107 protein-coding genes, 4 tRNA genes, 3 pseudogenes and 1 riboswitch (1 of these 115 running past the window's edge) are annotated in these 112,820 nt (G+C 61.0%); of the genes and pseudogenes, 43 read left to right on the top strand and 71 right to left on the bottom strand.

What is annotated here, in order from left to right; translation table 11 throughout:
- From EFQ99_RS27620 to EFQ99_RS27525, 20 genes and pseudogenes are all read right to left on the bottom strand, one after another.
- Positions 1-1,518: the 5' portion of a ribonuclease J gene (locus EFQ99_RS27620; RefSeq protein ID WP_126924369.1), read on the bottom strand. The gene continues 153 nt to the left of window position 1, outside the view; 1,518 of the gene's 1,671 nt are visible here — the first part of the coding sequence; its start codon is at positions 1,516-1,518; its stop codon lies beyond the left edge, outside the window.
- Positions 1,519-1,535: 17 nt separating this feature from the next.
- The gene (locus tag EFQ99_RS27615; RefSeq protein ID WP_126924368.1) at positions 1,536-2,300 is read right to left on the bottom strand and encodes a biotin--[acetyl-CoA-carboxylase] ligase; all 765 of its coding nucleotides are present in this window, start codon (positions 2,298-2,300) and stop codon (positions 1,536-1,538) included.
- A 16-nt stretch (positions 2,301-2,316) separates the two neighbouring features.
- Positions 2,317-3,741 (bottom strand): annotated as a pseudogene (gene nuoN, locus EFQ99_RS27610) (NADH-quinone oxidoreductase subunit NuoN); the annotation flags it as partial.
- Positions 3,742-3,759: 18 nt separating this feature from the next.
- On the bottom strand, positions 3,760-5,271 hold the full coding sequence (locus EFQ99_RS27605) for an NADH-quinone oxidoreductase subunit M (RefSeq protein ID WP_126924367.1): 1,512 nt from the start codon (positions 5,269-5,271) through the stop codon (positions 3,760-3,762).
- Positions 5,271-7,271 (bottom strand): NADH-quinone oxidoreductase subunit L, encoded by a 2,001-nt coding sequence (gene nuoL / locus EFQ99_RS27600; protein WP_126924366.1) that lies wholly within the window; start codon positions 7,269-7,271, stop codon positions 5,271-5,273. Before nuoL ends, EFQ99_RS27605 begins: the two co-directional genes overlap by 1 nt.
- Positions 7,272-7,278: 7 nt before the next feature.
- Positions 7,279-7,587, bottom strand: coding sequence for an NADH-quinone oxidoreductase subunit NuoK (gene nuoK / locus EFQ99_RS27595; protein WP_003587269.1), 309 nt, complete (start codon positions 7,585-7,587; stop codon positions 7,279-7,281).
- Positions 7,588-7,608: 21 nt separating this feature from the next.
- Positions 7,609-8,223 carry an NADH-quinone oxidoreductase subunit J gene (locus tag EFQ99_RS27590; protein ID WP_126924365.1) on the bottom strand — a complete coding sequence of 205 codons (615 nt, stop codon included), beginning with the start codon at positions 8,221-8,223 and terminating at the stop codon, positions 7,609-7,611.
- A 138-nt stretch (positions 8,224-8,361) separates the two neighbouring features.
- The gene (gene nuoI / locus EFQ99_RS27585; RefSeq protein ID WP_126924364.1) at positions 8,362-8,853 is read right to left on the bottom strand and encodes an NADH-quinone oxidoreductase subunit NuoI; all 492 of its coding nucleotides are present in this window, start codon (positions 8,851-8,853) and stop codon (positions 8,362-8,364) included.
- Positions 8,854-8,893: 40 nt separating this feature from the next.
- Positions 8,894-9,937 (bottom strand): NADH-quinone oxidoreductase subunit NuoH, encoded by a 1,044-nt coding sequence (gene nuoH / locus EFQ99_RS27580; protein ID WP_126924363.1) that lies wholly within the window; start codon positions 9,935-9,937, stop codon positions 8,894-8,896.
- Between the two features lie 12 nt (positions 9,938-9,949).
- On the bottom strand, positions 9,950-12,031 hold the full coding sequence (nuoG, locus tag EFQ99_RS27575; RefSeq protein ID WP_126924362.1) for an NADH-quinone oxidoreductase subunit NuoG: 2,082 nt from the start codon (positions 12,029-12,031) through the stop codon (positions 9,950-9,952).
- 226 nt (positions 12,032-12,257) lie between these two features.
- Positions 12,258-12,944, bottom strand: a complete 687-nt coding sequence (locus EFQ99_RS27570; protein WP_126924361.1) for a 5' DNA nuclease — start codon at positions 12,942-12,944, stop codon at positions 12,258-12,260.
- Between the two features lie 2 nt (positions 12,945-12,946).
- Positions 12,947-14,251 (bottom strand): NADH-quinone oxidoreductase subunit NuoF, encoded by a 1,305-nt coding sequence (gene nuoF / locus EFQ99_RS27565; RefSeq protein WP_003547378.1) that lies wholly within the window; start codon positions 14,249-14,251, stop codon positions 12,947-12,949.
- A gap of 10 nt (positions 14,252-14,261) precedes the next feature.
- The gene (locus tag EFQ99_RS27560; protein WP_126924360.1) at positions 14,262-15,422 is read right to left on the bottom strand and encodes an NADH-quinone oxidoreductase subunit E; all 1,161 of its coding nucleotides are present in this window, start codon (positions 15,420-15,422) and stop codon (positions 14,262-14,264) included.
- 16 nt (positions 15,423-15,438) lie between these two features.
- Positions 15,439-15,711, bottom strand: a complete 273-nt coding sequence (locus tag EFQ99_RS27555; RefSeq protein WP_008521898.1) for a hypothetical protein — start codon at positions 15,709-15,711, stop codon at positions 15,439-15,441.
- Positions 15,711-16,901 carry an NADH-quinone oxidoreductase subunit D gene (locus EFQ99_RS27550; RefSeq protein ID WP_126924359.1) on the bottom strand — a complete coding sequence of 397 codons (1,191 nt, stop codon included), beginning with the start codon at positions 16,899-16,901 and terminating at the stop codon, positions 15,711-15,713. The genes EFQ99_RS27555 and EFQ99_RS27550 overlap by 1 nt, the downstream gene beginning before the upstream one ends.
- A 66-nt stretch (positions 16,902-16,967) precedes the next feature.
- The gene (locus tag EFQ99_RS27545) at positions 16,968-17,570 is read right to left on the bottom strand and encodes an NADH-quinone oxidoreductase subunit C (RefSeq protein ID WP_126924358.1); all 603 of its coding nucleotides are present in this window, start codon (positions 17,568-17,570) and stop codon (positions 16,968-16,970) included.
- Between the two features lie 18 nt (positions 17,571-17,588).
- Positions 17,589-18,173, bottom strand: a complete 585-nt coding sequence (locus EFQ99_RS27540; RefSeq protein WP_125849159.1) for a NuoB/complex I 20 kDa subunit family protein — start codon at positions 18,171-18,173, stop codon at positions 17,589-17,591.
- A complete protein-coding gene (locus EFQ99_RS27535; protein ID WP_008521906.1) occupies positions 18,164-18,529 on the bottom strand; it encodes an NADH-quinone oxidoreductase subunit A in 366 nt (121 codons plus the stop codon). The genes EFQ99_RS27540 and EFQ99_RS27535 overlap by 10 nt, the downstream gene beginning before the upstream one ends.
- Before the next feature lie 247 nt (positions 18,530-18,776).
- Positions 18,777-18,853: transfer RNA gene (locus tag EFQ99_RS27530), tRNA-Asp, on the bottom strand.
- Positions 18,854-18,903: 50 nt separating this feature from the next.
- Positions 18,904-18,980: transfer RNA gene (locus tag EFQ99_RS27525), tRNA-Asp, on the bottom strand.
- Positions 18,981-19,394: 414 nt separating this feature from the next.
- Here EFQ99_RS27525 and EFQ99_RS27520 point away from each other — a divergent pair.
- Together EFQ99_RS27520 and EFQ99_RS36170 are read left to right on the top strand one after the other, a co-directional pair.
- A tRNA-Val gene (locus EFQ99_RS27520) sits at positions 19,395-19,470 on the top strand.
- 403 nt (positions 19,471-19,873) lie between these two features.
- Positions 19,874-20,086 (top strand): hypothetical protein, encoded by a 213-nt coding sequence (locus tag EFQ99_RS36170; RefSeq protein WP_126924357.1) that lies wholly within the window; start codon positions 19,874-19,876, stop codon positions 20,084-20,086.
- A 110-nt stretch (positions 20,087-20,196) separates the two neighbouring features.
- Here the strand turns inward: EFQ99_RS36170 and EFQ99_RS27510 are convergent, their stop codons facing one another.
- Positions 20,197-20,745, bottom strand: a complete 549-nt coding sequence (locus EFQ99_RS27510; RefSeq protein ID WP_126924356.1) for a glutathione peroxidase — start codon at positions 20,743-20,745, stop codon at positions 20,197-20,199.
- A gap of 135 nt (positions 20,746-20,880) precedes the next feature.
- The gene (locus EFQ99_RS27505) at positions 20,881-21,234 is read right to left on the bottom strand and encodes a hypothetical protein (protein ID WP_126924355.1); all 354 of its coding nucleotides are present in this window, start codon (positions 21,232-21,234) and stop codon (positions 20,881-20,883) included.
- Between the two features lie 163 nt (positions 21,235-21,397).
- Here EFQ99_RS27505 and EFQ99_RS27500 point away from each other — a divergent pair, with 163 nt between their 5' ends.
- Positions 21,398-22,003: a class I SAM-dependent methyltransferase gene (locus EFQ99_RS27500; protein ID WP_126924354.1), complete on the top strand. Its 606-nt coding sequence runs from the start codon at positions 21,398-21,400 to the stop codon at positions 22,001-22,003.
- Positions 22,004-22,009: 6 nt separating this feature from the next.
- Here the strand turns inward: EFQ99_RS27500 and EFQ99_RS27495 are convergent, their stop codons facing one another.
- On the bottom strand, positions 22,010-22,432 hold the full coding sequence (locus EFQ99_RS27495; protein ID WP_126924353.1) for a (R)-mandelonitrile lyase: 423 nt from the start codon (positions 22,430-22,432) through the stop codon (positions 22,010-22,012).
- Positions 22,433-22,660: 228 nt separating this feature from the next.
- Between EFQ99_RS27495 and EFQ99_RS27490 the strand changes: the two genes are divergently transcribed.
- Positions 22,661-23,647 (top strand): aldo/keto reductase, encoded by a 987-nt coding sequence (locus tag EFQ99_RS27490; RefSeq protein WP_126924352.1) that lies wholly within the window; start codon positions 22,661-22,663, stop codon positions 23,645-23,647.
- 149 nt (positions 23,648-23,796) lie between these two features.
- Here EFQ99_RS27490 and EFQ99_RS27485 read toward each other — a convergent pair whose 3' ends face one another.
- The 5 genes from EFQ99_RS27485 to clpP form a co-directional block, all read right to left on the bottom strand.
- Positions 23,797-24,705: a DMT family transporter gene (locus EFQ99_RS27485; RefSeq protein ID WP_425376291.1), complete on the bottom strand. Its 909-nt coding sequence runs from the start codon at positions 24,703-24,705 to the stop codon at positions 23,797-23,799.
- An 82-nt stretch (positions 24,706-24,787) separates the two neighbouring features.
- Positions 24,788-24,939, bottom strand: a riboswitch (FMN riboswitch).
- A 120-nt stretch (positions 24,940-25,059) separates the two neighbouring features.
- Positions 25,060-25,335 carry a DNA-binding protein HupB gene (gene hupB, locus EFQ99_RS27480; RefSeq protein ID WP_003558438.1) on the bottom strand — a complete coding sequence of 92 codons (276 nt, stop codon included), beginning with the start codon at positions 25,333-25,335 and terminating at the stop codon, positions 25,060-25,062.
- 206 nt (positions 25,336-25,541) lie between these two features.
- Positions 25,542-27,959 (bottom strand): endopeptidase La, encoded by a 2,418-nt coding sequence (lon, locus tag EFQ99_RS27475; RefSeq protein ID WP_126924350.1) that lies wholly within the window; start codon positions 27,957-27,959, stop codon positions 25,542-25,544.
- Positions 27,960-28,365: 406 nt separating this feature from the next.
- Positions 28,366-29,643, bottom strand: a complete 1,278-nt coding sequence (clpX, locus tag EFQ99_RS27470; RefSeq protein WP_004680013.1) for an ATP-dependent Clp protease ATP-binding subunit ClpX — start codon at positions 29,641-29,643, stop codon at positions 28,366-28,368.
- Between the two features lie 302 nt (positions 29,644-29,945).
- A complete protein-coding gene (gene clpP, locus EFQ99_RS27465) occupies positions 29,946-30,575 on the bottom strand; it encodes an ATP-dependent Clp endopeptidase proteolytic subunit ClpP (RefSeq protein WP_003573944.1) in 630 nt (209 codons plus the stop codon).
- Between the two features lie 400 nt (positions 30,576-30,975).
- On the opposite strand from clpP, the gene EFQ99_RS27460 reads away from it, so the two are divergent.
- Positions 30,976-32,229 carry a GGDEF domain-containing protein gene (locus EFQ99_RS27460; RefSeq protein WP_126924349.1) on the top strand — a complete coding sequence of 418 codons (1,254 nt, stop codon included), beginning with the start codon at positions 30,976-30,978 and terminating at the stop codon, positions 32,227-32,229.
- Positions 32,230-32,371: 142 nt separating this feature from the next.
- Positions 32,372-33,616, top strand: coding sequence for a cytochrome P450 (locus tag EFQ99_RS27455; RefSeq protein WP_126924440.1), 1,245 nt, complete (start codon positions 32,372-32,374; stop codon positions 33,614-33,616).
- An 85-nt stretch (positions 33,617-33,701) separates the two neighbouring features.
- Here EFQ99_RS27455 and EFQ99_RS36330 read toward each other — a convergent pair.
- The 5 genes and pseudogenes from EFQ99_RS36330 to EFQ99_RS27430 form a co-directional block, all read right to left on the bottom strand.
- Positions 33,702-33,820 (bottom strand): annotated as a pseudogene (locus tag EFQ99_RS36330) (phosphate ABC transporter ATP-binding protein); the annotation flags it as partial.
- 34 nt (positions 33,821-33,854) lie between these two features.
- Positions 33,855-35,984 carry a bifunctional diguanylate cyclase/phosphodiesterase gene (locus tag EFQ99_RS27445; protein WP_126924348.1) on the bottom strand — a complete coding sequence of 710 codons (2,130 nt, stop codon included), beginning with the start codon at positions 35,982-35,984 and terminating at the stop codon, positions 33,855-33,857.
- 216 nt (positions 35,985-36,200) lie between these two features.
- Positions 36,201-36,545 carry a cupin domain-containing protein gene (locus EFQ99_RS27440; protein ID WP_126924347.1) on the bottom strand — a complete coding sequence of 115 codons (345 nt, stop codon included), beginning with the start codon at positions 36,543-36,545 and terminating at the stop codon, positions 36,201-36,203.
- Between the two features lie 23 nt (positions 36,546-36,568).
- The gene (locus EFQ99_RS27435; RefSeq protein ID WP_126924346.1) at positions 36,569-37,852 is read right to left on the bottom strand and encodes an O-acetylhomoserine aminocarboxypropyltransferase; all 1,284 of its coding nucleotides are present in this window, start codon (positions 37,850-37,852) and stop codon (positions 36,569-36,571) included.
- 117 nt (positions 37,853-37,969) lie between these two features.
- Positions 37,970-38,398 carry a CoA-binding protein gene (locus EFQ99_RS27430; protein WP_126924345.1) on the bottom strand — a complete coding sequence of 143 codons (429 nt, stop codon included), beginning with the start codon at positions 38,396-38,398 and terminating at the stop codon, positions 37,970-37,972.
- 117 nt (positions 38,399-38,515) lie between these two features.
- Here EFQ99_RS27430 and EFQ99_RS27425 point away from each other — a divergent pair, with 117 nt between their 5' ends.
- Entirely contained in the window at positions 38,516-38,839 is a 324-nt protein-coding gene (locus tag EFQ99_RS27425; RefSeq protein WP_126924344.1) for a hypothetical protein, read from the top strand.
- A 476-nt stretch (positions 38,840-39,315) separates the two neighbouring features.
- The gene (locus tag EFQ99_RS27420) at positions 39,316-40,152 is read left to right on the top strand and encodes an EamA family transporter (RefSeq protein WP_126924343.1); all 837 of its coding nucleotides are present in this window, start codon (positions 39,316-39,318) and stop codon (positions 40,150-40,152) included.
- On the opposite strand, the gene EFQ99_RS27415 is transcribed toward EFQ99_RS27420, so the two are convergent.
- Both EFQ99_RS27415 and EFQ99_RS27410 read right to left on the bottom strand, forming a co-directional pair.
- Positions 40,153-40,983 carry an enoyl-CoA hydratase gene (locus tag EFQ99_RS27415; protein ID WP_126924342.1) on the bottom strand — a complete coding sequence of 277 codons (831 nt, stop codon included), beginning with the start codon at positions 40,981-40,983 and terminating at the stop codon, positions 40,153-40,155.
- Positions 40,984-41,078: 95 nt separating this feature from the next.
- Positions 41,079-41,309 (bottom strand): DUF1127 domain-containing protein, encoded by a 231-nt coding sequence (locus tag EFQ99_RS27410; RefSeq protein ID WP_126924341.1) that lies wholly within the window; start codon positions 41,307-41,309, stop codon positions 41,079-41,081.
- Between the two features lie 73 nt (positions 41,310-41,382).
- On the opposite strand from EFQ99_RS27410, the gene EFQ99_RS27405 reads away from it, so the two are divergent.
- The 3 genes from EFQ99_RS27405 (at position 41,383) to rpsI (ending at position 43,530) form a co-directional block, all read left to right on the top strand.
- Positions 41,383-42,282, top strand: a complete 900-nt coding sequence (locus tag EFQ99_RS27405) for a LysR family transcriptional regulator (protein WP_208722821.1) — start codon at positions 41,383-41,385, stop codon at positions 42,280-42,282.
- A 313-nt stretch (positions 42,283-42,595) separates the two neighbouring features.
- The gene (gene rplM, locus EFQ99_RS27400; protein ID WP_012483399.1) at positions 42,596-43,060 is read left to right on the top strand and encodes a 50S ribosomal protein L13; all 465 of its coding nucleotides are present in this window, start codon (positions 42,596-42,598) and stop codon (positions 43,058-43,060) included.
- A gap of 2 nt (positions 43,061-43,062) precedes the next feature.
- The gene (rpsI, locus tag EFQ99_RS27395) at positions 43,063-43,530 is read left to right on the top strand and encodes a 30S ribosomal protein S9 (protein ID WP_049734030.1); all 468 of its coding nucleotides are present in this window, start codon (positions 43,063-43,065) and stop codon (positions 43,528-43,530) included.
- Positions 43,531-43,584: 54 nt separating this feature from the next.
- Here the strand turns inward: rpsI and EFQ99_RS27390 are convergent, their stop codons facing one another.
- On the bottom strand, positions 43,585-43,962 hold the full coding sequence (locus EFQ99_RS27390) for a VOC family protein (RefSeq protein ID WP_126924340.1): 378 nt from the start codon (positions 43,960-43,962) through the stop codon (positions 43,585-43,587).
- A 145-nt stretch (positions 43,963-44,107) separates the two neighbouring features.
- Here EFQ99_RS27390 and EFQ99_RS27385 point away from each other — a divergent pair, with 145 nt between their 5' ends.
- From EFQ99_RS27385 to EFQ99_RS27370, 4 genes are all read left to right on the top strand, one after another.
- On the top strand, positions 44,108-44,476 hold the full coding sequence (locus EFQ99_RS27385; protein WP_126924339.1) for an antibiotic biosynthesis monooxygenase family protein: 369 nt from the start codon (positions 44,108-44,110) through the stop codon (positions 44,474-44,476).
- Positions 44,466-45,428 (top strand): agmatinase, encoded by a 963-nt coding sequence (gene speB / locus EFQ99_RS27380; RefSeq protein WP_126924338.1) that lies wholly within the window; start codon positions 44,466-44,468, stop codon positions 45,426-45,428. The genes EFQ99_RS27385 and speB overlap by 11 nt, the downstream gene beginning before the upstream one ends.
- 61 nt (positions 45,429-45,489) lie before the next feature.
- Positions 45,490-46,422, top strand: coding sequence for an N-acetyl-gamma-glutamyl-phosphate reductase (gene argC / locus EFQ99_RS27375; protein WP_126924337.1), 933 nt, complete (start codon positions 45,490-45,492; stop codon positions 46,420-46,422).
- A 182-nt stretch (positions 46,423-46,604) separates the two neighbouring features.
- Complete coding sequence (locus EFQ99_RS27370) at positions 46,605-47,396, top strand: sulfite exporter TauE/SafE family protein (RefSeq protein WP_126924438.1); 792 nt, start codon at positions 46,605-46,607, stop codon at positions 47,394-47,396.
- An 11-nt stretch (positions 47,397-47,407) separates the two neighbouring features.
- Here the strand turns inward: EFQ99_RS27370 and EFQ99_RS27365 are convergent, their stop codons facing one another.
- Positions 47,408-48,511 (bottom strand): COX15/CtaA family protein, encoded by a 1,104-nt coding sequence (locus EFQ99_RS27365; RefSeq protein WP_126924336.1) that lies wholly within the window; start codon positions 48,509-48,511, stop codon positions 47,408-47,410.
- A gap of 116 nt (positions 48,512-48,627) precedes the next feature.
- Here EFQ99_RS27365 and EFQ99_RS27360 point away from each other — a divergent pair, with 116 nt between their 5' ends.
- Positions 48,628-48,837, top strand: a complete 210-nt coding sequence (locus EFQ99_RS27360; protein WP_003573983.1) for a DUF2842 domain-containing protein — start codon at positions 48,628-48,630, stop codon at positions 48,835-48,837.
- Positions 48,838-48,956: 119 nt separating this feature from the next.
- Positions 48,957-50,198 (top strand): GNAT family N-acetyltransferase, encoded by a 1,242-nt coding sequence (locus EFQ99_RS27355; RefSeq protein ID WP_126924335.1) that lies wholly within the window; start codon positions 48,957-48,959, stop codon positions 50,196-50,198.
- A 4-nt stretch (positions 50,199-50,202) separates the two neighbouring features.
- Here the strand turns inward: EFQ99_RS27355 and EFQ99_RS27350 are convergent, their stop codons facing one another.
- On the bottom strand, positions 50,203-52,374 hold the full coding sequence (locus tag EFQ99_RS27350; protein WP_126924334.1) for a GumC family protein: 2,172 nt from the start codon (positions 52,372-52,374) through the stop codon (positions 50,203-50,205).
- Between the two features lie 190 nt (positions 52,375-52,564).
- Here EFQ99_RS27350 and EFQ99_RS27345 point away from each other — a divergent pair, with 190 nt between their 5' ends.
- The 4 genes from EFQ99_RS27345 to EFQ99_RS27330 are packed head-to-tail and all read left to right on the top strand — an operon-like array spanning position 52,565 to position 57,172.
- The gene (locus EFQ99_RS27345; protein ID WP_126924333.1) at positions 52,565-53,140 is read left to right on the top strand and encodes a polysaccharide biosynthesis/export family protein; all 576 of its coding nucleotides are present in this window, start codon (positions 52,565-52,567) and stop codon (positions 53,138-53,140) included.
- Positions 53,141-53,143: 3 nt separating this feature from the next.
- Positions 53,144-54,313: a glycosyltransferase family 4 protein gene (locus tag EFQ99_RS27340; protein WP_126924332.1), complete on the top strand. Its 1,170-nt coding sequence runs from the start codon at positions 53,144-53,146 to the stop codon at positions 54,311-54,313.
- Positions 54,314-54,368: 55 nt separating this feature from the next.
- Entirely contained in the window at positions 54,369-55,931 is a 1,563-nt protein-coding gene (locus tag EFQ99_RS27335) for an undecaprenyl-phosphate glucose phosphotransferase (protein ID WP_126924331.1), read from the top strand.
- The gene (locus EFQ99_RS27330) at positions 55,928-57,172 is read left to right on the top strand and encodes an O-antigen ligase family protein (RefSeq protein WP_126924330.1); all 1,245 of its coding nucleotides are present in this window, start codon (positions 55,928-55,930) and stop codon (positions 57,170-57,172) included. Before EFQ99_RS27335 ends, EFQ99_RS27330 begins: the two co-directional genes overlap by 4 nt.
- A 48-nt stretch (positions 57,173-57,220) precedes the next feature.
- Here the strand turns inward: EFQ99_RS27330 and EFQ99_RS27325 are convergent, their stop codons facing one another.
- From EFQ99_RS27325 to EFQ99_RS27315, 3 genes are all read right to left on the bottom strand, one after another.
- Positions 57,221-58,054: a carbohydrate ABC transporter permease gene (locus tag EFQ99_RS27325; protein ID WP_126924329.1), complete on the bottom strand. Its 834-nt coding sequence runs from the start codon at positions 58,052-58,054 to the stop codon at positions 57,221-57,223.
- A gap of 5 nt (positions 58,055-58,059) precedes the next feature.
- Positions 58,060-58,947 (bottom strand): carbohydrate ABC transporter permease, encoded by an 888-nt coding sequence (locus EFQ99_RS27320; RefSeq protein WP_126924328.1) that lies wholly within the window; start codon positions 58,945-58,947, stop codon positions 58,060-58,062.
- A gap of 128 nt (positions 58,948-59,075) precedes the next feature.
- Positions 59,076-60,413 (bottom strand): extracellular solute-binding protein, encoded by a 1,338-nt coding sequence (locus EFQ99_RS27315; protein ID WP_126924327.1) that lies wholly within the window; start codon positions 60,411-60,413, stop codon positions 59,076-59,078.
- Between the two features lie 177 nt (positions 60,414-60,590).
- On the opposite strand from EFQ99_RS27315, the gene EFQ99_RS27310 reads away from it, so the two are divergent.
- Entirely contained in the window at positions 60,591-61,205 is a 615-nt protein-coding gene (locus tag EFQ99_RS27310) for a GNAT family N-acetyltransferase (RefSeq protein ID WP_126924437.1), read from the top strand.
- 20 nt (positions 61,206-61,225) lie between these two features.
- Here the strand turns inward: EFQ99_RS27310 and EFQ99_RS27305 are convergent, their stop codons facing one another.
- Positions 61,226-62,983, bottom strand: a complete 1,758-nt coding sequence (locus EFQ99_RS27305; protein ID WP_126924326.1) for a glucosidase family protein — start codon at positions 62,981-62,983, stop codon at positions 61,226-61,228.
- 331 nt (positions 62,984-63,314) lie between these two features.
- On the opposite strand from EFQ99_RS27305, the gene EFQ99_RS27300 reads away from it, so the two are divergent.
- From EFQ99_RS27300 to EFQ99_RS35165, 3 genes are all read left to right on the top strand, one after another.
- Positions 63,315-64,496 carry an ROK family transcriptional regulator gene (locus tag EFQ99_RS27300; protein WP_126924436.1) on the top strand — a complete coding sequence of 394 codons (1,182 nt, stop codon included), beginning with the start codon at positions 63,315-63,317 and terminating at the stop codon, positions 64,494-64,496.
- 82 nt (positions 64,497-64,578) lie between these two features.
- Positions 64,579-64,872, top strand: coding sequence for a helix-turn-helix domain-containing protein (locus tag EFQ99_RS27295; protein WP_126924325.1), 294 nt, complete (start codon positions 64,579-64,581; stop codon positions 64,870-64,872).
- Positions 64,873-64,931: 59 nt separating this feature from the next.
- Positions 64,932-65,081 (top strand): hypothetical protein, encoded by a 150-nt coding sequence (locus EFQ99_RS35165; protein ID WP_164736451.1) that lies wholly within the window; start codon positions 64,932-64,934, stop codon positions 65,079-65,081.
- A 3-nt stretch (positions 65,082-65,084) separates the two neighbouring features.
- Here EFQ99_RS35165 and EFQ99_RS27290 read toward each other — a convergent pair whose 3' ends face one another.
- Positions 65,085-65,297 carry a hypothetical protein gene (locus EFQ99_RS27290; protein ID WP_003558379.1) on the bottom strand — a complete coding sequence of 71 codons (213 nt, stop codon included), beginning with the start codon at positions 65,295-65,297 and terminating at the stop codon, positions 65,085-65,087.
- Positions 65,298-65,481: 184 nt separating this feature from the next.
- Here EFQ99_RS27290 and EFQ99_RS27285 point away from each other — a divergent pair, with 184 nt between their 5' ends.
- The gene (locus EFQ99_RS27285) at positions 65,482-65,721 is read left to right on the top strand and encodes a DUF982 domain-containing protein (RefSeq protein WP_126924324.1); all 240 of its coding nucleotides are present in this window, start codon (positions 65,482-65,484) and stop codon (positions 65,719-65,721) included.
- Here EFQ99_RS27285 and EFQ99_RS27280 read toward each other — a convergent pair.
- The 8 genes from EFQ99_RS27280 to bcsN all read right to left on the bottom strand — a co-directional run bounded on the left by EFQ99_RS27280 (position 65,718) and on the right by bcsN (position 76,200).
- Complete coding sequence (locus EFQ99_RS27280) at positions 65,718-65,939, bottom strand: hypothetical protein (RefSeq protein ID WP_126924323.1); 222 nt, start codon at positions 65,937-65,939, stop codon at positions 65,718-65,720. The genes EFQ99_RS27285 and EFQ99_RS27280 overlap by 4 nt on opposite strands.
- Before the next feature lie 241 nt (positions 65,940-66,180).
- Positions 66,181-66,257: transfer RNA gene (locus EFQ99_RS27275), tRNA-Pro, on the bottom strand.
- A gap of 97 nt (positions 66,258-66,354) precedes the next feature.
- On the bottom strand, positions 66,355-67,023 hold the full coding sequence (locus tag EFQ99_RS27270) for an HAD family hydrolase (protein WP_126924322.1): 669 nt from the start codon (positions 67,021-67,023) through the stop codon (positions 66,355-66,357).
- 75 nt (positions 67,024-67,098) lie between these two features.
- Positions 67,099-69,474: a cellulose synthase gene (locus tag EFQ99_RS27265; protein WP_126924321.1), complete on the bottom strand. Its 2,376-nt coding sequence runs from the start codon at positions 69,472-69,474 to the stop codon at positions 67,099-67,101.
- Positions 69,471-70,517 carry a family 8 glycosyl hydrolase gene (locus EFQ99_RS27260; protein ID WP_126924320.1) on the bottom strand — a complete coding sequence of 349 codons (1,047 nt, stop codon included), beginning with the start codon at positions 70,515-70,517 and terminating at the stop codon, positions 69,471-69,473. The genes EFQ99_RS27265 and EFQ99_RS27260 overlap by 4 nt, the downstream gene beginning before the upstream one ends.
- Positions 70,514-72,973, bottom strand: a complete 2,460-nt coding sequence (locus tag EFQ99_RS27255) for a cellulose biosynthesis cyclic di-GMP-binding regulatory protein BcsB (protein ID WP_126924319.1) — start codon at positions 72,971-72,973, stop codon at positions 70,514-70,516. Before EFQ99_RS27255 ends, EFQ99_RS27260 begins: the two co-directional genes overlap by 4 nt.
- Complete coding sequence (gene bcsA / locus EFQ99_RS27250) at positions 72,970-75,162, bottom strand: UDP-forming cellulose synthase catalytic subunit (protein ID WP_126924435.1); 2,193 nt, start codon at positions 75,160-75,162, stop codon at positions 72,970-72,972. Before bcsA ends, EFQ99_RS27255 begins: the two co-directional genes overlap by 4 nt.
- A gap of 57 nt (positions 75,163-75,219) precedes the next feature.
- Complete coding sequence (bcsN, locus tag EFQ99_RS27245) at positions 75,220-76,200, bottom strand: cellulose biosynthesis protein BcsN (protein ID WP_126924318.1); 981 nt, start codon at positions 76,198-76,200, stop codon at positions 75,220-75,222.
- A 373-nt stretch (positions 76,201-76,573) separates the two neighbouring features.
- On the opposite strand from bcsN, the gene EFQ99_RS27240 reads away from it, so the two are divergent.
- On the top strand, positions 76,574-76,888 hold the full coding sequence (locus tag EFQ99_RS27240) for a DUF1236 domain-containing protein (RefSeq protein ID WP_126924317.1): 315 nt from the start codon (positions 76,574-76,576) through the stop codon (positions 76,886-76,888).
- Between the two features lie 39 nt (positions 76,889-76,927).
- Here EFQ99_RS27240 and EFQ99_RS27235 read toward each other — a convergent pair whose 3' ends face one another.
- Positions 76,928-78,574, bottom strand: a complete 1,647-nt coding sequence (locus EFQ99_RS27235) for an ATP-binding protein (protein WP_126924316.1) — start codon at positions 78,572-78,574, stop codon at positions 76,928-76,930.
- A 168-nt stretch (positions 78,575-78,742) separates the two neighbouring features.
- On the opposite strand from EFQ99_RS27235, the gene EFQ99_RS27230 reads away from it, so the two are divergent.
- Positions 78,743-79,087 carry a response regulator gene (locus EFQ99_RS27230; RefSeq protein WP_126924315.1) on the top strand — a complete coding sequence of 115 codons (345 nt, stop codon included), beginning with the start codon at positions 78,743-78,745 and terminating at the stop codon, positions 79,085-79,087.
- 15 nt (positions 79,088-79,102) lie between these two features.
- Here the strand turns inward: EFQ99_RS27230 and EFQ99_RS27225 are convergent, their stop codons facing one another.
- The 6 genes and pseudogenes from EFQ99_RS27225 to EFQ99_RS27200 form a co-directional block, all read right to left on the bottom strand.
- A complete protein-coding gene (locus tag EFQ99_RS27225) occupies positions 79,103-79,645 on the bottom strand; it encodes a MerR family transcriptional regulator (RefSeq protein WP_126924314.1) in 543 nt (180 codons plus the stop codon).
- 149 nt (positions 79,646-79,794) lie between these two features.
- Positions 79,795-80,133 carry an integration host factor subunit alpha gene (locus tag EFQ99_RS27220; RefSeq protein ID WP_125846910.1) on the bottom strand — a complete coding sequence of 113 codons (339 nt, stop codon included), beginning with the start codon at positions 80,131-80,133 and terminating at the stop codon, positions 79,795-79,797.
- 106 nt (positions 80,134-80,239) lie between these two features.
- Positions 80,240-81,211: a beta-ketoacyl-ACP synthase III gene (locus EFQ99_RS27215; RefSeq protein ID WP_126924313.1), complete on the bottom strand. Its 972-nt coding sequence runs from the start codon at positions 81,209-81,211 to the stop codon at positions 80,240-80,242.
- A gap of 19 nt (positions 81,212-81,230) precedes the next feature.
- The gene (gene plsX / locus EFQ99_RS27210; protein ID WP_125846908.1) at positions 81,231-82,277 is read right to left on the bottom strand and encodes a phosphate acyltransferase PlsX; all 1,047 of its coding nucleotides are present in this window, start codon (positions 82,275-82,277) and stop codon (positions 81,231-81,233) included.
- Between the two features lie 97 nt (positions 82,278-82,374).
- Positions 82,375-82,929 carry a YceD family protein gene (locus EFQ99_RS27205; RefSeq protein ID WP_126924312.1) on the bottom strand — a complete coding sequence of 185 codons (555 nt, stop codon included), beginning with the start codon at positions 82,927-82,929 and terminating at the stop codon, positions 82,375-82,377.
- A gap of 11 nt (positions 82,930-82,940) precedes the next feature.
- Positions 82,941-83,530, bottom strand: a pseudogene (locus tag EFQ99_RS27200) (ubiquinol-cytochrome C chaperone family protein).
- 187 nt (positions 83,531-83,717) lie between these two features.
- Here EFQ99_RS27200 and EFQ99_RS27195 point away from each other — a divergent pair.
- Complete coding sequence (locus tag EFQ99_RS27195) at positions 83,718-84,251, top strand: outer membrane protein assembly factor BamE (protein ID WP_126924310.1); 534 nt, start codon at positions 83,718-83,720, stop codon at positions 84,249-84,251.
- Between the two features lie 100 nt (positions 84,252-84,351).
- Here the strand turns inward: EFQ99_RS27195 and EFQ99_RS27190 are convergent, their stop codons facing one another.
- The 3 genes from EFQ99_RS27190 to ribH all read right to left on the bottom strand — a co-directional run bounded on the left by EFQ99_RS27190 (position 84,352) and on the right by ribH (position 87,631).
- A complete protein-coding gene (locus EFQ99_RS27190) occupies positions 84,352-86,490 on the bottom strand; it encodes a sodium-translocating pyrophosphatase (RefSeq protein ID WP_126924309.1) in 2,139 nt (712 codons plus the stop codon).
- Positions 86,491-86,689: 199 nt separating this feature from the next.
- Positions 86,690-87,172: a transcription antitermination factor NusB gene (nusB, locus tag EFQ99_RS27185; protein ID WP_126924308.1), complete on the bottom strand. Its 483-nt coding sequence runs from the start codon at positions 87,170-87,172 to the stop codon at positions 86,690-86,692.
- Between the two features lie 3 nt (positions 87,173-87,175).
- Positions 87,176-87,631, bottom strand: coding sequence for a 6,7-dimethyl-8-ribityllumazine synthase (ribH, locus tag EFQ99_RS27180; protein ID WP_126924307.1), 456 nt, complete (start codon positions 87,629-87,631; stop codon positions 87,176-87,178).
- A 345-nt stretch (positions 87,632-87,976) separates the two neighbouring features.
- Between ribH and EFQ99_RS27175 the strand changes: the two genes are divergently transcribed.
- From EFQ99_RS27175 to EFQ99_RS27165, 3 genes are all read left to right on the top strand, one after another.
- Positions 87,977-88,336 (top strand): hypothetical protein, encoded by a 360-nt coding sequence (locus tag EFQ99_RS27175; protein ID WP_126924306.1) that lies wholly within the window; start codon positions 87,977-87,979, stop codon positions 88,334-88,336.
- Between the two features lie 132 nt (positions 88,337-88,468).
- On the top strand, positions 88,469-88,972 hold the full coding sequence (locus EFQ99_RS27170) for a cupin domain-containing protein (protein WP_126924305.1): 504 nt from the start codon (positions 88,469-88,471) through the stop codon (positions 88,970-88,972).
- 26 nt (positions 88,973-88,998) lie between these two features.
- Positions 88,999-89,514 (top strand): GNAT family N-acetyltransferase, encoded by a 516-nt coding sequence (locus EFQ99_RS27165; RefSeq protein ID WP_126924304.1) that lies wholly within the window; start codon positions 88,999-89,001, stop codon positions 89,512-89,514.
- Here the strand turns inward: EFQ99_RS27165 and EFQ99_RS27160 are convergent.
- The 7 genes from EFQ99_RS27160 to EFQ99_RS27130 form a co-directional block, all read right to left on the bottom strand.
- Positions 89,495-90,115, bottom strand: coding sequence for a riboflavin synthase (locus EFQ99_RS27160; RefSeq protein WP_126924303.1), 621 nt, complete (start codon positions 90,113-90,115; stop codon positions 89,495-89,497). The genes EFQ99_RS27165 and EFQ99_RS27160 overlap by 20 nt on opposite strands.
- The gene (ribD, locus tag EFQ99_RS27155; RefSeq protein ID WP_126924302.1) at positions 90,115-91,419 is read right to left on the bottom strand and encodes a bifunctional diaminohydroxyphosphoribosylaminopyrimidine deaminase/5-amino-6-(5-phosphoribosylamino)uracil reductase RibD; all 1,305 of its coding nucleotides are present in this window, start codon (positions 91,417-91,419) and stop codon (positions 90,115-90,117) included. Before ribD ends, EFQ99_RS27160 begins: the two co-directional genes overlap by 1 nt.
- 3 nt (positions 91,420-91,422) lie before the next feature.
- Positions 91,423-91,899, bottom strand: a complete 477-nt coding sequence (gene nrdR, locus EFQ99_RS27150; RefSeq protein ID WP_003547190.1) for a transcriptional regulator NrdR — start codon at positions 91,897-91,899, stop codon at positions 91,423-91,425.
- Positions 91,900-91,908: 9 nt separating this feature from the next.
- Positions 91,909-93,207 (bottom strand): serine hydroxymethyltransferase, encoded by a 1,299-nt coding sequence (gene glyA / locus EFQ99_RS27145; RefSeq protein ID WP_126924301.1) that lies wholly within the window; start codon positions 93,205-93,207, stop codon positions 91,909-91,911.
- A gap of 208 nt (positions 93,208-93,415) precedes the next feature.
- Positions 93,416-94,717, bottom strand: coding sequence for a L,D-transpeptidase family protein (locus EFQ99_RS27140; protein ID WP_126924300.1), 1,302 nt, complete (start codon positions 94,715-94,717; stop codon positions 93,416-93,418).
- A 439-nt stretch (positions 94,718-95,156) separates the two neighbouring features.
- Positions 95,157-95,672: a transcriptional regulator LdtR gene (gene ldtR / locus EFQ99_RS27135; RefSeq protein WP_008522155.1), complete on the bottom strand. Its 516-nt coding sequence runs from the start codon at positions 95,670-95,672 to the stop codon at positions 95,157-95,159.
- 128 nt (positions 95,673-95,800) lie between these two features.
- Entirely contained in the window at positions 95,801-96,238 is a 438-nt protein-coding gene (locus EFQ99_RS27130; protein ID WP_126830812.1) for a DUF6163 family protein, read from the bottom strand.
- Positions 96,239-96,468: 230 nt separating this feature from the next.
- Here EFQ99_RS27130 and hemB point away from each other — a divergent pair, with 230 nt between their 5' ends.
- The 6 genes from hemB (at position 96,469) to EFQ99_RS27090 (ending at position 100,888) form a co-directional block, all read left to right on the top strand.
- A complete protein-coding gene (gene hemB / locus EFQ99_RS27125) occupies positions 96,469-97,482 on the top strand; it encodes a porphobilinogen synthase (protein ID WP_126924299.1) in 1,014 nt (337 codons plus the stop codon).
- A gap of 70 nt (positions 97,483-97,552) precedes the next feature.
- The gene (locus EFQ99_RS27120) at positions 97,553-98,011 is read left to right on the top strand and encodes an RDD family protein (RefSeq protein WP_126924298.1); all 459 of its coding nucleotides are present in this window, start codon (positions 97,553-97,555) and stop codon (positions 98,009-98,011) included.
- A gap of 192 nt (positions 98,012-98,203) precedes the next feature.
- The gene (locus tag EFQ99_RS27115; protein WP_126924297.1) at positions 98,204-98,980 is read left to right on the top strand and encodes an arginyltransferase; all 777 of its coding nucleotides are present in this window, start codon (positions 98,204-98,206) and stop codon (positions 98,978-98,980) included.
- Positions 98,981-99,334: 354 nt separating this feature from the next.
- A complete protein-coding gene (locus EFQ99_RS27100) occupies positions 99,335-100,219 on the top strand; it encodes a DMT family transporter (RefSeq protein WP_126924296.1) in 885 nt (294 codons plus the stop codon).
- Between the two features lie 58 nt (positions 100,220-100,277).
- Positions 100,278-100,499 (top strand): AbrB/MazE/SpoVT family DNA-binding domain-containing protein, encoded by a 222-nt coding sequence (locus EFQ99_RS27095; protein WP_126924295.1) that lies wholly within the window; start codon positions 100,278-100,280, stop codon positions 100,497-100,499.
- Entirely contained in the window at positions 100,499-100,888 is a 390-nt protein-coding gene (locus EFQ99_RS27090) for a type II toxin-antitoxin system death-on-curing family toxin (protein ID WP_126924294.1), read from the top strand. The genes EFQ99_RS27095 and EFQ99_RS27090 overlap by 1 nt, the downstream gene beginning before the upstream one ends.
- On the opposite strand, the gene EFQ99_RS27085 is transcribed toward EFQ99_RS27090, so the two are convergent.
- Together EFQ99_RS27085 and parC are read right to left on the bottom strand one after the other, a co-directional pair.
- The gene (locus tag EFQ99_RS27085) at positions 100,878-101,336 is read right to left on the bottom strand and encodes an SRPBCC family protein (RefSeq protein ID WP_126924293.1); all 459 of its coding nucleotides are present in this window, start codon (positions 101,334-101,336) and stop codon (positions 100,878-100,880) included. The genes EFQ99_RS27090 and EFQ99_RS27085 overlap by 11 nt on opposite strands.
- A gap of 157 nt (positions 101,337-101,493) precedes the next feature.
- Positions 101,494-103,749: a DNA topoisomerase IV subunit A gene (gene parC, locus EFQ99_RS27080; protein WP_126924292.1), complete on the bottom strand. Its 2,256-nt coding sequence runs from the start codon at positions 103,747-103,749 to the stop codon at positions 101,494-101,496.
- A gap of 234 nt (positions 103,750-103,983) precedes the next feature.
- Here parC and EFQ99_RS27075 point away from each other — a divergent pair, with 234 nt between their 5' ends.
- Complete coding sequence (locus EFQ99_RS27075) at positions 103,984-105,171, top strand: YdgA family protein (RefSeq protein ID WP_126924291.1); 1,188 nt, start codon at positions 103,984-103,986, stop codon at positions 105,169-105,171.
- A gap of 135 nt (positions 105,172-105,306) precedes the next feature.
- Here the strand turns inward: EFQ99_RS27075 and aspS are convergent, their stop codons facing one another.
- Positions 105,307-107,097, bottom strand: a complete 1,791-nt coding sequence (aspS, locus tag EFQ99_RS27070; protein ID WP_126924290.1) for an aspartate--tRNA ligase — start codon at positions 107,095-107,097, stop codon at positions 105,307-105,309.
- 251 nt (positions 107,098-107,348) lie between these two features.
- Between aspS and EFQ99_RS27060 the strand changes: the two genes are divergently transcribed.
- The 4 genes from EFQ99_RS27060 to EFQ99_RS27045 all read left to right on the top strand — a co-directional run bounded on the left by EFQ99_RS27060 (position 107,349) and on the right by EFQ99_RS27045 (position 112,619).
- The gene (locus tag EFQ99_RS27060; RefSeq protein ID WP_126924288.1) at positions 107,349-108,740 is read left to right on the top strand and encodes a multicopper oxidase family protein; all 1,392 of its coding nucleotides are present in this window, start codon (positions 107,349-107,351) and stop codon (positions 108,738-108,740) included.
- 130 nt (positions 108,741-108,870) lie between these two features.
- Entirely contained in the window at positions 108,871-110,016 is a 1,146-nt protein-coding gene (gene rnd / locus EFQ99_RS27055; protein ID WP_126924287.1) for a ribonuclease D, read from the top strand.
- 77 nt (positions 110,017-110,093) lie between these two features.
- The gene (locus EFQ99_RS27050) at positions 110,094-111,155 is read left to right on the top strand and encodes an adenylate/guanylate cyclase domain-containing protein (RefSeq protein WP_126924286.1); all 1,062 of its coding nucleotides are present in this window, start codon (positions 110,094-110,096) and stop codon (positions 111,153-111,155) included.
- Positions 111,156-111,260: 105 nt separating this feature from the next.
- Positions 111,261-112,619: an esterase-like activity of phytase family protein gene (locus EFQ99_RS27045; protein ID WP_126924285.1), complete on the top strand. Its 1,359-nt coding sequence runs from the start codon at positions 111,261-111,263 to the stop codon at positions 112,617-112,619.
- The last annotated feature ends 201 nt before the right edge of the window (positions 112,620-112,820 follow it).

Below are 112,820 nucleotides of genomic sequence, written 5' to 3'. Positions count from 1 at the left end.
GAAGAGCGTGTCTTCCATCTCCTCGCCCTCGTCGTCATAGACCGGCAGGCCGATCGAGACGAGATCGGGATCGCCGATGATTTCATAGCGGGCGTCGAGCACGACGCTGACCGCGACATGGCCGACATAGGAGAGCTTCTTGCGTTCGCCGATACCCATCTCGTCGAAATCGCCGATCAGCGTGCCGTCCTTATAAATGCGGCCATGCGGCGCCTCGCCGATCACCTCGGCGGGGCCTGGCGCCAGCCGCAGGATATCGCCGTTGCGCACGCGCGGCACCAGGGCGATGCCGGATTGCTCGGCAAGTTCCTTATGCGCCGTCAGATGCGTCGCCTCGCCATGCACCGGCACGACGATCTTCGGCCGCGTCCATTCGTACATCCGCTGCAACTCGTTGCGCCTGGGATGGCCGGAAACATGGACCAGCGCCTCGGTGTCCGTGATGATGTGCACACCCTGCTCGACGAGACCGTTCTTGATATCCTGGATCGCCTTCTCGTTGCCGGGAATGGCGCGCGAGGAAAAGACGACGATATCGCCGGCGGCGAAGGCCACATTGCGCATCTCGTCGCGGGAGAGCTTGGCAAGGGCTGCCCGGGACTCGCCCTGGCTGCCGGTCAGGATGACGACGACCTTGTCGCGCGGGATATAGCCGTATTCCTCCTCGGAGATGAAGGGCTTCACGCCTTCCATCAGGCCGATATCCTGGGCAACGTCGACGACGCGCTTCAGCGAGCTGCCGAGCAGCAGGACTTCACGGCCGGCCGCCTCGGCCGCTTCGGCGACGGTACGGATGCGCCCGACATTCGACGAGAAGGTGGTGATCGCCACCCGGCCCTCGGCATTTTCGATGATCTTGCGCAGACTTTCCGACACATCCTTCTCGGAGGGCGAAACACCGTCGCGCAGCGCATTGGTGGAGTCGCACATCAGCGCCAGCACCCCCTCGTCGCCGAGCTGACGGAACCGTGTCTCGTCGGTCAGCGGCCCGAGCGATGGCTCGTGGTCGATCTTCCAGTCGCCGGTATGGATGACATTGCCGACCGGCGTGCGGATCATCAGTGACATCGGCTCGGGGATCGAATGGTTGACGGCCACACCTTCGATGCTGAAAGGGCCGACATTGATCGTGTCGCCTGCCTTGAACGGCGTCACCGGCACTTCACCGATCGTCGCCTTCTCGAAATTGCGCTTGGCTTCGAGCAGACCTGATGTAAAGCCGGAGGCGTAGACCGGTACGTTGAGGCCGGGCCAGAGATCAGCGAGAGCCCCATAGTGGTCTTCATGCGCATGGGTGATGATGATCGCCTTGAGGTTCTTGCGCTCGCTGGCGAGGAAGCGGATATCGGGCAGTACGAGGTCGACGCCCGGCAGGTCGGGTCCCGGAAAGGTGACGCCGCAATCGACCATGATCCACTGGCGATGCTCGGGCGGGCCGTAGCCATAAAGGGCGAGATTCATACCGATCTCGCCAACGCCGCCCAGAGGCAAGAATACCAGTTCGTCCTGTTTCGCCATAATTTTCGTTTTTTCCGCTATCCAAAAAACACATCGCCGGCAGCAATGGACATCATCCTGCCAGCGCCGGTATCGAGCATCAACAAGCCATTATCATCAATCCCGGCGAATTGTCCGGAAATCGACCGGTCCGGTAAATTGACCGTGATCTTTTCACCGATGCCGCAAGCGATCGCGCGCCAACGCGCGGTGATCTCGCTGACACCGCGGCCCTGATCCCAAATATCAAGCACATCGGCCATCGCGGCGAAGAGATGAGCGAAGAGCTCCTCCGGCGAGGCTGCACCCCCCTGCTGACGCAGACAGGTGACGGGGTAAAGGGGATTGTCCGGCATCACCGAGACATTGATGCCGATGCCGACGATCAGCGCATAACGCCCGTCCGGCAGGCCTTCGCCTTCAACGAGGATGCCACAGGTCTTCTTTCTGCCGATGAGGATATCGTTCGGCCATTTGACCTCGAGCGGCTCGGCACCCGGCGGTAACACCCTGCGGATTGCCTGGTGCACGGCGATGGCGACCGCCAGCGGCAGCGAGCCCAGGCGCTCCATTGGCGCCGGGTCGATCAGGAGAAGGGAGGCGTAGAGATTGCCGGGTTCGGAAACCCAAAGCCTACCGCGGCGACCGCGGCCGCCGGTCTGCCTTTCAGCGGTCACCCAGAGGTTGCCGCCATCCCCCGCCCGAGCCCGGGCGAGGCATTCACTATTGGTGGACGATGTTTCCGACAGAGCCTCGTGCCTGAAATCGCCCAGCGATATCCGGCGCCGTCCGTCGGAAGCCATCAAAAGAGCGTCGCTCGAGCTCGGCCGCGCCGCCGATCGGCCCGCCGATGAGGACATAGGCGGTCACGAAGAGACCGGAGAGGCCGAAGACCAGGCGCAGCGCGCCGGAGACCCGCGCGAATTCGCCGGTCGCTTCATCGAACCACATCAGCTTGATGACGCGCAGATAATAGTAGGCGCCGACGACCGAGGCGAGAACGCCGATGATGGCGAGCGCATAGAGCTTGGCTTCGATGGCGGCGACGAAGACGAAGTACTTGGCGAAGAAGCCGGCAAGCGGCGGGATGCCGGCGAGCGAGAACATCAGCGCCGTCAGCACCACGGCCATGAACGGGTTGGTCGTGAAAAGGCCGGCGAGATCGTTGACCTCCTCGACGACGGTACCATCCTTGCGGCGCATCGACATGATGATCGCAAAGGTGCCAAGCGTCATGACCATATAGATGACCATGTAAAGCATGACGCCGGTAACGCCGGTCTGGTTGCCGGCGGCAAGGCCGACCAGCGCATAACCCATGTGGCCGATCGAGGAATAGGCCATCAGTCGCTTGATGTTCTTCTGGCCGATCGCGGCAAACGAGCCGAGCAGCATCGAAGCGATCGAGATGAAGACGACGACCTGCTGCCAGTCCGCCAGAACCGGGTGGAAGGCGGTGATGACGATGCGGGTCATCATCGCCATGGCCGCCACCTTGGGGGCTGCAGCGAGGAAAGCGGTGACCGGCGTCGGCGCACCTTCATAAACATCCGGCGTCCACATGTGGAAGGGAACGGCCGAGATCTTGAAGGCGATGCCGGCGAGGATGAACACAAGACCGAAGACGAGGCCGAGCGAACGCGCGCCTTCGACCGTCAGCGCCTGGGCGATCTCGGAGAAGTGGGTGTGGCCGGTAAAGCCATAGACCAGCGACATGCCATAGAGCAGCATGCCGGAAGACAGCGCGCCGAGAACGAAATATTTGAGGCCGGCTTCGGTCGATTTCAGGCTGTCGCGATTGATCGCGGCGACGACATAGAGCGCCAGCGACTGCAGCTCCAGCGCGAGATAGAGCGAAATCAGGTCGTTGGCCGAGATCATCAGCAGGATGCCGAGGGTCGCGAGCACCAGGAGAACCGGGAATTCGAACTTGTCGAGCTGGTTTTCCCTGCCGTGGCCGATCGTCATGAACAGGGCGACCAGCGAACCGGTGAGCGCGACCAGCTTCATGAAGCGCGAGAAGCCGTCGGCCATGTAGACGCCGCCATAGGCAAGGCCTTCGGCGGGCACGAAGAGCAGCCACAGGCCGGCGGCCAGGAAGAGGACGATGGCGAGGCCGGTGACGACGGGGCCTGACCGTTCACCGGAGAAGACGCCGACCATCAACAGGACAAGGGCGCCGACCGCGAGGATGAGCTCCGGCACGGAAAGATGCAGACTGAGGAGAATGGTTTCAGCGGTCATGTCCGATAAGTCCCGTCATCAATTCATAGACAGCGCAATATTCTGCGCTGCGTGCACGGCGGCCGTGTAGTTATTGACCAGCAGATCCACCGAGGCGGCCGTCGCATCGAAGACCGGAGCGGGGTAAACGCCGAAGAAGATAGTCAGTGCAACCAGCGGATAGAGGATCAGCTGCTCGCGTGGCGAAAGATCGAGCAGCGCCTTCAGCTTTTCCTTCTCCAGTGCACCGAAGATCACCCGGCGATAAAGCCAGAGCGCGTAGGCGGCCGAGAGAATGACGCCGGTGGCGGCAAAGAGCGCGACCCAGGTATTGACCCGGAAGACGCCTATCAGCGTCAGGAATTCGCCGATGAAGCCCGACGTGCCGGGAAGCCCGACATTGGCCATGGTGAAGACCATCATCGCGACGGCATATTTCGGCATGTTGTTGACGAGACCGCCATAGGCATTGATCTCGCGGGTGTGGGTGCGGTCGTAGACGACGCCGACGCAGAGGAAGAGCGCGCCGGAGACGATGCCGTGCGACAGCATCTGGAAGATCGAGCCCTGAACGCCCTGCACGTTGGCGGCAAAGATGCCCATGGTCACGTAGCCCATGTGCGCCACCGAGGAATAGGCGATCAGTTTCTTGATGTCGTCCTGCATCATCGCCACCAGAGAGGTATAGATGATGGCGATGACCGACAGGGCGAAAACGAGCGGCGCGAAATAATCGGACGCGACCGGGAACATGCCGAGCGAGAAACGGATGAGACCGTAACCGCCGAGCTTCAAGAGCACGCCGGCCAGGATCACCGAGCCTGCCGTCGGCGCCTGAACGTGGGCATCCGGAAGCCAGGTATGGACCGGCCACATTGGCATCTTCACCGCGAAGGAGGCGAAGAAGGCCAACCATAACCAGGTCTGCAGTGCCGGCGGGAACTTGTAGGCGAGCAGCGCGGTGATATCCGTCGTGCCTGCCTGCCAGTACATTGCCATGATAGCGAGCAGCATCAGCACCGAGCCGAGCAGCGTGTAGAGGAAGAACTTGTAGCTCGCGTAGACGCGGTCCTTGCCGCCCCAGACGCCGATGATCAGGAACATCGGGATGAGGCCCGCCTCGAAGAAGACGTAGAAGAGCACGATATCAAGCGAGACGAAGACGCCGATCATCATCGTTTCCAGGATGAGGAAGGCGATCATGTATTCCTTCAGGCGCTTCTCGATCGAGAGCCAACTCGCCAGCACGCAGAAGGGCATAAGGAAGGTCGACAGGATGACGAACAGCATCGAGATGCCGTCGACGCCGACATGGTAGCCGATGCCGGTACCGAGCCAGTCATGCTTTTCGAGCATCTGGAAGCCGGGATTGGCATTGTCGAAGCCGATCCAGATGACGAGCGAGACGATGAAGGTGAAGACGGTGGTGATCAGCGAGATCCACAGTACGTTCTTCCGTCCGGCTTCGCTTTCGCCGTTCATCAGCAACAGGAGCACGACGCCGGCCAGCGGCAAGAAGGTGACCGTTGAAAGAATAGGCCAATCGGTCATCAGAAGGAACTCCCGAGCATCATCCAGGTAACAAGCGCCGCGATGCCGATCAGCATGGCGAAGGCGTAGTGATAGAGGTAACCGGTCTGCAGGCGGACCACGCGATCGGTGACGGCGACAACGCGGGCGGCGACGCCGTTCGGGCCGTAGGTATCGATGACGCCGACATCACCCTTCTTCCACAGGAAGCGGCCGAGGGCCCTTGCGGTGCGGACGAAAAGGAAGTCGTAGAGCTCGTCAAAGTACCACTTGTTCAGCAGGAACTGGTAGAGCACGCGGTGCTGCTGCGCGAGGATGCGCGGCGTCTGCGGCGAGCGGATATACATATACCAGGCGATGACGAAGCCGAGCAGCATGGCGATGAAGGGGCTCAAGCCCACGAGCGCCGGAACGTGATGGAACTGTTCAACGAGTTCGTTCTCGGCGCCGGTGAAGAGTGCGCCCTTCCAGAACTCGGCATATTCCTCGCCGTAGAAGCGGCCTTCAAAAATCACGCCCGCAAGCACCGCGCCGATCGCAAGGAGGTAGAGCGGTACCAGCATGACCTGCGGCGACTCGTGCACGTGGTGCATGACCTCGTGCGAAGCACGCGGCTTGCCGAAGAAGGTCATGAAGATCAGGCGCCAGGAATAGAAGCTTGTGAACAGAGCCGCGATGACCAGGAGCGAGAAGGCGAAGCCCGAGACCGGCGAATGCGAAGCATAAGTCGCCTCGATGATCACGTCCTTGGAGAAGAAGCCGGCAAAGCCGATCGGCGTAAAGGGAATGCCGACGCCGGTGATTGCCAGCGTGCCGATGATCATGAGAACACCGGTAACTTTGATGTGCGGATAGAGGCCGCCCATGTAGCGCATGTCCTGCTCGCCATCGACGGCATGGATGACCGAACCGGCGCAGAGGAAGAGCAGCGCCTTGAAGAAGGCATGCGTGAAGAGATGGAAGATCGCCGCGCCATAGGCCCCCACCCCGAGCGCCACGAACATGTAGCCGAGCTGCGAGCAGGTTGAATAGGCGATGACGCGCTTGATGTCGTTTTGCACGAGACCGACGGTCGCCGCAAAGAAGGCGGTGATCGCGCCGATCACGGTGACGACGACGAGCGCATCCGGCGACAGTTCGAAGAGCGGCGACATGCGGGCGACGAGGAAGACGCCGGCGGTGACCATGGTCGCGGCATGAATGAGGGCCGAGACCGGGGTCGGGCCTTCCATGGCGTCCGGCAGCCAGGTGTGCAGCAGGAACTGTGCCGACTTGCCCATCGCGCCCATGAAGAGCAGCAGGCAGATGCCGGTCAGCGCATGCGCCTTGTCAAGCTGCATGCCGAAGAGGTTGAGGATCACCTCGCCCGCCTCGCCGCCGCCTTCATGCGGAGCGAAGTTCGAAGCATTGGCGAAGATCGTGTCGAGATTGATCGAGCCGAACAGCACGAAGACGCCGGCAATGCCGAGCACGAAGCCGAAGTCGCCGACACGGTTGACGATGAAGGCCTTCATCGCCGCAGCGCTCGCCGACGGCTTCTTGAACCAGAAGCCGATCAAGAGATAGGAGGCGAGACCGACGCCTTCCCAGCCGAAGAACATCTGGGCAAGATTGTCCGAGGTCACCAGCATCAGCATGGCGAAGGTGAAAAGCGAGAGATAGGCGAAGAAACGCGGGCGGTGCGAATCGGTGTGCATGTAGCCGATCGAATAGACATGCACCAGCGTCGAGACCGTATTGACGACGATCAGCATGACCGAAGTCAGCGTATCCACGCGCAGCGACCAGGAGGCGTCGATACCGCCGGACTGGATCCAGCGCAGTACCTCGACCTTGATTGGGCCGCCTTCGGCATGGCCCATGCCAACGGTGAAGAAGACGAACCAGGAGAGGATCGCCGCGATGATCATCAGGCCGCTGGTGACATATTCCGAAGCCTTGGCGCCGATCGCACGGCCGAAAAGGCCGGCGATGATCGCGCCGATCAAGGGAAGAAAGACGATAGCCTTATAGAGGAACATGAGCCACTCAGCCCTTCATCATATTGACGTCTTCGACCGCGATCGAGCCGCGGTTGCGGTAGAAGACAACGAGAATTGCAAGACCGATCGCCGCCTCGGCAGCCGCAACCGTCAGGATAAACAGCGCGAAGACCTGGCCGACGATGTCGTTCAGGAAGGAGGAGAAGGCGACCATGTTGATGTTGACGGCAAGCAGGATCAGTTCGACCGACATCAGGATGACGATGACGTTCTTCCGGTTCAGGAAGATGCCGAAGACGCCGAGCGTGAAGAGAATGGCGCTGACCGTCAGGTAGTGGGAAAGACCGATGACCATGTTTTTGTTCCTTGACCTGCCTTAGACGCCCTGCCCCGGCTTGACCGACACCACCTCGACGGCGGTAGCGGGCGTGCGGGCAACCTGCCTGGAAATATTCTGCCGCTTGATGTTGGTGCGGTGCCTCAGCGTCAGAACAATCGCGCCGATCATGGCCACCAGCAGCACCAGGCCGGCGATCTGGAAGAAGTAGACGTAGTTGGTGTAGAGAACATCGCCGAGAGCTGCCGTATTGGTGCGCTCGCTGAGTGCCGGGATCGGCATCGCGACTGATTTGGCGATCTCAGGCGAGATGACGCTGCCGCCGATGACGACGATCAGCTCGGCTGCCAGGATCACCCCGATCAGGCCGCCGATCGGCGCATATTCGAGAACACCGGCGCGAAGCTCGGTGAAGTCGATGTCGAGCATCATCACCACGAAGAGGAAGAGAACAGCGACGGCGCCGACATAGACGACGAGCAGGATCATCGCCAGGAATTCGGCGCCGAGCAGCAGGAAGAGGCCGGCGGCATTGAAGAACACCAGGATCAGGAACAGAACCGAGTGAACCGGGTTCTTCGCCCAGATGACCATGAACGCCGACGCCACCGCGACAAAGGCGAAAAGATAGAAAAATAGAGCCTGCAGACCCATGTTGGTGCCTTTTTCATCTTCCCCCGGGCAGCCGGGAGTTTCCCTGCCCGATAGAGCTTTGCGCGGTGCTAACCGGCAAAGCTCCTGTGCATATTGACCACGACGCCTAGGCGCTATCGCGGCATTTCAAAATCTCAATCAGCGGTACGGAGAATCGATCGCAATGTTGCGTGCGATTTCGCGCTCCCACCGGTCTCCGTTATCCAGAAGCCGCGCCTTGTCGAAATAAAGTTCTTCGCGGGTTTCGGTCGCAAATTCGAAATTCGGGCCTTCGACGATCGCGTCGACCGGGCAGGCTTCCTGGCAGAAGCCGCAATAGATGCACTTCACCATATCGATGTCGTAGCGCACCGTGCGGCGCGTGCCGTCGTTGCGCCGCGGGCCGGCCTCGATGGTGATCGCCTGGGCAGGACAGATCGCCTCGCAGAGCTTGCAGGCGATGCAGCGCTCCTCGCCGTTCGGGTAACGACGCAGCGCGTGCTCACCGCGGAAACGCGGGGAAACCGGACCCTTTTCGAAGGGATAGTTGATGGTCGCCTTCTGGCGGAAGAAATAGCGCATCGACAGGAAGAAAGCGCCGACGAATTCCTTGAGAAACAGCGAGTTGATGGAGCTGGACACGCTTGCCATCTTCAACCTCCAATATTGCCAGAAACGAGAGCGGACATGATCATGCCCATCCCGTCAGTTTCAGCACGAATGCAACGATGACGACCATGGCGAGCGACAGCGGCAGGAAAACCTTCCAGCCAAGGCGCATGAGCTGGTCGTAGCGGTAGCGTGGAACGAAGGCCTTGACCATCGCGAACATGAAGAACACCAGGCAGGCCTTCAGCGTGAACCAGATGATGCCGGGAACCCAGTTGAGGATCCAGATATCGACCGGAGGCAGCCAGCCGCCCAGGAAGAGGATCGTCGTCAGCGCGCACATCAGACAGACGGCCGCATATTCGCCGAGCATGAACATCATGTAGGGCGAAGAGCCGTATTCGACCATGAAGCCGGCGACGAGTTCCGATTCTGCTTCCGGAAGGTCGAAAGGCGGACGGTTCGTCTCGGCGAGCGCCGAAATGAAGAAGACGATGAACATCGGAAAGAGCGACAGCCAATGCCAGTCGAGGAACGACGCCGGCAGGCCGAGCATGGTGCCGAGGCCGGTATGCTGCGCATTGACGATATCGGTCAGGTTCAGCGAGCCGACGCAGAGAAGCACGGTGACGATGACGAAGCCGATCGAGACTTCATAAGACACCATCTGCGCAGCCGAACGCAGCGCACCGAGGAACGGATACTTCGAGTTCGAAGCCCAGCCGCCCATGATGATGCCGTAGACCTCAAGCGAGGAGATCGCAAAGATATAGAGGATGCCGACATTGATGTTGGCGATCACCCATCCGTCGGCGAGCGGCACGACTGCCCAGGTGGAGAGCGCCAGAAGCACGGTGACCAGCGGCGCAAGCAGGAAGACCGCCTTGTTGGCGCCGGCCGGAATGATCGGCTCCTTGAAGACGAACTTCAGAAGGTCGGCGAAGGACTGGAACAGGCCGAAGGGACCGACGACGTTCGGGCCGCGGCGCAGCTGCACGGCCGCCCAGATCTTGCGGTCGGCGAGCAGCACGTAGGCGATGAAGACGAGCAGGCAGACCAGAAGCAGCAGCGACTGACCGATCATGATGATCGCCGGCCAGACATAGGTCGAAAAGAAAGAATCCATAGTCCCCTGCCCTTACTCTGCCGCGACTTTGAAGTTGTTGCGGGCCAATGCCGAGCACTCGGCCATGACAGCCGAGGCGCGCGCTATCGGGTTCGTCAAATAGAAGTCTTTGACCGGCGACGCAAACCCTGACTTGTTCATCTTGCCGGCTTTTTTCGCGACTGCGGCAATTTGGGCGCTATCGGTTTCGGCGATCTCGTCAATGGCGGCGAAATGCGGGAAAGCGGCGTAGAGCTTAGCGCGCAATTCGCTCAGCGAATCGAAGGCAAGCTTCTTGCCGAGCACGTCGGAAAGAGCGCGAATGATCGCCCAGTCCTCGCGAGCGTCACCGGGCGCAAAACCTGCGCGATTGCCCATCTGGACGCGGCCTTCGGTATTGACCCAGGTGCCGGACTTTTCGGTATAGGCAGCAGCCGGCAGGATGACGTCGGCATGGTGCGCGCCATTATCGCCGTGCGAGCCGATATAGACGGTGAGCTTGGCCTTCTTGGCGGTGAAGTCGAGTTCGTCGGCGCCGAGCAGGAAGAGCACGTCCATTGCCGTCAGCATTTCGGCGACGTTGACGCCCTTGGCGCCCGGCACGAAGCCGAGATCGAGGCCACCGACGCGGGATGCTGCGGTATGAAGGACGGCAAAACCGTTCCAGCCCTCGACGACCGCGCCGACCGAACCGGCGAGCTTGGCAGCGCTTGCGAGAACGCCGGCGCCGTCGGTGCGCGACAACGCGCCCTGGCCGATGATGATCATCGGCTTGGCGGCGTTCTTCAGCACTTCGGCAAAGGCGTGGGTGCCGTCGACCAGATCCTTCAACGTGTCGGGACCGCCACCGAGATAATCATAGCTGTAGCGCAGTTCGCCCCGCTCGCCGATCACGCCGATCGGGAACTTGCCGCGGCGCCAGCGCTTGCGGATGCGGGCGTTGAGAATGGCCGCCTCGAAGCGCGGATTGGCGCCGATGATCAGCAGCGCGTCGGCCTGGTCGATGCCTGCAATGGTCGGGTTGAAGAGATAGCTTGCACGGCCGAGCGAAGGATCAAGTGCCGTCCCATCCTGGCGACAGTCGAGATTCTCAGATCCGAGCGACTTGACCAGCTCGGAGAGCGCATACATTTCCTCGACGGAAGCAAGATCGCCTGCGATCGCGCCGATCTTGTCACCCGAGGTGGCGCTGACGGCGGCCTTGATGGCGCCGAAAGCCTCGGCCCAGGTGGCAGGCTGCAGGCGGCCGTCGCGGCGAACGTAAGGCCGGTCGAGGCGCTGGGTCTTCAGGCCGTCCCAGATGAAGCGGCTCTTGTCGGAGATCCACTCCTCGTTGATCGTCTCGTTGACGCGCGGCAGAATACGCATCACTTCGCGGCCGCGGGTATCGACGCGGATCGCCGAACCGACGGCATCCATCACGTCGATCGATTCGGTCTTGTTCAATTCCCAGGGGCGTGCAGTGAAGGCGAAGGGCTTGGAGGTGAGCGCGCCGACCGGGCAAAGGTCGACGACGTTGCCCTGCAATTCGGAGGTCATCGCCTGTTCGAGATAGGTGGTGATCTCGGCATCCTCGCCGCGGCCGATCAGGCCGAGTTCGGAAATGCCGGCGACTTCGGTGGTGAAGCGGACGCAGCGCGTGCAATGGATGCAGCGGTTCATCACCGTCTTGACGAGCGGACCGATATACTTGTCCTCGACGGCGCGCTTGTCTTCCTGATAGCGCGAGGTGTCGATGCCGAAGGTCATTGCCTGGTCCTGCAGGTCGCATTCGCCGCCCTGGTCGCAGATCGGGCAATCGAGCGGATGGTTGATCAGCAGAAACTCCATCACGCCTTCGCGGGCCTTCTTGACCATCGGGGTGTTGGTGAAGACCTCAGGCAATTCGCCGTTCGGGCCACCGCGAATGTCGCGAACGCTCATGGCGCAGGATGCCTGCGGCTTCGGCGGGCCACCCTTCACCTCGACGAGGCACATGCGGCAATTGCCGGCAACCGACAGGCGCTCATGGAAGCAGAAGCGCGGAACCTCGGCGCCGGCATCCTCGCACGCCTGCAACAGCGTGAAATGATCCGGAACTTCGATCTCGTTGCCGTCAATCTTCAGTTTTGCCATCGTCGCTCAGTCCTGTTTCCCGTTTGCCTGATGACGGCAAACAAACCTATTTTTGCAACACTCTTATTGCCAAGCCGGATCTTTCGTCCTGCCGACATCTGATGTCGCCCAAATTCTCTGTCGCGCGTTCCAGATCCGGAACCCGCTTGGCATCTGCGGCTTGAGGCCCCCGCCCGTCCGCCGATCTGCCCGCTTTTTCCGGCCGATTGAAACGACCGGACACTTTTCATCTCTTCCTGCGACCCCGTGTCGCGAGAACTTTTGCCTGGCCGGGCCAGTCATCACGACCGATGCGGCCGTTGAATCCGAGTTCGGCGTCGAGCCGAGCGATTTCCTCGTCGCTCCAGCCGGCGATCTCGGCAAAGCTGCGAATGCCCTTGGCATTCAGCACCTGCTCAAGCTTCGGGCCGATGCCGGCGATCAGCTTCAGATCATCGGCCTTCCCGGGCCGCGTAGCCGGCTTCGCCCTTGCGGCCGGCGCCGGCTTGCTGACAGGCATCGGTGCGCTGACCGGCGCAACGACCGTCAGTTTGGGCCTTGCCTTCTTTTCGACAACCGGCTTGCTCTCGGCCGCCGGCCTGGCGATAGTCTTGACGGCCGGGCGAATATTCTCCTGCCGAATATCGACGTCGGGCGTCGGCTCTTCCGGCGGAGTGTCATCGAGAGCGGCGGCGAGCTTGCCGGTGGTTTCCAGGGCGCTCTGGAAGGCACCGAAGAAGGCGCCCGCCATCTGAGTCGAGAGACCGACGCCGATCGCGGTTGCGGCGGCAAAAGCTGCAGCGGGATGCGCCATCAGCGGATGCACCGGCATCGCCCGTGCATTTTCCAGCATCTCGGCGGCAAGCCGGCCGAAGCCGGCCGCGAAATCGGCAGCCTCTTCCTTCTTCCTGCCATCAGATGCCTTGTCCGCCATGATTATTCAGCCGCCTCCAGAACCGCGCCGTGATCGAGCGCGCTTGCCGTATACTGGTCGATGCGCTTTTCGATCTCGGGGCGGAAGTTACGGATCAGACCCTGCACCGGCCATGCGGCGGCGTCGCCAAGCGCGCAGATGGTGTGGCCTTCGATCTGCTTCGTCACCTGGAACAGCATGTCGATTTCGCGCTTCTGGGCGTTGCCCTTGGCCATGCGCTCCATCACGCGCCACATCCAGCCTGTGCCTTCGCGGCAGGGCGTGCACTGGCCGCAGCTCTCATGCTTGAAGAAGGCGGAGATGCGGGCAATCGCCTTGATGACGTCGGTGGACTTGTCCATGACGATTGCCGCAGCCGTGCCGAAGGAGGACCCGACGCCGCGCAGGCCGTCGAAATCCATCGGGCAATCGATGATGTCCTTGGCCGGAACGATCGGGCAGGATGCGCCGCCCGGAATGACGGCGAGCAGATTGTCCCAGCCGCCACGGATACCGCCGGCGTGGCGGTCGACCAGTTCGCGGAAGGTGATGCCCATTTCCTCTTCGACCGTGCACGGCTTGTTGACGTGGCCGGAAAGCATGAACAGCTTGGTGCCGACATTGTTCGGGCGGCCGATAGCCGAGAACCAGCCGGCGCCGCGGCGCAGGATCGTCGGAGCGACAGCGATCGATTCGACGTTATTAACAGTCGTCGGGCAGCCGTAGAGACCCATATTGGCCGGGAACGGTGGCTTCAGGCGCGGCTGGCCCTTCTTGCCTTCGAGGCTTTCGAGCAGCGCGGTTTCCTCGCCGCAAATATAGGCGCCGGCGCCGTGATGGACGAAGATGTCCATGTCCCAGCCGAGCTTGTTGTTCTTGCCGAGCAGGCCATAGTCATAACATTCGTCGATCGCCGCCTGCAGCGCTTCGCGCTCGCGGATATATTCGCCGCGCACGTAGATGTAGGCCGCATTGGCGCCCATGGCGAAGCTTGCGATGACGCAGCCTTCGATCAGCGTATGCGGATCGTGGCGCATGATGTCGCGGTCCTTGCAGGTGCCAGGCTCGGATTCGTCGGCGTTGACGACGAGATAATGCGGACGGCCGTCGCTTTCCTTCGGCATGAAGGACCATTTGAGGCCAGTCGGGAAGCCGGCGCCGCCACGACCGCGAAGACCGGATGCCTTCATCTCGTTGATGATCCAGTCACGGCCCTTTTCGAGGATCTGCTTGGTGCCGTCCCAATGGCCGCGGCTCATCGCGCCCTTCAGGGATTTGTCCTTGAGGCCGTAAATGTTGGTAAAGATGCGGTCTTTATCTTGTAACATGCTTCACCTCTTACCGCGGCTTCTTGCCGAAGACCTTGATATATTCCGCTTCGCCGCCCTTGGCGAGCGCCTTGGCCTGCTTGACCCAGTCGTCTCGCTCGATGCGGCCGCGGAAATTCAGGTAGCCATCGACCCACTCGCGCTCGGCCTTCTTCCAACCTGCGACTTGCGCGAAGGTGAAGATGCCGATTTCGTTCAATGTCGCCTCGATCTTCGGACCGACGCCGGAGATCATCTTAAGATCGTCCGGTGCGGCGGGCTTTTCGATGCCGGACGGACGGTTCTTGTCGGTCAGGCTCGGCTTTGTCGCCGGAGCTGTTTCGGCCTTGACGGCAGGTGCCGGTTCGGCAGCGGCAGTGCCTGATATCGGCTGCTGCTCAGCAGCCTTTGCGTTCTTCGCCGCAGCCTTCGGCGCCGTTGCCGGCGTCTTCAGGGCGGCATTGGTTTCCGCGTCAGTGCTCTTCGGGCGGGCAGCCTCGGAGGGAGGAACCGGAGCGCCATCGACAGGAGCGGAAATGGTTTCGGCATCCGCCTTCTTGGCGCGGGTCCTTGTCTTCGGCTCTTCCGTCGTCAGCGAGGTCGGCCCGCCCTCAGGCGCCGAAAATACCCGGTCGATCTGGGTGCCCGGCTTGATGCTTGCAGCGTTGCCGGCGGCAAAGGCGTCGATGATTTCTTCGAGACGCTCGGGCGTCAGGTCTTCGTAGGTGTCCTTGCCGATCATCACCATCGGTGCGTTGACGCAGGCCCCGAGACATTCGACCTCTTCCCAGGACAGCGTGCCCTCGGCATTGCGCTCGAAGGTATGGGCATGGATCTTGCTCTTGCAGACCGACATCAGCGCTTCCGAGCCGCGCAGCATGCAGGGCGTCGTGCCGCAGACCTGGACATGAGCGCGCGTGCCGACGGGATGCAGCTGGAACTGCGTATAGAAGGTCGCGACCTCGAGCACCCTTATGTAGGCCATGTCGAGCATGTCGGCGATCTTTTCGATCGCCGCGCGCGTGACCCAACCATCCTGCTCCTGCGCCCGCATCAACAGCGGGATGACCGCCGACTGCTGGCGGCCGGCGGGGTATTTCTGGATCGTCTTGTCCGCCCAGACCGCATTGTCATCGCTGAAAGCGAATGCGGCAGGCTGAAATTGATCTTCGGCTAATCGACGAACGGACATTCTTCCTCACGCCTTGTCAGTTTAGGGTTCCACACCGCGAAGCGGTCAAAGACTGCATTTCGCAGGCATAGGCCGACTGGTCTTTCTGCATAAACACTACGAATTTGCTGCCGTTTGGAACGGCAGCCTTGATCTGATAGCCCTTGGACAAAAGCTCGCCCATGGACGATTGCTGTGCCGGCGGCGTCACTTCCTTATGGCCCAGCGGCGTGCCGAGGGTGTCGGCCTCCTGAGCTGAAAGCCCGGATGCCGAAAGGAGCATAGCGACGACGAGCGGCAGACGCTGCATCAGCGATCCACCTCACCGAAGACGATGTCGAGCGAGCCGAGGACGGCTGCGATATCGGCAAGCTGGTGGCCGCGGCACATGAAATCCATCGCCTGCAGATGCGCGTAACCGGGAGCGCGGATCTTGCAGCGATAGGGCTTGTTGCTGCCGTCGGAGACGAGATAGACGCCGAACTCGCCCTTTGGCGCCTCGACGGCGGCATAAACCTCGCCGGCCGGCACGTGATAGCCTTCGGTATAGAGCTTGAAGTGGTGGATCAGCGCTTCCATCGAGCGCTTCATCTCACCGCGCTTCGGCGGCACGACCTTGCCGTCGATCGACGAAAAGGGACCGGTCTTCGCATCAGAGAGCAGGCGGTTGACGCATTGCTTCATGATGCGGACCGATTGGCGCATCTCGATCATGCGGATCAGATAACGGTCGTAATTGTCACCATTCTTGCCGATCGGAATGTCGAATTCGAGATCGGAATAACATTCGTAGGGCTGGGCGCGACGCAGATCCCAGGCAGCACCCGAACCACGCACCATGACGCCGGAGAAGCCCCAGGCCCAGCAATCCTCCAGCGACACGACGCCGATGTCGACGTTGCGCTGCTTGAAGATGCGGTTGCCGGTCAGGAGGTTGTCGATATCGTCGAGCGCCTTCAGGAACGGGTCACACCAGTCGCCGATGTCCTGCACGAGCTTTTCCGGCAGGTCCTGGTGGACGCCGCCCGGACGGAAATAAGCGGCATGCATGCGCGAACCGGAGGCGCGCTCATAGAACACCATCAGCTTTTCACGCTCTTCGAAGCCCCAGAGCGGCGGCGTCAGCGCGCCGACGTCCATGGCTTGGGTCGTAACGTTCAGGAGATGCGAAAGGATGCGGCCGATTTCCGAGTAGAGAACGCGGATCAGCTGGCCACGGATCGGGATCTCGATGCCGAGCAGCTTTTCGACGGCCATCGCATAGGCATGTTCCTGATTCATCGGCGCGACATAGTCGAGGCGATCGAAATAGGGCACGGCCTGAAGATAGGTCTTGGTCTCGATCAGCTTTTCGGTGCCGCGATGCAAGAGGCCGATATGCGGATCGACACGCTCCACAATTTCGCCGTCAAGCTCCAGGACAAGACGAAGAACGCCGTGCGCCGCCGGATGCTGCGGTCCGAAATTGATGTTGAAGTTGCGGACGTTATGTTCGGTCATGGCGATGGGCTCGCGTTCTCAGATAACCAGTGAATGACAGACACAGGGCCTGCCAGCAGCCTTGAACTATTGTTTCGCTTTTTCATCGCCAGGAAGCACATAATCCGTGCCTTCCCAGGGCGACATGAAGTCGAAATTGCGGAATTCCTGCTTCAACTCGACCGGCTCATAGACGACGCGCTTTGCCGCATCGTCGTAGCGGACCTCGACGAAACCAGTGGTCGGGAAGTCCTTGCGCAGCGGGTGACCTTCGAAACCGTAGTCGGTCAGGATGCGGCGCAGATCCGGATGGCCGGTGAAGAGCACGCCGTACATGTCCCAGGTTTCGCGCTCGAACCAGTCGGCGCCGGGATAAAGGCCGCAAGCGGACGGAACGGGCGTATCCTCGTCGGTCGCGACCTTCACTCGGATGCGCAGGTTCTGCTTCGGCGACAGCAGGTGATAGACGACGTCGAAACGCAGCTCGCGCTGCGGCCAGTCGACGCCGCAAATATCGATCAGGTTGACGAAACCGCATTTGGCGTCGTCGCGCAGGAAGGTCAGGAGCGCGATCAGGTTCTCACCCGTCGCCGTCAGCGTCAGCTCGCCATACTTCACCTGCGAAGCGGCGATCAGGTTGCCGCGCGCTTCGCCAAGGTAGGACGCAAGCTCTGTCAGGGCTTCACTCATATGCCTTGTCCTTAACCCTTAGCGTTCGATCGTGCCGGTGCGCCGGATCTTCTTCTGCAGCAGAAGCACGCCGTAGAGCAGCGCCTCCGCCGTGGGGGGACAGCCGGGCACATAGATGTCGATCGGCACGACGCGGTCACAGCCGCGCACCACCGAATAGGAATAATGATAATAGCCGCCACCATTGGCGCAGGAGCCCATCGAGATGACGTAGCGCGGCTCTGGCATCTGGTCGTAGACCTTGCGCAGCGCCGGCGCCATCTTGTTGGTCAGCGTGCCGGCGACGATCATCACGTCGGACTGGCGCGGCGAAGCACGAGGCGCAAAACCGAAGCGCTCGACGTCATAACGCGGCATCGACAGCTGCATCATTTCGACGGCGCAGCAGGCAAGGCCGAAGGTCATCCACATCAGCGAGCCGGTGCGGGCCCAGTTAATCAGTTCGTCGGTCGAGGTGACGAGAAAACCCTTGTCGGCGAGTTCGTTGTTGATCTCACCGAAGAAGGCGTCGTTGCTGCCAATGGGCTTACCGGTCGAGGGATCGATGATCCCCTTCGGCTGCTGGGCGACGAGCGGTTGATTGCTCACAGGGGCTACTCCCATTCCAGGGCTCCCTTTTTCCATTCATAGATAAAGCCGATGGTCAGCACGAGAAGGAAGACCATCATGGACCAGAAGCCGAACCAGCCGATGGCGCCGAAGGAAACGGCCCAGGGGAAGAGGAAGGCGACTTCCAGGTCGAAGATGATGAAGAGAATCGACACGAGGTAGAAGCGGATGTCGAACTTCATGCGGGCATCGTCGAAAGCGTTGAAGCCGCATTCGTAAGCCGAGAGCTTTTCCGAATCGGGCGCTTTGAAAGCCACGGCGAACGGCGCGATGAGCAGCGCCAGGCCAATGACAAGCGCGATACCGATAAAGATGGCGATCGGAATATAGGAACTGAGTAGTTCAGTCATCATGTTCATCCCTGCTTGCCGGCGGCGCCAGGCGGCGCATATGGGCAAATGCCCGGCAAGCGAACGTGCGTTGCAACAAGCCGTGGTTAGCGCAGCCGAAGCCCCGGCGCAAGACTTTATACAGAGGCAATTCGACGAGTGCGCGCGGACATTATCAAGCAGATGCAACGATGTCGCGACAAATCCGCGCAAGGCGGTTCAAGCTGCATGCCTGACCATTGAAAACTGCATGGCTTGCTGAAAAAAATGGCGCGAGTGACGGGGCTCGAACCCGCGACCTCCGGCGTGACAGGCCGGCACTCTAACCGACTGAGCTACACCCGCGCATAACGGACGGAAGAGCCGGACGGCGGCGGATATCGCCGGCTTTGAAATGGCGCGAGTGACGGGGCTCGAACCCGCGACCTCCGGCGTGACAGGCCGGCACTCTAACCGACTGAGCTACACCCGCACTTCATTTCAAGCAATCCGGATGCCTTCGCACCCTCTCCGAAACGGCTGCCCGTTTCGATGAGCGGCTAACTACGGGGTTCGCCTTTTAGTGTCAAGCAGGTTTGGAGACAAAACCATGACAGTCGTTGAATTGTTTCGGCAATGCCGGTGGAGGAAGAAGGAAAACCCAGCAATTCCCTTGCCTGCTGCCGCGCCCGCGCCTGATCGGAGACGACGAGGCACTCGAAACGAATATGCCCGCGCCTTCCCCCTCCCCTTTATCCACAGCCGCAATGAGCCTGATCGGCATCGCCGGACACAGGATCGTTGCCAAAAAAATCAAAAAATCTTCACAAACACTCTTGCGGTTTTGCCGCGATCCGCATAGATCACGGCCACCAACGCGGCGGGCCGATGCGGCTTCGTTTGCGATGGGCGATTAGCTCAGTTGGTAGAGCGCCTCGTTTACACCGAGGATGTCGGGAGTTCGAGTCTCTCATCGCCCACCATTTTTCCCTTGAAGTGTCAAAAACCAAGTTGATATCCCGGCCTCGCGGACTGACGCTTGCCGATGCCTCATCGCCATATCAGGAATTGCGATTGGCCTGCTGATCCAGTGGGAACCGAGACGCGGTGTTCGCTGATCGCCTGTCGCCGTCCCGAGGTCTCCGTCGAACGACGCGAGCAACCAATTGAGCGCGAAGTCGTCCAGTGCTCCGAATCAAGCGCAGCAAGGCATTACGCCCGGCAGCTTCGGACGCGCGCCATCCCGGCAGCCTCCACCAAAATGGACTACTCCCGGCCGTCACGCCACCTCCTATTGGGCGAATGGATGGTGGCCGGCAAAAGTGGGAGAATTCGCCGCCCGGAAAATCTCCGCGCTTAAAGGCTTACGGTGCCTGGAGGTGTGCCATGAGGACCCTGTGCTCCGCATTGACGCTGTGCATGGCGATTGCGCTTTGCACGCCGAGCGCCAGATATGTCACTCTGCCCGGATATGCGTTCAAGACGAATCCGCAATGCCAGCGTCACGAGCCGAAGACAAAATTTGACAACAAGTGCGACTGGCCGCGAGTGGGCATCAAAGACTTTACGCCCCCGCTTGTGACGGTGCTTGGGATCTGAGGATCTTGGATGGCGCCGGATGGCGCTTTCTCATTTTCTCCGGCTGAGATGTGAAAGCGCGATCGGGGTAACGAGCACCCCTCTATCCGGTGGTGCTCTTCGTCCGCCATTCATCCCTTCGCCAGCTCTTTCTCCACTGCCGAAACCAACCGCGAATCATCCGCCGTCACGTCAGGCGCGAAGCGGGCGGTGACTTTGCCGTCGCGGCCAATCAGGAATTTTTCGAAGTTCCAGAGAATATCGTCCTCGTCGCCGCCTGATATGCCGTGGGCTTTCAGGCGTTCGCGCATCGGGCCGTCGCCTGTCGTCGCAACACCCGACTTTGTCAGCTGCCGGTAAAGTGGGTGCTGGGCCTCGCCCTTGACCGAGATCTTCGAGAAAATCGGGAAGCTGACGTCGTAGGTACTGGTGCAGAAGTCGAGGATTTCGGCGTCGGTTCCGGGCTCCTGGCCCTTGAAGTCGTTGGCGGGGAACGCGGCGATGACGAAACCGCGCTCGCGCTTTTCCTTATAAAGTCTTTCGAGCCCGTCATATTGCGGCGTCAGCCCGCATTTCGAGGCGACGTTGACGATCAGGATCACCTTGCCCTTGTATTCGTTGAGCGCGATTTCACGACCGTCCACTGTTTTGACAGGGATATCCAGCACATTGCCCGTCACGGGAGCCTCCGATTTCTTAAAGGATATGTTTCGCCAAGCTTAGCGATATCGCCGCCGGTGTCATCAGCGCCGGAATCAGCTTGGCTTCAAGACAGCCCCGGCGCGGCTTCCGGCCGCACCGGGGCTCAACCCATGTCAGGCGGGGGACGTTTCCTTCACGTCGTCGAGCAGGAAGTGCACGACGATATAGTCGGTCTTGTAGTGCCGGCCGCTCTCCGACACGGCGTCGACGCTGCCGCCGTCCTTCGGGTGCCAAGCGTGATAATGGGGATTGGTGGTAATCAGGGTGATGGCCTTGCCATCTTTTTCACCAAGCCGGAAGCGCATCTCGGCAAGCGGCCAGATTCGCTCGTAATCCTCCATGGTGATCCGCGCCTTCAGCGCCAGGCGACGCAGCGGCGCTTCGCCGGCTTCTGCCGGTGTTTCCAGCGTCACCTCTTCGGCTCCGCTGATGATGGCGTTGAATTCTTCAGGCCAAATGCGTCTCATGAAATCGCTCCTCCCGAGGCTTTTCCGTCAGTCCACTGGTGAAACTTAGCGGTTTGTCTGAAAGAAGCAAATTCCTGTCATGCAGTTGTCATCGGCATCCGCTGCTCCTACGTTCCCTCGAACCGCATCAGGGCGTCAGTCGCCCGCAATTCCGAGATCAGAGATGAAGACACGCGAAGAAAGGCAGGCGCTCCGGGCGAGCATGCCGCGCACCGCGCTCAGCGCCCATCATATGGAAAACGCCCGTTTGTTGCCGGACCGCGGCGAATTGCTCTACCGTATCCCGAACGGCGGCGTCGGCGTCGAGGTGGGAGCGGCCTTCGGCGAATATACGGCAGAGATCCTGGAAAAGAACCGCCCGGCGCATCTCTACCTCATCGATCCCTGGTCGATGGATCGTTACAGTTCCGGCCTTGATTCGATCCATACGAAGTTCGCAGCCGAGATCGAGGCCGGCCGGCTGCATCTGATGCAGGGCACGTCGCTGGAGAAACTTGCCGAATTCGAGGATGATTTCCTCGATTGGGCCTATATCGATACCGACCATTCCTTCGAACTCACCTGGCAGGAGCTGCTGCTCTGCGAGAAGAAGGTGAAGCGGACGGGGCGCATTGCCGGGCATGATTTCTGCACCGGCAATACGGTCAAACCGATCGTCTATGGCGTCGTCGAGGCAGTCACCAAGTTCTGCAAGGATTACGGCTGGCAATTCGAGTTTCTGACGGTCGAATCACACGCGCATTTCTCCTATTGCCTGAAACGGCTCTGAACCGGCTCACACCTTGCCGGAATATTGCTCGTCGCTAACCTGTTCCAACCAGTCTGCGACACTGCCATCCAGTGCTTCATGGATAGCGATATGCGTCATTGCCGTGTCCGGGGCAGCGCCATGCCAATGTTTCTCATCAGGCGCGAACCAGATGGTATCGCCGGGACGGATTTCGCGCATGTCCCCGCCCCAGCTCTGGGCGAGGCCCTTACCTGATGTAACGATCAGCGTCTGGCCGAGCGGATGCGTGTGCCAGGCCGTGCGGGCGCCGGGCTCGAAGGTGACGGAGGTTGCCCTCACCCGGGCCGGCGCCGGCGCTTCGATCAGCGGATCCTGGCGAACGGCACCGGTGAAATAATCGGCCGGTGCCTTCATCGAGGGGCGAGAACCGGCGGGTTTGATCTCCATGATCTTTCCTTTTCCATCCATTGCGGTTGAAGCCTTGTCAGGCGACGATATTTCATCGAGGTGACCGATCAAGGCCGGATCGACAATTGCAGCGAAGTCACCCGCCTGATAGGTCCAGTGTCTCTCATCACTAAAGCGCGTCCTATCGTGCTTGATTCATGCGCCGCGCTTTGGCTTTTCATTTTTATGCATGTCGTTGTCCCGGACACCGCCGCACACTTCCGGGCGACATGCAATAGGGAGGATTTCATGAAACACCATGCTTTTGGCCGCATGCCGTTCACCGTCACCAATGTCGGCTTCGGCGCCTGGCAGATCGGCGGTTCCTGGGGCGATATCAGCGAGGCGGACGGGCGCGCGGCGCTGAATGCCGCGCTCGATGCCGGCATGACCTTCATCGATACCGCCGACGTTTACGGCGACGGCCGTTCGGAAAAGATCATTGCCGACGTCTTGAAGACGCGCGGCGGAGAACGCCCGATGGTCGCCACCAAGGCGGGCCGCCGCCTCAACCCGCATGTCGCCGAAGGCTATAGCAAGGCCAATCTGGAAGGCTTCATCGACCGCAGCCTCAAGAACCTCGCCGTCGACAGCCTCGACCTCGTGCAGCTGCATTGCCCGCCGCGCGAGGTGCTTTACCAGCCTGAGGTCTTCGAGGGTCTGAACGAGCTGCAAAAGGCCGGCAAGATCAAGGGTTACGGCGTCAGCGTCGAAAAGGTCGAGGATGGGCTGAAGGCGATCGAATATCCCGGCGTCGTCAGCATCCAGATCATCTACAATATCTTCCGCCAGCGCCCCGACCACCTGTTCTTCGCCGAAGCGCGCCGTAGGAATGTGGCGATCATCGCCCGTGTGCCGCTGGCAAGCGGCCTGCTCTCCGGCAAGATCACCCGCGACACCAAGTTCGCAAGTGATGACCACCGCAACTTCAACCGCCACGGCGAAGCCTTCGATGTCGGTGAGACCTTCGCCGGCGTTCCCTTCGAAGTCGGCCTTCAGGCGGTCGAGGAAGTGCGCAAGCTGGTACCGCGGGGCGCGACCATGGCCGCCTTCGCGCTGCGCTGGATCCTGATGAGTGAAGCCGTCACAGTCGTCATTCCCGGCGCCCGAAATGCCGAGCAGGCCAAGGCCAACGCGTCCGCGGCCGACCTCGCGCCGCTTTCGGCCGATGTCATGGCGGCAACGCGCGAGATCTACGAGCGGCTGATCGCGCCGCATGTACATCAGCGCTGGTAGGCCTCGACTCCTCAAAGCAAATGGCCGGGTTTCGCCCGGCCATTTTCATATCATCGATTCCCATCTTCGCTTCGCTCGCGCCGGACGGCCATCGAGGGCATCGCCTTGTCGCCGGCGCCGACAGCCCGCGACATTTCAGAGGGTCTGCGTCAGGCCGCCTCCCTTTCCCGGCGCATCTCGCTCCTCATGATGAAGAGCGATGCGGCAAGAATGAGTGCGGCGCCCAGCCAGAGGTAGCCTGCCGGCGCATAGCCGAAGAACAGCCAGCCCGCGAGCACATTCAGCGGCAGTTTGAGGTCGTCGAACGGCTGCACATAAGCGGCGTCGGCGCTGGCATAGGCAAGCGTCAGCAGATATTGCGCCACGACCGTCAGTAGGCCCGCCAGAAGGAAGAGAGCAAGTGCGGCGCCCGTGGGCACCGCAAAGCCCGCTGCAAGCGCCAGGCCGCCATTGATCGGCGTCAGCAGCACCAGCAGCCAGACGGTAATCGTTTCCGGCTTCTCGATGCCGGTCAGGCTCTTGGTGATCAGCGACGATGCGCCCCAGAGCAGGGCCGAGAGAACAGGCAGCAGTGCCGCCCAGGTGAAGCTGTCCGACCATGGCTGAAGGATGATCATCGCGCCGGCAAAGCCGACAGCCGTTGCCGCCCAGCGGGCCGAACCGACGCGTTCGCCGAGGAACAGGCGGGCGCCGAGGATGATGAAGAAGGGCGAGGTCATGACGAGTGCGATCGCCTGCCAGATCGGCACCGAGGCAAGGCCTGAAACCCAGGCCTCGACGCCAAGCGCGGCAAAGACCACGCGCACGAGATGCCGCCACGGATAGTTGGTGCGCATGGCCGAAAGGCCGACCTTGCGCAGGAAGGGCAAGGAGAAAAGGAAGGCGAAGGCATATTGCCAGAAGGCTGTGGAAGCCGAGGGAAAGGCGAGCTCCATGGTCAGCCACTGGGTGACGACATTGAGGAGTGAGAAGACCACGCCTCCAAGCACCATGAAGGCTGCGCCGGCAATGGCGCGGGAACGCGGGACTGCAAGGGAATTCTGATTCATGTCATCCATCCAAAAAAGGGACCAAACATAAATCAGGACGCATGAGCCCATGGCGCGCAGACATCGGCAGTCCCCTGCCCCGTGCGGCCATGCTCATTCTCTTTCATCCGGACTATACCGTCGGCTCCGGAATCGCACCGGATCTGCTGACCCTTCCCCGGCCGAGGCTTCGGAAGGCGCTCGCGGGCTCGGGCCGCAGCCCTTACCGCCGGTGGGGACTTTCACCCCGCCCTGAGAACGGTTTCGTTCGTAGAACAAAGCGCTGCATGCGGCAAGCGACAAAAACAAAAAGGGGCCCGGCGATGCCGAACCCCTCCGAAATCCTGCGCAGCCGCTCTCGTGTACGGCTGGCGGACTATCCAATCAGCCGTTGACGGCATCCTTCAGGCCCTTGCCGGGCGTGAACTTCGGCACGTTGCGTGCGGGAATGTCGACTTCAGCGCCGGTCGACGGGTTGCGGCCCTTCGTTGCGGCACGATGAGAAACAGTGAAGCTGCCGAAACCCGCCAGGCGGATGTCGCCCTTGTTCTTGAGTTCAGCCTGTACAACGTCGAAAACCGCATCGACAGCGGAAGCCGCGTCAGACTTCGTCAGTCCAGCCTTTTCGGCAACTGCGGACACGAGTTCATTCTTGTTCATGTTTCCACCCCTTTCTAAATGGTATGAAACGACTCAAATGTAAGCTAGGCGCCGAATAGGTTTCATCAGGCCCGCCGGGAACCCAAAAGCCCTGCAAATCAAGGAAAAGCAAGCGTCTCCATGACGTTTTCACAAAAAAGGCTGGCGTTTCCGCCAGCCTTTTTGTGTCTTTTGCGCCAATTGGGCGTAAATGTGGCAAGCGCCACTCAATGCGCTATGGTTGCGCCTGTATCATCAAGGCCTTCGACCGATGCAATGACCGACGTTTCCACCGTGCCGTCCCATTCGATCGGCTCCGGACGCCGGATCAGAGCATGCTTGATCACCTCACCCATCCGGGACACCGGGATGATCTCCATGCTGTTCTTCACGTTGTCAGGAATCTCCGCCAAGTCCTTGGCGTTTTCCTCCGGAATCAGCACCTTCTTGATGCCGCCGCGAAGTGCAGCCAGCAGCTTTTCCTTGAGACCGCCGATCGGCAGCACGCGGCCGCGAAGGGTGATTTCACCGGTCATGGCCACATGTCTGTTCACCGGTATACCGGTCATGATCGAGACGATAGCGGTCGCCATGGCGACACCGGCCGAGGGACCATCCTTCGGCGTCGCGCCTTCCGGCAAGTGCACGTGGATGTCGCTCTTGTCAAAGCGCGGCGGCTCGATACCGAAATCGACGGCGCGCGAGCGGACATAGGAGGCCGCTGCCGAGATCGATTCCTTCATCACGTCCTTCAGATTGCCGGTGACCGTCATGCGGCCCTTGCCCGGCATCATCACGCCTTCGATGGTCAGCAGCTCGCCGCCGACTTCCGTCCAGGCAAGACCGGTCACGACGCCGACCTGATCCTCGCCCTCGGCTTCGCCATGGCGGAAGCGCGGAACGCCCAGATAGTCGGCAATGTTGGCGGCCGTCACATGAACGGACTTCGTCTTGCCCTTGATGATCTCGGTGACCGCCTTGCGGGCGAGCTTCATCAGTTCGCGTTCGAAGCTGCGAACACCGGCTTCGCGGGTGTACTGCTGGCTGATCGCCATCAGGGCGTCGTCGCTGACCGAAAACTCTTCCGGCTGCAACGCATGTTCCTTGATGGCCTTGGGCAGCAGGTGCCGCTTGGCGATCTCGCGCTTTTCATCCTCGGTGTAGCCGGCGATACGGATGATCTCCATGCGGTCCATCAGGGGCGCCGGAATGTTCAGCGTATTCGCCGTCGTGATGAACATCACGTCCGACAGGTCGTATTCGACTTCCAGGTAGTGGTCCATGAAGGTCGAGTTCTGCGCCGGATCGAGCACCTCGAGCAGAGCCGAAGACGGATCGCCGCGATAGTCCTGACCGAGCTTGTCGATTTCGTCGAGCAGGAAGAGCGGGTTGGACTTCTTCGCCTTCTTCATCGACTGGATGACCTTGCCGGGCATCGAGCCGATATAGGTGCGGCGATGACCGCGGATTTCGGCTTCGTCACGGACGCCGCCGAGAGCCATACGGACATATTCACGGCCGGTCGCCTTGGCGATCGACTGGGCGAGCGAGGTCTTGCCGACGCCCGGAGGGCCGACGAGGCACAGGATCGGGCCCTTGATCTTGGTGGCGCGCGCCTGCACGGCCAGATATTCGACGATGCGCTCCTTGACCTTGTCGAGACCGAAGTGATCAGCTTCGAGGATCTTCTCGGCATTGTTGAGATCGGCCTTGATCTTCGACTTCTTGCCCCAGGGGATACCGAGCAGCCAGTCCAGATAGTTGCGTACGACGGTGGCTTCCGCCGACATCGGGCTCATCTGGCGCAGCTTCTTCAGCTCCGCGTCAGCCTTTTCACGGCCTTCCTTGGACAGCTTGGTCTTGGAGATGCGCTCTTCCAGTTCGCTCATCTCGTCGCGGCCTTCCTCGCCGTCGCCGAGTTCCTTCTGGATCGCCTTCATCTGCTCATTGAGGTAGTATTCGCGCTGGGTCTTCTCCATCTGGCGCTTGACGCGCGAGCGGATGCGTTTTTCGACCTGCAGGACCGAGATCTCACCTTCCATGAAGCCAAGCGCCTTTTCGAGGCGCGCCTTGACGCTGGTGGTCTCCAGCATTTCCTGCTTCTCGGTGATCTTGATCGACAGATGCGAGGCAACCGTATCGGCGAGCTTGGAATAGTCGTCGATCTGGCTGGCGGCGCCGACCACTTCGGGCGAAATCTTCTTGTTGAGCTTTACGTAGCTCTCGAATTCGGAAACGACCGAGCGCGACAGCGCTTCCAGTTCGACCGGATCGTCATGCGGCTCTTCGAGCACATGGCCGAGCGCCTCATAGAAATCCTCGCGGCTGGTGTAGGCGTCGATCTCGGCGCGTGCGCGGCCCTCGACAAGAACCTTCACGGTGCCATCAGGCAGCTTGAGCAGCTGCAATACGTTTGCCACGGTGCCGACGTTGTGGATCGCGGAAGGATCCGGATCGTCGTCGCTGGCATTGATCTGCGTCACCAGCATGATTTGCTTGTCGGAACCCATGACCTCTTCGAGCGCACGGATCGACTTTTCCCGTCCGACGAACAGCGGCACGATCATATGCGGGAAAACCACGATGTCGCGCAGGGGCAGAACAGGGTAGGCAGTGCTGCTCGCTACAGACGTTTTCTTCGTCATTTTTTTGTCCTTTCCATCGTCCCGTTACCGGGCTCTCTGCACGGCCGCTTGGGACCGGCCGGCACTCTCACTTGGCTCTACAAGTGGAGGTTCTGACTACGCTTTTCAAGCCACGCTAACGCCCGCGTTCCCCGGATGTGACGGCTTTATTACAACGGAACGCCAACACTATGAAGCGCGTGGCTGGACCGGCGCTTACCACTTCCGACCCCGCTAAAATACAAACGCCAGCAATACGCTTACGGAATCACTGCATCTTTGCCAAGCACCGCCCCTTGCGCAATATCGGCAAAGGCAATTCCGGTTCCCATCCGCAAAATACTAACAGCGCCTCGCATGGTTTTTCAAATAGAAAGGGGCCTGCCGACGGCAAGCCCCTCAAAATAATCGTGCGAAAGTCAAAAGGTCACGCCGAAGCGTTGGCCTTTTCTTCCTGACGGTCAGCATAGATGTAGAGCGGACGGGCAGAACCGCGCACCACTTCCTCCGAGATGACGACCTCGCGCACGCCTTCCAGCGTCGGCAGTTCGAACATGGTGTCGAGCAGGATCTTCTCCATGATCGAGCGAAGGCCGCGGGCGCCGGTCTTGCGCACGATCGCCTTGCGGGCGATTTCGCGCAGGGCATCCTCGTGGAAGGTCAGTTCCACGTCTTCCATCTCGAACAGGCGCTGATACTGCTTGATCAGCGCATTCTTCGGCTCGGACAGGATCTGGATCAGCGCGTCCTCATCGAGGTCCTCAAGCGTCGCCAGAACCGGCAGGCGTCCGATGAACTCGGGGATGAGGCCGAACTTGACCAGGTCTTCCGGCTCCAGTTCGCGCAGGACTTCGCCGACGCGGCGGTCGTCCTGGGCCTTGACGGTCGCGCCGAAGCCGATCGAGGTCTTCTCGCCGCGGGCGGAGATGATCTTGTCGAGGCCGGCGAAAGCGCCGCCGCAGATGAACAGGATGTTCGTGGTGTCGACCTGCAGGAATTCCTGCTGGGGATGCTTGCGGCCGCCCTGCGGCGGAACGGAAGCGACCGTGCCTTCCATGATCTTCAGGAGCGCCTGCTGCACGCCCTCGCCCGAAACGTCACGGGTGATCGACGGATTGTCGGACTTGCGCGAGATCTTGTCGACTTCGTCGATGTAGACGATGCCGCGCTGCGCGCGCTCGACGTTGTAGTCGGCCGCCTGCAGGAGCTTCAGGATGATGTTTTCCACATCCTCACCGACGTAACCGGCTTCGGTCAGCGTCGTCGCATCGGCCATGGTGAAGGGAACGTCGATGATGCGGGCAAGCGTCTGGGCAAGATAGGTCTTGCCGCAGCCGGTCGGGCCGACGAGCATGATGTTCGACTTCGCCAGTTCGACCTCGCCGTTCTTGGAGGCGTGCGCCAGGCGCTTGTAATGGTTGTGAACGGCGACCGACAGGATCTTCTTCGCCTGCCGCTGGCCGATGACGTATTCGTCGAGGACCTTGATGATGTCCTGGGGCGTCGGAACGCCGTCACGGGACTTGACCATCGAGGACTTGTTCTCCTCGCGGATGATGTCCATGCACAATTCGACGCATTCATCGCAGATGAACACGGTCGGTCCGGCAATCAGTTTCCGGACTTCGTGCTGGCTCTTTCCGCAGAACGAACAATAGAGGGTGTTCTTGCTGTCGCCGCCGTTGCTGCCGCTGACCTTGCTCATATCACTTTCCTTCCAGCACGCCGCATTTCAAGGCGAAATCGCGGTCCACTCAATCAGCTCCTGGCGGCGCTCCGTCTCTGGAGCCTCTGCCGAGAAGGGCTTCAGGGGCTACGAACCGGGCCCAATCGATCATGTCCGGGTTCCGGCGGCAACGAATTCCCCTTCGAATGCCAAATGCTATGTCATAAAAATTCAACATAGCATTAATAGTTACTATTAGCGTCTTCGTCGCCGGATGAAAGCCTTGTTCGATCACAAATGAGATAGAACTGTGGCGAGGAAAACACCATCCCTATTAATTACTAGGCCTGCTCGCCTTCCATTTCGAGGCGCGAGGTCAGAACCTTGTCGATCACGCCCCAGCCCTGGGCTTCGTCGGCATCCATGAAGTGGTCACGATCGAGCGTCTTTTCAACTTCCTCATAGGTGCGGCCGGTGTGCTTGACATAGACCTCGTTCAGGCGGCGCTTCATCTTGAGGATGTCGCGGGCATGGCGCTCGATGTCCGAAGCCTGGCCCTGGAAGCCGCCCGAAGGCTGGTGCACCATGATGCGGGAATTCGGGGTGGCGAAGCGCATGTCCTTGTGGCCGGCCGCAAGCAGCAGCGAGCCCATGGATGCGGCCTGGCCGATGCAGAGCGTCGAAACCGCGGGCTTGATGAACTGCATCGTGTCGTAGATCGCCATGCCTGCGGTGACGACGCCGCCCGGCGAATTGATGTAGAGCGCGATTTCCTTCTTCGGGTTTTCGGCCTCGAGGAAGAGAAGCTGGGCGCAGACGAGGGTCGCCATATGATCCTCGACGGCACCCGTCAGGAAGATGATGCGCTCCTTCAACAGGCGGGAATAGATGTCATAGGAGCGTTCACCGCGATTGGTCTGTTCCACGACCATCGGCACGAGGGCCATTGCGGTATCGACTGGGTTTCTCATGTGCGTCCTTTGTCAACGTCTCGCCGGCCGGCGCCGGGAATCAAAGAAAATGTCTTATCCCTACATAGAGTGTCCCTGCCCTTCTCTTCAAGACACGCGTGAGGATAACGTTAAGAAGGCGGGCAAGACGGCTCTGCTTTCGGCTCCTGGTAGCCTCTTTCCCCAAAACGCCCGTTGATCGCGAGCCCCCGGCAACGTCACCCCCGGCTTTTCTCCACAACAGGATGAAGAAAGGCTTACTGCATTCGACAGTGCTCACACACGTTTACCCGACGGAAAGCCTACCGGCAGATATCGGCGCAAAACCATGCCGCAGTGCAGCGGCATTAACAAAGTGGCGAGCTTCCTCGGCAAGGATGCAGCCAACTGAAAAGGGCCGACAGACGAGGGGTTTGCTGCGGTGTTCAATATTGCTACGGGTCTCGCCATCTGGTGTTCGGAGGCCATGACGCTCGCCTTGGTGCTCTTCGTCGCCTGGCGTCACAACGTCAGGAACGAGGCCTATCTCTATTGGGGCTTCGGCTTCCTTCTGACCGGCATCGGCTTTGCGATGATCGCGCTGCGCGGCCAAATCCCGAGCGTGCTTTCCATCGAGACCGGCAATGCCATCGCCCTGCTCGGGCAGAGCGCCTGGGTGGCTGGTTTCCTTGCGCTTGAGCGCAAGAGGATCGAATGGTGGGCACTGCTGCCGCCGGTCATCTGGCTCGCCGGAATTTTCCTGCCCTGGGTCAACGACGATTATTCGAACCGCGTCGTGCTCTACAATCTCGCTTCCTCGACAGGCGCCACAGCGCTTGCCATGGCGGTCGCTGCCGGCGACATGCGCCGCGAGCGCACCCGCGTCAAGCTGATGGGCGTCTTCGTCATTCAGGGCTGCCTGTGTTTCGGCTCGGCGCTGACGATGGCTCTGACACTGCCGAGCGAGATCGACGCAACCAATCTCGCCGGCGGCTCCGCCATGGCAAGCGCCTTCCTGCTCACCATCGCCTTTGCGTTCACCTGCCGGCTGATCATGGAGCGTTCCGAACGCCACCTGCGCGCGCTGACCTTGACCGATGCGCTGACCGGCGTGCTCAACCGCCGTGGCCTGCTCGGCTATTTCGCCGCCATTCAGGAAAGAGCCCACATCGAACAGCGACAGGTCGCGGTCATGCTCTTCGACCTCGACCATTTCAAGCGCGTCAACGACCGTTTCGGCCACCAGTCCGGCGATGCCGTGCTGACAGCATTTGCCCGCATGGCCCGCCAGTACATTCCGAACAACATCTTCGGCCGCATGGGCGGCGAGGAATTTGCGGCCTTTGCTGCCGTTGCCGACCAGACCGAAGCCGAGGCGCTCGCCGAAGCGATCCGCACCGAATTCTGCCGTCTTCCCGTCAGCACGGGCGAGGCGATCGTTCCTGTCACGGTCAGCATCGGCATCGCGCTCGCCTCCTCGGTCGAAGCCAATATCGACAAGCTGATCTCGGCCGCCGACCGGGCGCTCTATGCGGCAAAGGGTGCCGGCCGCAACTGCACTGTCACCTTCGGCGAAGCGGAGGCAGCAGCCCCGGCGCCAGCGACGCCTGATAGTACCGCCGGCGAACTCGTGCCGACGGTCGACGACCAGGTCGAGGCGCTGCGGCGCATGGGCCAGCTCTCTCGAGCGGGCTAACGCACACTCGGGAAAACTGGAATCGTTTCTCAGGCTTAGACGCAAATTTTAAAGTGATGGAGCGCTCGCCCAAAGCGTCATGTTCTACCGCTCCCTCACCGGCGTCTTTTCGAAGCCCGGCAAATCCGCTAAGCCTCGGGGCATGATGATACCGCCCTTCCTCAAGATCGATCCAGCAACCCGCCATGTGTCGCTCGACGGCAGCGACCTGGCCTTCTACGGCAACCCGAACGCGGTCTATGCCGCGCTCCATGCCCATTGTCCCACCTTCTATTGGGAGCAGCAGAAGCAGTGGTTCGTCACCAACTATGATCAGGTGAACGGGCTGCTGCGCGACCGCCGCTTCGGCCGGCAGATCCTGCATATTGCCAGCCGCGGGGAACTCGGCCTTCCCGAGCCCGAGCCGCATATCGCCGCCTTCGATCTCGCCGAGCGCTATTCGCTGCTGGAGCTGGAGCCGCCGGAACACACGCGGTTGCGCACCCTCGTCAACCGCGCTTTCGTCTCCCGTCATGTCGAGAAGATGAAGCCGGAGTTGGAAGAACTCGCCAACAAACTGATCGACGGCTTTGCCGACAAGCGCGAAGTCGAGCTGCTCTCAGCCTTTGCCGATATCATCCCGGTGACGATGATCGCCCGCATGATCGGCATTCCCGAAGACATGGGGCCACAGCTCCTGAAATGGTCACATGCCTATGTGCGCATGTATATGTTCGGGCGCACCCGCGCAGACGAAGATGCGGCCGAGCAGGCGGCACGGGAATTTTCCGATTACGTGAAGACCGTCATTGCCGAGCGCCGGGCCGAGCCGCGCGACGACCTGCTGACGCATATGATCCATACCGAGCACAAGGGCCAGTACCTGACGGAAGACGAGCTCGTTTCGACGACCATCGTGCTGCTCAATGCCGGCCATGAAGCGACAGTCCACCAGATCGGCAATTCGGTGCGCATCATTCTGGATAGCGGCTACGATCCGGCTGAGCTTTTCGGCGACGAAACCGCCACCGAGCGTACCGTTGAGGAATCGCTGCGCATCTGCGCGCCTGTCCACATCTTCCAGCGCTGGGCGTTGGAACCTGCCGAGATCGACGGCGTAGAGTTCAGGCGCGGCGACAAGGTGAGCATGATCCTGGCCGCCGCCAATCTTGATCCGGCAAAATTCAGCGATCCCCTCACCTTCAAGCCCGAACGCAACGAAGCGCCCAACCTCTCCTTCGGCGCCGGCATCCATTTCTGCATCGGCGCACCGCTGGCACGGCTGGAGCTCAACGTCGTGCTGCCGATCCTGTTCAAGCGCCTACCGGGGCTCAAGATTGCGAAGACGCCCGTCGTCAAGGACGTCTATCATTTCCACGGCCTCGATCGCCTGGATCTCGTCTGGTAGGCCGCGACATCAGCACCTGTAAACGAAAACGGCCGGGGCGCTCACAGCGCCCCGGCCGTTTCTTTTTCACGGAGGGAATGTCCTATCAGCCATAACGGCCGGTAATGTAATCTTCCGTGCGTTTGACCTTCGGCGACTGGAAGATCTCCGTGGTCGGGCCGATGCGATGAACTCGCCCAAATACATCAAGGCGGTTGTCGGAGATGCGAGCCGGCGACGGCGAGGCCCCCCATGGGCATTAGGCAGCGGCCTCTTCCTGCAGCCTGCTGGATATGTCGCGGGCCGACATGGGCTTGCCGATCAGGTACCCTTGAAGCTGATCGCACCCGGCATCCCGCAGGATCGCAGCCTGGCGGCTATTCTCGATCCCTTCGGCGGTGACCGGAATCTGCAGGGCAGTCGCGAGAGAGATGGTTGCCCGAAGAACATCCGCGCCATTCGTCGCCTCGTCGAGAGCGGACACCAGCGAGCGGTCGATCTTCATGCGATCAAAGCCAAACTGCCGCAACGCGCCGATGCTGGCGTAACCGCAGCCGAAGTCATCGAGCGCGAACTTGATGCCGACGCGCTTGAGCTGGTCTATCGAGCGCCGGGCCTGATCCGGATTCGTGATCAGAACGCCTTCGGTGATCTCCAATGTGAGGCGATGCGGATCGAAATCGAGTTCCTGCAGGAGCGAGATCACTTCGGCGGCAAATTCCGGATTGCAGAGCTGGATGGGCGAGACGTTCACCGACAACGCCAGATCGGGCCAGTTCCTGGCATGCTCGATCGATGTTTTCAGCATGTGAGCGCCGAGCGCATCGATGAGGCCGCATCTTTCGGCAAGAGGGATGAAAATCTCCGGGCTGATATTTCCGGTTGAACTCCGCCAACGCGCCAGTGCCTCAAGGCCGGTAACAGCGCCGGTCGAGGCGGAGACGAGAGGTTGGAAGACGGCTTCGATGGCGCCATCATTGATGGCGCCCTTCAACTGGCCTTCCAGTTCGGCGACCCGTTGGCGCTCCCGGTCCAGCTCGAAATCGTATTCGACCGCCTGACCTCGGCCATTTGCCTTGGCACGATAGAGAGCCATATCCGCCCTGCGAAGAAGTTCCAGCGGCGAAACGTCTGTGGTGCGGACGGTAGTGCCGATGCTTGCTCCAACCTCGATCGTCCGTCCGTCGATTTTGAAGGGTTCGGCAAATAGCGCCAGAATGGTTCTTTCCATCTCCTCGCCCGAGGCGGACCCGACCTGCACCAGCGCGAACTCGTCGCCCCCGAGCCGGGCTGCGGCAACGACTTCCGGATGGCACGATATCAGCGCGGTCGAGACCATCCGGATCAAATCGTCCCCCACCGCATGCCCCCAGGCATCGTTGACGGCCTTGAAGCCATCGAGATCGACCAGATGGAGCCGGGGCGGCGAAGAATCCGAGCCCTCCGGCTCTTCCAGCAGGCTGAGAAGCCCATGCCTGTTCAACAGTCCGCTCAGGCTATCGTGGTTTGCCTCGAAACGCGCCGTTTGAGCCAGTTGGCGCAGGCGCCGCGCCTCGGATGCACCTACCAGCAGAACGCCGGCCAGGAACAGCACGAGGATGATGCTAGCGGCTGCAACATAGGGATAGACCTGATGAAAGACGGCGCTTCCCGGCGCTTTGCTGGGCCAGACAAGATGGCCGATAACCTGACCCCGCATATCCGTGATTGGCGTGTCCAGCAGACCCGGCTCGGGCGTGGCAGCAAGGCGCAACCCTTCAAGTTCGTGTTCGTTGGAAAGCGTGTCGAGAACTTCCGACGTGAATTCCTTGTAAAAGGTCAGCACGCTGAGCTTCGGCAGTTCGCCTTCTATCGTGAAGGGCTGGATTGCCTGTGACGCGATCAGCGCGAGACCGTTTTCGGTCCTGATGAAATTGATGATCGGCGCCTGCCCCGGATCGGCGGCTGCATCGATCTGCCGATAAAAGGCTTCACCGAAAAACGCGCCCGGCTGGAAAGGCTTGCCTTTTACATAAGCGGAAATGATCGAGGACCCGTTGGGGCCGATTACGATCGCGCCGTCGTATAGCGGGTAGTCCTCGGTGGTTTTCCCCCAATTTTCATAGGCCCAATCGGCTGCTGTCGCAGATGAGGTCGCGCTATAGGCATCGTCCCACACGGCGTTATCCCGCGTCGTCGCGCTCAGGCGACTGACAAAGGCTGCGATTGCCGCACGGGCGGCGCGATTGGCCCTGGCATCATCGATCTCGTTTGCCGACCGAGTCATCGTGACCACAACATGGCTCATGAGCCCGGTCAGTACGAGGGCGACGACAAGGAAGCAGACGGTTGTCGCGATAATGGAAAACGTCTGGGCTCGAACGTGCCTACCTGCAAGTTTCGACGACATGCAAATTCCGAAAAGATCGATTGCAAGGTCATGTCTGTGGGGACGGCAGGAGACATCATGTCCGCAATGCGCTGCGGATAACGTTTAGCATTTGACGATGTAGGTAGCATTAATGCGAAAGATCAAAAGCCTTGTATCCGGCAAAGAGACATCGCAATTTGCGGAGGAAAGACCCAATGTCGCCGCAAACCGGGACAGACGGTTTGCGGCCGCCGCTCAGACCTTGATCACATAGTCCTTGCGAGTCGTTTCAACGACTTCCCACGTTCCCTTGAAGCCCGGCCTGAGGATCATCCGATCGCCCGTCTTCAAATGAACCGGCTCGCCGCCGTCTTCCGTCACGATCGAATGACCGGAGAGCAGGCTGAAATATTCCCACTCCTCGTAAACGATCCGCCACTTGCCCGGCGTCGCCTCCCAGATGCCGGAATAGACGCCGCCTGCGGCCTCCTCCAGATTCCAGGTGCGGAATTGCGGATCACCTGAGATGATCCGGCCGGGCTCCGGGGCGCCGAACTCGGGTTCGACGCCATCAATGCCGAAGGTGATGAAATTTGCCATGGTCACCATTGATCCCACTGATCTCAGATTTTCGAGAGCGCCTGCTCCAGATCGGCGATGATGTCCTTGACGTCCTCGATGCCGACGGAAAGGCGCACAACATCGGGGCCGGCGCCGGCCGCGATCCTTTGTTCGTCGTTGAGCTGCCGGTGCGTCGTCGAGGCGGGATGGATGACAAGCGACCGCGTGTCGCCGATATTGGCGAGATGGGAGAAGAGCTCCAGCCCCTCGACCAGCGTCTTGCCGGCCTCATAACCGCCCTGGACGCCGAAGGTGAAGACGGAGCCTGCGCCCTTCGGCGAGTAGCGCTGCTGCAGGGCGTGGTTCGGATCGTCGTCGAGACCGGCATAATTCACCCAGGCGATCTTGCTATGTGCCTTCAGCCATCTGGCGACGGCGATCGCATTGTCGCTGTGGCGCTGCATCCTGAGCGGCAGCGTCTCGATGCCGGTCAGGATCAGGAAAGCGTTGAAGGGCGAGATCGCCGGCCCGAGGTCGCGCAAGCCGAGTACGCGGGCAGCAATCGCAAAGGCGAAATTGCCGAACGTCGCGTGCAGGACCATGCCGTTATATTCCGGTCGCGGGCTCGACAGCATCGGGTAATTGCCCGACTTCGACCAGTCGAAGGTGCCGCCGTCGACGATGAGGCCGCCCATGGAATTGCCGTGGCCGCCGAGAAACTTCGTCAGCGAATGCACGACGATGTCGGCGCCGTGTTCGATCGGGCGGATGAGATAGGGCGTCGCCATCGTATTGTCGACGATCAGCGGCAGGCCGTTGCGATGCGCAACCTCGGCGATCGCGGCAATATCGACGAAGGTGCCGCCGGGATTGGCCAGGCTCTCGATGAAGATGCCCCGCGTCTTATCGTCGATCTGGCTTTCGAAGCTTGCGGGATCGTCGGAATCGGCCCAGCGCACCTGCCAGCCGAAATTGTCGAAGGCGTGGCCGAACTGGTTGATCGAGCCGCCGTAGAGCCTGCGGGCGGCGATGAAATTTTCGCCGGGACGCATGATATTATGGAAGACGAGCACTTGCGCCGCATGGCCGGAGGCGACGGCAAGGGCGGCCGTGCCGCCCTCGAGCGCTGCCACGCGCTCTTCGAGCACCGCCTGCGTCGGGTTCATGATGCGGGTGTAGATATTGCCGAAGGCCTGCAAGCCAAAAAGGGCAGCGGCATGATCGGAATCGTTGAAGACGAAAGCGGTCGTCTGGTAGATAGGCGTTACCCGGGCGCCAGTCGCCGGGTCGGGCTGTGCGCCCGCGTGGATCGCCAACGTGTTGAATCCCGGATCGTTCTTGGCCATGTCGTCCTCCAGTTATTGCTGACGGGCGGGATCATAGCCGCTCCAAGGCCAAAGTTAACGGCGATCCGTTTCAACCCATGGGCGTTCCGTGAAAAATCCGTCTCAGCCGATCGCATCTCAGGCAATGAGACGGGGATACTCTATCGCAGGACAGCGGTCCATTATCACCTTGATGCCGGCCGCCTCCGCCTTTGCCGCAGCCGCATCGTCGCGAACGCCGAGCTGGGCCCAGATGACCTTCGGCAGCGGCTTCAGCGCCATTGCCTCGTCGACGACTCCATCCAGATATTCGGCGGCGCGAAATACGTCGACCATGTCGATCGGCACGGGAATGTCGGCAAGCCGGGTATAGACGGTGCGGCCCTGGATCTGTTTGCCCGCCTGCCCCGGATTGACGGGAATGACCTCATAGCCGCGCGACAGCAGATATCCCATCACGCCGTTGCTCGGCCGCGCCGGATTGGGCGAAGCGCCGGTCAGGGCGATGGTCTTTATCGAACGCAGGATCTCGGCGAGATAGTCATCCGTGTAGGTGTCGTGGTTCATATCCGTTTCTCCACTCCCGAACGCCCTTCGGCGCGGCTCGCATATTTTTGCGTTTCCGTGAAACCGGCTGCACGTCGTTTCCGTATATAGAAATTGGATGCCTATGAGGATGATTCGATGAAAAAAATCGCTCTAGCCCTCACATTTGTGCTCGCCGCCTCGCCGGCGCTGGCGATTTCGCGCTACAATCCGCTCTCGATGAGCTGTGCGAGCATTCGCGCCACCATCCACAATCAGGGCGCCGTCATCTTCCGCTACCAGTCTCCCCGAGGCCTGCCGCTCTACGATCGCTATGTCCGCAACAGCAATTATTGCGACGTGACCGATTATGCGGAATGGACGCATATCCCTTCGAAAGACGATCCCCGCTGCCCAGTTCTGAACTGCCAGACCATCGACAACCTTGACGGGATGCTTTTCGTTCCGCATCATCAGCTTTGATGTTTTTCGGCGGCTTTGACGGACGCGCAAGCTGCACGGTTCTCGCGATTGAGACGTGCTCACGTTCAATCCCGCGCTGCGATTTATTATAGATTATACAATCAGCAGCTTAAATTTCCCCTATGTCAAAGTTATAGAAGAATATCTATATTTCAGCAGCATAGAATAATCGGCTACCGAAGCGCTCCGGATGGTTTCTCCTTTTGTTCGCGATAACGCCGCTTTATGTTCCCGCATCCATTAGAAACATCTCATAGTTGAAAGTGTAACGCAGATTGAACGCATGTCGCGCGCACGTAAAAATTGCTCCAATGGTGGTCATTGTTCATCTATTGGAAGGATGCCAGTTGCCCTTCTGAACGTGGGCGGGACCCCTCCTGTTCATTTTCGTGCAAATCGCAGTTGTCTTTTCAAAAATTTAGGCCGCCTATGGCGAGGCGTTTCCTCTCTTTCATCTCCTTTCCGGATTTGCCCCCTTGCCTGTCGACGTTATCCTGCTCGTTCTCTTCGGCGCATTGCTGCATGCGACATGGAACGCCATCGTCAAAGCCGGTAGCGATAAATCGTTGGATGCAGCACTGATCTCGGCTGGCGGCGCGGTTTCGGCGCTGCCGTTCCTGGCCTTCCTGCCGTTGCCGCAAACCGCCGCCTGGCCCTTCATCGGCGCGTCGGCCATCCTGCAATTCGCCTATTTCCAACTGGTCGCCGCCGCCTACCGGACCGGCGATATCGGCCTCGTCTATCCACTGATGCGCGGCTGCGCACCGGTGCTGATTGCCGCGACGAGCGGGTTTATCCTGCATGAAAATCTCTCCGTCGGCACTCTTGCCGGCATCATGACGATCTCGGTCGGCGTCCTGACGCTCGCTCTGGAGGCGCGGCACGGCAGCGGCCGCGCCGTCATCTTCTCGCTCGCCAATGCCTGCGTCATCGCCAGCTACACCTATGTCGACGGCATCGGCGCGCGCCTTTCGGGCAATGCGGTTTCCTACACATTGTGGATGTCGCTGCTGCCGCCCGTCCTGCTGTTTGCCTGGGCGACATCCCAGCGTGGCACCTTGGCCGTGGCCCGGCATATTCGCCGCAACTGGTGGCGTGGCCTCATCGGCGGCGCGGGCTCGATCGCTTCCTATGGGCTGGCGCTCTGGGCGATGACGAAAGCCCCGGTCGCGACCGTTGCCGCCTTGCGCGAAACCGCGATTCTCTTTGCGCTGGTGATCTCAGTCACCGTATTCAAGGAAAAGGCCAGCATCTGGCGCTACGTCGCCGGCGTCGTTATCGCAATCGGCGGACTGATGTTAAAGCTTGCGTGATCACTCGCCCTTCCATTCCGGCGTGCGCTTGCCGAGAAAGGCGCCGATCCCTTCTTGCGCATCCTGCGTCAGCATATTTTCGACCATCACCCTAGCAGTATAATCATATGCCGCCTCCACCGGCAGTTCGAGCTGCCGGTAGAAGGCTTCCTTGCCGATCTTCAGGGTCAAAGGCGATTTGCTGGCGATGACCCCGGCATATTTGGAGACCACCTGCGCCAGATATTGTTTCGGCACGATACGATTGACGAGACCGAAATCCTTGGCGGTCGAGGCGTCGATCGTTTCGCCGGTCAGCAGCATCTCCATTGCCTGTTTGCGATGGGCGGCACGGCTCACGGCCACCATCGGCGTCGAGCAGAACAAACCGATGTTGACACCCGGCGTGCAGAATGTCGCTGTGTCGGTGCAGATCGCCAGATCGCAGGAGGCCACGAGCTGGCAGCCCGCGGCCGTGGCAAGTCCGTCAACCTCGGCGATGACGGGCTTCGGCAGATGCGCGATTTTCAGCATCAGATCGGCGCAGAGCCGGAAGGTTCTTTCAAAGAAGCCGGTGCCTTGATCTTCATCGGCGCGATGGGCCGTAAGTTCCTTAAGGTCATGGCCGGCCGAAAAGACGTTGCCGGTGGAGGCGATGACGACGACGCGCACCTCCGGATCCGCCTCGGCCGTTTCGAGCGCAACCATCAGCACTTCGAGAAGCGCCATCGACAGCACGTTGGTCGGCGGATTGTTGAGCACGAGCCGCAACACGCCGTCCCGCAGCGACCGGGCCAGCAGTCCGCCCTCCTCCATCCTGTCTGCGTCCGGGAAGGATAAGATCTCGGCCATGATGCTGCTCCCTGCTCTCGATTTCCAGACAGAACTTCTGCCACAAGGCGCCGGCAATTTCGAGCAGGATCCGCTCACAACATAAGCCGCTACGGTCAAGACCAGAACCAAGACTTGGATGCCTCGGTCGTCGCCTGCGCGCGGGTCAGGCCGACATCGCGAAGCTCGTCGTCAGTCAGGTCAAGGAGTGTGCGGCGGCTGTGACGCTTCTCCAGGCGAAGCTCGATAGCAGCGAGCAACCAGAGGGCTAGGCCCATAATCTTACGGAGTTTCGGCGGAGCGATATCGCGGGACGCTTCGGTGATCTCGCCTGTTTCCAAAGCCATCTTTTCTTCCTTTCTTCAACGGATGAAAGATGCGCTGGAAATTCCCACGAAAGAAGCTTATGGAAATTATGATATGCATAAGGGTTTCTTTGGGATGGCGCTCAACCTCGATCAGCTTGCGACTTTCGTCAACGTCGCCGATCTCGGAAGCTTCACAGCTGCCGCCGACAAAGAGGGACTGACGCAGCCGGCCGTCAGCCTGCAGGTGAAGGGGCTTGAGCAGCGGCTTGGTGTCCGGCTGATCGAGCGCGTCGGCCGGCGAGCACAGCCCACCGCGGCAGGCCTCGATCTGCTCGTGCATGCGCGGCGCCTGCTTCAGGAATCAGCGGCGGCGGAAGAGGCGATGACGCCGTACCGAGATGGCGCGAGCGGCCGCGTGCGAATTGGCAGCGGCGGTACGGCGTCGATCCATCTGCTTCCCCGCGCAATCGCCGCCGCCAGGAAAAACATGCCGGGTCTCGAAATCACCGTCCACATCGGCAATGCCGACGACATTCTGCGCGATCTCGAGGCCAACAGCCTCGACATCGCCGTCGTCGCGCTGCCGGCCTCGGGACGGAGTTTCGAGATCGAACCGTTCTATGAGGAGGAATTGCTGGCCGTTGCCCCCGCGGGCAGCCTCATGCCCGAAGGCGGGCCGGATGCCGCCTTCATGCGTGAGAGGACGCTGCTGCTTTATGAAGGTGGCAATACGCGGCGCGCGATCGACGAATGGTTGGCCGCCCCGGATACCAGGACCCGGCCTGCGATGGAGTTCGGCAGCATCGAGGCGATCAAGGAGCTCGTCGCCGTCGGCCTCGGCTGGTCGATCCTGCCGGGGCTGGCGCTGAAGCGCGACCGCGCCAGTCTCGTGGCGACATCGTCGTTGAAGCCCAAGCTTGCGCGCCGGCTCGCCATGGTTCTCCGCCGGGATAAACATATGACACGCGGCCTTCGCGAAATGATGAAATGCCTGCGCGAGTTCAAAAGCTAGGCTGCGGCTGCGCATTGTTACCGGCCGGAAACGCGGCAAACGCGATGCGAAAACAGCCAAACGCCACCGGCCGCACCTCATAAATGTGAGGTATCACAATACCATATGCATAACTATTTGTTTTTACTTTGGTTTTTTTCTGATCGCCGGAAATGGCGATATTGACCGGATGTCACATTCCCTTTATATACCGCGCCAGAACGCAGCCTTTCCGGGCTGCTTTCTTTTTGGCATGCCTCAAGCCTGCCAATCCAAGCAACAAGAAACGCCCTTCAAGCCTCCGGGCTAGGGGTCCTAAAAGAGAGTATTCACTATGGCAACCTTCTCCCAGAAGCCTGCAGAGGTGGAGAAGAAGTGGGTGATCATCGACGCCGAAGGGCTGGTCGTTGGCCGTCTCGCTTCCATCATCGCTATGCGCCTGCGCGGCAAGCACAAGGCAACCTTCACGCCCCACGTTGACGACGGCGACAACGTCATCGTCATCAATGCCGACAAGGTCGTTTTCACCGGCAAGAAGTATTCCGACAAGGTCTACTACTGGCACACCGGTTATGCCGGCGGCATCAAGGAACGCACCGCGCGCCAGATCATCGAAGGCCGCTTCCCGGAGCGCGTCCTCGAAAAGGCCGTCGAACGCATGGTTCCGCGCGGCCCGCTCGGTCGTCGCCAGATGAAGAACCTGCGCGTTTACGCCGGCTCCAACCATCCCCATGAAGCCCAGCAGCCGGTCGCCCTCGACGTTGCCGCGCTCAACAAAAAGAACGTAAGGAGCGCCTGATCATGGCTGACCTCTCCTCCCTGAAGGATCTCGGCACGGCTTCCGAAGCTGCTGCTCCGGCCCACGTCCGCAAGGTCGACTCGCTCGGCCGCTCCTACGCGACCGGCAAGCGCAAGAACGCCGTCGCCCGCGTCTGGGTCAAGCCGGGCTCCGGCAAGATCATCGTCAACGGCAAGGAATTCGCGGAATATTTCGCTCGTCCGGTGCTGCAGATGATCCTGCGCCAGCCGATCGTTGCGGCTGCCCGTGACGGCCAGTTTGACATCATCGCAACCGTTGCCGGCGGCGGCCTGTCCGGCCAGGCCGGTGCGGTTCGCCACGGCCTGTCCAAGGCGCTCACCTACTTCGAACCGGGCCTGCGCTCGGTGCTGAAGAAGGGCGGCTTCCTGACCCGCGACAGCCGCGTTGTTGAACGTAAGAAGTACGGTAAGGCCAAGGCCCGCCGCTCGTTCCAGTTCTCGAAGCGCTAATCGCTTTCGGACATGCTTTCATGGAAAGGCCGGGTTTTCGCCCGGCCTTTTCGTTTATTCGGGCTTGTGGAAGAAAGCCTCAAGCCGATAGCCGTCAGGATCGATGATGAAGGCGGCATAATAGAACTGGCTATAGTCCGGACGAATGCCCGGCGCGCCGTTGTCCTCACCGCCATTGGCAAGGGCTGCGGCATAGATGGCGTTGACGGCTTCGTCGCTCGTAGCGACAAAGCAGAAATGCAGCCCCGAGCCGCGATCGGCCGGCACCGGGCGCTCCACTTCACTCACCCAGAAGGCAGGCTTCTCGGCGCCATATCCAATCGTTCCGTCGAAATTCGACAGCCGCTCATAACCGAGCGGTGCGAGTGCAGCATCATAGAACTGCCGCGATCGATCGAGGCTTTTTACTCCGATCGAAACATGATCGAACATTGCCTGTGGCTCCTTTGTGATTTGCCCGCGCAGCTTCTTGGAAGCGATTTGAGAAGTCAACGCACGACCGAAGCCAAAGCGGCATCCGCTTGCAATCGGCCTGCCGCTCGCCTAGGCCTTCGTCTTGAGACCAAGGAACCCGCTCATGTCGACCGCCCAGCCCTCCCCCTTTGCCAACACGCCCGAACCGCCTTATTACGTCGTGACCTTTTCTTCTGTTCGCACAGAAGGGGACAATGGTTACGGCGCCATGGCGGAACGGATGGCGGAATTGGCGCTGCAGCAGCCTGGCTGTCTCGGGGCCGAAAGCGCGCGGGATGCTGACGGCTTCGGCATCACCAATTCATACTGGGCCGACGAGGAGAGCCTGAAGGCATGGAAACAGGTCGTCAGCCATCTTGCCGCCCAGCGTCTCGGCCGTGAGCGCTGGTACAAGCAATATAAGGTTCGCATTGCGCGGGTAGAACGCGCCTATCAATTTACCGCAGAGGAAGGAGCTTCCCATGGCGAATAAAACCATCGATCATGCCTTTACGGCGACCAGTCTCACCTCCGCCGCCACCGATCCGACCTTTGCCGGCGCGCTGTCCTTCATGCGCCGCCGTTTCACCAAGGATCTTACCGGCGTCGATGTCGCCGTCTGGGGCATTCCCTTCGATGCCGCAACATCGAACAGGCCCGGCACGCGCTTCGGGCCACAGGCGATCCGGCGCGCCTCGGCCATCTTCGACAATGATGCGCAATATCCTTTCAATCGCGATCTCTTCGCCGAGATGGCCGTGATCGACTATGGCGATTGCCTGCTCGACTACGGCAACCATCAGGACACGCCTGCCGCCATCGAACGCCAGGCCAATGTCATCCTCGACAGCGGCGCCTTCCTGCTGACGCTTGGCGGCGACCATTACGTCACCTGGCCGCTGCTGAAAGCCCACGTGGCAAAACATGGGCCGCTGGCGCTCGTCCAATTCGACGCGCATCAGGACACATGGTTCGACGAAGAACGCCGCATCGATCATGGTTCCTTCGTGGCGCGGGCCGCCCGCGAAGGCATTATCGATCCCGACCGCTCGATCCAGATCGGCGTCCGCACCCATGCGCCGGAGGATTGCGGCTTCACTATCCTTTACGGTCACCAGGTCGAGGAGATGAGCGCCGGCGACATCGCTTCTGCGATTATCTCGCATACGCGTGGCGCCCCTGCCTATCTCACCTTCGATATCGACTGCCTCGATCCGGCCTTCGCGCCGGGCACCGGCACGCCGGTTGCCGGCGGACCGTCGAGCGCCAAGATCCTCTCGGTGCTGCAGCGCCTGCACCAGCTCGATATCCGCGGGGCCGATGTCGTCGAGGTGTCACCGCCTTACGACCATGCCGATATCACCGCCATTGCGGGGGCAACGGTGGCGATGTATATGCTGGGGCTTCATGCAGAGCGACGCGCCATCGCGGCGTCACATGAGTGACTTATGCTCTCCCAAACTGAATCCGGAAATCGTCAGAACCTCTTGAAAGCGCAGGTCTAACATGGCACCGAAAATCTTCATCGACGGCGAACACGGCACAACGGGTCTACAGATCCGTACGCGCATGGCCGGCCGCCGCGATGTCGAGCTTCTGTCCATTCCTGAGGCCGAGCGGCGCAACGCCGCGATGCGCGAGGACATGCTGAACAGCGCCGACATCGCCATTCTCTGCCTGCCCGACGACGCGTCGAAGGAAGCGGTTCAGATGGTTTCGGCCAATAACAATGTCCGCGTCATCGACACCTCGACCGCCTTCCGGGTCAATCCCGGCTGGGCCTACGGCTTTGCCGAAATGGATAGCGAACAGGCCGACAAGATCAAGGCTGCCCGCTTCGTCGCCAATCCCGGCTGCTATCCCACGGGAGCGATTGGCCTTATCCGGCCGCTGCGCGCCGCCGGCATTTTGCCGGACGGTTATCCCGTCACGGTCAACGCGGTCTCCGGCTATACCGGCGGCGGCAAGCAGATGATCGCGCAGATGGAAAACGCGGACCACCCGGATGCGATCACCGCGCCGCATTTCCTTTACGGTCTGCCGCTGACCCACAAACATGTGCCCGAGATGACCGTGCACGGCCTGCTCGACCGCGCGCCGATCTTCTCGCCGTCGGTCGGCAAGTTCGCTCAAGGGATGATCGTGCAGGTGCCGCTGCACCTTGACGATCTCGCGGAGGGCACGACGATGGAACGCATCCATGCTGCCCTCGTCGCCCATTATGCCGGACAGGACATCGTCCATGTCGTGCCGCTCGCCGAAAGCAAGGCGCTGCCCCGCGTCAATGCCGTCGAACTCGAAGGCAAGGACACGATGAAGCTCTTCGTCTTCGGCACCTCGGGCGGTTCGCAGGTAAACCTCGTGGCATTGCTCGACAACCTCGGCAAAGGGGCCTCCGGCGCCGCCGTCCAGAACATGGATCTGATGCTCGCCTCGTAAGGCGTGAGCGGCGGCATTGGCGCGATGCCGATCGGCTTCGTGTCACCGTCTTCATCATGATTTTCTCGCGGCCGCCTACCTTGGCGGCCGCAGCATCGCTTTCGGCTCGATCATCGCTGACGATTGGGCTATGAGAGCGAACCTTCCTCACCTGCCGTTCCCGAATCACGGAGCCTGATGTCATGACGCTCGATGCGCTGGTCGATGGCGTGCACGCATGGTTTGCCGCCGCCCTACCCGACCACGGCATCTATGCGCTGATGGCATTTGCCTTCGTAGCCGGGCTCGCGCGCGGCTTTTCGGGGTTCGGCGCGGCACTGATCTTCGTTCCGCTCGGCGGCGCGATCGTCGGTCCGAAAATGATCTCGCCGATCCTGCTCGTCATCGACGGCATTGCGTCATTCGGGATGATCCCGCCGGCCTGGCGCAGCGCCAACCGACGAGAAGTCTTCGTGATGGCCGCAGGTGCTGCTCTCGGTATCCCGGCCGGCACGGCGATACTGGCGTTGCTCGACCCGCTGATCCTGCGCTGGAGCATCACGATCATCGCCATCAGCCTACTTGCGCTGCTGGTATCGGGATGGCGTTACCATGGAGAGCCGACCGCACCGCTCACCAGCGGCGTCGGGCTGATCGCCGGGCTTTTCAGCGGTGCCGCGCAGCTCGGCGGGCCGCCTGTTGTCGCCTACTGGCTCGGCGGCAAGAGCGACTTCACCCGCGTCAGGGCGAATGTCGTGCTTTATTTCTCGATTTCGAGCGTCTTCAGCGCCATCAGCTACTATTTCGGCGGGCTGTTCGTGCCCGCCGTCTTCGCGCTCACCGTCGTCATCCTGCCGAGTTATGCGGTCGGGCTCTACGGAGGCTCGAAACTGTTCGGGCTCGCAGAGGAGCGGACCTTCCGCATGGCCTGCTACGTCCTGATCGCCGCCGCCGCGATTATCGGCATGCCGCTTCTTGACGGCGTGCTGCGCTAAGCCTTGCCGCTTCAATTGCGTTCGGCAATCACCGTCTCGTGCGGGTATTCACCATAAAATCCGCGCCAATTAGCAACGGCGAACCCGAAAACAACCATCGCGCCGGCCTGATGCAGCAGGCCCCAGTGAAGCGGCACCTGCATCAAGAGTGTGGCGATGCCGATCGCCGCCTGAACCGTCACCAGCGAAAAGAGCAGGACGGCGCGGCGCGCATGAGTGGTCCTAGGCGCTGCGCGAAGGGCGATCACCATGTTGATCAGCGTCAGCGCGAAGAGCGTATAGGCGCCGATGCGGTGGATGAACTGCACCGTCTTCGGGTTCTCGAATGCATTGATCCAGAAAGGTTGCTGGATCAGCAGATCGGAGGGAACGATCGCGCCATCCATCAACGGCCAGGTATTGTAGGAAAAGCCGGCGTCGAGCCCTGCCACCAGCGCGCCAAGATAGATCTGGAACAGCGCGAAAATGGCGATCGCAGCGGCAAAGCCGCGCGAGCTTCGCGCCGGCGCCGGATCGTCGGAATGTCTGGAGAGACCGCGCATGATCCACATGCAACTGGCAAAGATCAGGCAGGCCATGACGAGATGGGTGGCGAGCCTGTACTGGCTGACATCGGTGCGGACGGCAAGGCCCGAGGACACCATCCACCAGCCGATGAAGCCCTGCAGGCCGCCGAGCGCCAAGATGCCGACGAGCGGCCAGCGCAGGCGCTTCTCGATGCGACCCGTCAGCCAGAAATAGAGGAGCGGCAGCGCAAAGACGACGCCGATGCCGCGGGCGATCAGCCGGTGCGCCCATTCCCACCAGAAGATGCCTTTGAACTCATCGACGGTCATGGAACTGTTCAATTGCTGAAATTCGGGAATGCGCTGATAGAGGCGGAATTCCTCCTCCCATTCGGCAGCCGACAGCGGCGGGATGACGCCATGGATCGGCTTCCATTCGGTGATCGACAGGCCGGAATTGGTCAACCGCGTGGCGCCGCCGACGAGCACGAGACAGAAGAGCGCCAAAAGCACGAAGCCAAGCCAGAGGCGAACGGCGCGGCGGTCGCGATTCTGCTTGCGCATTTCGCTCAGGATCGCCTGCTCCGTGGTGAGGTTCGCGACAGCCATGATCTCTCCTTCTAATCCGGCAGTTGATTTGCCCCACCGGCTCATGCAAAACAAGCCCCGAACCTTTGCGGCATGCCGTCGCGCCGGTTCGATCCGTCCATTGCAAGAGATAACCGATGCCCGTCCGCCTCCGCAAATTCATCGGCACGATCCTCATCATCGTGCTCGTGCTCGTCTATGCGCTGGTGGCGAATACGATCGCGGTGGCAACGCTCGGCAACGCGCCCTGGTGGGGACATCTGCTCTATTTCCTGCTCACCGGCCTGCTTTGGGTCTTGCCGGCGATGGTGATCATCAAGTGGATGGCCGGACCGCGGCAGCAGTGAGGCGATTAACGGCCGAATAACCGTGATCGGCGGAAAACCTCGCCCATCACGTGCAGTTAAACCAAATATACGTCCGGCACCCCTACTTTCCGCTCAGTATTCTTGACCGGAGACCACCCGTGCAGACGCAAAAGCTCGATGTTCATGAACAGCCGTCAGCCGGCGTGGCGCTGGCCGACACGGCCGTTTCCCGCCTGCGCCAGCTGAGCATGAAACTCGCCATGGCTCAAATCGACATCGAAGTCTTCGACTCGATGCAGCCGCTGGAAGACGACTGGCGCGCGCTGGAGCGCGACAATCTTCAATCCTTGCATCAAAGCTACGACTGGTGCGCCGCCTGGGTGAGCGCCTTTCAGCGACCGCTCGCGATCCTCAAGGGCACCTATGACGGTCAGACGGCCTTCATTCTGCCGGTCGAGATCGTCAAGTCCCGCGGGCTTTCCGTCGCGAGGTTCATCGGCGCCGATCACAGCAATATCAATACCGGCCTGTTCTCCGAAAATTTCGCGGAAAGCGGCGGAAGCATCGATGCAGACAAATTCGCCGGCCAGCTGCAGCACGCGCTGAAGGGTCGGGCCGATCTCCTGTTGCTGCAGAACATTCCGCTGGAATGGCGCGAGCGGCAGACCCCGCTCACCGGGCTGCCGATGGTGCAAAATCAGAATCACGCCTATCAGCTGCCGTTTCATCCCACGTTCGAGGAAACGCTGAAGCAGCTCAATGCCAAGACCCGGCGCAAGAAATTCCGTGTTCAGTCGAAGCGCCTCGAGGCAGCCGGCGGCTTCGAATACGTCATCCCCAGCACATCGGAAGAACAGCACCACCTGCTTGATACGTTCTTCCGCCTGAAGAGCGTCCGCTTCACCAACCTCGGCCTGCCAGACGTTTTCGCAGACAAGGAGACTCGGACCTTCCTGCATGGCCTCATCGACAAGCGGGATGACGCGAACCAATATTTCGGACTGCAGATGCATGTGCTCCGGCTCAAGGGCGAAAATCAGGGCCGCATCGCCGCGATTTCAGGGATTTCGCGCAAGGGCGACCACATCATCTGCCAGTTCGGCGCGATCGACGAAGGGGTCGTGCCGGATACGAGCCCCGGCGAATTCCTTTATTGGCAGACCATCTCGGGACTGCATGGCAAGGGGGTCGCGCTGTTCGATTTCGGCCTCGGCGACCAGACCTACAAGCGTTCCTGGGCGCCTGTGGAGACAGCGCATTACGACGTCGTGCTGCCGGTTTCGCCCTTCGGCATCGTCGGCGCCGCCGCACACCGGATCATCACCCGCGGCAAGGCGCATATCAAGGCGCGGCCGAAGCTCTATAAATTCGCCCAGGGCATCCGAGCCCGGATCGGTTGACCGTTCAGGCGGCCCGGCCGAGTTCCTGCTCTGCCCCGTCGCCGCCCGACATCAGCACGACGCGCTGGTAACCCGCCGCCTGGAATTCCGTCATCAGCGTCACGAAGATTGTCTCCTCGACCTCCGGCAGGGAGAGGATGATCTCGACGTCACGGCTGCGCGTCAGGCGCGAGACGCCTGCGACATCCGCCGCGCCACATTCGACGACCACCAGGTCATATGCGGCGGCCAGCGCATCGAGCAGCAGCGACAGCCTGTCGACTCCGCGCATGGCACGGCGCACATCGCTCTGGCCCTGCGGGATCAGATGGGCATCGGAAAAGCGGTCGCTGTGGATCGTGTCGCCGAAGGCCGCCTCACCGCAGAGTAGATCGGTGACGCCAGGGGCGGATCGGTCCTCGGCCATCAGCTCTGTCGGGCATCCGGAACCGGTCATGTCGATCAGGATGACGCGACGGCCGGCATCGGCGAGCATGCGGGTCAGCGAAACCGTCGTAGCCGAGCCATTGTCGCCAGTCGGAGATATGGCGATTGCCAGCGGCGCGCGGCTGCCTGTGAGATAATCCGCAACGGAAGCGACCGAGAATTCATTGTCGTCTTCCAGGACCTCCTCGGCAGCCTTGAGTTCCTCGACGGCGTCATCCTCTTCCGCGACAATGGCGAGCATACTCGGCTGGACGGGCCGTCTGACAGTCGCAACGACGACGGGCGCTGCCTCCGGCACGTCCTCTTCCTCGATGTCCTTGTTTTCCTCAGACAGCTTCGGGGAAAGATCGACGGGGCGTAGCGCCCGGCCGCTGAAGAGTTCGGCCAGCATGATGACGATGGCGCTGACGATCAGCGTCGCGACGGCTGCGACGATAACGATCGGCACGACCTTCGGGAAATAGGGATCGACCGGTTCGATCGCCCTGGAAACGATACGGGCGTCTGCGGGGCTCGAATTGCTGTCGGCGCGGGAGGCGGCCTCGCGGTAGCGCACCAGATAGGTTTCAAGCAGCTGGCGCTGGGCGTTCGCCTCACGCTCCAGCGCATTGAGGCCGACCTCGTCCTCGCCGGCGCGGGCGCTGTTGGCCTGCACCGTATCCGACTGACGCTCGAGTTCCTTCGCTCTGAGATCGGCAACCTTGGCCTCGTTCTCGATGCTTGTCAGGATCTTCTGCGTCTCCTGGCGGATCTGGCCGCGGATATCCGAGAGCTGGGCGCGCAGGCTTTTCAGCCTGGGATGATTGTTGAGAAGGCTGGTCTGCAGGTCTGAAATCTGTGACTGCAGGCCGGATTCCGTTCCCTTCAGCCGCTGGATCGCCTGCGAGGACATGATGTCAGGCAGCGTGTCGGAAGCCTCGCCCGAAGATAGTGCGTTGCGTACCGCCTGCGCCCTCGCCTCGGCATTGGCCTTGTCGCCCCGCACGCGGGTCAGCTCGGCAGAAATATCGTTCAATTGCTGGGCCGGAAAAGTGGTCGTGCCGTTCGTCTGCAACAGCCCGTGGGTGGTGCGATATTCGGCGACCTTCTTTTCCGCCTCGCTGACCTTCTGGCGCAGGTTTTCGATCTCCGGCTCCAGCCAGCGCGTCGCCTCGGAATTGGAATCGAGCTTGGCGCCACTCTGGGTCGACAGGTAGACATTCGCCATGGCGTTCGGAATGGCGGCAGCGAGCTTCGGGTCCTTGGAGGTGAAATTGATGCCGATGACGCGCGAACCCGGCACCTGATAGACCTGCAGACGCTCGATGAACGCGTCGATGATGCGCTCCTCGGGCGGGTTTTCCAGCGGGTTCTTCTTCAGGTGCAGCTTCACCAGAATGCTGCTCATGGCCGAGCCGTTGGCGGCATCGTCGAATTCCGGCAGGTTATAGAGCTTCAGGTCGTTGATGACCTTCTTGAGGAGATCGGCCGATTGAAGGAGCTGCACCTGGCTTGCGATATTCAGTTCGTCCATCAGCGGGCCGGCGGTGGCGTCGTTGATCTGCTGGGTATTGGCGAAAGCCGGCGCGCGAGGTTCGATCAGCAGGCGTGTTTCGCTGCGATATTGCGGCGACATGATCTTGGCGCCGGCAAAGGCAACGCCCGCCCCCACGAGGGTAATCGTCAAAATCCTGAGACGGCGCGCCCAGACCGCGCGGACCAACTGGCCAAGGTCGATGTCCACATCCTGATCACGAGCTACGCCGGACATGCTCTTACTCCACAACAAAGGTGCCGCAAGCGTAAACGACCATGGTAACTCAACGGTTAATGGTATTGCGCCAAGAAATGAGCGACGATCTCGGAAGGAACGCGGGAAATTACGTCAGTCCTTTACCGGGCATTAACCCTAACGGATCGATAACGGCTTCACCGAGTTCATTTTCTGTGAGCACAAACGGATGTCCCTCGCCCGGCCCAAAATCCTATTGGCCCTGAGCCTTGCAGCCATGACGGCAGCATTGGGCGGCTGCACGACGTACAAGCCGGCTCCGAAGGCCTTCAACGAGGCGACCATCCAGCCCTACGCGCTCGACAGCGGCGATCGGCTGCGCATCACCGTCTTCGACCAGCAGAGCCTGACGAACACCTACACGGTGGACCAGGCCGGCTATATCGCCTTTCCCCTCATCGGCCAGGTCCCTGCCCGCGGCCGAACCCTGCAGCAACTCTCGGGCCAGATCGCCCAGAAACTGCAGCAAGGCTATCTTCGCGATCCCGACGTCACCATCGATGTCGATCGCTACCGTTCGATCTTCATCATGGGCGAAGTCGGCCAGCCCGGCCAGTATGCCTATGTTCCCGGTATGACGGTACAGAACGCCATCGCGGTTGCAGGCGGCTTCACCAGCCGCGCCAACCAGAGCATGGTCGACGTCACCCGCAAGATCAACGGACAGGTTCTGACCGGCCGCATCAACATATCGGGGCCGATCATCGCAGGCGATACGATCTACGTTCGCGAACGGCTCTTCTGAGCGATGACAGAACAGCAACCGCTCCGCATCCTCCATTGCTTCAGGTCGCCGGTCGGCGGGATCTTCCGCCACGTCCGTGATCTCGTCGAAGAGCACAGCAAGGCCGGTCATGAAATCGGCATTCTCTGCGACAGCTCGACCGGCGGCGAGTATGAGGACAGCCTGTTCGACGATATAAGACCCTATCTCTCGCTCGGCCTGACACGCGTCCCGATCCGGCGCTCGATCAGTCCGTCCGATATTGCGACGATGTGGGATACATACAAGAAAATCAAAAGTTTGCGGCCGGATGTGCTGCACGGACACGGCGCCAAAGGTGGCGTGCTCGCGCGACTTGCCGGCTCAGCGTTGCGGGTGAACAGGTATCGCGTAGCCCGCCTCTATACCGCGCACGGCGGAAGCCTGCATTATTCGCGCTCTTCGCTCGGTGGACAGTTCGTCCTCAGGATGGAGCGGCTGCAGGAATATTTCACCGATGCGCTAGTCTTCATCTGCGAATACGAGCGCGACACCTATGCGCGCAAGGTCGGTCGGCCGCGGACGAAGACGAGACTGATCTATAACGGCATCGGCGACCGTGAATTCGAACCGATCCATACTCGTTCGGATGCGGTGCACTTCATCTATGTCGGGATGCTGCGGGACCTCAAGGGTCCCGATCTGTTTATCGATGCCTTCGCCAAGACCGAGCGGCTGCTCGGCAGGCCGCTTTCGGCCCTGATGATCGGCGACGGGCCTGACCGCGATCGCTACCGTGAGATGATGGTCGAGCGCGGCCTCGGCAAGCGCATCGGCATGCTGCCGGCGATGCGCATCCATGAAGCCTTCGCCATGGCGCAAAATCTCGTCGTTCCCTCGCGCGCCGAAGCCATGCCCTATATCGTGCTCGAAGGGCTCGGCGCCGGCAAGACGATCATCGCCAGCCGCGTCGGCGGCATCCCGGAGGTGCTCGGCAAGGACAGCGCGGCACTTGTGGAGCCCGGCAATTCAGACGATCTCGCCCGTGTTATGGCGGAAACGCTGAGCACGCCCGGCTGGCACGCCAAGACGATGCCGCCGCCCGAAACGGTAAAGGCAGTGTTTTCCGCGAGCGTCATGGCAAGCGATGTCCTGAAATTGTATTACGAGCTGGTCGACCCCGCTGCGGGCCAAGCAATGCCCATCGCCTCGTAAATGTTTCTTAGGGGCTTTCTGTTACTTCGCTTGTGACAACGAGCGACAAAACCCCATGAACAAGCTGGAAAAAAGCGATCAATTCGACATGGAAGCACTGCGCAAGCAGGTTTCCGACATCGAATTGCGCGGCGACGCGGCTCAGGAGAAACCGTCCGAGCCGACAGAAATCAATCCCTATGCCCGTCAGATCGCCGAACAATTCCGCGACGGACCCTATTCGCCGGCGATCATCATCGGGCAATTGCGGCTACTGGAATTCCTGGCGCTCTTCGCCATCGCCCTGATCGTCCATTATTTCTGGCCCGGCGACGGCAGCGATTCCCTGTTGGTGCGCGCAGGCATGGCGGCGATCGCCTCGGCCCTGACCGTCATCGGCCTGCAGCTTGCCGACACCTACACCATACCTGCGCTTCGGGCCAAGCTCAGGCTGATTCCGCGCATCCTCGCCTCCTGGACGATCGCGCTTGCCCTGACCACCGGCTTGCTCGCGCTGATCCACGGGACGACCTGGGCGATGGTCGATGCCTATTTCCCTTGGCTCGTCGCAGGCGCACTCTTCCTTGCGGCCGAGCGTTTCCTCGTCGCTTACGGCATTCGCAACTGGGCACGCAACGGGGTCATGGAGCGGCGCGCCGTCATCGTCGGCGGCGGCGAGCCGGCCAAGGACCTGATCCGCATCCTCGAACAACAGACCGACAACGACATCCGCATTTGCGGCATCTTCGACGACCGCGGCGAGAATCGCTCGCCGATCATGGTCGCCGGTTATCCGAAGCTCGGCACCGTGGCCGAACTTGTCGAATTCGTGCGGCTGACGCGCATCGACATGCTGATCATCGCTTTGCCGCTTTCGGCCGAGGCCCGTATCTTCGATCTCTTGAAGAAGCTCTGGATTCTGCCGGTCGATATCCGCCTTGCCGCGCATGCCAACCGGCTGCGTTTCCGGCCGCGCGCCTATTCGCATGTCGGCACGGTGCCGATGCTCGATATTTTCAAGAAGCCGATCCGCGACTGGGATTCCGTCGCCAAGCGCGGCTTCGACATCTTCTTCGCGCTCATCGCGCTTGCGCTGCTCTGGCCGCTGATGCTGGTGACAGCGATTGCCATCAAGGCGACCTCGGAAGGTCCTGTTTTCTTCATGCAGAAGCGCCATGGCTTCAACAACGAAGTCATCAACGTCTTCAAGTTCCGCTCGATGTACACCAACATGGGCGACCCCACAGGCAAGGCCGCGGTGACCAAGGGCGATCCGCGCGTCACCCGCGTCGGCCGCTTCATCCGCAAGACTTCGATCGATGAACTGCCGCAGCTTTTCAACGTGCTGAGGGGCGATCTCTCGCTCGTCGGCCCGCGTCCGCATGCCGTTCTCGCCCAGGCCCGCGACCGCGCCTTCGGCGATGTCGTCGAGGGTTATTTCGCCCGTCACCGCGTCAAGCCCGGCGTCACCGGCTGGGCGCAGATCAACGGCTGGCGCGGCGAGGTCGACAATGACGAGAAGATCAAGTTCCGCACGGCCTACGACCTTTATTACATCGAAAACTGGTCGCTGTGGTTCGATCTCAAGATCCTGTTCCTGACGCCGGTCCGGCTGCTCAACACGGAAAACGCCTATTGAGCGCGATCGAGGCGACATATCCCCGTGTCGCCCAACCGCAGCGGATGACGCTGCGCCTGATCGGCTCGGCCTTCGTTGCATTCGGCGTCTTTCTTTCCGGCTTCGTCATCGACGAGCCGGCGCCTTATGAACTCTGGATGGCAGGGCTGGTCGGCCTGTGGTTCATCCTCGGCCTCAAGATTTCGCGTGGCGTGGCGCCGTTGCTTGCCCTGCTCCTCACCTTTAATATCGGCGGCATGCTGTCGCTGACACAGATGAAGGATCTGGCGACGGGACCGATGTATATCGCTGTCTCAACCTTTCTGGCGCTGACGGCGGTCTTTTATGCGGCGATCATCGAGGACAGCCACAAGCGGCTGCCGCTGATGTTCAACGCCTGGACCTTTGCCGCCGTCGTCACCTCAACGCTCGGTGTACTCGGCTATTTCCACGCCTTTCCGGGCTCGGAAGTCTTTACGCTCTATGATCGCGCCAAGGGCGCCTTCCAGGATCCGAACGTCTTCGGCCCCTTTCTGGTGCCGCCCTCGCTCTATCTCGTCCACGGTATTCTCGTCGGTGACCTGAAGAAAGCGCCGTTGAAGGCCGCCGCGCTGCTCGTGCTCGCGCTCGGCATCTTCCTCTCCTTCTCCCGCGCCGCCTGGGGGCTCTTCGCCCTCGGCGTCGTGCTGCTGATCTTCATCATGCTGCTGAAAGAGCGCAGCGGCGCCTTCCGCTTGAGAGTCCTGATCCTGTCGCTGGCGGCGATCATCATGCTGGTCGCCTCGCTGCTGGTGGCGCTGCAGATCCCCAAGGTCAGCCAGTTGTTTTCAGCGCGCGCTCAGCTGGTTCAGCAATATGATGGCGAGCATCTTGGCCGCTTCGAGCGCCACCGGATAGGCTTCACGATGATGATGGAGCGTCCGTTCGGCATCGGGCCGCTGGTGTTCGGCACGATGTTTCCCGAGGACGAGCACAATATCTGGCTGAAATCGCTCACCACCTACGGCTGGATCGGCTTCGTCAGCTATGTCGGGATGCTGCTCTGGACGCTTACGATCGGCTTCCGCAACCTGCTGCTCGATCGGCCCTGGCAACCCTTCCTGATGATCGCCTGGATCTCCGTTCTCGGCCACGCGTCGATCGGCAACGTCATCGACATCGACCACTGGCGCCATGTCTACCTGCTGCTCGGCACGGTCTGGGGCTGCGCGGCGCTGGAAACGCGCCACAAGCGCGGCCGAAATCCCAAGACAACGGTGTAAGGTCTTGCGCGTCTGAAAGGACGTGCAACGCTGTGATGGCGCGGCTGTCTACTTCGTCGCTCCTGCCGTCAGACCGGCAATGAACCGTCGCTGGAAAACGAGATATGTCAGGATGAGCGGGGCAATGACAATCACCGCGCCGGCAGTCAGAACAGGCGTATTGACGGTGTAACGCCCCTGGAAAAACAGCATGCCGAGGGGCAGCGTCCGATAGGCGTCGTCGTTGACCAGAATGAAGGGAATGAGAAACTCGTTCCAGGTCCATATGAACAAGAACAGCGCCAGCGTCGACATCGCCGGCACCATGAGTGGGATGACGATCTTGCGCAGAATATGGAAGCGCCCGGCACCATCCAGAACCGCCGCTTCGAGAATTTCTTCCGGCAATTGCTGCATCGCGCTGGCGAGGAAGATTGTCGAGAATGGTATCGACATCGCAATCTGCGGCACGATCACGGCGGCATAGGTATTGATCAAGCCGAGATACCGCATCTCATAATAAAGCGGGATGATGAAGGCTTCGGCCGGCACCATCATGCCGATTGTCAGGATGCCAAACAGCGTGCGGCGGAGCGGGAATGACAGATAGGCGAAGGCAAAGCCCGTCAGCAGGCCCAGAAAGACGCTTGCCGCAACGACTGGTATGACAACGATGATCGAATTCCAGAAGTAGATATTGAAATGCCCGGCGTTCCAGGCATCGACGTAATTTTCGAAATGCGGATATGCGGGTAACGCGAACGCACCCTTCAGGACGTCTGCCTTGCTCTTTATCGACGTCAGAAGCAGAAGCAGGAACGGTGTGATCGTTACGAAAGCGAGAAGCCAAAGGATAATGCGAAACGATAGCGCTGCGGCGGGGATGTTAGACGAACGGCTCATCAAGCCTATCCTTTATTCTGCGAGCCCACCAACCGGTGAATTGCATAGTTGATTGCGAATGTGAGGAGGGCGCCGACAATGGCGATGGCCGCCGCGGCGCCGAACCGATTGAGTTCGAAGCCGAGCTGATACATGTAGATATTCGGCACGAGCGTCGCATTGGCGGGCCCACCCCGGGTCATCGTGAAAATGAGGTCGAAGCTTTTGATCGACGCGATGACCGTCAAGAGCAGAACCACCCTTATCTCAGGCATCAGAAGCGGCAGCGTTATCCAGAAAAAGGTCTTTCGCGCCGAAGCGCCGTCGACCTTGGCAGCATCGAAAAGCGATGGGTCGATGCGCTGAATTCCGGTCAGGAAGATGACCATGCAAAAACCGAAGAAATACCAGGTCGCAACGATCCCGACCGCGGGAAGAACGAAGTCGAAATCTCCCAGCCATGGGAGTGCGAACGCACCCAAGCCCACCGCTCTCAGAAACTGATTGAATGGGCCAAATGCAGGATTGTAGAGCCACGCCCAGATGATGCCCAACACCGCCGTCGGCATAATATAAGGCAGGAACAGGAACGTCCGCAGGGCAAGCTGTTCGCGCTGCTTCAGATTCCAGACGCACGCAGCAAGGCCTATGCCGAGCGTGAGCGGCAGCACACAATAGAAAATCATAAGTTCGGCATTGTTGCGCAAGGCAATATAAAAGCGATCATCGGAAAAGAGATCGACGTAATTGCCGAGGCCAACCCACTTGGGCACAGTGAGGCCGTCCCAGCTGGTCAGGCTTAATCCCAAAGCCGCGACAATCGGCCCGAAGACAAAAGCCGCGTAGAGCAGCAATCCAGGAAATAAATAGATCCAACTGGTATGGTCGGAGCCATCAAGTGGGGAGCGCTTCATCCGGTACTCCATGAAGCCAAAGCTATCGTCTTTGCGCCGCAAGCCTGAGATCGCGGCGCTAATTTTTTAACTGAGATCGACGAGACGCAGGCGGAGCGCGGAAGGGCCATGGCCTGCGTCTGCGTCACTTATTTCTGACCCTTCAGGTACGCCTGATAATCCTTGTCCATCGCGTCGACAAAGGCTTCGGGCGTGATCTTGCCGGACAGAAGCAGCGGCGTGTTGTCGTCGATCGTCTTCAGCATCGTCGGGCTGGACCAATCGGGGTAGTGGCCGAGCGCGTCGTTCGCGTTGAGCGTCTTCCACATTTCGATGCCGGAGCTGAGCAGCGGCGTCAGCTTTGGCTTTGCGTCCGCTGCCAGCGATGTTGCCGGAAGATAGCCGGCAGCGGCCCAGGTTTCAGCAGCCTTTTCCGAAACCATATAGTCGATATATTCACCGGCCAGGTCCTGGGTTGCCTTGGTTTTGGCAAGGCTCGTTGTCGCCCAGGCCAGATCCACGCCACCGACACTCAAGGGTTTGGAAACGCCTTTCGGTGCGGGAATGGCCATGAAGCCGATATCCGGATTATGTTGCATGTCGCCGAAATACCAGGTCCCGGAGATCAGGAACGCGCCCTGCCCCGAGATGAAAAGCTGCACGGCGTCGTCACCCGAGATGCCTTCGAAACCGGGGAAAAAATAGCCGCCCTGTGCCCATTGCTGCACGAGCTTGGCGGATTCGATGTTCCCCTTGGTGTTCCAGGAGCCGCCTCTGCCGTAAATCAGATCGTCAAGTTCGGCGCGATTGCCCGCGTCGATATGTGCCTGATCGATCGCGCCGATCATGTGCAGGGCCAGATGCTGCTTTGCCGAGCCCATCATGAAGGGCGCAACGCCTTTTTCCTTCAGCTTGTCGAGATCGGCCAAAAGCTCCTCGAAGGTCTTCGGCAGCGCTACCCCAGCGTCGTCGAGGATCTTCTTGTTGTAGTAGAGGCCGACGATCTCGGCGAGGCCCGATATGCCGTAGGTCTTGCCGACCCCGAATTTTGGCCCGTCCCAACGATCTCGCGCAAGTACGGAATCCGACTGACGCTTGTCCCAGGCAAACTTCTTGATGTACTCGTCAACCGGCAGGAGCAGTCCTTCCTTGACCATCGCGCCCATGTCGCCGGCGCCCTGGTTCACTTTCGTGATCACCGGGCCGTCGCCTGCCGAAACCGCAAGCTTCAGCGTCAGCTTCATGTCATCGAAGGTTCGGGCGGTGCGTTTGATCGTGACGCCGGGGTGCGCAGCTTCGAACTCCTTGTTCAGCTGCTCGATAACCGCGCTCTGACCTTCATAGGTCTGGTCATCCCAGACAGCCAGATCGTCAGCGCGCGCAGCCGCTGAAAGGCTGAAGCTGACAAGCGCCGCGCCAGCAAGCGCGACGGCTGCTTTCAATTGCCGTGTTGACAGTATGTTGATCGATTTCAAGCTTCTTTTCATCTGTTCCACCTCACTTGATTTATTCTCCACTCCCCGTTCAGTCCTTGCGCCAAACAGCGGCTGAACGTTTTCTTTCCTCAGAGCTTTGCCGGGCTGGCGAATCTGAGGTAATCGTCAATGCATGAGCCTCCCTCGCAACCTGAAATGACAAAAAGCCACGCAGGAGGTGGCAAAGTGATGGATAGCAACTGCTTCATCCGCCCGGCGACTGACGCGGACAGCGAGGCGCTTTTTGACATCTGCCTCAAAACCGCGAATGGCGGACAGGATGCCAGCGCGCTTTACAGCGACCCGCATCTGCCCGGTTACATCTGGTCGGTGCCCTATCTCAAGTTCGCGGGAGATTTTGCCTTTGTTCTCGTTCAGGACGGCCGCACGGTCGGTTATGTCGTCGGCGTGCCGGATACCAACCAGTTCGACAGAGACCTGGCCGCAAGCTGGTGGCCGTTCGTCCGCCAGCAGATCGCCGGCCTGGCGCCCGCCCGCGCGCGCGACGCCGACGTGATCGAACGGATTGAGAATCCCCGCAGCGGTACGCCGTGGCTTCAAGACGATTACCCTGCGCATCTCCATATCAACATCCTTCCCGGCCTTCAGGCAAGCGGTTGGGGACGCAGGATGATCAACACTGAGCTTGAGGCGCTTCGAAATCACGGGGTCGGAGCCGTGCATCTCGGTGTCGATCCAAATAACGAAGGCGCCAGGGGCTTCTACCGTCACCTCGGCTTTTCGGAACTCGAACGGGATGGCGCCGTGGCCTTTGCAATGCGGATCGATGGGGGATCTCGCTAGAACCGACGGCGCCGCAATGCTCATGACGTCGGCTCCGCATTTGCCGCGTCCAGCCCATATTTCAAGACTATTGCCGCCGGCATAGCGCTCCAGCCCTGAAGCAGCGAGCCACGCCCATAAGGCGGCGAGAAATATTCCACCGCGCCGATCCAGCCATTGTCGAGGCAGGTTTCCCACCAGCGCGTCAGTGCGTAGCGTGCGCCTCCAAGTCCGTGGCGAAGGCGTTCCTCTGCATAGGCGCCATCCCAGTAGGGCCAGTCCGAGCCATTGTGGTAGCGGTAGGGGAAAGCCGTCTTGGATCGTAAATCGCTTTGCCGCTTGAATGGCGGATAGGCGCACATGACACCCCAACTGCCATAGGGCTGCTCTTGATTATTGCGTGTTTCCAGTTTGCTTTCAAAAGCCCGCAGTAAGCCGATGGCCCTCTGCTTTGAAATTGCACTGAATCGCGACAAGGTCAGGCTGTCGAGAACCAGATGATCCTCGACAAAGGCGCCAGGCGTTCCGTAGTCGATATACCCTCCCGTTGCCGGCACAAAGAGCTTGACCTCGATTTCCTGGCGGGCCTGACTTGCGGTCTTGAGCGCGCGTTCGGCAAGAGCCGGGTCATGCCCCTCACCAAGCCTTGCCACCGCGTCCATGGCGCCGACGAAAAGACCCAGGTCATACGAGACGAGACCGTCGCGATAGACATTGTCGGCCCAGTCCCGATCGTTGCGCGGCTTGAGTGGCAGAACGCTGTCAGGGCCGGCCAGACCGAGATAGCGATCCATGATCGCCTTCACGACCGGCCAGTGCAGCTGGACCTCGGCCACGTCTTTGGTAACTCTGAAATAATCGTCCAGGAAAAGAATGAAGAAAAGCGGGCTGTCAAAGTGATCGCTCCACCAATCCTGCGGACGGTTATGGTATTCGGGAACTGCCCTTTTGTGATTTTTCGGATTGGCCTTGCTGTCGGCGACAAAGTGCTGCCAAGCCGCCGACTGCGCCGGTCCGGTCAAGATCACGCCGCTGGGAGCCTCTCCATCCGGCTGCACTCCCTTGGCGAGAATCCGGATCTCGTCGCGCACCGCCTCAGGCGCCAGGATCAAAAGAGGCTGCATCGTCCAGTAACCGTCGCGGTAATAGGTCCGCGCGGGAGCGCTATAGGCCTGCCCTGCGGCGAGACCCGCGAAGGCGCCGTTTTCGTCGCGCCTTATGCTGGAAAGGGCGGCATGTATCCCCTGACTGACCATGCTGCGCATCAGCGGATCGGCCGCGGGCGTCATATCGCAACGCGCCACATATTCAGCGGCTTCGGCAATGATGGCCTCGCTGGTGAGGCTGAGCGCTTTCTCGGCTTCGTCTCTTGAGGCGCCGACAGCAATGCGCAAATCCGAACCCGAGGCCTCCACGATGAGCACGCCCCAGGCCATTTCGAAGGTCTTCCGATGATGGTCCCGAGTGATCTTCACTCTCGCGGCTTCCCCAGCCGGCTCGTGCCACCACGCGCAACGGCGGGCGGGATAGATGCCTTGAAGGGCTACCCCGCCGATCAACATAACGGGCAGCGACTGCGCGACGAATATCCCGCCATGTTTGGAGACGACCCGGTTCGGGGCATAGGTGTAAGGGCCGCTGATCGGAGAAAATCTGACACGCCCCAGGCTGCCTGCCCCCCACAAGGCAAGATCGGCGTAGCCATCCGGATGGACGTCCGCCTGAAGGCGTGGCGCCATGACAGGCAGTAGAACGGGTTCCTGGGCGGAAAGCTGTCCGTCGGTGGCGGGTTTTATCATGCGCAAATTCCCGGCAGCCAAATCAAAGAGACGATAGGTCGCGAAAGAGAAAACAACTGGACAAGCCTGGGCCAGTTCCTCCTCGGGCGATCTTCACGGGCGCACAGTCAACCAGACGATGTGTATGGCGCATACTTCTCCTCGACCCTCTTTATTTCATCGCGCATTTGCATCGCACGTTCACCCCAGCCTACAGGCGACTTTCCATTTGTCAAGGACATAGACAAATTGTCGGCTTCGGTGTATCAAATCCTCATATGTCGCGATAATTGTGGCTCTCTATCGCCCCAATTAAGTATGCGATCCGAACTAATTGGAACGAGCTAGCCGGATGGCAATGACATCTCCTGTCGCACAGACTCCCATCGCCCGTAAGATTTCAACCAATGCCGTGATCCGAACCGTGTTGGCGAACGGGTCGATCTCCCGTGCCGATATTGCCAAGCTGACCGGTCTATCGAAACAGACGATTTCCGATGTCGTGCGCGGCCTTGAGGATGACGGGTGGCTGAAACCTGTCGGGCAGACAGACGGTCGCCCGGGCCGAAATGCGATTACCTACGAAATCAATGCGAAAGCAGGACTGGCTGTCTCCATCGATCTAGGGGGCACCAAGATCGCCGCAGCTATTTGCGATCTGCTGGGGAACGTGGTTGCCGAAACCAAAGTATCCACCGACCCTCGCGGCGGGCAGCATCTCGTCAATCAGTTCAGCGACACTATCGCCGAACTCGCCCTTGCGGCCGGGACGACGGCTGACAAGCTCCGTCTCGTCGTTCTCGGCAGTCCGGGCGTGCTCGACCCGGCTACCGGACACATCAACGTCGCGCCAAACATTCCCGGCATCGACGCAATGGATCTGCGGCAAGTCTTCAGTGAGAGAATGGCCATCCCCGTGATCGTTGAAAATGACGTCAACCTGGCCGCGCAAGGGGAGAGATGGCGGGGGCACGGTGTCGAAACCGGCAATTTTGCCTTCATTGCCCTCGGAACCGGTGTCGGCATGGGTATCATCGCCAACGGGGCCCTGCTGCGCGGCGCGCGCGGCGCGGCCGGGGAAATCGCCTATCTTCCGATCGGCGGGGATGCTTTTGACCCTGGCGGATTTACGCTTGGAACTTTCGAAAGCGCAGTCGGCAGCGTGGCGATGCTGCGCCGGTACACTGGTTTTGGCGGGCGCAACGCATCCACCGTGGCCGATCTTTTTGCCGCGTTCAATGCAGGAGAAACAAGCGCGGCCGCTGCGATCGAAGAGACCGCGAGGCTGGTGGCGGTCGCCATTGCTGCCATCGGAGCAACTCTCGACCCTGATATTGTGATCATCGGCGGCAGCATTGGCGCAAGATCAGAACTCGTAGACGCCATCCGGCGTTTCCTGCCGCGTTGCACGCCCTATCCGCCGCGTATCGAGATCAGCCGTTTTGGCGGTCGGGCAGCCCTCATGGGAGGCGTAGGGATCGCGGTCGAGCGCATGCATGACGATCTATTTGGCGTAAAATTGCGGGAAGTCTGAAGAATGCGTGCAGCGGCGCTTAGTTCGTCAATCAACCGCAGAGCCACTTGAGAAGCGCTGCAAATGCGCTAGATTTTCCGCCATGATAACGGCAACGCAGATACGCGGCGCACGCGCCATGATCGGAATGAGTATCGAAGAGCTCGCCGCCGCAAGCGGCCTGCCTGTGGAGACCGTGACGGCGCTTGAGAGCGGCGAATTTACGGGCGAGCTGCACGCACTGTTCGATGTGCGCAGCACGCTCGAGGCGCACGGCATCATCTTCCTGTCCAGCGGCAATCAGGACGAAGGCGGTCCCGGGATCCGGCTACGCGCACGCACCTCCAGCGACGACGGCATTCGACCGGAAAACCTCAACGCCGCCAACGACGACTGACGGAACCAATTCGTCACCAAGCCGTTTAAGCTGTCCCATGACAAATCCGGGATAGCCTCTTGAACCGCAACAATAATCTCTACATCATCATTGGCATCCTTGTCGTCGCGGTCATCGGCCTCGGCGCCTATGTCTTCCATGAGGAAAGCAAGCCGCAGGGGATCGAGATGAGCATCGACAAGAACGGTGTCTCGATCGAGCAGAACTGAAGGTCAGAGATAGGTCTTGGCGAGGTCGGCGAGTTTGCCGCCGTCCTTTACGCCTTGCCGGTAGAGCTGGATGATGACCGCGCCGATCCGCTCGGCTTCCGGCGTCGTCTTGACGAGGCCGCGTTCGTCGCAAACCTTGTCGAGCACCTGCGAAAGCAGATCGAGATCTTCCGAAAACAGCGGCAAATCATGCGGATGAATTGATGATCGTAACATCACGCCGCATTCCCTCCGAGGGCAAACGCATTCACGCTTGCATTGCCGGCCGCCCTCCGCAACCGGCATATAATCATTATGCGCGAGGGCCTTAACTTTAGCAACTGCGCAAATTTCTGCGGAACATTATTTTGTCCCACGCGTTATGGGCGCGTTTCGAAGCAGGAATCATACGAGTGCAGACGTGAGCGAAAAGCGCTTTCCCTCCCCTGTCCGGGTCCTTTCACCAAACAGCAGCCTGATCGTTTCCACCGTTTGGGAGGCCGTCGAATATTTGAAGAGATGGCCAGCCAAGCCCGGGCGCGATTATCGCGTGGCGCCCCAGCACTGCCTGGACGCGCTCGACGGGTTGCGCAGCCCGCGCGCGGCGCAGGCATCCTTCGTGACGGCCGCGAAGACGACGGGATTGTTGACGTTAAATTAGCTGTTGCGCCGGCTACCTGAGGCGGAGACGTGAGAAGGCATGAAGCCTTCCACAATCACCTTGGCGCTGATCTCGATCACCCGCTCCTCGGCAAGTTCAGCGAGCGCCAAGGCGACATCGCCCTCCGACCAGCCGGCTTTGACCGCCTCGTCCGACAGAGCCTGGAACGCGCTGGCGAGGCTCTGCCTGCAAGTTACATTCTGCTTTATATCGGCCATGCGCTCGCACTAGGCTATCTGTGACAGGGACACTGTTAAATCTACACCTATTCGCGAGAATGCGAAGAGGTTTCAGATTATTTTCAATCCAAAACTGGGGTATTCAACTACGAACCGGGTATAACCTTAACAAAAAGCAACAAATATTGCCTCCTCCAACTGAAGGAGTCCCAAAAAGAACCAAGGGATTTTCTTGCGACTACACTCTGGGGGCGTATTTCGTCGCGTTATTTATTTTAAATGGTCGGGGCGACTGGACTCGAACCAGCGACCCCTTGACCCCCAGTCAAGTGCGCTACCGGGCTGCGCTACGCCCCGACCTGCCGAAACGGCTTGCTTCGTTTAGTTTTTCACCGCGTGCAATGCAAGCGGAAAAAGCCTGCTTCCGAGAAAAAGAGACGCTTATCGGGAATGCTCAAACGCTTGCCAGCATCAACCGGCCTTCGGCGGTCTGGCGGGGTTGCCATGCCTGGTAGTTGGCGATCGAAAAATGTGGTGTTTCGAAGGGCGTGGCGTGGGTTTCGGTGATGACGGCCACGTCGGCGCCGGCGGCTTCCCCGGCGAGAATGCCGGCGACGGCGTCTTCGAAGACCAGGCATCTCGACGGATCGACGCCGAGGCGGCTTGCGCCGAGCAGGTAGCCTTCGGGGCTGGGCTTGCCTGATTTGACTTCCCCGCCGCTGACGATGACCTTCGGCATCGGGATGCCGGCAGCCGACATGCGGCGCCTGGCGAGCTCGATCGGGGCCGAGGTGACGATCGCCCATCGGCCATCGGCGATCGCGTCGAGGAAGCGGACGGCGCCGGGGATTTCGACGATGCCGGAGACATCCTCCATCTCCTCGGCAAGCAACAGGTCTGCCTCATGGGCCGGATCGACGCCGGGCAGGCCGAGCCCGCGGATGACGTCGCTGGCGCGAATGCCGTGAATCGTCTTCAGGAAAACCTCCGGCTCGAAGCCGTGGCGTCTTGCCCACTCGCTCCAGACACGTTCGACGACGGCGATGGAATTCAGCAGCGTTCCATCCATGTCGAAGAGGAAAGCATCATAAGACCTGTCGCGGATATCATGGAGAGTGGACACGGGTTTCTCCTTGCGGGCGGGAGGCCGGGGCGGCCCCACGCAGGCGAGTAACTGAGAGCAGCGGCGGCGTCAACGTCAGTCATTGACGTCGGGATGAGTGATCCTGCGCAGGTCGGCGAGGCCGCGGGTGGCATCGCGGCTGCCGGTCGCAGCCGCGGCTTCAAAGATGCGGCCCGCATCGTCGTACCTTTTGAGATTGAGATAGCTATAGCCACGCAGGACCATCAGGTCGATGCGTTCCTGCTGCAGCTGGGCGCGCTGATCGAGATAGATGAGGGTTTCGCGGTAACGCCCAGCGTCGAAGGCCGAAAGCGCGCGGTCGGCGAGGATCGCCACCTGCAGTTCGGCGGCACGCTGGCGATTCTGCGGCGCCTTGGTGGCTGCGACAGCGGCATTGCTGGAAAGCCCGGCGCGCAGATAGGCGAGGCTCTGGCCATAGGCTGCGTCCTCACGATCCTTGCGCACTGGGCTCTGCAGTGCCGCCTCGAAGGCCGCGATGGCCTCCATCGGCCGGTTGATATCCATCAGGCACCAACCGCGCGACAGCGCATCGGCCGGGCTGAGCTGCCTGGCATCGACGGTTGTCGCGCAGCCCCGCGTCTGGCGCGGACCACGCTGGACGGTGACCGTCTGCATCGCGGGCCTCGTTGGGCGAACGGCTATTTCCGGCCCCGGCTGTATGTCGGTACGGCGCTCGACCGGAGACGGCTCAGCCGCGGCGGGACGCTGCGGCGGCTGCGTGGATGGCTGGGGAGCCGTTTGCTGCGCAGCAGGCGCACCCTTTTCCGGCGGCGGCGTGACGGCATTCAGCGTCAGCGACGAGGTGTCCTCAAGATTGGTGATGCGGGTCGACCGGCCTGCCCAGGCCTGCTGGATGTCGCGCACGCCCTTGCGGTCGCCCAGCTGGTCGCGGGTGACGACAAGGCCATAGGCGGATGGTTCGTCGTCGGGCTTCCAGGCGAGCGCCGTCTCGAACCAGCGAGCGGCGGTCTGGAACTGGTTGAGGGAGCGGGCATACCAGCCGAACTGCTGGGCGGTCGGCACATATTTCCGGGCGATGACTTCCACGGCGATTCGGTGCAGCACGTCTTCGGCCAGATCGGCCGGTGGCTGCAGCGCCATCAGGTTGGCGGTGGCAGCGAGATAGGTAGCGGTCGCATCATCGGAATCTGAGCGCCAGCGGAACATCACGTCCTCGGCCTCCTCAGGCGCCTTGCGGGCAATCAGCGCCAGCGCCAGCCCCTGCGAAGCGGCGGCCGAATCCTCCTTGGCGCGGGCGGCGCGGAACCACTTCTCGGCATCGGCATCGTTGTTGCGGCGAAGCTGATACCAGCCGAGCAGCAGCGCATCGGAGGCAAGCCCTTCAGTGCCGCCAAGTTTTTCGACGCGGGCGACATAATCGGGCGCGATCGCGAGATTCGGATCTTCATTGCCTTCGGCCATGAAGCGCCGCGCGAGGTTGTCGCGGATCGCGTCGAATTCCTTGCTGCCGTCGGCGGCAGGCCTTTCCAGCGCGAGCAGCGCCTGCATCGGCTTGTAGCCGAGCAGCGTCGAGGCCTTTTCGACCGTCGCCTGCCGCTCGGCAGGATTGGCGCAGTTCTTCAGGATATAGGCATAAGCGTCCTGGCCGCGCGGCGCCCTCTCCGTCTGGATGAAGGCTTCGGCAACACGCCAGAGAACATCGACCTCGCTGCAGGTCAGCAGGCTCGGGGTTGCGGCAGCGATATCGACCACGGTCGCATATTGCTTGAGGTCCGAGGCGTTGATGAGACGCGCGCGGGCCTCGGCGACATCAAGCCGGTCGAGCAGATCGGCCGGCGGCTGCCAGCCGGCATCGGTTGCGCGGCGGTCGGCGATCGCCTTGCGCAGCTCGGCATAACGGCTATCGGAATAAAGCTTCCACATGGCTTCAAGCTGCTTGTCGCCATTTTGCGGCACGGCGAGCGGATCGGCCGGCGGAACCCAGTTCGGGTAGAGCGCCTGAAGGCGGGAGATTTCGGCTTGCAGGCGCAGCTTGTCGCCGCGGCTCGCGAAATAACGAAGCGCACTTTCATCGACGGCGGGCGGCGGCTGAGCCGCGGCCGGCTGCGGTGGCGGCGGCTCGGAAACGATAGGCGGGGTGACCGGCGCCGGCTGGGCGGTTGTCTGCGGCGCGACGGATTGCGATCCCTCGGGCTGCGGCGCAGCGGCATTCGGTTCTGTCGCAGCCGGTCCCGACGGCGGCGAAGAAGTGATCGCCTCGATCTTGTCGGCGACAGTTTGCACATTGAACTCGGGATTGGCGGCAGGAGCCTCCGTCGGCTTGATGCGGCCCATCATCATCAACTCCGGCGCCGGCTTGCCGGCGGACGCAAGACCGAACCTCTCCTGCAAGGCGGCACGATCCTTCAGCCCGGTGACGACGGTTGCCACCACGACTGCTGCCGAAATCGCCACAAGAGAAGACTTCACAGACACTCCGGATGCTTCTCCCCGATATAGGCCAGCCCCAGCAGCTGAAGGGTGGACGGATAATAGAGCGTGGGCGCAAATTGCAGGGCAGAGACCGGAAGCTTGGTCCCGTCAGTTACACAGGCCACAACATCGTTAACAATTTGATAACCGGGGTCCGACAGCAGGGTCTTCGGCCGGCCGGTGGTCAGATCGATGGTGGCGAGGACGCCGTCTTTCGACATCCCCTGGGTCAGGCGAGTCAGCAGCGCCTTGTCGGTGACGCCGCCGCGAACGAGATAGAGCGGGATACGGATAGCGTTATAGGAGAATTCGGCATCGAAACCCTCCGCCGGCCGCGGCTGGCCGTGCAGGCTCACCCATTCGGCGGGAAGCTTGCGCGGACCAAACTGCATAGTGCTCAACAGCGCCACGCCGTCTTCCGACAATTTCTTCCACTCATCCGACGGGGCGAGCGCCGCCATCACGGGGATAGCCTCGTACACCCAGTAAGACGGGTTAACCACAGGCCCGTCGTCGCGATCGGCAGGGGCAAAGCCCTCGGTCCCCGGCATCAGCAAGGTCCGGCCGGCCGAACGGACCACTGTTTCGGCAAGCAGCGCCTGTGCCATGCGAGACGCAGCCAGGATATAGTCCTCGCGATTCCACGCCGTGCCGGCTAGCGCCAGCGCATAGGCGATCAGCATGTCGCCATCCGAGGCATTGTTGGTGTCAGTGACGTGCGGTTTGACGTTCGGATCCCATTTCCACACGGCAAGGCCATCGTCGCGCAGCAGCAACTCGGTGCGAGTGAAATACCAGATCTGCTCGAAATCGGCAGGGCTTGCTGCGAGATAGGCGAGCAGCAAGCCGTAGCCCTGCCCTTCGCTGTGGCTGATATTGCCATTGCCGTTATCGACGATGCGGCCGGTCGCATCGAGAAATTTCGCCTTGTAGGCAGACCATGCGCCGGCATTGATCATCGCCTGCTGCGCGATGGCCGGCGTGCCGGCGGGGGCAAGCGCGACCGCTGCCGCAAGCAGGAACGTGCACCACATCCTCATTTCGACCGGCCCAACTTTCTCAGCATGCTCGACGTGGAGAGGCCGATCAGCAACATGAAGACGACGAGCAGGAAAGCGTAGGAAAGGATATTCGTCGACAGCCAGTTGGCGGCGATCAGGCGGTAATTGCCGATCGACCACGGGACGGAAGGCACGAAATCGAAGCGGGTGACGGGCACCGAGTCGATCTTGCCTGTCTTGCTCGAATAGGTGGTGATGTGGCCTGATATCTGCGGCCAGTTCAATTGCTCGGTCACGACCCCGAGGCCTTCGCGCAAATCCTTCGCCGACGGCGCCGTCACTATGGTCCATGAGCCGCCCCCTCCAGGGCTGGAGCCTTGGGCAACCAGAAGCGTGGCGGCATTGGACGGCGTGAAAATCTTCTCGGCGACGGGTACGAATTGCAGCGAACTGCGGGAAATATCGAAATTGCGCCACAGCCAATCGCGGAAGGCGGTGATCCGGCTGCGCAACACACCGCCGCTGACTTTGGAATTCCACTGTTCGAAGGCCGTACCGGTATCGACGACGCCGGCTTGCGCATCGACGACGGGACGCCACGATGCCTGGCTGGCCGTGGAGATATTGGCCTGCGTCAGTGCGGTTGGCGGCATCTGCGAGATCGAGCCGATGAAGATTGCGTCACGATCGCCGATCGTGTTCGGCGAGGCGACGGTTTCGACGGGGATCGGGTGACCGGCCATGATCGCCATCTGACCAAGCAGCGTGGCGGCGGCCGAAAGCGTGTCTTCATCGACACGGTCGATGAAGAGCGGCGTCGGCTCCGTGGCCCGGCCATAGGGATAGGCGGTGCCGGCCATGGCGGCCAGGTTCGGTCGCTGGCCGACGCGGGCGAAATCAGGAATGTGCAGTTCGGACGTATCGAACAGGGCAAAGCGCGGATTGGCGCTGGCCGTCGAGCCCGGCGTGCAGGCCGCATCGTCCTTGGTCATCAGGATCGCCTCGATCGCCACCGAATTGAGACCGGGCTTGAAGTGCCGCATCGTCACCCGGATCGGCAGATGACGGAGAATGCCGCCAGTGGTCGTGGTGAGCGGCACGGTGGAGGCGATGTTGTCGTTGACGTAGATATCGATGTGGCTGCCGGGCAGCACGCTATCGGTATAGGCGGCGTCGAGCAGTACCTTCGCTTCGCCATAGGCATTGGCATAGAAGTCGGCCGGCACGGCGACATTGAAGCTGGTACGGAACCGCCGGCCGGAGAATTCGGAGGTCTTCACACCGAGCCGGGACAGAGCGATGTCGGTATCGGAAAAGACGAGCGGCGCGTTCGGCGCGCTCCAGCGCTCGGTCGTCAGCGCGTCGCGGCGGATATCCGTGGACCTGTCCGTCGGTGAGACGATGGTATCGATTGCCGAGGAGACCGCCTGCCAGGAAGGGCCGCTGATGAGAAGTACGGGCGAGCCGCTGCGGGGATCGGTGACGAAAGCGGCCAGTGCCGCGCTTTCGGCGTCGGGCGGCAGGCCGGGAAAGAGCGGCCGCAACTCCGCCGCAGTGCCGACGAACACGCCGAGTTTGCCCGGCCCAGCGGTCGGGAGCGAATCGGTGCTGAAGGCGAAGATCTGGTTCGGCATGCTGCTCAGCACCGACAGGCCCTGTGAGAGCCGCAGCAGCGGCCCGGTGGTTCCGGGCTGTTCCAGCGCCGGGACAACGATGTCAAACTCGGTCTTGCCGGCGCCATCGACGCCGATGGCGCGGATGGCATCCGCACTTGAAAGCTGGGCGGCATCGCTACCGGCGAAGCTCAGATAAGTTCCGGCCGGATCGATGTTCGACCACAGTTCATAGGTGGACTGAATGCTGCAATCGGTGCGGTGGCGCTGATCGGCTTCAAAGGTAACGAGGTTGGCGCCCGGCTGCAGCAGGCCGGAGGGAACTTCGAATTTAACGGCGGACGATCCGTCCGGCGAGCCGACGCGCTGCTGGCCGATCGGGCGATTGTTGAGATAGACGGTCAGCGCCGATGCCTCAGGCGCGACGACGACCGAATTCTGGTAGGCGAAAGTGAAGCTTGCCTTGGCCGCTGCCTGCTCCGGCGTCAGATAGACGGACCACGAGCGGCGATCGTATTCGCCGTCAAGGCCGAGTTTCGAAAAGGGCAGGATATAGCGGCGGACATCGCCGACGCGCGGCGGCGCAACCGCATTGGCCGCCGCTGCAGGCTGGGGCGCAGGCATCGACGTCGTCTGCGGCTGGACGGTGACCGGGGCAACAACAGGAGCGGGAGCAGCCGGTGCTGCAGGCGCAGGTGCGACCGAAACGGGAGGCGTGACGGGAGCCGGCGCCGTGGCTGCCGGCGGCGCGGCAGGCGTCAATCGCGGGGCAACGGGCGCGCCGGGCGGTCGCTCACCGGACATGTCGAAGGGTGCCGTCTGAGCCTGGGCAAAGGTGGAGGCGTTCAGGAGGAGCAGTGAAGCGGCGACGATTCTTCTCATCCGGCGTTGACCTTTGCCGCCTGCTGCTGGGCTTCGCGCTCCGGCCGCATGCTGCGGAAGAAGTAAACGAGGCCGCGGCTGGTCTGATAGAACGACAGGCCGAGGAACCAGATGGTGCCGCGGATGAGCCCAGGATTGCGGCGGCGCGAGGTCTGGAACTGGGTCCACTGGTCGGAATTGGCGAACATGAGGTCGGCGATCAGGCGATGGTCGAGCGCGCTTTTCGGCACGTATTGGCAGCCGAGTTTGGTGATGTCGCCTGATGGCTCGATGTTGCGGACGATGAGCGGCAGGGTTTCCACATCCGCGCCGCTGTAGGGCTGGAAGCGGATCTCGCCGGGTGCGCCGATCATCAGCTCGTCAAGCTGCTTGTTGAAGATGTGAAGCCTCGCGCCGTGGACGGAGACATCCTCGATCGAGGCCGCGTACGACTTGCCGTTGGCGCCGAATTCGCATCGCCGGTTGACGCGGACACGGCGGGACAAGGCGCGCTCGCCGCGCTCCGACACGACGCCGAGCGCACAACCGGCCATGATCAGGTTGATGACATTCCATCCGCCGACGACGAGCGTGACGTCGGCCTTATAGGGCTCGGCATAGATCCTGTAGAAGGTGATGGCGAGTGCTACGATCTGCACTGCAAAGATGACGAAGAACGGACGGCTGATTTCCGACAGGCGGCTGACGGCGATCGATTCGTCCTTGGCCGTGACCTTGAAGGTCGGCTTTCTCGGATTGAGCATGACCGAAACGACGGCCGGCAGCAGATGGACGGTCTGGACATACTCGTAAAGCTCGGAAATCCACGGCCACCGGAACGACCCGTAGAGGTAGTTCTGCATCATCAGGTTCACGAGCATATAGGCAAGCGTATAGGCAAGGAATTCACCGCCGGAGGCGGTGAAGATTTCCAGATCGAAGAACAGGTAGAAGAGCGGCGCGAACAGGAAGATGGTACGCGGGAACGGGAAAAGCCAGAACAGCGTGGAGGACATGTAGCAGAGGCGCTGGGGGATCGTCAGCCCGCGCTTCAGAAGCGGGAAGCGGAACCGCAGGATCTGCATCATGCCCTGCGCCCAACGGCTGCGCTGGCCGATGAAGCTTGCGAAGGTGGCCGGCTGCAAACCGGCGATCAGCGGCTTGTCGACATAGATGCTGTTCCACCCGCTGCCGTGCAGCGCCAGCGCCGTCTCGCAATCCTCGGTGATGCTGATGCCGGAAAAGCCGTTCTGGGATTCGAGCGCCTTCCGGCTCAGAACCGCAGCCGAGCCGCAGAAGAAGGCGGCGTTCCACTTGTCGAGGCCGCGCTGGATGATGCCGTAGAACATCTCGTTCTCGCTCGGCATCTTGTCGAAGGTGCGCAGGTTGCGCTCCAGCGGATCGGGATTGATGAAGAAGTGCGGCGTCTGGACGAGGAAGAGCTTCGGATCGTCATCGAAATAGCCGACGGTTTCGAGCAGGAAATCCCGGGCCGGCGCGTGGTCGGCATCGAAGACGGCGATGAGTTCGCCGCTCGAATGTTTCATGCCGTTGTTGAGATTGCCGGCCTTGGCGTGCTCGTTGCGGTCGCGCGTGAGGTACCTGACGTCGAGATCCTCGCAGAGCTGTTTCAGCTCGATATGGCGGGCGGCAGCGGCCTGTGCCTCGAGCAGTTTGCTGGAGTTGCGCTTCTGCAAAGTGCCGCCGTCGTCGAGCAACCAGACATGCAGCTTCTCGGCCGGATAATCCATCGCCTTGGCGGCAGCCAGCGTGTTTCCAAGAAGACCCGCATCCTCGTTGTAGGACGGCACGAAGACGTCGACATGTGGGAAGCGCTCATTCTTGGCCGCCCGAGAGGGGCGAGACGGCAGCGGCGTCGCGACGATGAAGAGGCTGAGCGCCAGCATCGCAACGCTATACATTTCAGCAAGATAGAGCAGCAGACCGGGGATGAAATTCTCAGGCTGGTTCAGCGGCGGCAGCGTGTTGGTGGTGCGCCAGTAGACATAACGCAGAACGATCGAGGTGCCGAAGGCGAGCGCCACCAGGCGCCACGTCCCCTCGCCTTTCATAATCTTGATCAGCGCCATGACGGTCACGACAGTGATGCTGGTGATGAGCTGGGTCTGCAGATTGACCGGCAGCGTGATCAACACGATCATGCAGAGCGAAACCACGGCCCATATGATGACACTGCGGGCTTTGCGCATCGACGTTCCTTCGAAATTGCTCAACCGGCGCACCCTCCGGCGCCCCGGGCATGCTCACTATCTCCGGCAGACGGCCGTCATGGCCGCGTCGCCTATGCAGTCCGGCGACGGCACGGCCGCGCCGATCGCCCTTGCCGATTGATCGCCCGGCACGGCTGCCGCATCCGGCCTTGCGTTCGTCTGCGGCGTCTCGCCAGGCAGCGGTACGCGCGGGCCGACGGGCGCCGGCAACGGTGCGGCGCCTTGAGCCGGCTGCGCGGACGAGGCGCTGCGAGCGGAGGCGCCGCGCGGCCGGCTGACAATGGCAGGCGCAGGGTCGTAACCGATCGGCATCGGGCTGGCGCGATAGCCGCCCTCGTCGGGATAGATCGGCTGACCGGTGCTTCCGAGCGCCGCGTCGGCAGGCGGCGCATGGCCGTAGGGATTCCATATCTCGCCGTCGAAGGTGCCGGTGACGGTGTAGCCGTAGACGATGCCGAGCAGCTGGCGCTCGCTCGCCCTGGCGTCGCAGAGGCGCAGGCGCAGCTGGATCATGCCGAAATTGCGCGCCTGGGTATTGGCTGCGACGCTCGAGCGGATCTGCTGCCAGGCATAGATGCAGGTGTCGCCAGCGCGGCTGCGGCCGGCGGCATAACCGAAGGGGCCATAGCTGTTCTGCAGGAAGGTTGCGGACGTCGCCATCGGGACGCCGGGGGCCGACCGAGCGACCTCGCGGGCGATGCCGCTCTCGTTGATCATGCTGAATCCGGCATTGCCCATGCCGGGATTGGCCCCGGAGGCGCCGAGGAACTGGACCTTCAGGAAATTCTGACCGGGTACGGCAGATGAGGTAAACAGCGAGATGTTCTGTTCGACGCCGTTGCCGCGCTTGCTCTCGACGACGCTGACGATCGACGGGCCTCCCGGCGGCGGCAGAACCAGCGCCTTTTCCGGCGCCACGGTCTCCGGCCCGGAAGGCTGGCGCACACCGCCTGTCGATGTGCAGCCGGCCATCAAGCCCGCCACGGCCACCAGCGATATCGCCTCACGCAAATGCATATTTCGAGCCGCCGCAATCGTCTTTCCAGATATCCATTCGCAAGCCGAAACGCGAGGGATCTTCGAATCAACGACCAGCAGGCCGTTCAGCTGACATAAACTGCCAACATGGTTAACGAAACGTAAAGAACCGAGCCCTGGCGTCACCGGACGAACCCGTACTGAACATTGTTCGGACGCTCAACCGTATGATGCATAAAACGATTCGCCAACAACTTACTCGCTCTCTCCCCGCGTTTGTCTTCGCGGCGATGGCCGAAGCGCGCGCGTCTGTCGGAGGAGATTCGCCGATCGCGCGGCGAAAAGCAGACGGGGAACTATGCCGCATTGTCCGCGTTGCGTTGATGTCTGGGGCAGGAAAAGGAGAACTCCCATGCGCAAGATCATGCTGGCTGCGGCCGCCGTGCTGACCATCAGCTCGGCCGCCTTCGCGCAGAGCACCGTCATCGTCACCGATCCCGCGCCGACCGGTTCCGTCGTGTTGCCCGGCGAGGTGCGCACCTATGTGATGGAGCAAAACACGCCGTCCGTCGTCTATGACGGCGATATCGCGGTTGGAGCCATCCTGCCCGATACCGTCGAAGTGCATACGGTGCCTGATGTCGACGGCTACGGCTATACCGTGGTCAATGAGCGGCGCGTCATCGTTGAGCCGAAGACGCACCGGGTGATCCAGGTTCTGGAATAGCGCAATCGGGATCCGTGGACGTGCGGCCGTGTTGCGACTTCACGTCCGCTCTTCACCCCTTCTCGCGGGAACATTCAGAAGTTCGCGGACCTTGTAGGCGAGCTGCTCCAGGCTGAAGGGCTTGGCGAGCAGGGAAACGCCGTGATCCAGCACACCGTTGTGAACTATAGCGTTGCGGGTATAGCCCGTCGTGTAGAGGATCCGGATCGCCGGCCACTTTTCCTGGACGATATCGGCAAGCTGACGCCCGCTCATCTGCGGCATGACGATATCGGTAAAGATCAGGTCGATTGCCGCATTCTCCTCCAGAAGGACAAGCGCCTCCATTCCGCTTGCCGCCTGCAATACGGTATAGCCGAGTTCGTGCAGGCTTTCGGCCGTCATGGTACGGACGTGTTCGTCGTCCTCCACCACCAGGATCGTATCGTTGACGCTGCCCTGAGGAATGGGCGGTGCGCCGGCAGCACTTAACCGGCCGTCCGTCGCGCCGACATGACGGGGAAGATAGATCTTGACCGTCGTACCCCTGTCGATTTCCGAGTAGATCTTGATATGGCCGCCGCTCTGCTTGATGTAGCCGTAGACTTGGCTGAGGCCGAGACCGGTGCCCTTTCCGGGTCCCTTGGTCGTATAGAACGGGTCGAAGGCGCGGTCGATCACGTCGGGCGACATGCCGATGCCGGTATCGGTGATGCTGATCATAACATATTGACCGGCCTCGACTTCGGAATGCGTGCGCGCATATCGCTCGTCGAGTTCGGTATTGGCGGTCTCGATGGTCAGATGACCGCCGCCGGGCATGGCGTCGCGGGCGTTGACGGCAAGGTTCAGAATGGCGTTCTCGAGTTGGCTGAGATCGGCAAAGCTCGGCCAGAGGCCGCCGGCAAGAACGGTCTCGATCCGGATCTGCTCGCCGAGCGTGCGCCGCAGCAGCTCCGACATGCCGCCGACCAGCTTGTTGGCATCGATGATCTCCGGGGCGAGCGGCTGCTGGCGCGAGAAGGCGAGAAGACGTGCGGTCAACACGGCCGCCCTCTGCGCACCGTCCCTGGCATTCTGGATCGAATTCAGCAGGCGGGGATCCTCGTTTCCATTCATGCGCCGCTGGGCCAGATCGAGGCTGCCGATGATGATCGCCAGCATATTGTTGAAATCATGGGCGACACCGCCGGTCAGTTGGCCGATCGTCTCCATCTTCTGCAGCTGCCGGACCTGCGCCTGGGCGGCGGAATTCTCCTCCATCTCATGCTTGAGCTCGGCGGTACGCTCGGCCACCGTCTGTTCCAGCCGCGTATTGAAGCTGTTGAGCTCGCTGCGAAGGCGGCTCTGCCGGTCATGGGCGACGATGATCATCTCCATCAGGCCGACGATGATCGCGGCATTGACGAGATAGGTCGACAGGCCGACCCATTGCCCGGCGCTGATCGGCCAGAAGACATTGTGCGGCTCGACGAAAAACTGCTGGACGATGAAAACCGCGATTACAGCCGCGACAAGGCCCGGCCCCGCGCCGCCAATGAAACTCGCAAACAATATCGCCGGAATGAAGCTCAGGAAGGGAAAACCGGAAAGATAATCGCTGGCGACGATCCTCAGTAGAAACGTCAATCCAACCGCGGCAAGCGCCAGCGGATATGTGTAACCGGGCCTGTGACGCAACCAGTCCGTGGCACTCAGCAAATCCATCCCAGGCCTCTTTCCCTCCGCTTCTGAAACCGCATACCAGCTTTTGCACATCGAATTTCACCCGGCAATATGCTCTTTCTCACACTGCGGGGCAGCACGCCTTGACGAGCGCCGGGAGCGGTCCACATAACCTTCATGCCCGGCAAGGGAAAAGGGTGAACGGGAACCATGAAAGACATCTTCATCGTCGAGGACGATACACTGATTGCCATGTTGCTCGAGGATATGCTCGGCGACCTCGGCTATCGGGTCTGCGCAAGCGCGCCCGATCTGGAACGGGCGCTGGCAACCGCCAAGGACTCGGAGTTCGACGCCGCTATCCTCGACGTCTCTCTTGCCGGCCACAGTTCGCTGCCGGTCGCCAAGCTTCTCGATGAACGCGGCAAGCCCTATCTCTATGCAACAGGATATGGCAGCGCCCCAGAAGGCAGCATAAGCACACTGCCCGTGCTGCGGAAACCCTTTCAGCTCAGCGAACTCGAACAGGCGATGAAGCGGCTTACCGAAGCCTGACATCTGCCTACAAGCTCAACGGACCTGGTCGAGCAGGCGCTTGCATTCCAGAAGATCGTAGAGCGCCTCCTGCAGCAACGCCCTGTCTTCCTTGCCGACGCTCGACTTGCCGATCGAGACCTCTGGCTGATCGTCGTCTCCGGCGACGAAATTGAAGAACCGGCGGGTGATCGGCGGCTTAGCGCGACCGACGATCTGGTCTTCGTCGGCCATGCCGATCCGCGGTTCGCCGACGCCCGGCTCCTGTACGCCCGACGCAAGCGCCTCGACGCTGGCGAGATCGCCGTGGCCGACCGATATGACGAACTTGTTGCCGTTGGTCTTCAGGAGCTTCTGCACGCCCTTGATCGTGTAGCCGTGATCATAGAGCAAATGCCGGATGCCCTTGAGGAGATCCACGTCCTCCGGCCGATAATAGCGACGGCCGCCGCCACGCTTCATCGGCTTTATCTGGGGAAAGCGCGTCTCCCAAAAGCGCAGCACATGCTGCGGCAGATCAAGATCGTCTGCGACTTCGCTGATGGTGCGAAAGGCATCGGGGCTCTTGTCCAACGTCATACTGCTACGCAACCTCGCGGCTCGATCCAACGGCGACTCATCATATTTCAACGGTTTGGCGCCGAGAATTCAAGTCATGTCTCGACGTTGCGCACAACGATCGACAGTGCGGGAGGAAAAAATAGCTGTTCCGAAACGGAAAACCGGGATCAGGAAGCCGGATTCTGTGGCTTCAGCTTGATCTTGCGAGAGACATGCGCCTTGAGGATGCGCGTCTTCAACACGTTCGACGCCTTGAAGGTCATGACCCGGCGGGGAGAAATCGGAACCTCCTCGCCGGTTTTCGGGTTGCGACCGATCCGCTCGTTCTTGTCGCGCACCTGGAAGGTCGCGAAGGAAGAAAGCTTGACGGTTTCGCCACGCACGATGGCGTTGCAGATTTCATCAATGACGGTTTCGACCAGCTCGGCGGATTCTGTCCGGGAAAGCCCGACCTTTCGGAAAACGGATTCCGCCAGGTCTGCTCGCGTCACTGTTTTTCCGGTCATGGTTTCCCCGCCCATTACAAAATATTTTGTGAAAGCGAACGAAGAGTATTTGTCTTGCGCCTTACGGTCAAGCTCTTGTTCGCCGCCAGTTTTTTAGGATTCGTGCTTACCAGCGAAGCAGAACGGCGCCCCAGGTGAAACCGCCGCCCATCGCTTCGAGCATCACCAGGTCGCCCTTCTTGATGCGGCCGTCGCCGGCAGCGGCCGCAAGTGCAAGCGGGATCGAGGCGGCCGACGTATTGCCATGCAGATCGACCGTGATGACGACCTTCGCCGCATCGATGTTCAGCTTTTTCGCCGAACCGTCGATGATGCGTCGATTGGCCTGGTGCGGCACCAGCCAGTCGAGGTCTTCGGCGGTGGTGCCGGTCGAGTCGAAAGCAGCCTGAATGACATCGGTGATCATGCCGACGGCATATTTGAAGACCTCGCGGCCTTCCATGCGCAGCTTGCCGACGGTGCCCGTCGAAGACGGGCCGCCATCGACATAAAGTTTATCCTTGTGCGAGCCGTCGGAACGCAGGTGCGCGGTCAGCACGCCGCGATCTGCTGATGTGCCCTCGCCTTCGGCCGCTTCGAGCACGATCGCGCCGGCGCCGTCGCCAAAAAGGACGCAGGTGGTGCGGTCGTTCCAGTCGAGGATGCGCGAAAAGGTTTCGGCGCCAATGACGAGAACGCGCTTGGCAAGGCCGCCGCGGATATAGGCATCCGCTGTGGTAACCGCATAGACGAAACCGGTACAGACGGCCTGGACGTCGAAGGCGAAGCCGTGGCTCATGCCGAGGCGGTTCTGGATATTGACCGAGGTCGCCGGAAACGTGTTGTCGGGCGTCGAGGTGGCGCAGATGACGAGATCGATATCGGCGGGCGTCAGGCCGCCATTGGCAAGGGCTGCGCGCGCCGCCGCCTCGCCGAGCGACGCCGTCGTCTCGTCATCGCCGGCGACATAACGCTGCCGGATGCCGGTGCGCTGGACGATCCAATCGTCCGACGTGTCGACGATGGCCTCCATGTCACGATTGGTCATCACGCGCTTCGGAAGTGCGGCTCCGAATCCGCGAACCACTGAACGGATCATATTGCTTGAACCCTGTCGCTCATGCAGCTTCCGGACCCATGGGGGGCAGCCGCTTGGCATGATATTTCTTAAGATCGTTTTCTATTTTCTGATTGAGGCCGTTCTTGGCCATGTCATAGCCGACTTCGATGGCGGCAGCGATGCCTTCGGCATTGGCCCCGCCATGGCTCTTGATGACGATGCCGTTCAGGCCGAGGAAGACGCCGCCATTGACCTTGCTCGGATCGAGCTTCTCGCGAAGCATGTCGAAGGCACTCTTGGCGAAGAGGTAGCCAATGCGGGCGAGCAGAGTGCGCGACATGGCGGCACGCAGGTATTCGGCGATCTGCTTGGCAGTGCCTTCGGCGGTCTTGAGCGCGATGTTGCCGGAGAATCCTTCGGTGACGACGACGTCGACCGTGCCCTTGCCAAGGTCGTTGCCCTCGACGAAGCCGGAATATTCGAGCGAATCGATATTCGCCTCGCGCAGCAGCCGGCCGGCCTCCTTGACCTCTTCCTGGCCCTTCACCTCTTCGACGCCGACGTTCAGAAGACCGATCGTCGGACGTTCAATCTCGAAAAGCGCGCGCGCCATGGCGCCGCCCATCAGCGCGAAATCCATCAATTGCTGCGCATCGGCACCGATCGTCGCGCCGACGTCGAGCACGATGCTTTCACCCTTCAGCGTCGGCCAGATCGCGGCGATGGCGGGACGCTCGATATTTGCCATGGTGCGCAGACAGAACTTCGCCATCGCCATCAGCGCGCCGGTATTGCCGGCCGACACCGCGACATCGGCGTCACCTGTCTTTACCGCCTCGATCGAACGCCACATGGTGGAGATGTAGCGGCCGCGGCGAAGCGCCTGGCTCGGCTTCTCATCCATACTGACGGCGAGCTCGCAATCGTGGAAAACCGATTTTTCCCTCAGCTTCGGAAACCTGGCGAGAACCGGGTCACATTGCTCTTTGATGCCGTAGAAAACGAAGGAAATATCCGGATGCCGATCCAGCGCCTTGGCGGCTCCGGGGATGACAACCTGGGGACCAAAGTCGCCACCCATGAGGTCGATAGATATTCTGATCACGCGTCCCTGATCCTTCTTTTCGCCGAGGGCGAAATTTCGGCCAAAATACCGGTTTTGGCGTCGCTTACAACTGAATTGTATCAAACTCCAGCGAAGCTTAGTCCTTTTTCCAGTCCTTGAGAGCAGCGAAAGCGGAGGGCTTTTTATCGTTCTCGCCGGTATCTTCGATATGGCCGGAGAATTCGATGCCCTCCTTGCGCGGATAGGGGTCGATCGCAAGAGCGGCGAATTCGGCAACCACTTCCCCAGCGTCGATCGTATCGCCCACGAAGGTCTCGGGCAGATCGGGGCCATCGGGATCGAGCAGCATCTCGCCGGCGTCGTTGCCCGGCTGGCGGGCAAGCTTGGAACCCTCCGGCACGAAAATCTGCTCGAAACTCTCGTCGATCGCAGCTTCGACCGGCTCCAGCGTCACGACGCAGGACTGGACGATCTTCGCCTGAACGCGACCCTTGACGCGAACGCCGTCGCGCTTCCAGCGGGCGATCTGCAGATCAGCGCGCAGACCGTCGACGGAGACGACGCTCCAGGCCTCGGCAAGCGCCTTCAACTCGCTGTCGTCGGCCTCAATATGGACTTCGACGGGATTGGCCGAGATATGGCCGACCTTGACTTGATAGGAGAAGGGAACATCGTCCCGATCGTGCTTCATTGCTTGCTCCTTCAGGCAACAGGCGGGAGCGTTGCCGAGCCGGTGGAGATCACCTCTTCCGGAACGGCAGACAGATGGGATTCCGCAGCCATCATCCATTCGGCAAGGCCGGACATATCGGCCGGCGTCGAGGTTTCGGGGTAGATATTGCGCTCGAGGGCAAGAGCAAGCGCTTCCGCATCGCCCGCATCCATCGCCTTCGAATAGGCTTCGAGCCGGCCATAAAACATGCCGGCGAGCTTCTTCATGCGCTTCGGCACGCTGTTATCGCCGATGCCGAGCTCGCGGATCGAATAGTCGATATCCTGGAAAAAGGCGTCGACGATCTCCTGGGCGATCTCCTGGCCGCTCACGGCGGAAGCGCGCGTACGGCGAAAAAACAGAATCATGGCAATCGACAGCATCTCGAAACGACCCATGACCGTGTCCGGCACATTGAGCCGCTCATAGATCTCCGGCATGCGCGCGGCCGCCGTCAGCGCCGCATATTGCCTGTCGACGATTGCTTGATTGTTGTTTTTCTTGCGGAACAGCCCGAAGATCATGTTTTTTCCGGAAATGCCTCATTCTTCACGCCGGCTGGCGTCCGGCCTTGTTGCATGATTTCGAAAGCTGGTTTACCGAAGCAGGCGCGAATTGCAATGCTGATCGTGACCAGTTTCGGGACGGCGCCCTCAAGACGCCAGTGAAGCGAATTCGAGACATTCGACTCGGAATGGCCACAATGGTTTTGCAGGAGGTAAGCGGACAAGGCCCCAAATGGCTGCTATCGACACTCAAGGGAGTAGATGTCGTTGAAGAAACGGTATTTCAAGTCTGACATGAAATTCTTCAGCAGCGCGGCCATTGCCTTCATAATCGCCTCCACATCAGCTCTTTCGGGCTGCCAGACCAGCACGGTGCTGAACGGCGGCTACATCGTCGATCAGCAATCGCTGAACCTGGTTCCGGAAGGCTCCAGCCGCGAGCAAGTGCTGCTTTCACTCGGCACGCCATCGACGACGGCGACTTTCGACGGCGAAGTCTTTTATTATATCTCGCAGCGGCGCACGCGCGCCGTCGCCTTCCAGAAGCTGAAGGTCGTCGACCAGAGCGTTCTGGGCGTCTATTTCGACAAGAACGGCGTCGTCACCCGCCGCGCCAACTACACGCTGCAGGACGGCAAGGTGTTCGACACGATCTCGCGCGTCACGCCGACCGGCGGCAAAGAACTCACCTTCCTGCAGCAAATGCTCTCCGGCGGCAGCGCTGCGAGCGCTGCCCGCAGCCTGTTCGGCGGCGGCGCCGGCGGCACGCCGCAGAATCCGAGCAGTCTGCGCTGATCGGACATGCCTTCACCGAAAAACCCGCCGGATCGCTCCGGCGGGTTTTTCAATGGTCACGGCACCGCGGCGAACCGCAGCGCCCCGGCAGCACGACGGATCAGCCTGCCAGAATGGCGAGCAGCAGAAGTGCCACGATGTTGGTGATCTTGATCGCCGGATTGACGGCAGGGCCGGCGGTGTCCTTGTAGGGATCGCCGACGGTATCGCCGGTGACGGAGGCCTTGTGCGCGTCCGAGCCCTTCATGTGGCGTACACCGTCCTTATCGACGAAACCGTCCTCGAAGCTCTTCTTGGCATTGTCCCAGGCGCCCCCACCCGATGTCATCGAAATGGCGACGAAGAGGCCGTTGATGATCACGCCGAGCAGCGATGCCCCGAGAGCGGCAAAGGCCGAAGCCTTGGAGCCGGAGATGAGAAGCACGCCGAAATAGACCACGACAGGCGCCAGCACGGGCAGCAACGACGGCACGATCATTTCTCGGATCGCCGCCTTCGTCAGAAGGTCGACGGCCCTGCCGTAGTCCGGCTTTTCCGTGCCCTGCATGATGCCCGGCTTCGCCTTGAACTGTCGGCGGACTTCCTCGACGATCGCGCCCGCCGCTCGGCCGACGGCGGTCATTGCAATGCCGCCGAAGAGGTAGGGAATGAGACCTCCGAAGATCAATCCTGCCACCACGTAGGGGTTGGAAAGATCGAAGGAAATTTCGCCGATGCCGGCAAAATAGGGGAACTTGTCGCCATTCGCCGCAAAATATTTGAGGTCGTAGGAGTAGGCGGCAAAGAGAACCAGTGCCCCAAGACCAGCGGAACCGATGGCGTAGCCCTTGGTGACAGCCTTGGTCGTATTGCCGACTGCGTCGAGCGCATCGGTGGATTTCCGGACCTCCGGCGGCAGATGCGACATTTCGGCGATACCGCCTGCATTGTCCGTCACCGGTCCAAAAGCGTCGAGCGCAACGATCATCCCGGCTATGCCCAACATCGCCGTCACCGCAATGCCGGTGCCAAACAGGCCGCCGAGCTGATAGGTGGCGAGAATGCCGCCAACGATGACGATCGCCGGCAGAGCCGTCGATTCCAGCGACACGGCGAGGCCCTGGATGACATTGGTGCCGTGACCGGTGACCGAGGCCTGAGCGATCGAGACGACCGGGCGTTTACCCGTGCCGGTATAATATTCGGTGATCACCACGATCAACGCGGTAACGACGAGGCCGATGACGCCGCAGAAAAAGAGGTGTGCGCCTGAAATATCGACACCCCCGGCCGTGCCAAGCGAGCCCCAGCCGATGGTGAGCGACGTTGCAGCACCAAGGCCGACGATCGAAAGCAGGCCGGTGACGATGAGGCCCTTGTAAAGAGCGCCCATGATCGAGCCGTTCGAGCCGAGCTTGACGAAGAAGGTGCCGATGATCGAGGTGATGATGCAGGCCCCGCAGATCGCCAGCGGATAGATCATCGCAGACTGGAGGATCGGCGCGCCGGCAAAGAAGATGGCGGCAAGAACCATGGTGGCGACGACGGAGACCGCATAGGTCTCGAAAAGGTCGGCTGCCATGCCGGCGCAGTCGCCGACATTGTCGCCGACGTTATCGGCAATCGTTGCCGGGTTACGCGGATCGTCTTCGGGAATGCCCGCTTCCACCTTGCCGACGAGGTCACCGCCGACGTCGGCGCCCTTGGTGAATATGCCGCCGCCGAGACGAGCGAAGATCGAGATCAGCGAAGCGCCGAAGCCGAGCGCCACCAGCGCATCGATGACTTCGCGCGAGCCGGTCTCATGTCCGAGCCCGACGGTCAATACGGTGTAGTAGATCGACACGCCGAGCAGGGCGAGGCCTGCCACCAGCATGCCGGTGATGGCCCCTGATTTGAAGGCGATGTCGAGGCCGGCCGAAAGGCTGGCGGAAGCAGCCTGAGCGGTGCGAACGTTGGCGCGGACGGAGACGTGCATGCCAATGAAACCGGCAGCGCCTGATAGCACGGCGCCAATCAGGAAACCGATGGCGGCCGTGGCGGAAAGAAGCAGCCAGGCTGCGATGAAAACAACGACGCCGACAATGGCAATGGTCTTATACTGGCGCGTCAGATAGGCCTGAGCGCCTTCGCGGATATAACCCGCGATCTCCTGCATGCGGCTATTGCCCTGATCGGCGGCAAGCACCGACCGGGTCGCCCAGGCGGCATAAACCACCGAGAGCAGACCGCATGCGATTACGCATAAAAGGATGGTCATTTCGCTCTTTCCTCCCGTAGGCCGGAGCTCACTCCTTCTCCGGCAAAAACGCCGCCGAATCGCCTTTCCTCTCCGCAGAAATGCCACAGCTAAGCGGTGCGGAGATTGCGTGGTCGATCACGTGGCGTCAAGACCGCAACGGGTGAAAACCATTGCGGCGCTCTGAAAGAAGCGGGAAGATCGTTTGGCGGCTAAAGACTTATTTCTTCGTCTCGCCGCGGACCTGCTTTGCAATGCGGTCGAGCACGGCGTTGACGAGCTTCGGCTCGTCGTCCTCGAAAAACGCCTGGGCGATCTCGACATACTCGGTGACGATGACCGCCACCGGAACGTCCTTGCGATCGGTCAGCTCGAAGACGCCGGCGCGCAGAATGGCGCGCACGGTGCTGTCGAGGCGCGACAACGCCCAATCGTCCTGAAGTGCCGCGGCGATCAGCGGATCGAGGCGGACCTGATCGCGCACGACACCGGCAACGATCGACCGGAACCAGGCGGCATCCGCCTTCAGATAGGTCGCGCCGTCGAGTTCCTGCCCGAGGCGGTGAGCCTCATACTCGGCCACGATTTCCAGAACGCCGGTGCCGCCGATATCCATCTGATAAAGCGCCTGGACCGCAGCAAGGCGGGCAGCGCCCCGCTGGTTCGCAGTCTTGACCGGCCGTTCCGTCTTGTCGTCGTTCATTCGTTATGCACCCAGTTTCTGCTTCAGCTCGATCATCGTCAGAGCCGCGCGAGCGGCAAATCCGCCCTTGTCCTTGTCCGAGCGGCGTGCGCGCGCCCAGGCCTGTTCGTCGTTTTCCACGGTCAGGATGCCGTTGCCGATGGCAAGCGACTCGCTGACCGCGAGATCCATCAAAGCGCGCGAGGATTCGTTCGATACGATATCGAAGTGATAGGTCTCGCCGCGGATGACCATGCCGAGGGCGACATAGCCATCATAATGCGTGCCGCCATTGTCGTCTCCATCGAGCGACATGGCAATCGCCGCCGGAATTTCCAGCGCGCCGGGAACGGTGACGACCTCGTAGGTCGCGCCGGCTTCCGCAAGCGCAAAGGTCGCGCCCTCGAGCAGCGCATCAGCCATGTCGTCGTAGAAGCGGGCCTCAACGATCAAAATATGGGGAGCGGTTTCTCTCGGCATGGTTCACCTTCGGTTGACGGGCATTTTCCACTCGGCAGCCCGCGGTCAAAACACGCCTTTGTTCGAATGGCAAGCAATTTCGCCCGATGCCGCAACGCAGAAAGAGGAAATATCCGCAAAGGGATAGCCGCACGTCCCATGCAGGGGCGAACAGGCCTCTGGACCGGGCTTTGCTCGACGCTTTGAAAACGACAATTCGAAGGCAGTCTTCATGAACAATTTTTAATGTATTTTCAGTGGCTTAAGCCATTGAATCGGGAAAGGCGGAGCGCCAATTCGATATCGTGACGCAGACGATCCCCTGCAAAGACAGCCGACCGTCGTAGCAGATGAAAGGATACAATCATGAACCGCGTTGTCACAATCACCCTCGCAGCAGCCCTCTCCTCCCTCGCATTTGCCGGCGTCAGCCGGGCCGAAAGCCTTGGGATGAACAGCGCCCAGGGCATCGAGCAGACGCTCAGGACCTTCCAGGGGAATGATTTCAATGTCGAGCAGGTCTATAACTGGCGCAATCTCGATGACGAAACGACCGGCCCGCGCTCAGCGCCGCAGCGCTCCGGTGAGGCCGTTCGCGGCATCCAGGCCTCGATCGACGCCAACAAGTCGCTTGCCCACCGGCTCAACAACGAAGGTGTCGATATCCGCAATATCGTCAATGCCGAACAGGCGGCCGATGGAAGCATGACGTTCTACGTCCGCTGACACCTTCAGCCGAAGTCGCGACGCTCCAGGCATGGGCGGCGGTCTCCTCTCCGTCCATGCGTGGCATCTTCCAGAAAGGCATTGAATTTTTCTCCGCGATGATAGTTTCTCTCGCTGCAACAGGAGAACATCATGGCGACGGAAGCAAAAGCGGTGATCAATATCGCCGATCTTAAACTCGACCACTCGAAACAGGGCGAGTTCTATGAAAGCGCCGACACCTCGTTCGGCGCGCTCTTGGGGCTTGCCGGCCTCGGCATCAGCTACAACGAGGTTCCGTCGGGCAAATCGAGCTGCCCCTTCCACAATCACCATGTCGAAGACGAGCTTTTCTACGTGATCTCGGGCGCCGGCGAATATCGCTTCGGCGCGGAGCGCCATGCGATCAAGGCGGGCGACGTGCTCGGCGCACCGGCCGGCGGGCCGGAAACGGCGCACCAGATCATCAACACCGGGACGGCAACGCTCATCTATCTCGGCATTTCGACGATGGCGAAGACGGAGATCGTCGAATATCCCGATTCCGGAAAGTTTCTTGCCAAGACGAACAGGGACGGTGCCAAGCCCGGGCGCTTCCGCCATATCGGACGGCCTGAAAACCCTCTCGACTATTGGGACGGCGAGCCCGGCGCCTGAATGCGCGATTTCCACAAGGACCCGACGTGACCTACATTCCCACACTCGAAACCGAGCGGCTGACGCTTCGCCCTCACCGCCTCGACGATTTCGCGGCGCATGCAGCGCTGTGGGCCGACGAGGACGTCGTTCGTTTCATCACCGGCGTGCCGTCGACGCGCGAGCAGAGCTGGAGCCGCATGCTGCGCATTGCCGGCATGTGGCATCATATGGGCTTCGGCTTTCTCGCGATCGTGGAAAAGGAAAGCGGCCAATTCATCGGCGAAGCGGGCTTCCTGGAAGCCCGCCGCGAGATGGAACCGTCGATCGAGGGGACGATGGAACTCGGCTGGGCGCTGATGCCCTCAGTGCATGGCCGGGGTTATGCCACCGAGGCGCTGACCGCCCTGATCGGCTGGGCGGAAGTGCATTTTCCGGCAAGGCCGATGACCTGCATTATCAGCCCCGAGAACCCGGCCTCGCTGAGGGTCGCAGCCAAACTCGGCTTCCGCGAGACGGCGCGCACGCAATATAGCGGCGAGGTCATTCAGTTCTTGCGGTAGGAAATTCGGCGAGCCGCGCGGCATAACGCGCCATGGTATCGACTTCGAAATTGACGAAATCGCCGGCCTTGCGGTCGCCCCAGGTGGTGACTTCGAGCGTATGGCGGATGAGCAGGACGTCGAAGTCAGTGCCGTCGACCGCGTTGACGGTCAGCGAAGTGCCGTCGAGTGCGATCGAACCCTTGGGCGCCACGAATTTCGCCAGGTGTTCGGGCGCGCGCAGACGATAGCGCGTGGCGTCACCCTCCGATGTCACCGAGAGAATTTCCGCCTTGCCGTCGACGTGGCCGGAAACGATGTGGCCGCCAAGCTCATCGCCGATCTTCAACGAGCGTTCGAGATTGATGCGGCTGCCTTGCTGCCAGGTGCCGATCGTCGTCAACCGCAGCGCCTCTTCCCAAGCCTCGACTTCGAACCAGCGGCCGTTGCTGCCTTCCTGCGGCAGGCCGGTTACGGTGAGGCAGGTGCCGGAATGAGAGATGGAGGCGCCCATATCGATGGTCGCCGGGTCGTAATTCGTCGCAACGCGGAGCTTGATGCCCTCCTTGAGCTGCGAAACGGATTCGATCGTACCGATGTCAGTGACAATTCCGGTGAACATCAATTCTCTCTTTCATATTCGTCCAGGCGATCAGCGCCGAATATAGACGTGCCCTTATGGGCGAAACCGGATGGTATGTCGGTTGCCTGCAACGGGGATTCAATACCACCCTCGCCGATGACGACAGGCGCCTGATAAAGCTGGATGCGGTCGACGAGACCGGCCTCAAGGAAAAGCCGCGCCGTCTTTGCGCCACCTTCGACCAGAAGTGAGGATATACCCCGCGTCGCGAGGGCCGGCAGCAAGATTTCCGGATGGTAGGGATTGCAGTAGACGATCTCGACGCCGGCGGCTTCGAGTGCGGCCCGACGAGATTCCATGTCTGTGGGTGGGTTACCCCCCTCTGCCCTGCTGGGCATCTCCCCCACAAGGGGGGAGATTGGCTGGGAGCTTGCTCCCTGCCCTAAATTCGCCGAAGCGGGAACATTGCTATCAGAAGATGGGATACTGAGAGCAGGCCCGTTGCCGATCTCCCCCCCTATGGGGGAGATGTCCGGCAGGACAGAGGGGGGTAACCCCTCCGCATCCGCTGCCAAAGGCGATACTTCCTCACTCGCGACAACGATGACAGGCACCTCCCGCGCCGTCTCGACGAGCTTGCTCGTCAGCGGCAATGCCAGTGAGGGATCAAGCACGATGCGGATCGGCGATTGCATTTCCAGACCTGGCGTCCGTACCGTCAGCAGCGGGTCGTCGGCGATCGCCGTGCCGATGCCGACCAGGATGGCGTCGGTTTCGGCGCGCAGCGCCTGGACCTGGGCGCGGGCCTCCGGGCCTGTGATCGCCACCTGCCCCTCCCCCATGCGCCCGATCATGCCATCGGCGGAAACGGCAAGCTTGAGAGTCACATAGGGCCGGTTCTTCGTCTGGCGGGTGAGATAGGCGGCAAGCGAATGCCGGCCCTCCTCCTCCAGAACGCCGGCATCCACTTCTATGCCGGCTTCGCGCAGCATGGCGATGCCGCGGCCGGAGACACGCGGATCTGGGTCGGTGACGCTGATGACGACGCGGGCAACGCCATAGGCGATCAGCGCCTCGGCGCAAGGAGGCGTCTTGCCGTGATGCGAGCAGGGTTCGAGCGTCACATAGGCGGTGGCGCCGCGGGCAAGCGCGCCGGCTTCAGCGAGCGCCTGCGTCTCGGCATGCGGGCGGCCGCCGAGGGCCGTCACCGCACGGCCGACGATGACGCCGTCCCTGACGATCAGGCAACCGACGGAAGGGTTGGTGGCGGTGCGGCCGAGATGCCAACGCGACAGGCGGATCGCCGCCGCCATGAAACGTTCGTCATGCGGCGTGATGCTCATGGCTCATCTGTCCAGCGGGTCGCGGGCGATCTTGGCGTTGATTTCCGAAATAACCTTCTCGAAATCCTCGGCAAGCGAGAAATCCCGATAGACCGAGGCGTAACGCACGAAGCCGACATCGTCGAGGCTCTTCATCGCTTCCAGCACCTGCAGGCCGATCTGCTCGGAGGAAATCTCGGTCTCGCCGGAGCTCTCAAGCCGGCGGACGATGCCAGAAACAGCGCGCTCGATACGGTCGCGTTCGACGGGGCGTTTGCGTAGCGCCACTTCGAAGGAGCGCACCAGCTTGTCGCGATCGAAAGGCACCTTGCGGCCGGTCTTTTTAATGACCATCAGCTCGCGCAATTGCACGCGCTCGAAGGTGGTGAAACGGCCGCCGCAATCCGGACAGATACGCCGCCGGCGGATGGACGTATTGTCCTCCGCCGGACGCGAATCCTTGACCTGGGTATCTTCCGAACCGCAATAGGGGCAGCGCATCCCTACTCCTTACCCCATGTAGCCATACATGGGGAAGCGGTCGGTGAGGTTGACCACCTTGCCGCGCACGGCGGCTTCGACGGCGGCGTTGCCTTCATCGGAGTTGGCGACCTTCAGGCCGTCGAGAACCTCGACGATAAGATTGCCGATTTCGCGGAATTCCGCTTCCTTGAAGCCGCGCGTCGTGCCGGCCGGTGCGCCCAAGCGCACGCCCGAGGTGACAAAGGGCTTTTCCGGATCGAAGGGAATGCCGTTCTTGTTGCAGGTGACGTAGGCGCGGCCGAGAGCTGCCTCGGCGCGCTTGCCGGTGGCGTTCTTCTTGCGCAGGTCGACGAGCATCAGGTGGTTGTCGGTACCGCCGGAGACGACGTCGAGGCCGCCCGCGATCAACGTTTCGGCAAGCGCCCGGGCGTTCTTGACGACCTGGGCGGCGTAATCCTTGAATTCCGGCTGCAGCGCCTCGCCGAAGGCAACGGCCTTGGCGGCGATGATGTGCATCAGCGGACCACCCTGCAGGCCGGGGAAAACGGCCGAATTGAACTTCTTCGCCAGATCCTCCTCATTGGTGAGGATGACGCCGCCGCGCGGGCCGCGCAGCGACTTGTGGGTCGTGGTCGTGGCAACATGGCAATGCGGGAACGGCGACGGATGCTGACCACCGGCAACCAGGCCGGCGATGTGGGCCATGTCGACCATCAGATAGGCGCCGACGGAATCGGCGATCTCGCGGAAGCGCTTCCAATCCCAGATGCGGGAATAGGCCGTGCCGCCGGCGATGATGAGCTTCGGCTTGGTTTGCTCGGCCTTGCGGGCGACTTCATCCATGTCGAGCAGGTTGTCGCCTTCGCGCACACCGTAGGAGACGACGTTGAACCACTTGCCGGACATGTTGACCGGCGAACCGTGCGTGAGGTGGCCGCCCGAATTGAGATCGAGACCCATGAAGGTGTCGCCGGGCTGCAGCAGCGCCAGGAACACGGCCTGGTTCATCTGCGAACCGGAATTCGGCTGGACGTTGGCGAAATTGACGCCGAACAGCTTCTTGGCGCGCTCGATCGCCAGTTCCTCGGCGATATCGACGAACTGGCAGCCGCCGTAATAACGCTTGCCGGGATAACCCTCGGCATATTTGTTGGTCATGATGGAGCCCTGGGCTTCCAGCACGGCGCGGGAGACGATGTTCTCGGAAGCGATCAGTTCGATCTCGTGCCGTTGGCGACCGAGTTCCTTTCCGATCGCGCCGAAGATTTCCGGATCGACGTCCGCAAGCGAGCGATTGAAGAAGGATTCGGTGGAAGCATTGGTCATGGGCGGGCTCCTCAACTGGAATGCGCTGAGGTATTAGCCTTCCGCTGTGGCGAGGGCAATACGAAGAACGACATTTGCTGAGCAAAGCGCGCGCTCAGGCCTTTTTGCGGCACAGCTCGGCGGCCACTTCAGACAGCACCTCTTACGACATAAAAAAACCGCGCCGGGAAAGCGCGGTTTCAAATTGCGATGCAGAGGTCGCCGCTTATTACTGGACCGGCTGCTCCATGCCGGCCGTGGTGTCGAGCGCCAGTTCGGCATTGCCGTCCATCTGGTAGATGTCGTCTCGGAACTGGACGACGCCATCGGGCATGCCCCAGGCCGAGATATAGACGAAATAAACGGGAACTTCGGTCGCGAGCTTGATTGGCGTGTTGGTGCCGCTTGCGATCACCTGCTCCATCTGCTGGCGGTTCCAGCCGGGCGTTTCGCGCAATAGCCAGGTCGACAGGTCGCGGACGTTCTGGACGCGCACGCAGCCCGACGATTCAAACCGCATGAGCTTGTTGAACAGGCCCTGCTGCGGCGTGTCGTGCATGTACTCGCCGTTCTTGTTGTAGAAATTGATCTTCGTCGATGCCATGGCGTTGATCTTGCCCGGGTCCTGACGGAACATCAGGTTCGGTGCCTCGCCGTTCCAGTCGACGGTCTCCGGGGCGACTTCGTTGCCCTTGCCGTCGATCAGGCGGATCGCGTTCTTTTCGAGATAGGTCGGATCCTTGCGCATCAGCGGCATGATGTCCTTTTCGACGATCGAGCGCGGCGCGGTCCAGTACGGGTTGAGAATGACTTCGTAGATCTTCGAGTTGACGAGATGCGTCGGGCGGCTGAGACGGCCGACAACCGCGGTGTGGCGCGTCGCAACGCTGCCGTCTTCAACGGCTTCCACATAGGCGGCCGGAATGTTGACCATCAGATGGCGGCGGCCCAGGTCTTCCGGGAAGGTCTGCAGGCGGACGAGGTTGGTGTTCAACTGCTGCAGGCGCACATCGGCCGGAATGTTCATCGCCTTCAGCGTGAATTCGCCGAGAACGCCATCGGCCGGCAGGCCGTGACGCGCCTGGAAACGCTTGACCGCGCCGTCGACATAGGAATCGAAAGCGCTCGACATGCCAGCCTCGCGCGGCAGGTCGCCGGTGATCGCGAGGCGCTGGCGCAGCGCCTGGACGGCGGGAGAGGAAACGCCGAGCTGCAGGCGCTGATCACCGGGATTAACTTCAGGCCAGCCGCCGGCGGCCGCGATCTGCTGATACTGCATGATCGCCTGCTGTGCGCTCGCGACCGATTGGGGGCTGAGGATCGGCGTGTTGGAAAGGACGGCGGTTGCCGTGCGCGAAGCCGCCTTGGCGTCGAACTGGTCATCCCAGTTGCCGCGTTTGGGGGCATTCAGGAGCCCATCGAGCGCCGATTGCGCGAATGCCGGCGCGGCAATCGCGCTGGCTCCGACCGTTGCCGCGGACGCAAGGAAAGCGCGGCGCGAGAGAGCTTCAATTCCGTTTTTCTTCGACATTCGTCCCAACCACTCAATACCGCGGTGGAGGAAGCCGCGGCGCTTTGCGAAATCACTGCGCTTTCAGCGCAGATCCCATCCATTCTCTCCCGGCGCATCAGGAAATTCCGCGCGTCCCATCACAAGATTGCGATAGGAAAGCCTGGACGTTCCAGGTCCATTGAAAGCGCCGGTTGTCAAGCCTTCCGCTGCCACACCAATATGGCCAATTCGTGTTGCCGGGTCGGAAGACGGACTGCCGGTTGCCGGGAACACGACGCAACGAACCATACGACGGGTTAAACCGTGCCGGTTAATAACGGCTAAAAAACGGCTTGAATACCGGGCTTTGCGCTTGTCAGCCATGCGTTGCAAAGATGACACGAAGAGGCGAACGGCAAAACCGGACGCGCAGGGAACGCATCCGGTTTTCGTCAACCCTTGAAGGAGGTCTCGGGTCTCAGAGGCGATAAAGGATCTGATCGTTCCAGAAACGATCCAACCGCTGGAGCAGCTTGTTCATCTGGGTGAACTCATCCGTGCCGATGCCGCCGACCTTGTCGATCGAGGCGATGTGGCGTTCGTAGAGCTTGGCCACCGTTTCGGCGATATCCTGGCCGGTTTCGGTCAGGCTGATGCGGACCGAGCGGCGGTCGATGCGCGAGCGCTGGTGGTTGATGAAGCCGAGATCGACGAGCTTCTTGACGTTGTAGGAAACGTTGGAGCCGAGATAGTAGCCACGCGAGCGCAGCTCGCCGGCGGTCAGCTCGGAATTGCCGATGTTGAAGAGGAGCAGCGCCTGGATGGCGTTGACGTCGCTGCGACCCTGACGGTCGAATTCGTCCTTGATGACGTCGAGAAGACGGCGGTGAAGACGTTCAACGAGATGAAGGGATTCCATGTAAAGATCACGGATGCCCTGATCCTGCTGGTCACGGAAGTTCGATACCGCCTGCGGCTTGATTTTCGTGTTCATAGTAGCTGCCTCACTGTTTGGGTGGCGGTGTGTTTTCTTCCCGCCTTGAGTGAGACCCTATCGAATACATATAAAATTCGACTTAAACCGCAGGCTTAATGGAGCCTTACCGGAAACCCCACGTTGTCTCAGGGTAAATCAACACTTACCTGGCGGCGATGCCGGCGCTTTTCCAGCCAAAGCAGCAGGCGGAAAATCCAGTAGACGGCGGCGACCATGACATGCAGCAGGATGATCAGCTTGTTGGGGCCGAAAATGTCAGGCAGCAGGCCGTACATGAGGATCTGGCCGCCGGCGGCCAGCACCCAGATGACAGGTCCCCAGGAGACGGTGAGCCAGAGACCGAGGGAAGCGACGGGAAAAAGCACGGCGAGACTGGTGCTCGCCACCTTCCACGGCAGGCTCAACAGATCGAAGCGGCCGGCGCCGACCAGCGAATAGCCGACGAGCATCGCCCAATATTGCAGGCCAAACCAGAAGCAGGAAACGGCGACCAACCTCAGGAAGAGGATGAAAAGGAGATCCGCCAGTGTGCGTTTCGGTATCGTCGGGGAATCGGTTTCCATAGCGCAAACATCGGTTCGGGGTTACATCTTCACAAGAACGCCTGCGCGTCTGACACGACGCGCTCAGGACCCTCTATCATTTGTTTGCGCATAATCCTTGCCAAAAATCGATCCCGATTTCGGGGTTATGTGCCAGTGGTTTTCCGCCGCGGCCAATCGTCCGGTTTGGATTTTCCAGGCGCCATGATAATGAGCGCTCCGATAAATGGAATGGGCCGGGGATAGATATCATGCAGGACAGGACGCATCTCGTCGACGACATCACTGGTCATCGCCGCATGCGGCGCAACCGCAAGGCAGATTGGACGCGCCGGTTGGTGCAAGAGAACCGGCTGACGATCGACGATCTGATCTGGCCGATCTTCATCGTCCCGGGCTCCGGCATCGTCGATCCGATCGCGGCTATGCCTGGCGTCAACCGCATGAGTATCGATAAGGCTGTCGAAGCGGCACGCGAAGCGGCCGGCCTCGGCATCCCCGCACTCGCCACCTTTCCCAATATCGAGATGGAGCTGCGCGACGAGACCGGCTCGAACAGCCTCGAAGCCAACAACCTGATCAACCAGGCAACGGCGGCGATCAAGAAGGCGGTGCCCAATATCGGCGTCATCACCGACGTCGCGCTCGACCCCTTCACCAGCCACGGCCATGACGGCATTCTGAGAGGCGGCGAGATCGTCAACGACGAGACGGTCGATCAGGCGGCGCGCGCCGCCGTGATGCAGGCCGATGCCGGCGCCGACATCATCGCGCCGTCGGAAATGATGGACGGACGCATCGGCGCGATCCGCATGGCGCTCGATGCGGCCGGCCACCAGAACGTCGGCATCATGAGCTATGCGACGAAATTCGCCTCCGCCTTCTACGGTCCCTATCGCGAGGCGATCTCGACGGGCGGACTGCTGAAAGGCGACAAGAAGACCTATTATATCGACCCCGCCAACGGCACTGAAGCGATCCGCGACGCGGCCCTCGATGTCGAGGAAGGCACCGACATGCTGATGGTCAAGCCCGGCCTGCCCTATCTCGACATCTGCTGGCGGATGAAAGAGGCATTCGGCCTGCCGACCTTCGCCTATCAGGTCTCCGGCGAGTATTCGCAGATCAAGGCGGCAGCGATGAACGGCTGGATCGACGGCGAGCGAGCGATGCTGGAAACGCTGCTGTCGTTCAAGCGGGCGGGATGCGACGGTATCCTCACCTATTTCGCAGTCGAGGTGGCGAAGATTCTCAGCAAACGGTGAAAGGGCGAATTATTGCAATCCGCCCTGCTGACACCATATCAGCGGCATCGTTTTTTCTCAGGAGATTGAGATGAGCTACAACCCCAATCCGCTTTATGCCGCACCGGAGGACTGGCGCGCCTATAGCGGCGTGTTGAGCCGCCGCGTCTTCGCCTTCATCCTCGACTACGTCATCGTCGCGCTGCTCTGCATTCCCGCGGGGATCGTGCTGTTCTTTCTGTCGATCGTCACGCTCGGCCTCGGCTTCTTTCTCTACCCTGCCCTCTTCGTCATCGTTGCCGGCCTTTACTTCGGCCTGACTGTGGGCGGTCCGAGCCAGGCCTCGCTCGGCATGCGCGCGATGGGCATCGCAATCGTGCGTGTCGACGGACGGCCGATGGATTTCCTGACGGCGATCGTGCATCTGGCGCTGTTCTGGATCCTCAACTCGGTGCTGACGCCGCTCATCCTGCTTGCCGGCCTGTTTATCGAGCGCAGCCGCCTCGTCCACGACCTGCTGGTCGGCACGGCGACAGTGCGCACGGCTTGAGGCCTTGGCTGAAACCGGGGCGGAGGCAAAATAAAGTCTCCGCCCTGCCTTTGCCCGGAACCTCGAACGCTCCATATCTAGAATTAGAAGACTGAAATGGAGGGCGAACCCTGCCCCGCTGTTGACGTTTTCTATTCTTAGGTCATGCTGTCAGGAAACGGCACGGTTTCGACAAGGAAATTTCCGCGAGAAATGAATACGCAGACGACGCCATCCCCGCAGTTTTATCTGACGGCTCCGGCTACGTGTCCGTATCTGCCGCATGAGATGGAGCGCAAGGTTTTCACGCATCTCGTCGGTCCGCGTGCCGCGGAGATGAACGACATCCTGACGCAAGGCGGTTTCCGCCGCTCGCAAAATATCGCCTATCGCCCGGCCTGCGAATCCTGTCGCGCCTGTGTTTCCGTGCGAATCCTCGCTCAGGAATTCGAGCCGACGAAATCGATGAAGCGGGTGCTTGCCGCCAATTCCGATGTCATCGCCACCGAATTCGCCGCCCAGCCTTCCAGCGAGCAATACTCGCTCTTCCGACGTTACCTTGACTATCGCCACCAGCAGGGCGGCATGTCTGACATGACCGTGCTCGACTATGCGATCATGGTCGAAGACACGCATGTGAATACGAGAATCATCGAATACCGCCGGCGCGAGGAAGGCTCAGGACTGGAGCAGCGGCCGAAGGGCGAGCTGCTTGCCGCTGCGCTGACCGACACGATGAGCGACGGGCTGTCGATGGTCTATTCCTATTTTAATCCGGCGCTCGAGCGGCGTTCGCTTGGCACATTCATGATCCTCGACCATGTCAGGCGCACGAAAGCGCTGGGGCTGCCGCATGTCTATCTCGGTTACTGGGTGCAAGGGTCGCGCAAAATGGACTACAAGACGCGCTTCCAGCCGCAGGAACACCTGACCCCGCGCGGCTGGGAACGTTTCGATCCCTCGACCATGCCCGAAAGCACCCACGATTAGAGCCTTTCCTGGTCAGATTGAAGCATTCTGTTGGCTCAAACGGAGTCGGATGGTCGACCGGCCGGCGCGCGTCGTAGCCCAGTTCTACGGCCAAGCCGGCCGGTCGAGCAGCCGGCCCGTTTCAGCCAACCCTCCCGCAGATTTGCGAGGCAAATCTGCAAGACTTAAATTCGCTGGACGCACTTTTCGCTTCGCCATGGCGAAGCGGTGCGGCCGGTGGGCCGGGCATCTTTCCGCCAGGATCAAAGGCGATCGGCTCGGACGTACCCAGGGGTATGCCCGTCGCCAATCGCCTCTGCCCTGACGAAAACCTGCTCCGGCAGAATGCTTCAAGCTGACCAGGAAAGGCTCTAAATGTTCCCGATCGCGCTTTCCGACCACCGGAAGGGTCTGCTGCTGACGGCGATCGGCGGGTTGGCGCTTTCCATCGATATCCCGCTCGTCCGTCTTGGTGATGGCGACATCTGGTCGGTCCTGGGAATGCGAAGCGCCGCGACGGTTCTCGCCACCCTCGTCATCCTTGGAGCCATGCGCCTTGCCTCGGGCAAATGGCCGGTTCTCGTTCCCGGGCGGGCCGGTCTATTTGCCGGTCTGCTCTACGGCCTCTCCTCCCTCACCTTCGTGCTGGCCGTCTTCAATACGGCAACAGCCAATGTCGTCTTCATCGTTGCCTTCAACCCGATGTTCGGGGCTCTTCTTTCCTGGACTTTCCTCAAGGAGAAGCCAAGCGCCGCAACGCTGATCGCCATGCTGTTCATGATATTAGGCGTCGGGCTGATCGTGCGCGAAGGGCTTTCCACCGGTCATGTTTTTGGCGACGCGATGGCGCTTCTCAGCGCTCTTATTCTTGCCGCAGCCATCACAATCGGACGTGCCTCGCGCCGGGAAATGGGCTTCGTGCCGCTCCTCGCCGCCATCCTGCCGGCTGCGCTTGGCCTCGCGCAAGCTCTGCCCTCAGGACTTTCCATCGCTCATCCCGGCTGGATCCTCTTCAATGGCGCCATCATGATGCCGGTCGCATTCTGGTGCCTTGCGACGGGGCCGCGTTACCTTTCCGCGCCTGAAGTCGGCATGTTCTATCTGCTGGAAACCGTGCTCGCGCCAATCTGGGTTTGGCTGATCTTTGCGGAAACGCCGGCGACGATGACGCTCGTCGGCGGCGGCATCCTGGTGGCGGCGATCGCAGCGCATTCTGCCTGGATGGTGCGGGGGAAGAGCATCAGGCAGCCAGCGGAATAAGACATTGTCGCCGAATTGGCCTGATGTTATAACTCTGTTATTACAGAGGACAAAAGCGATGAACGTCACAATCCGGAAGATCGGCAATTCCGAGGGCATTATCATCCCTAAGGAAACTCTCGACCGTCTTGGATTGAAGACCGGCGACTCACTGGAATTGCACCTGGAGAATGGCGGCATCACTTTGAAGCCGGTCGATGAGGATTTGTCCCGTCAGCTCGAGGCGGCGCGATATTTCATGGACAAATATAAGGTCGCGTTGAAAAAGCTGGCCGAATAATGGCCTTCAAATTCCTGACGCGACCGTTTGTGGAGAGCCTGCAGAAAATGCAGATCGAGCGGTTCGGCGGTCTCGCCGGGCTGCGCGACGAAGGCGCGCTGGAATCTGCTCTCGGCCGGCCGATGTATAAGGCCAACCATGGCTGCGACGACCTCATTGAACTGGCCGCCGCCTATCTTTTCGGCCTTGCCAGCAACCACGCGTTCGTCGACGGCAACAAGCGCATCGCAATCGTAACCGCCGGCGTATTCCTTCTCGAAAATGGCTACGAGATCGAGACCACCGATGCCAATCTCTACGCCTTCGTTCTTGCTGTAGCCGCCGGCGAGATCGACGAGGAAGGTGCGACCCGCTTCCTTCGTGACTTCAGCATCCCACTCAGCCCGTAGGCTTCAACTGCTGCTGCTCCAATTCCCTGCCCAGCCCCTCGACCACATGCGCCCAGCCCCGCCGGGTTTTCTCTTCGTGTTCGGCCCATTCGGCGCACATTTCATGGGTCAGCGTCAGACGGCTGCCGCCGCCGAGAGGCTCGATGTTAATTTCGACGCGGTCGCAATTGTGGTCGTGGTCTTCGACGGAAAAGCTGAAGACCATGCGTTGCGGGCGCTTCAGTTCGAGAAAGACGCCCTGGTGAAAGGCGTCGCCGGTCGGACGACGGTCGACCACGAAGAAACGGCCGCCGACATGCGGATCGATATCGGCGCGGATGACATGGCCGTCATCGGTCGCAAACAGGAAACGGCGGGCGATTTCTGGGTTGAGCCAGGCGTCGTAGACGACGGCGGGCGGCGCCCTGTAGGTGTGGCTGACATGCAATTTGATCGTGCTGGCGGGCATAGATATTCCTCCGGTAAGGGCGCGCGCCTCTCCCAGGCGCACGTAAACACCGGCCATTCCGCCAGCCTCGGAACCGGCCTTCTCCTGTTTTTGGTAACAGGAATGAGATAGAGGAGTTCCCGCGCCCGCCAAGAGCCGCGCGCGGAATTTCGTGACCTTAACCGGCGAATTTACCGCTGCGCGGGAAACCCTTCGGCACGGTGCGGCCGGCGGTGGCGCGATCGGCCAGCCACTCGGCAAGCTCGTCCTTGTTCTTCGTGAAAGTACGGCCGGCGCTGTCTTCCCAGACGAGGCCGTCTGATATCGCGAAGCAGCGGACGTCGGAAATGCCGCCGTCCTTGTAACGCTGCAGACGCACGCCCTTGCCGCGCGACATTTCCGGCACCTGCACTAGCGGGAAGACCAGCAGCTTGCGGTTTTCACCGACGACAGCGACATGGTCGCCGCTGACGGGCACGAGCAGCTGGGTTTCCTCGGGCAGCGCAACGTTCATGATCTGCTTGCCCTTGCGCGTATTGGCGACCAGCTCGGCCTCCGGAACGACGAAGCCGTTGCCGGCGGTGGAGACGATCAGCTGCTTGCGCAAGGGATCGTGGACGAAAGCGGTCAGCACCGCTTGGTCGTTGTCCATGTCGATGATGATGCGCAGCGGTTCGCCGTGGCCGCGGCCACCCGGCAGCTTGTCGCCGCCGAGGGTGAAGGCCTTGCCGCCCGTCGTCACGATCAGGATCTTGTCCGTCGTCTGCGCCGGGAAGGCTATTTTCAGGCCGTCGCCTTCCTTGAAGGTCAGCGTCGCCGTATCGGCGATATGGCCCTTGAGTGCGCGGATCCAGCCCTTTTCGGAAATGACGACGGTGATCGGCTCCTTCTCGATCATCGCCTGCTGGATCGCTTCCTCGTCGGCCTCGGGAGCATCGGCGAACTGCGTGCGGCGGCGACCGACCTCGGTCGCCTTCGCAAATTTCTTCTTCACTTCGCCGATTTCCCAGGCGACCGTCTGCCACTGCTTGTCGTCGGAGGCAAGCAGCGCCTCGATCTCGCCCTTTTCCTTGGTGAGCTCGTCGAATTCCTTGCGGATCTCGAACTCTTCCAGCTTGCGCAGGGCGCGCAGCCGCATGTTGAGGATCGCCTCAACCTGGTTGTCGGTCAGATCCCATCGCGCCATCATGACGGGCTTCGGCTCGTCTTCCTCGCGGATGATCCGGATCACTTCATCGATATTGAGATAGGCGACCAAAAGACCGCCGAGGATTTCGAGGCGTTTATCGATTGCCGCCAGGCGGAAGCGCGAGCGGCGCTGAAGCACTTCGCGGCGGTGGTCCAGCCACTCCTTCAGCACCTCGTTCAGCGCCATGACCCTGGGAATGCGGCCCATGGACAGGACGTTCATGTTCAGCGGGAAGCGGCTTTCGAGTTCCGTCAGCTTGAACATCGATTCCATCAGGATCGTCGGATCGACGCTGCGGGTCTTCGGCACCAGCACAACGCGGATGTCTTCCGCCGATTCATCGCGGATGTCTTCCAGCAGCGGCAGCTTACGGGCGATCAGCAGCTCGGCGATCTTCTCGATCAGCCGCGACTTCTGCACCTGGAAGGGAATTTCGGTAATGACGATCTGGTAGCCGCCGCGGCCGAGATCCTCGGTCTGCCATTTCGCCCGCACGCGAAAACCGCCGCGGCCGGTGCGGTAGCTCTCGATGATGCTGTCGCGGCTGTCGATGATGATGCCGCCTGTGGGGAAATCCGGGCCGGGAATGAATTCGACGAGCTTTTCGATCGTGGCATCGGGATGTTTGATCAGGTGCAGCGCAGCGTCGCAAAGCTCGTGCGCATTGTGCGACGGAATAGAGGTCGCCATGCCGACGGCAATGCCGGAAGAGCCGTTGGCAAGCAGGTTCGGGAAGGCGCCCGGGAGGACGATCGGCTCGGAATTCGATTCGTCGTAAGTGTCGCGGAAATCGACGGCATCCTGATCGATGCCTTCGAGCAGCAGCTCGGAGACCGCCGTCATCTTCGATTCGGTGTAACGCATGGCGGCGGGGCTGTCGCCATCGATATTGCCGAAATTGCCCTGGCCGTTGACCAGCGTGTAGCGCTGCGAGAAATCCTGGGCGAGACGGGCAAGCGCATCATAGATCGACTGGTCGCCGTGCGGATGGTAGTTACCCATCACTTCGCCGACGATCTTTGCGCATTTCCTGAAGGCCGAAGTCGGCCTCAGCCCCATTTCGTTCATCGCATAGACGATGCGGCGATGGACGGGCTTCAGCCCGTCGCGCACGTCAGGCAAGGCGCGGTGCATGATGGTCGACAGCGCATAGGCAAGATAGCGCTGCTCGAGCGCCGCCTTGAGGTCGACTGGCTGGATATTGTCGTCGTCTCCGCCGGAAGGCGGCAAAATCTCTTGTCCCATGGGTCTTGACTAGCCCAGAAGAGGCTGTCGGGCAAGGAATCCGGCCCATTGCAGCTGTGGATGAAGTCTTGGGAGTGACATCAAAGGATGAGACAAACGTTCCGCCGCAATTTGGACTTCGTTTGCCGTTCCTTTCAACAGAAATTTAGAAGTCCGCAAATATAAAGCGAGCCCAATCCGTAGTAGCGTAACTGCAGATTTCCAACCGCCACACGCCACCAGAGGAATCACCCCATGAACATTTCCCGGACAACACGGCTGATGCTGTCGGGCGCAGCCTTTTTCTCGCTCGCCGGCTCGGCTTTCGCTCTCGACGGCACCGATCTGCTGAAGAAGCTCAATGCCGCCTATGCCGCACAGGGCGGAACGATTTCGGCTGAGACGGTCGATATCGACGGCACGACCGTGACCTTGAAAAATGTCACCGTTAAACCGGCCGCCGGCGAAAGTCTGCCCATCGGCGAAGTCACGCTTTCCGGCGTCGAAGAAGACGAGGATGGCGGTTATTACATCGAAGAAGCCGCCTTCCCCGACATCAACACCACGAAAGACGGCGTGACTGTCACCGCACAGGAACTGACGCTCGGCGGCATTTCGATCCCGGCAACGGCTGGTGGCGACTCGCTCGATACGATGATGCTCTACGAATCCGCCCATACCGGTCCGCTGAAGGTGGTCAAGGACGGCGCGGAAGTGTTCTCCGTGCTCGAAAGCGACATGAACCTGACACTGCGCGAAAACGAATCCGGCTTCGATTTTGACGGCGCCTTCAAGAGCATGAAGGCCGACCTCAGCAAGGCCGAGGATGCGCAAAGCAAGGACGCGATCGAGAAGCTCGCGCTGCAGCACGTCCAGGGCGACATCACTATGAAGGGCGCCTGGGAACTCGCGCCCGGCACGATCGACATTTCGGAATTCGCCTTCGACTTCACCAACATCGGCAAGCTCAATCTCGGCTTCAAGATCTCGGGCTACACGATGGCCTTCATGAAATCGATGCAGGATGCGATGAAGCAATCCGAAGCCAATGCGAACAAGGAACAGTCGCAGCAGGCGCTCGGCCTGGCCATGCTCGGCCTGATGCAGCAGTTGTCCTTCGAAGGCGCGAAGGTGCGCTTCGAAGACGGCTCGATCACCAAGCGCGCGCTCGACTATGCCGGTTCGCAGCAAAACATATCCGGCAAGCAGATGGCGGATTCGCTGAAGGCGATGACGCCGATCATGCTGGCGCAGCTGAATATCCCGGAGCTGCAGAATGCCGTGTCGGCCGCCGTCAACACTTTCCTCGACGACCCGAAGAGCCTGACGGTCAGCGCTGCCCCTGAGAAGCCGGTGCCGTTCCCGACGATTGTCGGCGCCGCCATGGGCGCTCCGAACACGCTGCCGCAGGTACTCGGCGTCAAGGTTTCGGCCAACGACTGATCGCTTCGATCTCGCAATGAAAGGCCCGGTAGCGTATGCCGGGCCTTTCTATTTCAAGCGTCAACATGCATCGGCACAAATGAAAAGCCCGGCGATTGCGGTCGCCGGGCTTTCTCATTCGAAAACAAACCGAACTCAGTCCTTCTTGACCGGCGGGATCGGCCGGATCGCGAGTTCGCGCAACTGCGTCGGCGTTGCCGGGCTCGGCGCGCCCATCAGCAGATCCTGAGCCTGCTGGTTCATCGGGAAGAGCGAGATTTCGCGCAGGTTCTTGGCGCCGACGAGCAGCATGATGATGCGGTCGATACCGAAGGCGGCACCACCATGCGGAGGCGCGCCATACTGGAAGGCGCGGTAGAGGCCACCGAAACGATCCTCGACGTCCTGCTGGCTCAAGCCCACCTTCTCGAAGGCGGCGACCATGGTTTCCGGCGACTGGTTGCGGATCGAACCGGAAGCGATTTCGAAACCGTTGCAGACGGCGTCATATTGGAAAGCCTTGATCGTGAGGGGATCCTGGTTCTGCAGCGCTTCGAGACCGCCCTGCGGCATAGAGAACGGGTTGTGGGCGAAGTCGACCTTCTTTTCTTCCTCGCTCCATTCGAAGAAGGGGAAGTCGACGATCCAGCACAGTTCGAAGCGGTCGCGGTCGACGAGGTTCAGTTCTTCGCCGGCCTTGGTGCGAGCCTCGCCCGCAAACTTGTAGAACTTTTCGGGCTCGCCGGCGACGAAGAAGCAGGCATCGCCGTCATCGAGTCCGAGCTGCGTGCGGATCGCGTCGGTGCGCTCCTCGCCGATGTTCTTGGCAAGCGGTCCAGCGCCTTCGAGCTTGTCGCCCTCCTTGCGCCAGAAGATATAGCCGAGGCCCGGCTGGCCCTGGCTCTGCGCCCAGGCGTTCATGCGATCGCAGAAAGCGCGGCTGCCGCCTGTTTTGGCCGGGATCGCCCAGACCTGAACCTTCGGGTTCGAGGCAATCATGCCAGCGAAGACCTTGAAACCGGAGCCGGCGAAATGCTCTGTCACCGCTTCCATGACGATCAGGTTGCGCAGGTCCGGCTTGTCGGAACCGTATTTGCGGATTGCCTCGTCATAGGGGATGCGCGGCCATTCCTTGGTGACCGGCTTGCCTTCGGCAAACTCCTCGAACACCTTGGTTATCAGCGGGCCCATGGTGTTCCAGACATCTTCCTGGGTCACGAAGCTCATTTCGAGGTCGAGCTGGTAGAACTCGCCCGGTAGGCGGTCGGCGCGCGGGTCTTCGTCGCGGAAGCAGGGCGCGATCTGGAAGTAGCGGTCGAAGCCCGCAACCATCAAGAGCTGCTTGTACTGCTGCGGCGCCTGCGGCAGGGCGTAGAAGGTGCCGGGATGAATACGGCTCGGCACGAGGAAGTCGCGCGCGCCTTCCGGCGACGAGGCCGTCAGGATCGGCGTCGTATATTCGGTGAAGCCGGCGCCGCCCATTTCGCGGCGCATGGCTGAAATCACCTGGGTGCGCTTGACGATATTCTTGTGCAGCGTTTCGCGGCGAAGATCGAGGAAGCGATACTTCAGGCGGACGTCTTCGGGATAATCCGGCTCGCCGAAGACCGGCAGCGGCAGCTCCTTGGCGGCGGAGAGGACTTCGATCTCCTGCGCGTAGAGCTCGATCTCGCCGGTTGCCATCGTCTTGTTGACGGTGTCTTCGGTGCGGGCCTTGACGAGGCCGTCAATGCGGATAACCCATTCGCCGCGCACGGTCTCGGCCATCTTGAAGGCCGGGCTGTCGGGATCGGCGACGACCTGCGTGATGCCGTAATGGTCGCGAAGGTCGATGAAGAGAACGCCGCCATGGTCGCGAACGCGATGGACCCAGCCGGCGATGCGGACGGTCGAGCCGACATCCGTCTTGCGGAGGGCGGCGCATGTGTGGCTGCGGTAGCGATGCATGATCTCAAATCCTGGATGTGGCTTAAGACGGCAGCAAGGGCTCAAAGACCCTCAAGCGCCGACAAGAAAATCGGGCGGAAAAGCGCATGGACGCTCCGATTTGTCAAGGCTTGGCACGCGTGGCCGGGCGTTTGACACGCCTTTATGGCGAGGCTGCGACCTCTCCGCTGCGGCAGTTTAGCCGCGACTGCGGTATTGATGAAACTAGCTGTCAACTTTAAAAGGACGGCATCCTCATCGCGGAGCACCCCATGCCTCTCCTTACCCGCCGCAACCTGTTGAAGGCTTCCGCCGTGGCGGGCGCCTATGGTGCCGGCATCGGCATTGCCGGCAAATTCGGGTTTGCCGAGGCCACTCCCGAGCCTCAGGTGCTGGCGGCGTTGAAGACCGAAGCCATGCTTTCCGAGGCGGGACCGACCAGGGAGGTCATGAGCTGGGGTCATGACGGCATGCCGCCGATTCTGAGGATGACCAAAGGGCGCCCTTATGCGGCACGGCTGAAGAACGAGCTCGACGAGCCGACGACCATCCATTGGCACGGGCTTCGCATCGACAACCGCATGGATGGTGTGCCTTTCATGACGCAGCCCTACGTCTATACGGGCGACAGCTTCGACTACGCCTTTACGCCGCCTGATGCCGGCACCTTCTGGTATCATCCGCATTGCAACACCCTGACGCAGATGGGGCATGGCATGACCGGCGTCATCGTCGTCGAGGATCCGTCGGACCCAGAGTTCGACGCGGAGGTGGTGCTGAACCTGCGCGACTGGCGGCTCGGCGGCGACGGGCAGTTCATTGCTCCCTTCCGGCCGCGAGACGCCGCCAAGAGCGGCACCTACGGTACGGTGCGCACAGCCAACTGGCATCAGGAGCCGCAATATGACGCGCCGGCCGGCGGGCTGGTGCGGCTGCGCATTGCCGTCACCGACGTGACACGGATCTTCTCCCTGAAGATGGAGGGCGCCGATGCGACCGTGATTGCAATCGACGGCAATCCGGTGCCGAAGCGTTTTTCTCTCGACCTCCTGCAGATCGGCCCGGGCCAACGGCTCGATCTCGCCGTGCGCATGCCGGACAGCGAAGGTGCCGTCGCGACGCTCGAAGATATCCGCGGCACAGCGCCGAAGACGATCGCCAGCCTGCGCGCGAGCGGGCAATCGCTGAAGCGCGACATCGGCGATCTCGGACCGCTCGTCGAAAATCCGGTCCCGAAGGCCGATCTCTCAGCCGCCGAGCAGATCCCGCTGGTGCTGAGCGCCACTGCCGAGAATGCAGCCGTCGAAAGCATCTGCGGCACGCTCGGCTACAGTTTCTGGGCAATCAACAAGGTGCCATGGCCGGGTGACACGCCCGATCCGACGGCGCCGCTGGCGGAATTGAAGCTCGGCAAGAGCTATATCTTCAACCTCGAAAATACGACTCCGCATGCGCACCCGATTCATCTGCACGGCATGAGCTTCACGGTGATCTCCTCCTCCGCGCGGGAGGTGATGCCGCTGGTCTCCGATACCTATCTCATCCAGCCGGACGAGAAGGTGCAGCTTGCCTTCGTCGCCGACAATCGGGGCGACTGGCTGCTGCATTGCCATATCATCGAGCACCAGAAGACGGGGATGACGAGCTATGTCAGAGTAAGCTGAAGCTCGCTTTGCCACAGTTTGGACGTGATTCTTAACCAGCAATGCTGGAAGGCGTATGCTGTTGTATTGACATATCGAACCGAAAGGAGAAGGAAGGTTCAACCGACCTTTTCCTTGCGAATGAAATGATATGATCGAAACCACCGCCGATTTGGCGGCCGCCTGCAAAGAGCTGGCCAAGTCCGACTTCATCACCATTGACACCGAATTCCTGCGCGAGACGACATTCTGGCCCGAGCTGTGCCTGATCCAGATGGCGAGCCCGACGACGGAAGTTCTCGTCGATCCACTGGCAAAGGGCATTGATCTTGCCCCCTTCTTCGAGCTGATGGCCGATAAGAAGGTGTTGAAGGTCTTTCATGCGGCGCGCCAGGACATCGAAATCATCTTCAATCGCGGCAATCTCATTCCGCATCCGATCTTCGACACGCAGGTCGCCGCCATGGTCTGCGGCTTCGGCGACAGCGTCTCCTACGACCAGCTGGTCAGCCGCATCAAGAACGTTCACATCGACAAGTCGTCGCGCTTCACCGACTGGAGCCGCCGGCCTCTCTCCGACAAGCAGCTGGAATATGCGCTTGCCGACGTGACCCACCTGCGCGACGTCTACCTGTCGCTGAAGGCGGAACTCGATCGCGAAGGCCGCACCTCCTGGCTCTCCGAGGAAATGGACATTCTCGAAGCGCGCGAAACCTACGACATGCATCCCGACGATGCCTGGCAGCGGCTGAAGATGCGCTTGCGCAAACCGCAGGAGCTGGCTGTCCTGAAATTTGTCGCCGCCTGGCGCGAACGCGAAGCTCGGGCTCGCAACGTGCCGCGCTCCCGCGTACTGAAGGACGACGCGATCTACGAGATCGCCCAGCAGCAGCCTAAGGATACCGAGGCGTTCGGCCGCCTGCGCACCATTCCGAAAGGCTGGGAGCGCTCGGCCTCCGGCGCTGCAGTCGTCGAGGCCGTCAATGCGGCGCTCGCTATTCCGAAAGCCGAAATGCCGCACGTACCGCGCCAGGCGCAGGCGCCCGAGGGGGCTGCTGCTGCTGTCGAGCTCTTGAAGGTGCTCCTGAAGCTCATCTCGGAAAAACACGGCGTGGCGCCGAAGGTGATCGCCAACAGCGAAGATCTCGACAAGATCGCCGCCGATGGCGAGAAGGCCGAAGTCGCTGCCCTGCATGGCTGGCGGCGCGATCTTTTCGGCGAGCCGGCGCTGCAGTTGATCCAGGGCCAGATTGGCCTGCGCTTCGTCGGCCGGAAAGTCGAAACCGTCAGTCTGTGAGACAGAATCAAATTCGCTTGACGCTTTTTTCCCGGCTGAAACAATGGCTGGGACAAACATCGCGGCGAAGAGGCGGCATGCGGGAAATATCTCCGACGCAGAACTGGATCTTGATCACGATCGTCCTGGCTGCCAGCGGCGTCGCCTATGATATGATGTTCTACTCCAATCAGACGCCCGTTGTCGGGGCGATCTTCGCGCTCTTCATCGGCATGCCGATCATCGCCTTCGAGCGCAAGGCACTGTTTCGCGGCCTTTACAGACGTATTCAGAAGCTGCCGACCTTTGCCTTCATCGTTACCGAGCTGGTGATCTACGAGATCCTGATGAGCATCGGCTTTGCCTGCGCCGCTCTGCTGCTCTCGTCGCTCGGCATGGTGAAGCCAGCGTCGTTCCTCGATCTCGTCATCATGCCGTACGAGGTCTTCCTCTATGCGCTTGCCGTCTGCTCGGCGATGATCTTCATCCTGCGCGTGCGGGAATTGCTCGGCCGCGACGTTTTCCTCAGCATGCTCGTCAGCCGCTACCGCAATCCGGTTAAGGAAGAGCGCGTCTTCCTGTTCATCGACCTCGTCGATTCCACTGCCTTTGCCGAGAAACACGGCGACCTGCGTGCGCAACAGCTGCTGAGCTCGCTGTTTGCGACCTTCGCCGAGCCCGTCAGGCGCCACAAGGGCATGATCAACGACTATGTCGGTGATGCCGCGATCATCACCTGGCCGCTGGCCCGCGGCGTCAAGGGCGCTCGCTGTGTGCGCTGTATCTTCGACATTCTCGCCGATATCGAAGCCAATGCCGCCAGTTGGCGGAAAAATTACGGACAGGTGCCGAAGCTTCGCGCCGCGCTTCACGGCGGTGAGATCATCACCGCCGAAGTCGGCGTCGACCATCACAAGATCAGTTATTTCGGCGACACGGTGAACACCACAGCCCGGCTGGAGACGCTCTGCCGCAGCCTGAACCGGCCGGTGCTGATATCAGCCGAGCTTGCCGGGCGCATGAAATTTCCCGAAGAGATCTCTTGCGAGGATTTGGGAAGCCACGCCGTCAGGGGACGCGGTCAGGCGCTCGGCGTCATGGCGCTTTCCTCGCGTGCGGTCACCGTGCTGAACACGCCGGCGGTCATTCTGCACGGCTGAGCAACGGTTTGACCCGACGTCACCAAAGCTTCACTCAACCGTCAATTCGCTGACACTGAAGCCCTGTTAAGCGGAAAGCATTCGCATCCGTTCCATGGGGATATTATGAAGAACGTCCTTTTTGCTTCCGTATCGCTTTTTATCTTGATTGCCGGCTCCGCTTCGGCCGACCAGCAGGAGTTTCCGGCCAAGCTCGCCGGCCAGGCGATCCTGCCTGCGAACACCATCGTTGCGGCTCCGGCCGACGCTCCTGAATTCCTCAAGCATGCCGGCAAATTCACGACGCCGGACCGCAAGCGCACCGAAGCGCTCGGTACCGTTCCCGGCAAGGATGGCGCCCGCGTCACCGACCTCAAGCTTCCCTTCGACGGTCAGGCGATCCAGGGTTTCTCGGGCATCAAGACGATGGCTGACGGCTCTTTCTGGACGCTGACGGATAACGGCTTCGGCTCGAAGGCCAATTCTTCCGACGCCATGCTCTTCCTGCACCAGATGAAATTCGACTGGGCAACCAACAAGGCGGAAGTCGTCAAGAACCTCTTCCTCTCCGATCCGAACAAGATCGCGCCGTTCCCGATCGTGCTCGAAGGCACCGATACGCGTTACCTCACAGGCGCCGACTTCGACATCGAATCGATCCAGCCGGTCGCCGATGGTTTCTGGCTCGGTGACGAATTCGGTCCCTACATCCTGAAGGTCGACACCGAAGGCCGCCTGACCGACGTCTTCCCGACGACGCTCGATGGCAAGCCGGTGCTTTCGCCCGACAATCCGCTGATCCAGCTTCCGGGCAATCCGACCGCGAAGATGCCGGCCTTCAATCTGAAGCGCTCCGGCGGCTTCGAAGGCCTCGCCATGTCGAAGGACGGCTCCAAGCTCTACGGCCTGCTCGAAGGCGCCATCTACAAGGATGACGGCCAGATGGAATCGGTCGACGGCCACACCGCCGTCCGCGTCATCGAATTCGACGTCGCCTCCAAGAAGTGGACCGGCCGCAGCTGGCTCTATCCGTTCGAAGACAAGGGTGTGTCGATCGGCGACTTCAATATGCTCGACGACACGACCGCTCTCGTCATCGAGCGCGACAGCGGCGCCGGCACCAAGGACAAGGCCTGCGCCGACCCCAAACAGCCGAAGCCGGATTGCTTCGAAGCTCCGGCTGAGCTGAAGCGCGTCTACAAGATCGAGTTCAACGACGCCAATGCCGGCAAGGCCGTCCGCAAGATCGGCTATATCGATCTCTTGAACATCAAGGATCCCGACAACAAGAAGAAGGCCGGCAGCAAGGACGGTATCTACGACATGCCGTTCGTGACGATCGAAAACGTCGATCGCGTCGATGCCACGCACATCATCATCGGGAACGACAACAACCTGCCCTTCTCCGCCGGCCGCGCCGTCGACAAGGCCGATAATAACGAGTTCAGCCTGCTTGAAGTTGGCGAGTTTTTGAACGCGAAGTAATTCGGGTTTGATGTGAGATAGAGAGGGCGGTGCGTGAGCGCCGCCCTTTTTATTTGGTCGCGGCATCCAAGTTTCTCCCTTGTATCTGCACATTGGTGATTTTGTGCGATTGAAGCGACTGAGCCTCTTGCCGGGTGGCCACCCGGCAAGAGGCGTGGCGGCGTCGCCCGTTCTCCCTCCGGTTACAACCGTGGATGAGCC

This window comes from Rhizobium vallis, from assembly GCF_003985155.1.
In the GTDB taxonomy this organism is placed as follows: Bacteria; Pseudomonadota; Alphaproteobacteria; order Rhizobiales; family Rhizobiaceae; genus Rhizobium; species Rhizobium vallis.
Note: the sequence above shows the minus strand (reverse complement) of the source record. Positions and strands in the feature narration are given on the sequence as shown.

Bases quoted from the DNA above. Each gene is read 5' to 3' on its own strand.
- bcsN (WP_126924318.1), bottom strand. From the start codon at position 76,200: ATGCATTTGCGTGAGGCGATATCGCTGGTGGCCGTGGCGGGCTTGATG.
- nusB (WP_126924308.1), bottom strand. From the start codon at position 87,172: ATGAACGACGACAAGACGGAACGGCCGGTCAAGACTGCGAACCAGCGG.
- ribD (WP_126924302.1), bottom strand. From the start codon at position 91,419: ATGAGCATCACGCCGCATGACGAACGTTTCATGGCGGCGGCGATCCGC.
- clpX (WP_004680013.1), bottom strand. From the start codon at position 29,643: ATGAGCAAGGTCAGCGGCAGCAACGGCGGCGACAGCAAGAACACCCTC.
- EFQ99_RS27335 (WP_126924331.1), top strand. From the start codon at position 54,369: ATGAACAAGCTGGAAAAAAGCGATCAATTCGACATGGAAGCACTGCGC.
- EFQ99_RS27255 (WP_126924319.1), bottom strand. From the start codon at position 72,973: ATGAGAAGAATCGTCGCCGCTTCACTGCTCCTCCTGAACGCCTCCACC.
- EFQ99_RS27405 (WP_208722821.1), top strand. From the start codon at position 41,383: ATGCATAAGGGTTTCTTTGGGATGGCGCTCAACCTCGATCAGCTTGCG.
- EFQ99_RS27345 (WP_126924333.1), top strand. From the start codon at position 52,565: ATGTCCCTCGCCCGGCCCAAAATCCTATTGGCCCTGAGCCTTGCAGCC.
- nrdR (WP_003547190.1), bottom strand. From the start codon at position 91,899: ATGCGCTGCCCCTATTGCGGTTCGGAAGATACCCAGGTCAAGGATTCG.
- EFQ99_RS27305 (WP_126924326.1), bottom strand. From the start codon at position 62,983: ATGATAAAACCCGCCACCGACGGACAGCTTTCCGCCCAGGAACCCGTT.
- EFQ99_RS27545 (WP_126924358.1), bottom strand. From the start codon at position 17,570: ATGAGTGAAGCCCTGACAGAGCTTGCGTCCTACCTTGGCGAAGCGCGC.
- EFQ99_RS27175 (WP_126924306.1), top strand. From the start codon at position 87,977: ATGAACCGCGTTGTCACAATCACCCTCGCAGCAGCCCTCTCCTCCCTC.
- EFQ99_RS27045 (WP_126924285.1), top strand. From the start codon at position 111,261: ATGAAGAACGTCCTTTTTGCTTCCGTATCGCTTTTTATCTTGATTGCC.
- EFQ99_RS27605 (WP_126924367.1), bottom strand. From the start codon at position 5,271: ATGACCGATTGGCCTATTCTTTCAACGGTCACCTTCTTGCCGCTGGCC.
- EFQ99_RS27360 (WP_003573983.1), top strand. From the start codon at position 48,628: ATGCCCGTCCGCCTCCGCAAATTCATCGGCACGATCCTCATCATCGTG.
- EFQ99_RS27290 (WP_003558379.1), bottom strand. From the start codon at position 65,297: ATGTTACGATCATCAATTCATCCGCATGATTTGCCGCTGTTTTCGGAA.
- nuoK (WP_003587269.1), bottom strand. From the start codon at position 7,587: ATGGTCATCGGTCTTTCCCACTACCTGACGGTCAGCGCCATTCTCTTC.
- EFQ99_RS27225 (WP_126924314.1), bottom strand. From the start codon at position 79,645: ATGACGTTGGACAAGAGCCCCGATGCCTTTCGCACCATCAGCGAAGTC.
- EFQ99_RS27425 (WP_126924344.1), top strand. From the start codon at position 38,516: ATGAAAAAAATCGCTCTAGCCCTCACATTTGTGCTCGCCGCCTCGCCG.
- EFQ99_RS27300 (WP_126924436.1), top strand. From the start codon at position 63,315: ATGGCAATGACATCTCCTGTCGCACAGACTCCCATCGCCCGTAAGATT.
- EFQ99_RS27215 (WP_126924313.1), bottom strand. From the start codon at position 81,211: ATGATCCGTTCAGTGGTTCGCGGATTCGGAGCCGCACTTCCGAAGCGC.
- EFQ99_RS27090 (WP_126924294.1), top strand. From the start codon at position 100,499: ATGGCCTTCAAATTCCTGACGCGACCGTTTGTGGAGAGCCTGCAGAAA.
- EFQ99_RS27095 (WP_126924295.1), top strand. From the start codon at position 100,278: ATGAACGTCACAATCCGGAAGATCGGCAATTCCGAGGGCATTATCATC.
- EFQ99_RS27370 (WP_126924438.1), top strand. From the start codon at position 46,605: ATGACGCTCGATGCGCTGGTCGATGGCGTGCACGCATGGTTTGCCGCC.
- EFQ99_RS27320 (WP_126924328.1), bottom strand. From the start codon at position 58,947: ATGAAGCGCTCCCCACTTGATGGCTCCGACCATACCAGTTGGATCTAT.
- EFQ99_RS27315 (WP_126924327.1), bottom strand. From the start codon at position 60,413: ATGAAAAGAAGCTTGAAATCGATCAACATACTGTCAACACGGCAATTG.
- nuoH (WP_126924363.1), bottom strand. From the start codon at position 9,937: ATGGATTCTTTCTTTTCGACCTATGTCTGGCCGGCGATCATCATGATC.
- glyA (WP_126924301.1), bottom strand. From the start codon at position 93,207: ATGACCAATGCTTCCACCGAATCCTTCTTCAATCGCTCGCTTGCGGAC.
- EFQ99_RS27390 (WP_126924340.1), bottom strand. From the start codon at position 43,962: ATGTTCGATCATGTTTCGATCGGAGTAAAAAGCCTCGATCGATCGCGG.
- ldtR (WP_008522155.1), bottom strand. From the start codon at position 95,672: ATGAACACGAAAATCAAGCCGCAGGCGGTATCGAACTTCCGTGACCAG.
- nuoI (WP_126924364.1), bottom strand. From the start codon at position 8,853: ATGGCAAGCGTGTCCAGCTCCATCAACTCGCTGTTTCTCAAGGAATTC.
- EFQ99_RS27590 (WP_126924365.1), bottom strand. From the start codon at position 8,223: ATGGGTCTGCAGGCTCTATTTTTCTATCTTTTCGCCTTTGTCGCGGTG.
- EFQ99_RS27170 (WP_126924305.1), top strand. From the start codon at position 88,469: ATGGCGACGGAAGCAAAAGCGGTGATCAATATCGCCGATCTTAAACTC.
- speB (WP_126924338.1), top strand. From the start codon at position 44,466: ATGGCGAATAAAACCATCGATCATGCCTTTACGGCGACCAGTCTCACC.
- EFQ99_RS27340 (WP_126924332.1), top strand. From the start codon at position 53,144: ATGACAGAACAGCAACCGCTCCGCATCCTCCATTGCTTCAGGTCGCCG.
- EFQ99_RS27560 (WP_126924360.1), bottom strand. From the start codon at position 15,422: ATGTCCGTTCGTCGATTAGCCGAAGATCAATTTCAGCCTGCCGCATTC.
- rnd (WP_126924287.1), top strand. From the start codon at position 108,871: ATGATCGAAACCACCGCCGATTTGGCGGCCGCCTGCAAAGAGCTGGCC.
- clpP (WP_003573944.1), bottom strand. From the start codon at position 30,575: ATGAGAAACCCAGTCGATACCGCAATGGCCCTCGTGCCGATGGTCGTG.
- EFQ99_RS27535 (WP_008521906.1), bottom strand. From the start codon at position 18,529: ATGACTGAACTACTCAGTTCCTATATTCCGATCGCCATCTTTATCGGT.
- EFQ99_RS27455 (WP_126924440.1), top strand. From the start codon at position 32,372: ATGATGATACCGCCCTTCCTCAAGATCGATCCAGCAACCCGCCATGTG.
- EFQ99_RS27505 (WP_126924355.1), bottom strand. From the start codon at position 21,234: ATGAGACGCATTTGGCCTGAAGAATTCAACGCCATCATCAGCGGAGCC.
- EFQ99_RS27430 (WP_126924345.1), bottom strand. From the start codon at position 38,398: ATGAACCACGACACCTACACGGATGACTATCTCGCCGAGATCCTGCGT.
- EFQ99_RS27385 (WP_126924339.1), top strand. From the start codon at position 44,108: ATGTCGACCGCCCAGCCCTCCCCCTTTGCCAACACGCCCGAACCGCCT.
- hemB (WP_126924299.1), top strand. From the start codon at position 96,469: ATGCAGGACAGGACGCATCTCGTCGACGACATCACTGGTCATCGCCGC.
- EFQ99_RS27615 (WP_126924368.1), bottom strand. From the start codon at position 2,300: ATGGCTTCCGACGGACGGCGCCGGATATCGCTGGGCGATTTCAGGCAC.
- rpsI (WP_049734030.1), top strand. From the start codon at position 43,063: ATGGCTGACCTCTCCTCCCTGAAGGATCTCGGCACGGCTTCCGAAGCT.
- EFQ99_RS27235 (WP_126924316.1), bottom strand. From the start codon at position 78,574: ATGGATTTGCTGAGTGCCACGGACTGGTTGCGTCACAGGCCCGGTTAC.
- EFQ99_RS27555 (WP_008521898.1), bottom strand. From the start codon at position 15,711: ATGCAGCGTCTGCCGCTCGTCGTCGCTATGCTCCTTTCGGCATCCGGG.
- EFQ99_RS27115 (WP_126924297.1), top strand. From the start codon at position 98,204: ATGAATACGCAGACGACGCCATCCCCGCAGTTTTATCTGACGGCTCCG.
- EFQ99_RS27310 (WP_126924437.1), top strand. From the start codon at position 60,591: ATGGATAGCAACTGCTTCATCCGCCCGGCGACTGACGCGGACAGCGAG.
- EFQ99_RS27495 (WP_126924353.1), bottom strand. From the start codon at position 22,432: ATGGATGGAAAAGGAAAGATCATGGAGATCAAACCCGCCGGTTCTCGC.
- EFQ99_RS27435 (WP_126924346.1), bottom strand. From the start codon at position 37,852: ATGGCCAAGAACGATCCGGGATTCAACACGTTGGCGATCCACGCGGGC.
- EFQ99_RS36170 (WP_126924357.1), top strand. From the start codon at position 19,874: ATGAGGACCCTGTGCTCCGCATTGACGCTGTGCATGGCGATTGCGCTT.
- argC (WP_126924337.1), top strand. From the start codon at position 45,490: ATGGCACCGAAAATCTTCATCGACGGCGAACACGGCACAACGGGTCTA.
- nuoL (WP_126924366.1), bottom strand. From the start codon at position 7,271: ATGTTCCTCTATAAGGCTATCGTCTTTCTTCCCTTGATCGGCGCGATC.
- EFQ99_RS27050 (WP_126924286.1), top strand. From the start codon at position 110,094: ATGCGGGAAATATCTCCGACGCAGAACTGGATCTTGATCACGATCGTC.
- EFQ99_RS27060 (WP_126924288.1), top strand. From the start codon at position 107,349: ATGCCTCTCCTTACCCGCCGCAACCTGTTGAAGGCTTCCGCCGTGGCG.
- EFQ99_RS27350 (WP_126924334.1), bottom strand. From the start codon at position 52,374: ATGTCCGGCGTAGCTCGTGATCAGGATGTGGACATCGACCTTGGCCAG.
- EFQ99_RS27205 (WP_126924312.1), bottom strand. From the start codon at position 82,929: ATGAAGCACGATCGGGACGATGTTCCCTTCTCCTATCAAGTCAAGGTC.
- aspS (WP_126924290.1), bottom strand. From the start codon at position 107,097: ATGCATCGCTACCGCAGCCACACATGCGCCGCCCTCCGCAAGACGGAT.
- EFQ99_RS27490 (WP_126924352.1), top strand. From the start codon at position 22,661: ATGAAACACCATGCTTTTGGCCGCATGCCGTTCACCGTCACCAATGTC.
- EFQ99_RS27190 (WP_126924309.1), bottom strand. From the start codon at position 86,490: ATGACCATCCTTTTATGCGTAATCGCATGCGGTCTGCTCTCGGTGGTT.
- lon (WP_126924350.1), bottom strand. From the start codon at position 27,959: ATGACGAAGAAAACGTCTGTAGCGAGCAGCACTGCCTACCCTGTTCTG.
- EFQ99_RS27440 (WP_126924347.1), bottom strand. From the start codon at position 36,545: ATGGCAAATTTCATCACCTTCGGCATTGATGGCGTCGAACCCGAGTTC.
- EFQ99_RS27295 (WP_126924325.1), top strand. From the start codon at position 64,579: ATGATAACGGCAACGCAGATACGCGGCGCACGCGCCATGATCGGAATG.
- EFQ99_RS27415 (WP_126924342.1), bottom strand. From the start codon at position 40,983: ATGGCCGAGATCTTATCCTTCCCGGACGCAGACAGGATGGAGGAGGGC.
- EFQ99_RS27230 (WP_126924315.1), top strand. From the start codon at position 78,743: ATGAAAGACATCTTCATCGTCGAGGACGATACACTGATTGCCATGTTG.
- EFQ99_RS27550 (WP_126924359.1), bottom strand. From the start codon at position 16,901: ATGACCGAACATAACGTCCGCAACTTCAACATCAATTTCGGACCGCAG.
- nuoF (WP_003547378.1), bottom strand. From the start codon at position 14,251: ATGTTACAAGATAAAGACCGCATCTTTACCAACATTTACGGCCTCAAG.
- EFQ99_RS27485 (WP_425376291.1), bottom strand. From the start codon at position 24,705: ATGGATGACATGAATCAGAATTCCCTTGCAGTCCCGCGTTCCCGCGCC.
- EFQ99_RS27445 (WP_126924348.1), bottom strand. From the start codon at position 35,984: ATGTCGTCGAAACTTGCAGGTAGGCACGTTCGAGCCCAGACGTTTTCC.
- EFQ99_RS27130 (WP_126830812.1), bottom strand. From the start codon at position 96,238: ATGGAAACCGATTCCCCGACGATACCGAAACGCACACTGGCGGATCTC.
- EFQ99_RS27570 (WP_126924361.1), bottom strand. From the start codon at position 12,944: ATGGCGGACAAGGCATCTGATGGCAGGAAGAAGGAAGAGGCTGCCGAT.
- EFQ99_RS27075 (WP_126924291.1), top strand. From the start codon at position 103,984: ATGAACATTTCCCGGACAACACGGCTGATGCTGTCGGGCGCAGCCTTT.
- EFQ99_RS27140 (WP_126924300.1), bottom strand. From the start codon at position 94,717: ATGTCGAAGAAAAACGGAATTGAAGCTCTCTCGCGCCGCGCTTTCCTT.
- ribH (WP_126924307.1), bottom strand. From the start codon at position 87,631: ATGCCGAGAGAAACCGCTCCCCATATTTTGATCGTTGAGGCCCGCTTC.
- EFQ99_RS27120 (WP_126924298.1), top strand. From the start codon at position 97,553: ATGAGCTACAACCCCAATCCGCTTTATGCCGCACCGGAGGACTGGCGC.
- EFQ99_RS27100 (WP_126924296.1), top strand. From the start codon at position 99,335: ATGTTCCCGATCGCGCTTTCCGACCACCGGAAGGGTCTGCTGCTGACG.
- EFQ99_RS27260 (WP_126924320.1), bottom strand. From the start codon at position 70,517: ATGAGGATGTGGTGCACGTTCCTGCTTGCGGCAGCGGTCGCGCTTGCC.
- parC (WP_126924292.1), bottom strand. From the start codon at position 103,749: ATGGGACAAGAGATTTTGCCGCCTTCCGGCGGAGACGACGACAATATC.
- rplM (WP_012483399.1), top strand. From the start codon at position 42,596: ATGGCAACCTTCTCCCAGAAGCCTGCAGAGGTGGAGAAGAAGTGGGTG.
- EFQ99_RS27280 (WP_126924323.1), bottom strand. From the start codon at position 65,939: ATGGCCGATATAAAGCAGAATGTAACTTGCAGGCAGAGCCTCGCCAGC.
- bcsA (WP_126924435.1), bottom strand. From the start codon at position 75,162: ATGCGCAAAGCCCGCAGTGTCATCATATGGGCCGTGGTTTCGCTCTGC.
- EFQ99_RS27240 (WP_126924317.1), top strand. From the start codon at position 76,574: ATGCGCAAGATCATGCTGGCTGCGGCCGCCGTGCTGACCATCAGCTCG.
- hupB (WP_003558438.1), bottom strand. From the start codon at position 25,335: ATGAACAAGAATGAACTCGTGTCCGCAGTTGCCGAAAAGGCTGGACTG.
- EFQ99_RS27085 (WP_126924293.1), bottom strand. From the start codon at position 101,336: ATGCCCGCCAGCACGATCAAATTGCATGTCAGCCACACCTACAGGGCG.
- EFQ99_RS27365 (WP_126924336.1), bottom strand. From the start codon at position 48,511: ATGGCTGTCGCGAACCTCACCACGGAGCAGGCGATCCTGAGCGAAATG.
- EFQ99_RS27500 (WP_126924354.1), top strand. From the start codon at position 21,398: ATGAAGACACGCGAAGAAAGGCAGGCGCTCCGGGCGAGCATGCCGCGC.
- EFQ99_RS27160 (WP_126924303.1), bottom strand. From the start codon at position 90,115: ATGTTCACCGGAATTGTCACTGACATCGGTACGATCGAATCCGTTTCG.
- EFQ99_RS27325 (WP_126924329.1), bottom strand. From the start codon at position 58,054: ATGAGCCGTTCGTCTAACATCCCCGCCGCAGCGCTATCGTTTCGCATT.
- EFQ99_RS27220 (WP_125846910.1), bottom strand. From the start codon at position 80,133: ATGACCGGAAAAACAGTGACGCGAGCAGACCTGGCGGAATCCGTTTTC.
- EFQ99_RS27195 (WP_126924310.1), top strand. From the start codon at position 83,718: ATGTCGTTGAAGAAACGGTATTTCAAGTCTGACATGAAATTCTTCAGC.
- EFQ99_RS27540 (WP_125849159.1), bottom strand. From the start codon at position 18,173: ATGGGAGTAGCCCCTGTGAGCAATCAACCGCTCGTCGCCCAGCAGCCG.
- nuoG (WP_126924362.1), bottom strand. From the start codon at position 12,031: ATGGCAAAACTGAAGATTGACGGCAACGAGATCGAAGTTCCGGATCAT.
- EFQ99_RS27410 (WP_126924341.1), bottom strand. From the start codon at position 41,309: ATGGCTTTGGAAACAGGCGAGATCACCGAAGCGTCCCGCGATATCGCT.